This window comes from Streptomyces sp. LE64 (assembly GCF_052606915.1).
In genome coordinates, this window is record NZ_CP199708.1 from 2,876,682 (window position 1) to 2,986,857 (window position 110,176).

Consider the following 110,176-nt stretch of genomic DNA (forward strand, 5'->3'; position numbering starts at 1 on the left):
CGGTAGACCTCGCGGGCAACATGTCGTTTCAGGCAGCGCATGATGTCCTTGGTCGCGAGTCCGTCGGCGGTACGCCGTGCGACGTAGGCGCGGGTGCGTTCGTCCCAGCGCATGCGGCACAGCACGATGGTGTGCAGGGCATGGTTGGCGGCGCGGTCGCCGCCGCGGTTGAGGCGGTGCCGGTCCCGGCGGCCGGACGAGGCTGGTATCGGTGCCACCCCGCACAGGTGGGCGAAGGCGGCCTCGGAGCGTAGCCGGTCAGGGTTGTCGCCGACGGTGGCCAGGAGCTGTCCGGCCACGTCCGTGCCTACGCCCTTGAGGGCCAGCAGGTCCGGGGCGGCCTGGGCGGTGAGGGTCTTCAGCTCGGCCTGCAGCTCGTCGGCCTCCTCGGTCAGCGCCAGGATGCGTTTGCCCAGGCGGCGCAGGGCGGCCTTGACCGCGTGGGCGGGGTCGGTGAGGTCGTCGCCAGGTCGGAGCCGGGCGCATGCCCTGGCCAGGGCGGCGGTCGACAGTCCGCGCAGCTGGGCGCGCAGGGCTTCAGGTGCGGTAACCAGCAGCTGCCGGGCCTGGTTGACAGCCTGAGTGCGGGACTTGACCGCCGATCGGCGCACCACCCGCAGCGCGCGGACCGCTTCCACGATGCCGTCCCGGGTCTTGGGAGTGCCGCTGGCCCGGCCGGAGGCCACCGCCTCGGCGGCGGCGTAGGCGTCGATCGGGTCGGACTTGCCCTTCATCCGGCGCGTCTTGCGGTCCGGGCGGTCGACCTCGATCACCGTCAGCCCGGCCCGGCCCAGGGTGCGGGCGAGCTCAGCGCCGTAGGCGCCGGTGCTCTCCACCCCGACCCGGGTGACGTGCCCAAACGAGCGCAGCCAGGCCAGCAGTTGCCGGTATCCGGCACCGGTGGCGGGGAACTCGCGGTCGGCCAGGTGGCGGCCGAGCCGATCGATCACGGCCGCGTGGTGGGTCTCGCCGTGCGTGTCCACACCCCCTGTGACTTCCAGGGCCTGGTCCGTCATGCTGGTCACTGCCGTCCTCTCGCTGATCCCGGTAGGCGGCACGCGCCGGCCAGGCGGGCGGACAAGACAGTGGCGGGGCTTCTTGACCAAGCTCCTATAAGGTCACGGGCGCCCGTCCGGTCGCGTGCGGTGGCTCCTCCGCGCGGGCCGACGAATCCCGCAAAGGACAGCCAGTCGGCGTCGGTCAGTCCGTGAGTCAGACCCAGCGGAGAAGCCACGTCACATCCTCACTGTCAGTCCGCGACGATCCCCGCCCTGCGCGCCGCGGCCAACCACTGGGGGAACTCGGCCAGCAGCCGGTCGTAGAGGTCCGCGTCGGAGAGGCTCTTCGGCTCCGGGCCGGCGGCGAAGAACCCCGCGTTGTCCACGACCCTGCGGGACGGCACGGGGAGTTCGTCGAGCCTGCGCAGGAACCGGAACTCGTCCTCGCCGAAGCCGACGAACTGCCAGAAGACCGGCAGCTTCGCGGAGGTGCAGAGGACGTGCTCGGCCGCCGTTCTGGAGGACGGCGAGCCGTCCGTCTGGAAGACCACGAAGGCCGGGTGCCCCGCCCCCGAATCCTGGTGGTGGTCGATGACCGCCTGCATGGCGACGTGGTAGTTGGTGCGGCCCATGTGCCCCATCGAGGCGTGCAGGGGTGAGATCCGGTCGCGGTAGGCGTCGAGGCTGATCTCGGCCGTGCCGTCGACGTCCGTGGAGAAGAAGACCACCGGCACCACCCCGTCGTCGTCCAGGTTCGCCGCCAGGGCGAGGGTGCGCTCCGCCAGGTGCTGGACGGAACCGTCCCGGTAGAACGGGCGCATGCTCCCCGAGCGGTCCAGCACCAGGTACACGGCGGCGCGCTGGCCGTTGCCGACCTGGTTCTTGACCAGGGAGACCGCCGCTGTCTCGTAGAGGCCGACCAGGCCGGGGGCCCTGGTGGCGACCTTCTCCAGGCTGACCCCGGCGGTCCCCGCGGCCCCCTTCCGGTAGTCGATACGGGGGCGCTTGCGGTAATCGATGGCCATACGGAGGAATGGTTCACCAACAGGGCTTATCTCGGGGGCCGTTTACCCAACCGTTGTCCCGTCCCCCGGACGACGGCCGCCCGTGCCCGCCGGGCCGGGACGGCCCCCCGATCCGCGTCGACCGGTCCACCATCGTGCCCGTGCCACCGACCGTCGACACCCTCCCCCAGCAAGATCACCACCTTTGTGTGAACCCTCCCTGACATCACTCACGTCGGCGGGCTCCGGCTCCCTAGGGTGCCGCTTGACGTCGCCCTCCCGGCGAGCCGGCGAACCCGTACGAGGAGCCAACTGCCATGCCCACCACCGTCGTTGACATCTGGGGTCCGATCTCCCCCGACGCCCGTGCCTACCCCTCCGCGCCGGAGCCGCACGAGGAGTGGTCGCTCGCCGGCGGCACGGCCTGGGTCTTCTACAGCCCGCTCAACCGCCGGCAGCTCGTCCGGCCGGTCATCCTCTCCGACGGGTTCTCCGGCGGGTCGAGCAACCTCGACCAGCTCTGGAACGGTCTGGAGGAGAACGGGGACTTCCGCTTCATCTCCGAACTCCACGCGACCGGCCGGGACGTGATCGTCCTCGGCTACGACGACCGCACGGCGTCGATCACGGACAACGCCGACACCGTCATCGACTGCATCCGCCGCGCCCTGAACGAGCGGGTGGGCCGGTCGAAGCTGGTGGTGGGCGGGTTCAGCATGGGCGGGCTGGTCACCCGCTACGCGCTGGCCAAGATGGAGCAGGACCCGGGCCTGCCCGACCACGAGACCTCCCTCCACCTCTCCTACGACACCCCGCACGAGGGCGCCTGGTTCCCCGTCTCCATCCAGGGCTTCACCCACTTCGCGACGGACAAGTTCGGCGACCACCCCCTCGCGGGCCCCGTGCTGCGCCAGTTCTCCGCCCTGCTCAACAGCCCCGCCGCGAAGCAGATGGCACGTTGGCACATCCAGAAGGTGGACGACACCGCGGAGGCGGCTCCGGAGCGGGTGGCGTTCCTCCAGGCGCTCGAAGAGGTCGGTGACTGGCCCCGGAGCGTCCGCAAGATCGGTGTGGCCAACGGCGTGGACACCGGAACCGGCAACGGGGTCGCACCCGGTGCGACCGCGGTCAGGTGCAACGGCCGGACCCTGCTGGACACCTGGCTCAAGACCCAGGCCCAGGGCGACCAGGAGGTCGCCCGGCTCCAGAAGGCCGGCGAAGAGCCCGTCCTCGTCCGGACCGGCGGACTGCCCGAGGTCGACGGTGCCCCCGGCGGCCTGTTCGGCGCCCCCACCCCGGAGGGCGACCCCGGCAACTTCGGCCTGGCCGCGCTCCTCATGACCCTCCTCGGCAACGAGGTGGACGCGGACCGCATCGCCACCTCCTGTTTCATCCCCAGCATCAGTGCCGTCGCCGCCGGTGACATCAACGGCCAGGAGGCGCTGTACCAGCCGATCGCGCCGGACCGGAGCGCGCTCGACGCCTTCCTGTGCGCCAGCCGCAACGAGGGCCACACCCGCATGACCGAGGAACTCGGCGCCTGGATCGTGAACGAGATCGTCAGCAGCAGCTGAACCCCCGGGGGGAGGCGCGGGCGGACCCGCCCCCTCCCCCGGTGCGCCCGGGGCCGGACCACGGCCCCCGGCGCCCGTTCAGCCCGCCCGCCCCGGGCGCCCGCTCAGTCCACCTCGCCGTACTCCGCGACCTGCCGGAAGTGGACCAGCACGTCGAAGGTCCGCCCGAGGGCCACGTCCCGCAGCACGTCCGCCGGATCGCCCGAGTACCCGGAGGGCACCACGAACATGGGCCGGGCGGTGTCCAGCCAGGCGCCCGCGGCGCCGTCCCGCCGGACGCGGCGGAGGTCCACGTAGTAGTCGCGGTGGCGCACCCGGTCGAGCAGGTGCTCGTTGCTGCCGGGCGCGGCCGGGCCGGTGGAGAAGACGCCGAAGCGGAGGGCGTTCAGGTCGAAGGCGCGGTAGCGGGCCTGGTGGACGGAGGTCGCCACGGCCAGGTACCGCTCGCCCACCGCCTCCCGCAGGAACTCGCCCTGGACCCGGGGGTGGGTGTCCCGGTACGGGGTGCGGTGGCCGAGGTGCGCGTTGTGCGCGGAGACCACGATCCGGTCGCCGGTCCACCGCTGCCACCACACCGTGTGTGCGGCCATCGCCCGGTCCCGGTGGAGGTTGGCCCGGGCCTGCCGGGCCGGGTCGGGGTCGCCGGCGCCCAGCGCGTACACCGTCGCTGTGTCGGCGATGACCTTCGCCTCCTGGAGGGTCCACGGGTCCGCCCCGGGTTCCCGTTCCAGCAGGGCGTGCGCGGCCCGGGCGTCCCGGGCGATCGTCTCCAGTGCGGTGACGGGCTTGGCGGCCAGGGCCTCGACCCGCTCGCCCATCCCCCGGGGCAGCGCCAGCAAGGATGCGTACAGTCGGCGCAACTCGACGCCCGGAGACGGTCGTTGGGCATCCGCCCAGGCCAGCACCCGAGCGTACTGGGCGTGGTTGACGTCGTTCACGTCGTTGCCCACCACCCGGAGCCTGCGGTCCGGCGCCACGGTGCGGTTGTGGTCGCGCATCCAGGCGAAGAGGCGCAGGAACTCGGCGTTGTTCCAGTCCGCGTAGCTCCCCTGGAACTCCTCCCGCATGATCCGGCGCAGATCGCCCTCCCCGGTGCGCACATAGCGGTCCAGGAGGACCCCCGAGGACCAGGAGGTCTCCAGGGCGAAGGTCCGGAACCCCCGGGCGGCGACCAGCTGCCGGAAGATCCGGTCCTTGAGCTGGAACAGTTCCTTCGACCCGTGGGTGGCCTCCCCGACCCCGACGATGTCGGCCTTGCCGACCATCCGCACCAGGGGCGCCAAGTCCCCTGCCGGGGCGTCGGGTTCGGCGGTCGTCAGCGGATGGGCGCGGCGCTCCAGGGCGGCGACCACCGCCCGTTCCTCGCCCGCTCCCGCGGCGATCGGGTGGGCGGCGGGGACGGGCTGCGCCCCGGTCGCGGCGACGACGGGGCCGGTCAGTACGCTCGACACGGTCGCGGCGGCGAGCAGGACGGCGGTGAGCCGGGGGAAGGACCGACCGGAATCCCCGCGTACGGGACGCATCGGGCGGACGGAGGGCGTACGGGTGCGCACGGCGGCATCTCCTCGTGGGTGGGTGTCGATTCGCTCGACGGGCGTCATCGGCCCGGCAAACGAAGGCAGTGGGCGGCTCGACCCCGGGTGTCCCCTCGCTCCGGCGGCCGCCGCCCCCTCATCGTGACCGTCCGCCGTACCCACGAAGAAGACGCACCCGCCTCAGCAACCGCTAAGTTCTGCTCATGCACGTGGTCACGGTCCTCCTCGCGGACGGCGTCCCGGGACACCAACTCGGCGTTCCCGGTGCTGTCTTCGGTGCCGCCACCCGCGCCGGGGGCCGGGCCCGCTACGAGGTGCGGGCCTGTTCCGCCACCGGCACCGTCACCACCGCCGACCCGACCCTCACCCTCACTACGCCCTGGGGCCCGTCGGCCCTGGCGGACGGGGCCGACACCGTCCTCGTCACCAGCCCCGGCGACCACCTGGCGCCACCGCCGCCCCGGGTCACCGACGCCCTGCGGGCCGCCGCCGCACGGGGCTGCCGCATGACGGCCGTCGGCACCGGCACCTTCACCCTGGCCGCCGCCGGCCTCCTCGACGGCCGCCGCGCCACCACCTCCTGGCCGCACCTCGACGAGCTCGCCCGCCGCCATCCGCGCACCACCGTCGTACCGGTGGGCGACCCCACCGTCGCCGACCCGCCGTTCCACACCGCGCCCGGCCTGTTCGGCGGGATCGACCTGTGCGTGGAGCTGGTCACCGCGGACCACGGGGTGCGGGTCGCCGCCCAGGCCATGCGCCAACTCGTCCTCCCCGTCCACGAGCAGGTCATCGCGGACGAGACGGAACGGGAACGGGACCTCACCCGGCACAGCGACCTCGCCCCCACCCTGCGCTGGCTGGAGGCCAACCTCCACCGCCCGCTGGCCCTCGCCGACCTGGCCGCCCACGCCAAGATCAGCGTCAGCACCCTCACCCGCCGCTGCCGCGCCCAGACCGGCCTGCCCCCGCTGCGCTACCTGCTGCGCGCCCGCCTCCACCAGGCCCAACTCCTCCTGGAGAACACCAACACCCCCGTCGAGCAGATCGCCGCCCGCACCGGCTTCGGCTCCCCCGCCAACCTCCGCCACCACTTCCACCGCCTCACCGGCACCGGCCCCCGCGCCTACCGGGCCGCCTTCCGCCGGGCGGTCGCCACGGTCGTACCCCCGCCACCGGAGGAGCCCGACTGACCGTCTCCACCGGCAGATTGTCGATCGCCGGCGCCAGAACCGCGAAGGCGGACCACTGGCGGCACGCCCCTTCACCGGCCGCGCCGTCCCACCGCCCGCCGGCCCACCGCCCCCGGGCGACGCCCCAACGGGACGGGCGCCCGACCGGGACACACACCCCGGCCGAGCGCCCGCCACCACACCACGTCACGTCAACCGGTCGTGCGCCCCTCCCCCGCCGCGTACCCCACGAACGCCGCCCAGGTCCCCGCGCCGACCACCAGCGCGGGCCCCCGCTTGGCCTTCGAGTCCCGCACCCCCACCCGGGGGTGCACCACCGCGACCTCCACACAACTGTTGCCGGTGTCACCGGAGTGGGAGGACTTGAACCAGTTGCCCTCGGGGGCGAAGAGGGCGGCCACCTCCACACAACTGTTGCCGGTGCCGCCGGAGTAAGAGGACTTGAACCAGGCCGATTCAGGGGCCACCTCGGCGGCCGACAGGTAAGTAGTGATGGCTCCGCTACCTTCTCGCTAGTTCCTTGACGAAGGTGATGGTGTCCTCCACCCCGAGGGCGAGACCGACCATCGTGTCGAACCTCCGGGTGAAGCGTTCGACCTCTCGGGGCTTGTCCGAAGCGGACACGGCACCCCAGGCGTTGTCCGTCTGCACCCGGGCGGGCAGGCCATCGCCCAGGCGCAGGATCGCGAAGTCGTGGTGGGAGCGGTACCCCCGGCGGAAGGGCAGCACCTGGACGGAGACGTGGTCCAGCCCGGCGAGGCGGACGATCTCCTCGTACTGCTCGCGCATCACCTCGTCGTCCCCGACCGGAACGCGCAGCGCCGCCTCGCCCAGGATGACCCGGAGCCGGACCGGGTCCTCCCGCTCCAGCACCCGCCGCTTGCGCTCCATCCGCAGTTCGACGTTCCGCTGGACGAACTCGGCGGTCATGTCCTCCACCGGGCGGCCCGTCTCGTACAGGGCCTTGGCATAGGCGGGGGTCTGGAGGATTCCGTACACCACGGTCGGGTGGTACGCCGTGAGCGACAGGGTCTCCGCTTCCAGGCCGACGTAGTGCGGCATACCGGGCGGCATGAAGCTGCGGTAGCCGGTCAGCCAGTCGTCGTTGGGGGCCTCGCGGTTCAGCTCGACCAGTTCGTCCACCAGGTCCTGGTCGGTGACCCCGTACCGCTTCAGGAGGGTACGGAGGTTGCCCACGTTACGACGGAAGTTGAGTTCGCCCTTCTCGATCCGGGCGAGGGTCGCCTCGGACAGGTCGGGGAGGCCCCGGACCGCCTCGCGTCGGGTCATGCCCTTGGCGCCGACCCGTTCGACCCCCGGGCAGTTCTCCCGCAACTGCCTCAGCTGAATGCCCAATTCGAGACGTCGTCCGGACGCCCCTCGTTTGGCTCCCACCGTGCACCCTCCTGTGAGCTTCGTGCGGGTCCAGTATCGCCCCGCGACGGTCGATCGCACCCCTGCGCGGTCGGCCGGGTTGCCTGAGCACACGGGCGCATAGTCCATTTCGACACCCGTGCTGGTTAATCACCGGTGGCACGGTTGCGAACCAAACCAGCGGCACAACAGGCTAGTTGGTGGACGAGCGCAAAGCGTCCCGGTTGGGCCCTTCCACACCCGTGCGCCTGCCTCGCGCTCCCGCACGCCCACCCTCCGGAGGTTTCACGTGCCCGTCGTTCCCCCGCTCCCCTCCTCCCCGTCGACCCCGTCGACCGCCGGCCGCGCCCCGTCCGTCCGCCCCCGCACCGCACCGGAGGAGACGGGCTTCGACGTGACGCTCTCCCGGGTCGGGGCGCGCACGGACGTGGACCGGATGTGGCCCGGGCTGCTGCGGCGGGTGGGGAACACCTGCCTGGACAGTTGGGGAATGGGCGGGGTCCGGGACGACTTCGGCCTGTTGCTCTCGGAACTGGCCACCAACGGCTTCCGGCACGGCGGCGGGCCCACCGTGCGGGTACGGGTGTGGCGGACCGGGCACCGGGTGGGGATCGAGGTGGGCGGCGGCACCCCCCGCACGCCCTTCGCGGCCCCCGCCCCCGCCTCCCCCTTGGCCGAGGGCGGCCGGGGCCTGCACCTGGTGGGGGCCTTCGCCGACGCCTGGGGCGTCACCCCGGACGGCACCACCACCTGGTGCCTGCTCCCCGACCACCCGCAGGGCGGTGCCGACCGACCGTAGGCGAGGGGAGCGGAGCGGGCGGGGCCCCAGCAGCACGAACGACACGCATCCGCGGGTCGCCGACCCGCGCCACCGCGTGACGGAACCCTGTCCTTGCCTGGAGCGGAAAGGCTCCCCGCAGATGCACCGGCAGGGGCAGCAAATTCCCCCATCGACTGTTTCCGGCTGACAGTCGATGGGGCACCGAGCACCAACCAACGAAGGAGAGTGCGCCGTGTCAGGAGCAAGTATGGTGCGTCCGGCCCCCGAGAGGGTGGCCGAGCGGGCGCGAGGGATCTTGGCCACCATCGAGGCCGACCCCGAGTTCGGGCGCCTTTGGGACACATGCGCCAAGTACTCCTCCGACTGGGATGACTTCTACGGCTACCCGGTCATCCCGGACTACGACGCGATCGGCGACGCTCCCGCCCTGTTCAAGGAGACCGTTCGGGGAATGGCCCTGAAGAGCGCCGTGTTCGCGCTCACGGACGGGGACGAGGAGGCGGCGGAACTACCCCTCCCCGTGCCGGTCGACGTGATGTCCCACGCGCTCATGGCGCAGTTCACGTTGCTGTGCCGCATGCAGGAACGCGGCGGGTTCCAGTTCGTGCACATGACGGACATGGAGGAAGGCCCCGGGGGCGGCGCGTGGGACCACGGCGACTACACCCACCAGTGCTACAAGAGCGCGTTCGGCGACGTGCACCCGCGCTTCTGGATCGGAAGCGCGGAGACCGAACGGCGCCGCGCCGTGCTGGACGAGGTGTACGCCCGCATCGGTGTCACCGACCGCGGGAAAAGGGTGTCCATCCCGCTAGGCGCCGCCACCAGCTAGGCACGACAACCGGCGCGTCCTGTTCGGTCTCCACCGGGGCGGGCCCGAACCTGTCAGGTTCGAGTCCCACCTTGTGGGGGTGGACACATGCCGGGGTGCCATCGGGAGCGTAGCGGTAGCCGTCCTCGGAGTTGAACGGAGCTTCTCGGTTCGGACGGTCGTAGACCACGAACCCGGACCGGGGAAGCCGTTTCGACGGGCAGATACCGCACGCAGGGTCGTCGGCACCTGCGAAGGGTTCGTTCACAGACCCGGAGCTTAGTGCCGCATGACAGGCTCGGGGCCCGTTCCGGCCTTCCCACACGCGGAAGGCCGATGGGACGAATGGGTGTCCCACAGCGCGCGACGTGAGACACCCATGCCGCCCCAATCGCAGCGGGCAGGGCTACCCGCCCCCTTGGCCCTCGTCCCGGGCGCTCCGATCCGCGACGTACGTTCCACGCTGCGGAACGACGAACAGCATCCCCTCGGAGACCAGGACGGCGGTCGCCCGACGCACTGTCGGACGGGACAGTCCGAACTCATCGCAGAGACGAGTCTCTGACGAGATCGGACGACGGGGCTTCCAGTCACCGCGGGCGATACGCGCCCGCAGGATGCCGGCGAGCTGGTGAAACGGCGGCTCGGATGCATCCCGCTCGATCTCGTCATCAGGGCCGTAGTCCATCCGACCAACGGTAACCGGGTCCATCCGACAGAGCACAGCAAGCCATGTCAAAGTCTCGACACCAACAGAGAGGCCTCCCATGAATCCATGGATTCTGAGCGAGTGTGACCACCAGTACGAGACGTGGAGCGGTGCTGAGCGGTCCATCAAGTGCGGCCACACGCGACGCTAGTTGAGGACGGGAGGGGCACCGGTCGGTCGGTGCCCCTCCCCACAGAGTGGTGACCACATGAACGAGCGAGTCGATTGGGAAGAGTTGCCGGAGAATCTCCGCCGTGTGGTGGAGGCGTGCACCGGCACCGTCGTGGCATCGAAGAGCGTGCCGAGCGGGTTCAACTGTTCCACGGCCCTGACGCTGCACACCCTCCGCAGCGGGTGCCTGTTCTTCAAAGGGGTACGGGCGGACGACGGCGACGGGGTAGCGGGACTGGTGCGCGAGGAGCGGGTGAACGGAGCCTTGGGCGGCATCTGTCCGGCGGTCCGGCACCGCTTCGAGGCCGGCGGATGGACCTGTCTGGCGTTCGACCACATCGACGGGCGCCATGTCGACTACGGCCCCGACACGGGCGATCTTCCTGCCGTGGCTGACGCCCTACGGCGGATGAACCGCCTACCGGCACCCGGTCTTCCCCTCCCGCGACTCTCGGAACGCCTCGCCGACCATCTGCGTCCCGGTGAAGCGGACCACCTGGCCGGCACCCATCTCCTTCACACGGACACGAACCCCCACAACGTCCTCATCGACCGGGAGGGACACGCACACGTCATCGACTGGGCGATGCCCGTCCTTGGACCCGCATGGGTCGACGTCGCCTACACGGGCCGGTGGCTCATGCGCTTCGGACAGCGCCTGGACGACGTCGCCCGCTGGCTGAACGGGTTCACCAGCTGGCAGGAGGCCGACCCACGAGCGGTCGAGGCGTTCGTGAACGCGACCTGCCGCCAAGCAGCGGCACGCGTGGGCGAACGTGGTCATCGGTCAGCAACGCACAGTTCCGAAACCTGGTCGATGCGCTCGGCACCCGCACGCCACGGCGCACGTAGACCCGCCCACGGACCCCTTCGGGTGTCTGGACGAAACTACTCCTCCGCCTCGTCCCCGTCCGAGGGCCGGACGAACGTCCCCAGACTCGGGACGGTCGTGATCAGCCCCGACTCACGTAGCGCCCTGGTCGCCTTGCGGATCGTGTCCCGGTTGACCCCGAACTCAGCCGCCAACCTGACCTCCGAGAGCGGGAAGCGCTGCGGATACTCCCCGCGCTCGATCCTGCGGGATACCTCTTCGGCGATCTGCTGCCACTTGGGGCGCATGGGGTCGAACTCCACCCCCTGACGCTACCGAGGTGCTGACCATGACGCACTCCCGTCCCGGTCCGCCGACAGGGGTGGACAGGGGCGTATAGGGTATCCGTCGTCGAAGACGAAAACTCCCCGACAGACCGCGGGAACGGTCCATCGGGGCTCGCCGAACCAGCTTTAGGGAGCTGACCGACGTATGCGTGAGTTTATCGTCCGTGCACTCATGTGGGTGTCCGCCCACCTGACGTTGACCCGCCGGACCCGACCGGGGCGCCACACCGCCGAACACTTCGCCAACCGCCCCGCCGGGCCGCCGTCCGGCACCACCCCCGGACGGGTGAGCGCATGGGCCCGCCCGTGGACCGGCCCGAGCGCCGCCGAAGCCCGAGCGATCTTCCGTGCGGAGGAAGCCCGCCATCTGAGCCCCGAACAGCGCGAGCGCTACTACGCCACCGCCTGGGCCGAACGGGGCTACGACTACCCGTACACCGCCCCCGGGGTCCACCAGGTCCGGACAGGGGCGACCGCATGACCCGCGACGCGCTCACCAACGCCCCGCCCACCGAAGCGGGCACCCACTGCTGCCACTGCGGACGCTGGACCACCGCCCCCGTCGTCCTCGGGTACGGCAGCGTCAACGGCACCGGGTTCATCGCCCACCGCGTGTGCCCCCAACACGCCGGCGCATCCGGCCCCTGCACCGCCGACCACCACACCACCGGCTGACAGACCCACCAACGGCGGAAGGGCCGTGCCCGGCCTGTTCGGCGGGATCGACCCGTGCGCGGAACTGGTCACCGCGGACCACGGGGCGCGGGTCGCCGCCCAGACCGTGCGCCGACTCGTCCTCCCCGGCTGACTCCGCCGTCCGCCGTGCCCGTGGCGGGTCCGTCGCCGCGCGGGGTGCGGAGCGACGGACCCGCCGGTCGGGTCAGCGCCGGGCGGTGCGCCGGCGCCGGACGGCGAGCAGCACGCCGACGCCGACCGCCGCGAGCACGCCGGCGATGCCCGCGGTCACCGCGATCCCGTTGCTGCCGGTCGCGGCCAGCGGGCCGCCGGCCGCGGGCGAGGTCGACGCACCCGTTCCGGCGGACGGTTCGGCGGCCCCGCCGGTGGTGGAACCCCCGGTGGTCACGGCGGCGCCGTCGTCCGGCTCCGTCCCGTCGTCCCCGCCGGTGGTTCCGGCCCCGCCGGCACCGCTGCTGGTGGTGCCGTTCCCGCCGGAGCCCTGGCCCCCGCCGGTGCCGTCGCTCCCACCGGTGGCTCCACCCCCGCCGGACGCACCGGCCCCGCCGTTCCCGCCGGTGCTCTCGCTTCCCCCGGTGCTCTCGCTCCCGCCGGTGCCGCCGGTGTCCTCGCCCTCGACGCCGCTCCACCGTGCGAGGGCCTCGGCGCTCGTGGTGGCCCCGCTCGGCGCCACGAGGACGATCGACTGGGCGTGCTCCGCCGCAGTGGGCGTGCCTCCGGGCGAGGTGGGCACCGAGACGATGCGGCCGTGGTGCGCGGAGCCCGGGGCGGTGGCCGTGATCGTGGCGGTCCCCGACCGGTCGGTGCCGCGGAGGTCCAGATACAGGGCCTGACCGTCGACGACGGAGTTCGGGTCGAGCGCGGCGCCGTTCTCGTCGGTCAGCGTCGCCCCGGGGGTGACCGAGACCCGCACGGTGGGGCGGTTGGTGCTCACGACGAAGGGGCCGACGATCGTTCCGGCCTCCTGCGCGGTGCTCGGCGCGGAGATCGAGATGCTGGTGGCGGCTCCGGTCGGCGGCGTTCCCGTGCTCGCGTTCGCACCGGCGATCAGGTAGCGGTAGGCGGTCTCCGAGTCGCTGGTCTCCCACGCCCAGTCGGCGTCGAAGCCGAGGTCGGTGTACCGCCAGATCGCGTACTGCATCGCCTCGATGGCGTCGTTGCGCGCGATCCCGGGCACTCCCGCCGCGGTGCCGAACTCTTCGAGGCTCAGGGCCGGATAGCCGTGTTCGAGTACCCAGAGGACCTTGCCCTGGACTGCCGGATCGGTGAAGTGGTTGGACCCGAGGAAGTCCTCGGGTCCGCTCACCGTGCCGGTGATGTCCGTCAGCGCGGTCACGTCGTGCTCGATGCAGTAGGCCCAGAGGTCGGGCTCGCCCGGATCGTCGGGGTCCGCCGGCACGGGTGAGTGGACGGAGAAGATCCCGGTGCCGCTGTATCCCTGCCGGTCCTCGATGTACACGGTGTCGCCGCTCTGCGGAGGGTCGGCCTCGGCCGCTGCCACGGCCGTTCCGGGCACGAAGAGCACGACGACCGCGAGGAGACCCGTCGTCACCACGCCCGCACGTCGTGTCCATCGGCTCCGTGCCCTGCTGGCTATTTTCACGTCCGGTCCCTTCGTTCGACGACGAGCCGCCGACGCGGGCACGCGAGGACCCATGCCATCGACTCCTGCACCGAACACGATATAGACATATAACCGCCATTTGGCGCATTGGGAGCCTATCTGACGCTGTTTCCGTGACTGACCGTGGCCGTTCGACCCCCCGTCACCTCCCTCCGCGCGGCCCCGCCGGGCCAGCCCTGCCGCCGGGCCGGGCGGGGCCGCCGACACCCGGCCGTCACCACCACCCGGCGACCGCTCCCCGACCAGCGGCCCGGAACCGTCAACAACCCCTTCACCGGACACTGAGCGGGGTCCGGGCGGCGGACCCGCAGGGGCGAACCGCGCCCGAACGGCACGCGTAGAAGTTCGTGCAAGCCGCTGGACCGCCCGGGCGGTCCGGCGGCAAGCTCGTTCTGCTTGATCACCACCCCGAGCCACCGGAGGACACCAGTGACGTTGCACCGGCTGGGCAAGGACCCGGAGAGTCCCAACAACGGTTCCCCGACCGTCTACGTGGACGACGAGAGCGGAAACTACATCCTGCAAGGGTGGCGGGTGACGGACACGGCTCGGCTGGCGCAGTTGGACGTTCCCGCCCATGAAACCGTCATCGAGTTCCCGAAGCGCATGATGCGGTTCTTCCCGGAGGTGAACGGTGGCGACGGAGAAGACGTTTGACGGCTTGTTCCGTACCTCGAAGCACAGCGCTTACCACTTGGAGATGCGGGACGCCTACGCCCTGGACCGAGACTACGTCGAGTGGACGTCGGGCAACCGGTTCGACCCGGCAGAGCGTTGGCCCTGGTGGATCGAGTTGGTCTCCACCTCAGTGGCGCGCGGCGTCGACGTCCGCCGGGCGCGCATCGTCTCCGAACCGGTCTCCCCGTATGTGCGGTACGAGTACGAACTGACCGAAGGCCACAACGTCAAGGCCGGAGAGAGCGTGCGCTGGTTGCCCCGCCGGAAGGCCTCCGGGCTGGCGCTCCCCGGTAACGACCTGTGGCTCTTCGACGGCGCGTCCGTACTCTTCAACCACTTCGACGGCAACGGAGAGATGACCGGTGAGGAACTGGTCACCGACCCTGCCGTGGTGGAGCTGTGCGCATCCGCGTTCACCGCGGTGTGGGAGCGCGCCACACCGCACGCGGACTACCGGCCGGCGTGATCCGGAGCAGCCCGAATGAGTACGTCGTCCAGTGTCCGGCAGGCCCGGGAGGCCCTGGGCCTGCGCCTGCGCGAGATCCGGAAGGACTCGGGGCTCACCGCGCGGGCGTTGGCCTTCCGGGCCGGCTGGCACGAGAGCAAGTGCAGCCGCATCGAGAACGGGCGTACGGCGCCCTCGGACGAGGACCTCCGCGCCTGGGCGTCGCACTGCGGGGTGGAGGGGCAACTCGCCGACCTGATCGCCACCGCACGCAACATCGACGGTGCCCACGTCGAGTGGCGACGCATGGAGCGATCCGGTCTGCGGCGCGCCCAGGAGTCGGTGCTCCCGCTGTGGGAACGGACCCGGCACTTCCGCTCCTACTCCTCCTGGCTGGTCCCCGGGCCGTTCCAGACCCGCGCCTACGTCGAGGCGTTGCTCACGGCGATCCGTGACCGCCGCGCGCTGCCCGACGACCTGGAGGCGGCCGTACGGGTCCGCATGGACAAGCAACGGGTCCTGCACTCCGGCTCCCGCCGCTTCGCCGTCCTGCTGGAGGAGGGCGTCCTGCGCCACCGGATTGGCGGCGCCGACACCATGGCCGGTCAGCTCCACCACCTCCTGTCGATGGCGGCCCTGCCGAACGTCAGCCTGGGCGTGATCCCGTTGACGGCGGACCGCACGGCGCTGTGGCCGGTGGAGGACTTCTGGATCTTCGATGAGGTCCAGGTCAACGTCGAACTGGTCTCCGCGTTCCTCACGATCACCCAACCCCACGAGATCGACGCGTACGCCCGTGCCTTCGTCGACCTGGCGGCCCTGGCCGTGCACGGCGCCCCGGCCCGCGCCCTGGTCACCGCGGCCGTGGACGCCCTGGGGTGACCCCGCACACGTCGTCCCCGCCCGGGCGCGGGTGGCACCCTTGCAGCATGAATGCATCCGCCCCGGCGCCCACCCCCGCGCCCGCGCCCCGTCGTGCCCGTGTCCGCGCCCCCGAGCTGGTCGGCGAGGGCGGCTGGCTGAACACCGGCGGGAAGGAGCTGACCCTCGCGGACCTGCGGGGCCGCATCGTCATCCTGGACTTCTGGACCTTCTGCTGCGTGAACTGCCTGCACGTCCTGGACGAGCTGCGGGAGCTGGAGGAGAAGCACCGGGACACGGTGGTGATCGTCGGGGTGCACTCGCCGAAGTTCGTGCACGAGGCGGAGCACGCGGCGGTGGTGGACGCGGTGGAGCGGTACGGGGTGGAGCACCCGGTGCTGGACGATCCGCGGCTGGCGACCTGGCAGCAGTACGCGGTGCGGGCCTGGCCGACGCTGGTGGTGATCGACCCGGAGGGGTACGTCGTCGCGCAGCACGCGGGCGAGGGGCACGCGCACGCGCTGGAGCGGCTGGTGGTGGAGCTGGAGGCCGAGCACGCGGCGAAGGGCACCCTGCGGCGCGGGGACGGCCCGTACGTGGCGCCGGAGCCGGCTGCGACGGAGCTGCGCTTCCCGGGCAAGGCGCTGCTGTTGCCGTCCGGGAACTTCCTGGTGTCGGACACCACCCGGCACCAGCTGGTGGAGCTGGCGCCGGACGGGGAGGAGGTGCTGCGGCGGTTCGGCTCGGGCGAGCGGGGCTTCGCGGACGCGCCGGCGGGGCGGCCGGAGCTGGCGGCGTTCAGCGAGCCGCAGGGCCTGGCCGCGCTGCCGGACGGTTCGGTGGTGGTCGCGGACACGGTGAACCACGCGCTGCGCCGGCTGGACCCGGTGACGGGGGCGGTGACGACGCTGGCCGGCACCGGGCGCCAGTGGTGGCAGGGCTCGCCGACCGGCGGGCCGGCCCGGGAGGTGGACCTGTCCTCGCCGTGGGACGTGGCGTACTTCGGCGGGCGGGTGTGGATCGCCATGGCGGGCGTCCACCAGCTGTGGACGTACGACCCGGTGGAGGGCACGGTGGCGGTGGCGGCGGGCACCACCAACGAGGGGCTGGTGGACGGGCCGGCCGCGGAGGCGTGGTTCGCTCAGCCCTCGGGGTTGGCGGCGGGCGAGGACCGGCTGTGGGTCGCGGACTCGGAGACCAGCGCCCTGCGCTGGGTGACGGAGGACGGGACGGTGCACACCGCGGTGGGCACCGGGCTGTTCGACTTCGGGCACCGGGACGGGGACGCGGCCGAGGCGCTGTTGCAGCATCCGCTGGGGGTGACGGTGCTGCCGGACGGTTCGGTCGCGATCAGCGACACCTACAACCACGCGCTGCGCCGCTACGACCCGGTGAGCGGCCTGGTCAGCACCCTGGCGACGGACCTGCGGGAGCCCTCGGACGCGGTGGTGGTGGACGGGGACGTGGTGGTGGTGGAGTCCGCGCGGCACCGGTTGACCCGCTTGCGGTTGCCGGAGGAGGCGGTGCGGGTGGCGGCGGTGGCGCACCGCACGCGACGGGAGGCGACGGAGGTGGCGCCGGGGGCGCTGGTGGTGGACGTGGTGTTCCAGGCGCCGGCGGGGCAGAAGCTGGACACCCGGTACGGTCCGTCGACGCGGCTGCTGGTGTCGTCGACGCCGCCGGAACTGTTGCGGACGGGCGCGGGCGCGGGGACGGACCTGTCCCGTGCCCTGGAGCTGGACCCGGCGGTGTCGGAGGGGGTGCTGCACGTGTCGGCGATGGCGGCGTCCTGCGACGATGACCCGGCGAACCCCTATCCGGCGTGCCATGTGCACCAGCAGGACTGGGGGGTTCCGGTGCGGCTGGTGGCGGGCGCGGCCGAGCGGTTGCCGCTGGTGCTCGCGGGCATGGACCCGGGGGCGTAGCGCCCGGCCCGGGGCCCGGCCAGTGGCCGGGCCCGGGGGCGTCAGCGGGTGTCGTGCCGTTCGTCGACGACGGTGGTGGCGCCGGGGACGAGCACCCGGCGGCGGCGGGCGATGCTGGTGAAGGCCGCGATGCCGATGAGGCCCACGGCGATGAGGACGAGTCCGACCACGTCGAGGTTGAGGCCCTGCACCTCCCAGTCGGTGGCGAAGGTGAGGATGGCCCCCACCGCGAGGAGCAGGATGCATCCGCCCAGTCCCATGGATCTGGCCTCCCTGTCGGCTGTGCCGAATCGTTGCGGCAGTTCCGTTCGGGGGGCGCGTACCCGGACTCCGGGGGGTCATGCGCATGCCCGTTCCCCCGGGGCGGGGGAACGGGCACGGGACGGGCGGGACGGGTCAGCCGGTGAGGAACGCGGTGAGGGCGTTGGCCAGCTGGTGGGGGTCGTCGGCGGCGCACAGTTCGCGGGCGCTGTGCATGGAGAGGATCGCCACGCCGATGTCGACGGTCTTGATGCCGTGCCGGGCCGCGGTGATCGGGCCGATGGTGGTGCCGCAGGGCATGGCGTTGTTGGAGACGAAGGTCTGGAACGGGACGCCGGCCTTCTCGCAGGCGGCGGCGAACACGGCGCGCCCGGAGCCGTCGGTGGCGTAGCGGTTGTTGACGTTGACCTTGAGAATGGGGCCGCCGCCGGCGCGCGGGTGGTGGGTGGGGTCGTGGCGCTCGGCGTAGTTGGGGTGCACGGCGTGGCCGGTGTCGGAGGAGAGGCAGACGGTGCCGGCGAGGGCGCGGGCCCGGTCCTCCAGGGTGCCGCCGCGGGCGAGGACGCTGCGCTCCAGGCAGGAGCCGAGCAGCGGGCCGTCGGCGCCGGTGTCGGACTGGGAGCCGTTCTCCTCGTGGTCGAAGGCGGCGAGGACGGAGATGTACGGGAGGTCCCCGGTGGCCGCGGCGGCGGCGAGGGCGGCGACGCCGGCGTGCACGGAGATCAGGTTGTCCATGCGGGGCCCGGCGACGAGTTCCTTGTCGCGGCCGAGGTAGGCGGGGGCTTCGACGGGGTGGGTCATCAGGTCCCAGCCGGTGACGGAGTCGGCGGGGAGGTCGTGCTCCTCTTCGAGGAAGCGGATGAGGTCGCCCTCGTGGGCGTCGCCGAAGCCCCAGACGGGCTGGAGGTGGCGCTGGGGGTCGAGCTTGAGGCCCTCCGCGCTGACCTTGCGGTCGAGGTGGATGGCGAGCTGGGGGACGCGGGCGAGCGGGCGGTCGACGTTGACCAGGCGGTGGGTGCCGTCGCGCAGCGAGAGCCGGCCGGCGATGCCGAGGTCGCGGTCGAGCCAGGAGTTGAGGAGCGGGCCGCCGTAGATCTCGACGGCGAGTTGGCGCCAGCCGTGGGCGGAGCTGTCGGGGAGGGGCTTGATCCGCAGGTTGGGGGAGTCGGTGTGGGCGCCGACGATGCGGAAGGGGGTGTGGGCGCTGGCGCCCTCGGGGACGTACCAGGCGACGATGGCGCCACCGCGCAGGACGTACTTCCCGCCCGCGGTACCGTCCCAGGCGTCGGTTTCGGCGAGTTGCCGGAATCCGGCCTTCTCCAGCCGCTCGGCGGTGTTCGCCACGGCGTGGTAGGGGGAGGGGCCGGCCGCGAGGAACGTCATGAGGTCGTCAGTGTGGCCGCGGTCGAAGCGGGGGGGTTGGCTCATGGGTTCACCTTAACGACGACCGGAGGCCCGCCCCCGGGGGTGTGAGCGGGCCCCTAGTGAAATGTACATGTCGTGGGTGGATGTCCGGGGTGCCGGATCTTCGCACCGGCCGTTCGGGGGGTGCGTCCGGCTCAGAAAGCGGCTTCGTCGAGGTCCATGATCCCGAGGTCCACGGACTCGGCGAGCAACCGCTCGGTGGCCACCCCGGGCAGGACGTTCGCCGCGAAGAACCGGGCGGCGGCGATCTTGCCGGCGTAGAAGGCGCGGTCCTTCGGGGACGCGGACGGCAGCTTCTCGACGGCGACCGCGGCCCCGCGCAGCAGCAGGTAGCCGACGACCACGTCACCCGAGGCGAGCAGCAGCCGGGTGCCGTTGAGGCCGACCTTGTAGAGGGAGCGGACGTCCTGCTCGGTGGCCGCGAGGTCGGTGAGCATCACGCCGACGATCGCCTCCAGCTCGCCGGCGGCCCGGGCCAGTTGGTCGCGGGCCGCGGCCAGTTCCTCGCCCCCGGAGCCGAGGGCGAGGAACTTCTTGATCTCCTCGGCGAGGGCGTTCAGCGCGGCGCCCTGGTTGCGGACGATCTTCCGGAAGAAGTAGTCCTGCCCCTGGATCGCGGTGGTGCCCTCGTAGAGGGTGTCGATCTTGGCGTCCCGGATGTACTGCTCGACCGGGTACTCCTGGAGGTAGCCGGAGCCGCCGAGCACCTGGAGCGACTGGGCGAGCTGCTCGTACGCCTTCTCCGAGCCGTAGCCCTTGACCACCGGCAGCAGCAGGTCGTTGAGGGCGTGCTCGGCCGCGGCGTCCTCGCCGGCGGCCTCCTTGACCGCGATGGCGTCCTGCACGCTCGCCGTGTAGAGGACCAGCGCCCGCATGCCCTCCGCGTACGCCTTCTGCGTCATCAGCGAACGGCGCACGTCGGGGTGGTGGGTGATGGTGACCTTGGGCGCGCCCTTGTCCATGAACCGGGCCAGGTCGGTGCCCTGCACGCGCTCCTTGGCGTACTCCAGGGCGTTGAGGTAGCCGGTGGAGAGGGTGGAGATCGCCTTGGTGCCGACCATCATGCGGGCGAACTCGATGATGCGGAACATCTGGCGGATGCCGTCGTGCACCTCGCCGACCAGCCAACCCTTCGCGGGGTGCCGGTCGCCGAAGGTCACCTCGCAGGTGTTGGACGCCTTGAGGCCCATCTTGTGCTCGACGTTGGTGGCGTACACGCCGTTGCGCTCGCCGAGTTCGCCGGTCTCCACGTCGAAGAGGAACTTCGGCACCAGGAACAGCGACAGCCCCTTGGTGCCGGGGCCGGCGCCCTCGGGACGGGCCAGCACGTAGTGGAGGATGTTCTCCGCCAGGTCGTGCTCGCCGGAGGTGATGAACCGCTTCACGCCCTCAACGTGCCAGGTGCCGTCCTCCTGCTGCACGGCCCTGGACCGGCCGGCGCCCACGTCGGAGCCCGCGTCGGGCTCGGTGAGCACCATCGTGGAGCCCCAGGCCCGGTCCACGGCGAGCGCGGCGATCCGCCGCTGCTCCTCGGTGCCCTCCTCGAAGAGGATGCGGGCGAACGCGGGCCCGGAGGCGTACATCCAGATCGCCGGGTTGGCGCCCAGGATCATCTCGGCGTACGCCCAGATCAGGCTGGTGGGGGCGGGGGTGCCGCCGATCTCCTCGGGCAGGCCGAGGCGCCAGTACTCGGAGTCCATGAACGCCCGGTAGGACTTCTTGAAGGACTCGGGGAGGGGGGCGGTACCGGTGGCGGGGTCGAAGACGGGCGGATTGCGGTCGGCGTCGGCGTAGGACGCGGCCAGTTCGTTCTCCGCGAGGCGGGTCATCTCGGCCAGGATGCTGCGGGCCGTTTCCACGTCCGTCTCGGCGAACGGTCCGGTGCCGTAGATCCGGTCGCGGCCGAGCACCTCGAAGAGGTTGAACTCGATGTCGCGGAGATTCGACTTGTAGTGCCCCATGGCGACGGCTCCGTAGGTAGCTCGGTGATCACACGCGTACTGGCGAGTAGGAGGTACTCACGATGATGCTACCCATCGGTAATATCGGCAACCCCCCGACGCGCTGATCCTTCCCCCGACCGTCCCCCCGTGATGCCCCCGCCCCGCACCCGGGCGGGCGCGGCCCGGCGGCCCCCCGCCGCTCGGTACGCTTGCGCCCATGTACGGCTACGACCAGCACGCAGGCGGCGCCGCCCCTGGGCAGAGTTACGCGCAGCCGCAGTCCCCGCCCCCGCAGGCGGCCGGCGGGTACGCACAGCAGCCCCCGCTGTATCCGGAGCCGTCCCCACCGTCCCTCGCGGACGCGGTCCGGGCGTTCACCACGGGCTCCATGGCCGCCGAGGACTTCCAGCAGATCTTCGCGACCTCCAAGGTGTACTGCCCGCGCGGCGACAACCCCGGGTTCCTCGCCCTGCACAACACCCAGCAACCGGTGATCCCGATGTTCACCACGTTGAAGGAGTTGCGCCGGTACGCGGGCAAGGAGTCCAAGTACTTCGTGATCACCGGCGCCGAGGTGATCGACCTGCTGCCCACCGGTTACGGGTTCGTCCTCGACATGGAGGGCGACCACCGGATGGTCTTCGACGCGAAGGCCGTGGAGCAGATGGTCGACTTCGCGATGCGCCGCATGTACGGCTGAGAAAGTGTTGGGTAATCGGGTGATTACTGGTTCTTGAGGTCGTCGGCGAGGCGGCGGGCTGCTTCGGTCTCGATGGGGCCGTGTGGTTCGATCTCCTCGCCGGCGAGGCGGGCGGCCATGAGCCGGATCATGGCGACCTTGATCATCGCTTCGGCGTGCGCGGTCTTGCGCTCGTAGTCCCGTGCCAACCGTCTGCACCGTCCCAGCCAGGAGAATGTCCGCTCGACCACCCACCTGCGGGGCAGCACCTGAAACCCTTTCACACCAGCGTTACGCGGCACCGCGACGATCTCCAGGCTCTCGCACTCAGCCGCCCAGCCGACTAGGCCCGCGTCGACCACGTTGACGTAACCACCGTCGACCCAGACCAGTCCGACCTGCGGAAACTCCTGGCGGACACCACCCAGAACCAGCTTCGCGCCCGCCCGGTCCTGCACCGACGCCGAGTGCACCACCACCCGCAGCACGAGCCCGCACGTGTCCACCAGCAGATGCCGCTTGCGACCCCGGACCCGCTTGCCCGCGTCGTATCCGATCGCCTCCCCGCCCTGATGACTGCGGGCCGACTGCGAGTCCAGCACCGCCGCCGACGGCTGCGGATCCCGCCCGTCCACCACCCGCACCCGCTCACGCAACGCATCGTGAACCCGGTCCCAGGTACCGTCCGCCGACCACGCACGAAACCACCGGTACGCCACATCCCACGGAGCAAGATCGTGCGGCACCAACCGCCACGCACACCCGCTGACCAGCACATACAACACAGTGTCCACGACCAGCCGACGCGGGAACTTCAACCGGCGGCCCGCCCGACGCGGATCCCGAACCGGCAACAACGCCTCGATCACCGCCCACTGAGCATCCGTCAAAGACGACTCGTAGGCAGGCTGACACACGCAGACACACATGCCGGTGATCTTCGCGAACACCCACCCACGAAGATCACCGCCAGGGGATCACGTCATGCAGTTGATCAATTACCCAACACTTTCTGAGGCCCGCCCCACCCCCACGACGGCCCCGGCGACCCCTTCGGTTCCGGGGCCGTCCGGGTGACAATGGCCCCGGGTGCGGCACCGGCCGCCCCGCGGGACCCGGGCCCGAAACCAGGGGACCCGGAACCCGGGGCTCTCGGGGTCGACGACGAAACGGGGTGTCCGGATGGGACGCAAGGGCCGCGCCGCCGAGCGCGCCGGCAGGATCGTGGGCACGTACGCCGACTGGGCGGGCATCGCCGGCGCGGGACTCGTCCTGGTGCTCGGCTTCGTCTCCTACCTCCAGGGCCGCGGCCCGGTGCTGCTGGTCGTCGGCCTGCTGGTGCTCTCGCTCAACCTCTTCACCTTCGGCCCCCGACAGCGCCAACGCCGCGAGGCCCGGGAGCGGGCCGCCGAACGGCGCCGGCAGGAGCGGGAACCGGAGCACGAGAACGCCGAAGGCTGACCGGCCGGGTGCGGATTCCGCTCCGCACCCCACCGGTCAGCCCGTGGACCGTCGACGGCGTGACCGTCAGCCCAGGTGAGCCGCGGCCGGGGCCTCGCCCGTGGCGGGACGGGCGCCGCGCAGCGACACCACCGTGATCACCAGGCCGGCCACGAACAGGCCCGCCGCCACCAGGTACGCCGCGGCGTACCCCTCGGTCAGCGCCTCCGCGGCACGCTGCATCAGGCTCGCGTCACCGGTGGCCGCCGCCTGGTAGAAGCTCGCCGAGGCGTTCGGCAGCACGTCGTCGGCCTGCGCCACCGCCACCGTGGTCAGGGTCGCCAGACCCAGCGCGCCACCGATCTGCTGCGCGGTGTTCAGCAGCGCCGAGGCGATCCCGGAGTCCTGCGGGGCCACGCCCTGCACCGCGCCCAGGGTCATCGGCACGAAGCTCGCGCCCAGGCCCAGCGCGGTGACGAACATCGCCGGCGCCAGGTGACCGGCGAACGAGGAGTCGGTCTCCAGCATCGCGAACCACAACATGCCCACCGCGCCGATCAGCAGTCCGGGCCCCGCGATCCGGCGCGGCGACCAGCGGGAGATCAGGCGGGACCCCATCGTCGCCGAGATCATCATGCCGACGCTGAACGGCAGGTAGGCCAGGCCCGTCTTGACCGGGCTGTAGCCCAGCACCTGCTGCATGTACAGGGTCATGAAGTAGAACGTGGCGAACATGCCCGCGCCCAGGAACAGCATGGTCACGTAGGAGCCGGAACGGACCCGGTCGGCGAACAGCCGCAGCGGCAGCATCGGGTGGTCCACCTTCGTCTGGAGGACCAGGAACAGCGACAGCAGCACCAGCGCGACGACGAAGGACGCCACCGTCAGCCCGTCCGACCAGCTGTGCTCGCCACCGCGGGTGATCCCGTACACCAGGGCGATCAGACCGCCGGTGCCGGTGATCGCACCGGGTATGTCCAGCCGTCCGTGCTCGGGCCGGCCCTCGGCCAGCAGCTTGGTGCCGACCAGCACCGCCACGCCGATCGGGACGTTCACGAAGAACACCCAGCGCCAGTCGAGGTAGTCCGTCAGCACGCCGCCGAGCAGCAGACCCACGGTGGAGCCGATGCCGGCCATCGCCGCGTAGACGCCCATCGCCTTGTTGCGCGGGGCGCCCTCGGGGAAGTTGGTCGCGATCAGCGACAGCGCGGTCGGGGCGGCCACCGCCGCGCCCACGCCCTGCAGGATGCGGGCCGCGATCAGCAGGAACTCGTTGGTGGCGAAGCCGCCGAGGATCGAGGCGACGGTGAACACGACGATGCCGAAGCGGAACATCCGGCGGCGCCCGAACAGGTCGCCCGCCTTGCCGCCGAGCAGCAGCAGACCGCCGAAGGCCAGCGCGTAGGAGTTCACCACCCAGGCCAGCGTGGAAGCGGAGAGGTCCAGGTCGGTCTGGATGCTGGGCAGCGCGATGTTGGTGATCGTGCCGTCGAGCACCACCATCAGCTGGGCCGTCGCGATCACCACCAGGGCCCAGCCGAGCGCTCTGGGGGGTGCTCCGCTGCCGTGCGCGGTCGCGGTCGTGGTCATGGGGAAGCTCCTCGTGAGGCGTCAGGGGCGTACCGGTCCGCCCGGCAACACCAAGCGAGAAAACTAACCGAGCGTTGACTTTTATTTCTCACCGAGCGGTGAGAAATAGCTCACACCCCCTTCCCCGAGCCGCCGGTCGGACCCCGGAACGCCGCGGAGCCCGCCGCACGGGAGGTGCGACGGGCTCCGACGGAACGCGCTCGGACGTGTCCGGGACTAGGGTTCCGGTTCCGTTTCCGGTTCCGGTTCCGACTCCGGTTCCGACTTCGGTTCCGACTTCGGTTCCGACTTCGGTTCCGACTTCGGTTCCGACTTCGGATTCGGCGCCGATGCGGGTCCGGGCGTCGGCTCCGGGGTGATCAACTCGCTCAGCACGGGCACCGCCAACCGCAGCACGTCCGCGAGGTCCGCCTCCGCGAGGTCCGGCATCCGCAGGATGAGCCGGTGCATGGCGACGCCCATCATCATGGCGCCCACCAGGGCCGACTTCAGCCGGGCGTCCGGGTCGTCGCCGAGCCGCTCGGCCACCGGGTCCACCGCCTGCGCGGTGACCCGCCCGCGCAGCAGCTCCGCCGCCTCCTCGCTGGTCATGCTGGCCCGCAGCAGCGCGGTCATCGGGGTCTCCGGGTCCTTCGACCAGTTGTCCAGCATGTTCCGCAGGTAGTTCCCCACCGACTCGCGCGGATCGTCGGTGGTCATCTCCGCGATCGGGATCTGCCAGGCCACGGCCTCCCGGAACAGCTCCTGCTTGGTCCCGAAGTAGTGGATCACCGACGCCTTGTCGACGCCGGCGTCCGCCGCGATGGACCGGATCGTCGCCCGCTCGTAGCCGCACTGCGCGAACTGGCGCCGGGCCGCCTCCAGGATGCGCCGCCGGGTGCGTTGCCCCTTGGTCTCCCGCTCCGCCTCCGGCCGGGCCTCCGGTACGGGTTCCGGTTCCGGACGGGCCGTCGCCTCCCGGACGACCGCCTCCGGGACCGTGACCCGCTGTTTCTGCGCGTCCGGGACGTCACCGCTGGTCACGACGGCTCCTCTCGGGTGGGGGCCCCGATGGTACGCGGGACGGGAGGCGGTGCCCGAGGGGGGTCGGCGGCGGTCGGGCGGTTGCCCCGGGGTCAGCGGGTGGCGAGGTGGGCGGCCCATGTGGTGGCCCTGGTCAGGTGTTCGGGTCGGAGTCCGGTATGGGGGTCGGGTTGGACGAGGAGGGTAGCGGCTCCTCGTGCGGTGCGGGTCGCGGCCCAGTCGTGGTCGAGGGTGGTGAAGTCGTCGTCGATCCAGACGGCGGGTGCCCCGTGGAGCCAGGCGTCGACGCGGTCGCGCTTCCAGAGGTAGCCGTTGGGGTGGCTGGTGGTGATCCTCGGGCGGGGGAGGTCGACATAGGGCAGATCGGGGAGACCGAGGAGGGGGCCGATGAGGGCGGTGGCGTCCTGCCGCCAACTGGTGCACCAGACCGGGGTGACCAGGCCGGTGCGGATCACCTCCATGAGCAGGGCGCTGTGAGTGGGGTCGAGCCAGACGCTGACCGGGGCGTCCGTGCTGCGGCCGGTGGGGACGACGTCGTGTCGGGTGTGGGTGGCGGGGATGGAGCCGTCCGGGCCGGGGAAGGGGATGAGGACGCCGTCGACGTCGAGGAGCAGGTAGGGCGGGCGCATCCGTTTCCTCCGTGGGGAGTCGGGACGAGTGGCGGTCAGAGTTTGCGGGCGCGGATCAGCAGGGTGGTGGGCCAGTGGCCGGTGCGGGGGTCGTGGAACTCCTGGGCCGAGGTGGTCCAGAAGCCCGCCCGGCGGAGCTGCCTCTCCCAGCGGTCGGGGGCGAACTCCCAGCGGGCGACGGGGAGTCTGGTGCGGTCGGGGAGGGTGACGTGGTCCCGGCAGGGCCGGTCGTCGCCGGACGGGCAGCGACCGGCACGCTGCGGGTGGGGGACGGAGAAGGCGAGCACCCGGCCCGGTGGGAGGCGTCGGGCGATGGCCGGGAGCAGGAGTTCGGGGGCGACGAGGCCGATGGCGCCGAAGATGGAGTAGATCGCGTCGAACTGTTCGTCGGAGGCGTGCAGGTGGTGCAGGACGTGCCCGGCGATGAAGGTGAGGTTGTTCAGTCGTCCGTAGTGGGAGCGGGCGCGGCGGACCTGGAGGCCGACCAGGTCGACGGCGGTGACGTGGGCGTGGTGGCGGGTGGCGAGGTGGGCGGCGTTGTGGCCGGGGCCGCAGCCCAGCTCCAGAACGCTCTTGCCGTGCAGGTCGGCGCCGAGGGCCTCGGCGCCGGGGCCCTGGCCGGGTCTCGTGGTCCATTCCATCCGGGTGGGCGCGGAGAGGGGTGCGGCGGGTCCGGCGGCTGCTCGTTGGAGGGCGTGCGCGTGCCAGGGGGACGTCGGGGGAGCTTGGGTGGGCACGTCAGATCTCCAGGAGGTGGAGGACGTTGTCGAGGTGGCGGCGTACGACCTTGAGGTAGGTGGGGTCGGTGGCGGGGTCGTCGACCCAGCGGATGGACTGCTCCATGAACCACTCGACGGCCCACGTGCGGTGCCAGCCCAGGGCCCAGTTCTCGGCGGGGAGTCCGCCGCGTGTGGTGAGAGCGTCGGGGGTACCGCCGGCGGTGACGTACTGCTCCAGGAGGGTGCGGAGCCGTTCGGGCTTCGGGGGTTCGACGGTGCCGTGCCAGCTGGCGAGGTCGAGCAGGCCGGGGCCGGTGAAGGCGCGGGCGAAGTCGAGCATCCGCCAGCCCTGTCGGCCGATGTGGAGGCTGGTGGGGTGGAACTCGGAGTGCACCCAGCCGAAGGGGGCCAGGGTCGCCCCGGCCGAGCGCGCTTCGGCGGCTCGGGAGATCCGGTCGAGTGCGTCTTCGACGTCGTCGGCTTCCTGCCATCGGTCGGCCTTGCGCAGCCGGGCAAGGTGCTCCAGCGCCCGGCTCGGTAGCCTACGCAGCCGCTCGTGGTCGAGGACGGGTAGGGGCACGGCCGTGCGGGCCCCGTGCAGCACCACGGCCGCGGCGATGCCGTCCAGGTCGTCGGCTTCACGGGTGGCGGGTCCGAGGTCCTCCATGAACATGCCGAGCCAACCGTCCAGGACCGCGGAGGCATGCACCCGGGGGACGGGCAGGCCGCAGGTGCGGGCCAGCCGGAGGGCCTGGTCCTCGCTGTCGAAGGGCTTCTTGGCGTACTTGAAGACGGCCGTGGAGCAGTCGGGGAAGGTCACGCGCTCGACCCCGGACAAGGACCACACGCGTACCTCCTCCCGTACGGCGGCGGTCTGGCCGGTCAGGGTGAGCAGGTTGTCGAGGAGTTCGGCGCTGGGGTTCGCGGTCATGTGAGGGCTCCGGGAGGGTGGTGGTGGCGTCCGGGGCGGGCGGGGGTGCCGGCCCGCCCCGGAGCCTGATCGGGGGGGGTACGCGGCGGGGTGCACGCGGTGGGCGTAGACCTGCTCGATCCAGCCCGCCTTGAAGGCGGCGAGGTCGTCGCGGAAGTTCGCCATCGACGCGCCGTAGGGCGCGACGGCGCCGCCGGACTGGTCCGGGACGGACTGGCAGCCGTGCACCAGCCGACCGCCGAGCGCGGCGTGGGCCTTGATGGACTCGATCCGGCGGTGCTCGTTGAACCAGCCGCCGTGGTAGACCTCGTCGAGCGTTCCGCCCGTCTCGTCGTCCAGGTCGAAGACGACGGAGGTGGCGGCGGGGAAGAACCAGCACGGGCCGACGTTGGAGATGCGCCCGTCCAACTCGACCTTGTTGAGCGCCATGAGCGTGGCGGCCTCGCGCAGCATCCGCAGGTGCTCGGTGGTGATCTGCGGCAGGCCGAGACCGGGCAGGTGCTCCTCGCGGAAGAGGTACGCGTACACCGCGTGGGCGGTGGTCAGAACACGGGCCGGGTCGGAGGTGGATTTACCGTGCTGCTTGATGAAGTCGAGTGCGAGCTGCTCGACCGCGCTCTCGGTCGTCTCGTCCAAGCCGAAAAGCTGGGACTGGACGAGTTCCCAGTCGGCGACGAGCCAGGTGTTCGACTCGAAGCGGAAGAAGTACGCGGCCGGGTCGATCGTCAGGCGTCGACCCTGGACCCGGAGGCCGGGCAGGCGGTCCCAGCGCGGGTCGAACGCCTCGGGCAGTTCGACCGTGATGGCCGTGGTGTCGATGGTGGTCACCTTGTCTCCGTCTCTTGCTCGTCCGGGTGTGGGCACAGGGGTGCCCGAACCGGATGCGGACGTACGGAACTTCGGGGAGCCGCCCGGGCCGGGGGGAATCCGAATCCCCTGCACCGTTCCGGCGGCTACTGGATAGTGAACCGGCGGTCACGCTCAGTGGGTACGGTGGAAGGGAGTTGCAGCGGTATACGTGGTTTACAGCTCCGATGCGGAGGCGGTCGTGGCAGCACCGAGGAACCCCAACCCCCTTCTGCGAGACGTCATCGAGGAGGTCGGTTGCACTTATGAGTCCCTCGCCAGAGATGTGCGTCGCGTCGCCGCTGAGAACGGCGAGGTCCTCCAGACCAACAAGTCGGCCGTCTCGCACTGGGTGAACGGCACCCGCACCCCTTCGGGGCGGATGGGTCAGTACCTCGCCGAGGCGCTGTCCCGTCGCGCGGGGCGTGTGATCACCCGGACCGGGATCGGGTTCCGCTCCGGTGAAGTCGACGGGCCGACGGAAGCCGATCCCGTCCTCGCCGCCATCGATCTGGGCCGTGCAGACGTCGAGCGCCGCCGCTTCCTCACCGCCGCCGCCTTCACGACCGCCGGGGTCGCCATGCCTCTTGGCCACGACCACGAGGCGACCGCCCGCATGCTCCGCGCCCGCACCGGCACGTCCCTGGTCGGTGCGGAGGACGTGAACGTCGTACGTCAGATCACCGCAGCGTTCAGCGCTGCCGACGAGCGCCTCGGCGGCGGACACGGCCTGACCACGGTCACCACCTACCTCGCCGACACCGCCGCCCCCATGCTGCGCGGACGATTCCCCAGCGAAGCCGACCGCCGGAAGGCGTTCGGTGCCGTTGCCGAACTCGCCTACCTCGCAGGCTGGAAGCACCACGACCTCGGTCAGGAGGGAGCCGCCCAGCGCTACTACCAAGTCGGCTACCAACTCGCCTGCGAAGCAGACCCCCACGGGCACACCGCCTGGATGATGCGCGCCCTCGCTCATCAAGCACTGAGCCTCAAACAACCCCACCACTGCGTAGACCTCGTCGAGGGCGCCCTGCGACAGGGCCTCGGCCACGTCGACGGCCGCACCGAAGCGCTCCTTCACATCACCCACGCCCGCGCCTACGCCGCCACCCATGAGAACCCGTCAGCCGCCCGTGCCCTGCTCGCCGCCGAAGACGCCCTCCTACGAGACGACGGCCCCCAGCCGGACTACTCCCAGGTAAGCGGCCCTGCGGCCGGAACCGTCGCCAGCCACACCGCCCGCACCCTGACCGACCTCGCCGACCACATCGGCACCGAACAACAGCACCGGGACGCCCTCATCCGCTGGGACCCCGAGAAGTACCAGCGCGTTCACGCCCTGACCCACGCCGACCTAGGCGACAGTCTCGCCGCCCAAGCCCGTGCTGATGAGGCAGTCGCCGCCTGGACCCAGGCCCTCGCCCTGATGGAAGGCATGACCTCCGACCGCACTCGCAAGGCGATCACTTCGATCCGGTCCACCCTCGCTGTCTACCAGCGCCGCCGTGTCCCCGGCGCCACCGATCTCGCCCGTCGCGCCCGCGAGGCCCTCACCTAGCATGCCCGACAACGCGCCCGACGAAGGGAACCCCGTGCCCCAGCAGACCGAAAACCAGCCGAAAACCCTCAAACCGGCTCTCGGATCGATGACCTTGCTGGTCGCGGCAATCATCGTGCACGACAAGGCCACCCACCGCGTCGTCCTGCTCCAACGCGGAGAGAACGCCAAGTTCGCTCCGGGCCTGTGGGACCTGCCCGTCGGCAAGAGCGACCCCGGCGAACCCATCACAAGGACCGCGGTCCGCGAGCTCTACGAGGAGACCGGCCTCACGGTGGAACCCGAGTCCCTCAAAGTCGCCCACGTCATCCACGGAGCCTGGGGCGTCGAGGCCCCGAACGGTTTCCTCACCGTCGTCTTCGCCACCCACGAATGGACTGGCGAACCTGAAAACCGCGAACCTCGCAAACACGCCCAAGTTCGCTGGGTAGACATCGACGCCGTCCCGGAGCAGTTCGTGGCCACCACGGCCAGCGCCCTGCACCGCTACCTAGTCGGAGGCCCAGAGGTGTCGCTCGACGGCTGGGAGTAGTTCCACCACCACTACCTGGTGGTCCCCCGCCCGCATCCGTCCTCCTTCTCCTCGTGCTTCCGCTGGGACCCCTCTCGGGGCACCGCTGCACCGCCACCAGGCGGGAGACGGCGGTCCAGCCGAGTGCGGCGGTCGCCGTCACGGCCAGGAGGAAGGACGCCGGGGCGGTGCGGGTGGCCCGCTCCGCGGTCCCGGGCAGGGCCAGTGCCGCCTTGCGCAGGTGGGCGAGCGTCGTCATGCCCCCACCGTGGCACAGCAGCGCGCTGCCGGCGGCCCGGTGCGGGCAGCCTTCAGCGCGGTCCGCGGTCGATCGCCCCGGCCGTCTTCACCGCCGTCGTGCCGTCCACCCGCGCGGACTGGACCGGGCCGAACAGCAACCCCAGGGAGAGCAGCAGCGCCAGCGAGGAGGCGATGGCCGTCCTCTTGACGTGCGAAGCGGCAACAGCGGTCACCGGTGCTCCTCAACAGCTCGCTTCCACCGGCCCGTTCGGGATTCGTCGGGCCCTCCGCGCCGCACCACGGCACACGGGAGGCTAGGGCGGGAGGACACCCGGGGTCAACGAACGTGGGCCGACTCTCAGCGAGATGAGCGCACTCACATCCGGCGCCCAGCGCGAGCGGTCCCGTCGGCGGAACGGAGCACGCGCCCCGCGCCGGTGGGCCGTCCGGGAACGAACGGGACGTCCGCCCCGCGCACGGGCGAGCGGGTGCCCACGGCCGGTTCGCCGTGGGCACCCGCTCGGGGTCGTGCGCTGCTACCGGCTACTGCGGCGGCGCCTGCTGAAGCCGTAGGCGAGTCCGCCCACGAGCAGGAGACCCGCGGCGACCGAGGCCGCGAGGAGCACGGTGGTACCGGTCCTGGCCAGGATGCCCGAGGAGGCCGGACCGGGGGATTCCGGGTGGTCGGGGTCGTCCGGGCCACCGGGGGTGCCGGCAGAGCCCGGAGTGGTGCCGGGCGGGACCTGGACCGTGGCGGTTGCCTCGGGCGAGCTGACGTCCTCCCCGCCGGCCTTGCCGCCCGCGGTCGCGGTGTTGACGACCTTCCCCCGCTCGACGTCCTCGGCGGTGATGGTGTGCGGCTCGGCCTCGCACCTCATCTCCTCGCCCGGGTCCAGGCGGCTCTTCGGGCAGCTCACGGCACCGGCGGTGGGGTCGTCCACGACGATGTCGGTCACCGTCAACGGCCCTTCGTTGGTGACCGTGAACCCCCAGTCGATACGGTCGCCCGCATCCGTCCGGTCGTTCTCGTTCACGTCCGTGACCTCGGCGGTCTTGGCGAGACCGAGCTCGCCCTCGCCGTCAGACGGCACGATCACCGTGGACGGCGGGGAGACCGGAGGCTCGCCGGACGGCGGGGTGCCCGTGCCGGTCGCGGTGTTCTCGATCGATCCGGCGTCCACGTCGGCCTGGGTCACCGTGTACGTCGCCGTACACGTCACCGAGGCACCCGGCACCAGCGAAGCCGCACCGCTCGGGCAGGTGACCGCGCTCAGCTCACCGGCGCCCGTGAACTCGCCCTCGTCCACCTTCACGTCCTTCAGCGTGACGTTGCCGGTGTTCGTGACCACGAAGCCGTAGTCGATCTCCTCACCGAGCACGAGCTTGCCCGGGTTCTCCGACTCCGCGGACTTGACGACCGTCAGCGCGGGCTCCGGGGTCTGCGGAACCTCCACCGTCGAGGGCGGTGACACGGGAGGCTCGCCCCGGGGCGGCACACCGGTCGCGGTCGCCGTGTTGCTCACCGAACCCGCGTCCACGTCCGCCTGCGTCACCGTGTACGTCGCCGTACACGTCACCGAAGCACCCGGCGCCAACGAACCCGCACCCGCCGGACACACCACCGGACCCAGCTCACCGCTCCCGGTGAACTCGCGCTCGACGACCTCCACGTCCTCCAGGGTGAGGTTGCCGGTGTTCGTGACCACGAAGAGGTAGTCGACCTCCCCGCCCACGACCAGTTCGTCCTCTTCACCGGTGGTGGCGGACTTGACGACGGAGATGCCCGGGTCGTCCTCCGTGGTCACCGTGGTCTCCGACGGCGGTGACACGGGAGGCTCGCCCCGGGGCGGCACACCGGTCGCGGTCGCCGTGTTGCTCACCGAACCCGCATCCACGTCCGCCTGCGTCACCGTGTACCTCGCCGTACACGTCACCGAAGCACCCGGCGCCAACGAACCCGCACCCGCCGGACACACCACCGGACCCAACCCACCGCTCCCGGTGAACTCGCCCTCATCCACCTCCACATCCTCCAAGGTCACGTTCCCCGTGTTCGTGACCACGAAGCCGTACGTGACCTCCTCACCCGCAACCAACTCATCCGTCGAGGACGACTTCACCACCGACAACGCCGGATCGTCATCCGTGCTCACCGTCACCTCCGACGGCGGCGACACCGGAGGCTCGCCCCGGGGCGGCACACCGGTCGCGGTCGCCGTGTTGCTCACCGAACCCGCATCCACGTCCGCCTGCGTCACCGTGTACCTCGCCGTACACGTCACCGAAGCACCCGGCGCCAACGAACCCGCACCCGCCGGACACACCACCGGACCCAACCCACCGCTCCCGGTGAACTCGCCCTCATCCACCTCCACATCCTCCAAGGTCACGTTCCCCGTGTTCGTGACCACGAAGCCGTACGTGACCTCCTCACCCGCAGCCAACTCATCCGTCGAGGACGACTTCACCACCGACAACGCCGGATCGTCATCCGTGCTCACCGTCACCTCCGACGGCGGCGACACCGGAGGCTCGCCGGACGGCGGAGTGCCGGTGGCGGTGGCCGTGTTCCGTACCGAGCCGGCGTCCACGTCGGCCTGGGTGACGGTGTACGTCGCCGTGCACCTCACCGACTCGCCCGGGAGTAGGGAACCGGCACCGGCCGGGCAGACCACCGGACCCAGTTCACCGCTCCCGGTGAACTCGCCCTCGTCCACCGTCACGTCCGTCAAGGTCACGTTCCCGGTGTTGGTGACCCGGAAGCCGTAGGTGATCTCCTCGCCCGCGACCAACTCGTCCGTCGAGGACGACTTGACCACCGTCAGCGCGGGGGCCGGCGGGGAGGGGACCGTCACCTCGGACGGCGGCGACACCGGCGGCGTGCCGGACGGCGGGGTGCCGGTGGCGGTCGCCGAGTTGGTGATCTCACCGGCGTCCACATCGGCCTGGGTGACCGTGTAGGTGGCCGTGCAGGTCACCGAGGTGCCGGGGGCCAGCGAGGCGGCACCGGCCGGGCAGACCACCGGCCCCAGTTCACCGCTCCCGGTGAACTCGCCCTCGTCCACCGTCACGTCCGTCAGGGTCACGTTCCCGGTGTTGGTGACCACGAAGCTGTACGTGATCTCCTCGTCCAGGACGAGTTCGTCCGGCTGACCGGTGGTGGCGGACTTGACCACGGTCAGCGACGGTTCGGCGTCGACGCCGACGGTCGCCGTGTCCGGCTCCGACACCGTCGGATCGGTGGCGCCCGGCGGGGTCCCGTGCGCGGTCGCGGTGTTCTCGATGGAGCCCGCGTCCAGGTCGGCCTGCGTCACCGTGTAGACGGCGGTGCAGGTCAGCGTCCCACCCACGGCCAGCGGACCCGCCGGGCACTCGACCGTCGGGGACGAGGCGCCCGAGAAGTCGGTCTCCGTGACGCCCGGCTCCGTCAGCTCCACGTTCCCGGTGTTGGTCAGCTCGAACGAGTACGTCACCCGCTCGCCGACCGTGCTCACCGTGGCCGGATCGGCCGTCTTCTCCACCGTCAGGCCCGGCTCGACGGCGCAGACCTCGGCCTCGTCCTGGTTGTTGTTCGCCACCGGGTCCTGTTCGTTGGCCAGGACGGTGGCGGTGTTGGTGACGCATCCCGTCATCGTGGCCGGAGCGTTCGCCGTGATCGTGATGGTGTTCTCGGCGCCCGCCAGCGTACGGCCGCCGACGCAGGTCACCGTGGTGCCCGAGACCGTGCAACCCGGCGTCGGACTGGCCACGTCGGTCAGCGGCGCCGGCACGGTGTCCGTCACCGTGTAGCCGCTGGAGTTGCCGGGACCGTTGTTCTTGACCTTCAGCGTGTACGTCACCGGGGAACCCGGCTCGACCGCCCCGGGCCCGGTCTTCACGATCGACAGGTCGGTCGGCAGGCCGGGGGACGAGGCACCGTCGTTGTTGCTGCTCGCCGGACCGGAGGAGGCCGAGACCAGGGTGAAGGTCGGGTTCGCCGGGGTGTTGACCTTCACCTGGGTGACCAGGCCGGTGACGTTGTTGGAGAGGCCGATGTTGCCGTTGCCGAAGGTCCACGCCCCGCCGTACCCGTGGGTGAGCGTCAGGAAGGGCACGGGGTGGAAGGTGACCGGCTTGGTGGCGGCCGGGTTGAGGAAGTCGACCCGGACTATCTGTCCGTTGTCGGTGGCTCCCCAGAAGTATCCGTCCGCGTAGGTGAGGTCGCCGGTGTTGGGGGCGGCGGACAGGTTCAGCGTCGTGGACCCGCCCGTGGTGGCGTCGATCCGGCGGGCCGTGGTGGAGCCCGTGGTCCCGGTGTAGAGGTAGCCGTCGGGCGCGAAGGCGGCCAGGTTCGCCCCTCCGGGCAGGTTCGGGGCGCCCACCCGGGAGAGGGCACCGCCCTGCCCGATCCGGATCAACGATCCGGTCGGGAAGGCGGCGTTCCCGATGGCGCTGATCCCGTACAGGTAGTTGTCCGCCGTGTTGTAGCTGATGCCGTTGTAGGTGATGGGGGACGCCGCCCCCTCCGGTTGGAAGGTGATGCTGCCGGAGGCGCCGGCGAGCGCCTTGTAGAGGCGGGTCGGGGTCTCCTGGGCGACGAAGACCGTCGGGTCGGCGGGGTCGAACGCGTCACCCGGGGCGGCGTACGACTGCGGTGCGGACAGGAGCGGGGTCCAGAAGGTGCCGCCCACGATCAACAAGGCCGTGAACAGCAGCCCCCAGAGCGAGCGGACCCGCCGCCTTCTGTGCCGCACGCTGCGGCGATCCATCCTGGTCATTCAGCACCTTCCGGATTCTGTTGCGGTACGCCGCGATCGGGTACCGGGTCCCGTGGGGCCCTCTTCTGACGGGGCGTCCGGGCCGGGAGCCGGTCACCGGCGGACCGGGACTTCAGCGAGGGGTCCGCCCCTGCGGGCACCGCATCGATCGACGTCCGCCGGGACCACGGAGGTCCGGCGCGACCGTCCGTCGGAGCCGCCGGTCCGGAAGCCCGGCCAGGCGGACCGGTCCGGTGCCCGGGGAACGGAACACGACCGGGCACGACGGAAGACCCGCCCCCGGTTCGCCCGCAGCGGTGCGCGAGCGCCGCCCCCACCACCTGTCCATCCCGCCCTCTCCCCTCCCGCCGCGGTCCGGCACGCGCCCCGCACGGGGCCCTCACGCGCGCACCGGGTCGGGCTGTGGAACAGCCCACCTCGATTGATGAGTAAAGCATCTATAAGTGTTATTTCAAGGTATAAAAGCGACTCCAGACGGAGTGTCACCACATGAAAGGGCATAACACCGGGTTCCGGATCGATCCTGCTGCCTCGCGCCCGGTGCCGGCCGCGGGGGGAGTTCACGACGGCGTTCCGCACGCGGGCGGACGGGGGCACAGGGGCGCGGACGGCGGCTGACCGCTCGTCACGGGCGGGCCGGGGGACGGGCCCCGCCCCCCGCCCCCTCACCCCGGCGGCGGCCCGAAGAAGGGGTAGCCGTCGGTGGCGTCCGCGGGGGCGGGGCGGACGGCGAAGACGGTGGTGTCGTCGGCGAGGTGGTTGCCGCCGTGGCGGAGGGTGGCGTCGCGGACGAAGGCCACCAGCCGTTCGGGTTCGGCCACCCCGGGGTCCTCGGCGAGGGCGGCGGCGACGGCGGCGACGAGGGGGAAGAACTCGCCCTGGGCGTCGCGGGCTTCGGTGACCCCGTCGGTGACCAGGAGCAGGGTGTCCCCGGCGGCGGGCCAGATCCGTTGCAGCGGCGCCGGCCCTTCGGAGAGGTCGCCGAGACCGAGCGGGAGGCCCTCGCCGGGGGGGAGTTCGCGGACCCCGGACGGTCCGACGAGCAGCGGGGGCTGGTGGCCGAAGTTGACGAGGACGACGGGGCCGTGGGGTGCGGTGCGGGGCGGGAAGCCGAGCAGGACGCCGGTGGCGAACCGGTCGGAGTCGTCCCGTCCGACCTGGGCGCAGTAGAAGCCGTGCCGCAGCATCCGGGCGTCCAGCCGGCGGGCCACGGTGGTCAGGTCGGACTCGTAGTAGCCGGACTCCCGGAAGGAGCTGAGCAGCACCGCGGCCCCGTCGACCGCGCCCAGGCCCTTGCCCTGGACGTCGCCGATGAGGACCCGGGTGCCGTAGGGGCTGGGTTGGATGTCGTAGAAGTCGCCGCCGACCTTCGCGACGCTGTCGGCGGCGAGGTACACCGCGGCGTGGTCGAGCCCGCCCCAGTGCGGGGGGAGCGGGCGCAGCACGGTGCGGCGGGTGGTTTCGGCGACGTCCCGCATGTGCAGGGCGCGGCGTTCGTTGCGCAGCCGGACCCAGGACACGGCGACGGCGAGCACCCCGCCCGCGGCGACCAGGATGAAGTCGGGCAGGCCGGTCTGGTACTGCTGCGGCCAGGTGGTGTCCATGGCGACGTAGGCGAGCACGGACAGCAGGGCGAAGAGGGCGGTGGTCCACACGCCGCACAGGGCGGCGGCGATGCCGGGGACCAGCACGATCCAGGAGATCACCCGGAGTTCGCCGGAGGTGTTCAGGTCGAACGCCACCAGGGCGACCAGCAGGGCCAGCGGCGGCAGCCAGGACACGCTGTGCCCGCGCACGCGCAGCAGGGACTGCCTCCCGTCGCCGGCGGACGGCACCGGTGCGTCGGGGCCGTCCGGCGGGACGGGCGGGGTGAGTTCGGGCGGGGGCATGGGACGCGGACCCGGGCGGGCCTCAGTCCTCGTTCACGTAGGTGTGGTAGTACACGGTGGCTCCGACGCCGAAGGCCACCGCGAGGGCGATGCCGCTGGAGCGCAGCACGGAGTGGCCGGTCTGGCTGTAGCAGAAGCCGAAGGCGAGGCCGGCGAAGACGGCCCAGGCCAGGGCGCGGGGGCCGGCGCGCAGGGCGGGTGCGGCGCGGTGCAGGCCGAAGGCGACGGCGGCGAAGAGGATGCCGCTGACGAAGCCGAGCAGGATGTTCCAGCCGGTGACCTGGTAGCCGGCGGCGTCCCGGCTGATCCCGGCGATCCAGAAGCCGTAGACGATGCCGGCGAGGACCGGTATCCAGGTGCCGCTGGCCCGGGGGTCGATCGTGGCGCGCGGGGCCCGGTGGCGTCCGGTGGCGGCGCGCGGGGTGCCGGGGGTCCGGGGGGCGCCCGGTGCGGGGGCCGCATGGGTCATGGGACCGCTCCTCTCTCGCGGAGTCTCGCGGGACGGTGCGCCGACCGCGTGCGCGGCGGCACGGGTTCCCGCGGTGGCGGGGCGGTGCCCGGCGGGTCCCGCCGGGGCCCGGTCCGGGCGGGCCGGGAGCCGTGCGGGGCCGTCCGTCCACCTCCAGGGCACACCCCGCGCGGGGGCTCAGCAACTCGTGCCGGGGGCCGCCACCCACCCCGGTCGATCACGAGTTCGAAGAAATCTTGCCGAAAGCGATGAGTTTTCGTTTCCGGCCCGGTCTTCATCTCGACCCGTGGAGCACGGACCATGGAACGACAGAACGAAACGCCACAAGGCGTAGTGAACTATTCCAAGATCGACATACCACGCGAGGCGAACATGAGCAGCGGAAAGGGCGGGCGGGCGGCGGCGCGGCCGGGTGCCCCGGCGATCGAGACCGCGGGTCTGGTGAAGACCTTCGGAGACAACCGCGCGGTCGACGGGGTCGACCTGACCGTCCCCACCGGCACGGTGTACGGCGTCCTCGGACCCAACGGCGCGGGCAAGACCACCACCGTGAAGATGCTGGCGACCCTGCTGCGGCCGGACGGCGGCGAGGCCCGGGTGTTCGGGCACGACGTCGTGCAGGAGGCCGACGCGGTCCGCTCGCGGGTGAGCCTGACCGGGCAGTACGCCTCGGTGGACGAGGACCTCACCGGCACCGAGAACCTCGTCCTGCTCGCCCGGCTCACCGGGCACGGCCGCAGGGCCTCCTACGAGCGGGCCGAGCAGTTGCTCACCGCGTTCGGGCTGGCCGAGGCGGCCGAACGGCAGGTCAAGGCGTACTCGGGCGGCATGCGCCGACGCATCGACATCGCCGCCTCCATCCTGAACACCCCCGACCTGCTGTTCCTGGACGAGCCCACCACCGGGCTCGACCCGCGCAGCCGCAACCAGGTCTGGGACATCGTGCGGGCCGTGGTGGCCCAGGGCACCACCGTCCTGCTGACCACCCAGTACCTGGACGAGGCCGACCAGCTGGCCTCCCGGATCGCCGTGATCGACCGGGGGCGGGTGATCGCCGAGGGGACCAAGGGCGAGTTGAAGGCGTCGGTGGGCGCGGGCGCCGTGCACGTCCGGCTGCGCGACGCCCACCAGCGCGAGCAGGCCCGCGAGCTGCTCGTCCGGGTGCTGGACGCACCGGTGAACCTGGAGCCCGACCCGGTGGCGCTCACCGCCCGGATCGGCCGGGACGGCTCCTTCGACGGGCAGGACCCGGCCACCCAGGCGTCCCGGGCGCTCGCCGAACTCTCCGCGGCCGGGATCACCGTCGACAACTTCGCCCTCGGCCAGCCCAGCCTGGACGAGGTCTTCCTCGCCCTCACCGACCGCCCCGCCGCCGACGCCACGGCCGCGGACGCCACCGCGGCCACCGCCGCCGCGAAGGAGACCAGCGCATGAGCACCGTGACCACCGCCCAGGACGCCCAGGACCTCACCCCGGTCCGCACCGACTCGCTGGCGGAACTGCTGGTGGCCCGGGAGCGCCCGCGCCGGCCCGGGCCGCTCGCGGCCTCGCTGACCTTCGGCTGGCGCGCCATGCTGAAGATCAAGCACGTTCCCGAACAACTGTTCGACGTGACGGCGTTCCCGATCATGCTGATCCTGATGTACACGTACCTGTTCGGCGGTGCCCTCGCCGGCTCGCCCCGCGAGTACGTCCAGTACCTGCTGCCCGGCATGCTCGTCATGTCCATCGTCATGATCACGATGTACACCGGCGTCGCCATCAACACCGACATCGACAAGGGCGTCTTCGACCGCTTCCGCACCCTGTCCCTGTGGCGACCCGCCGCCATGGTCGGCTACCTGCTCGGCGACATGGTCCGCTACCTCATCGCCTCCGTCGTGATGATCACCGTCGGCCTGATCATGGGCTTCCGCCCGGACGGCGGCTTCCTCGGCGTGCTCGCCGGCGTCGCCCTGCTGATCGTGTTCTCGTTCGCGGTCTCCTGGGTGTGGACGATGTTCGGGCTGCTGCTGCGCACCGAGAAGTCCGTGATGGGCGTCAGCATGATGGTGATCTTCCCGCTGACCTTCCTCAGCGACATCTTCGTCAAGCCCGAGACCATGCCCGGCTGGCTCCAGGCGTTCGTCAACCACAACCCCATCACCCACGTCGCCACCGCCGTGCGCGCCCTGATGGCCGGCGAGTGGCCCGCCGCCGAACTCGGCTGGGCGCTCGGCTGGTCCGCGCTCCTCGTCGTCGTCTTCGGCACCCTCACCATGCGCATGTACAACCGCAAGTAGGGCCCGCCCCCGGCGCGCGCCGGGGTGGCGGGGACGGTGACCGGCACACCCGGCGCGCCCCCGCCACCCGGTGCGCGCCGCTCGGGTGCACCGGCACCCGAACATCCCCGCCCGGCTCGCGGCCGACCCCCGCGCACCGTTCGGTGGAACCGTGTCCGCCACCAAGCCCGGCGTGCTCCGCCGCACGGCCTCCGCGGTGCTCTTGCTCGCCGCCTGCGCGCTGCTGCCCGCCGCGACCGTCGCCGCCTGGGCCCGCACCGAGCTGGCCGACGCCGACGCGTACACCGCCGCCATGGCACCGCTCGCCAGCGAACCGGGCGTGCAGGACGCCCTGGCCGACGCCCTCACCGACGCCGTCGTCCGCCAGGTCGACCGCGGCACCCTCCCCGAGGGCACCGTCCGGGTCTTCGTCCGGGACGCGGTCGGCTCCTTCACCGCCACCGACGCCTACCGGGGCGGCTGGAACACCGCCAACCGCGCCACCCACGACGTGGTGATGCACGCCGTCCGCCGACCCCACGGCGAGCGGGTCACCATCGACCTGACCTCCGTCACCGAACGGGTCAAACAGAGCCTCGTCGACGACGGGGTGGTCTTCGCCCGGCGCATCCCCGTCCAACCGACGGTCGTCACCGTCCTCCCCGGCGAGGACCCGCAGCGGCTCCGCAAGGGGGTCCACATGCTCGAACTGGCCGGCCTCTGGCTACCCGTCGGCTCCGTCCTGCTCGCCCTCGGCGGCATCCTGCTGGCCACCGCCCGCCGGCGGGCGGTCACCGCGACGGCCCTGGGCGTCGCCGCGGCGGCCGGCGCGCTCGCCGCCGCCATCGCCGTCTGCCGCGCGGTGACCCTCGACGACCTGCCCCCGCACGTGTCCCGCGCCGCGGCCGGCGCGGTCTTCGACGCCCTGACCGGTTCGCTGCACACCGCGGCCCTGGTGATCCTCGTCATCGGCCTCCTGGTGGGCCTCACCGGCTGGCTCGCCGGCCGGTTCGCCGGGGTGCGCGGCGCCCGCGCCGGCGCCCCCACCCCGCAGGAGCCCACCGGCGCCTGGACGGTGACCGCGTGCGCGCCCGGTACGCCGGTGCTCGCCGCGAAGTCCGCGCCCCGCGCCCACCGGCCGCCCGTCCGTGCAACCGCCACGGACCCGGCCCCGTCCTACCAGGAGTGCCCCGGACTCACGAAGGACGGCAGGCACCCGGCGGGAGCGGAGGAAGCCGCCGCGCTGGACGCCGCGGACCCCGCCGGAACCTGACCGGCGACCGGCCCGGCACACGGAACGGGCCGCACGGCCGGAAGGGTGAACGGAACGACCATGACCACGCCCGCGACGCCCGCACGGACCGAGGACCCCGGCCCCCTCGCCGACGACGCCCCGCCCGGCCCCGGCGGCAGGCGCCCCGGGCGCCTGCGGGCCCGGCTCGCCGGACTGCTGCTGCTCGGGGTCAGCACCGTCCTGGGCTTCCGGCTCGCGGACAGCGACGGCATCACCCCCGTCCCGCAACTCCTCGCCTTCCTGCCCTGGCTGCTGGCCCCCACCGCGCTGGCCCTGCTGCTCGCCGCGTTCGCCCGTTGGCGCCTCGGGATGCTCTGGGGCGTCCTCGCGCTGGGCCTCGTCGCCTGGTACGTCGAGCCCCACGGCAAGACCTCCGAGCCCTCCGGCCCGGCCCTCGCCGAACTCCGGGTGCTGACCTCCAACGTCGAGTACGGCAAAGCAACCGAGGCCCTGGCCCGGGCGATCGCCCGGGAACGGCCCGACCTGGTGTTCGTCCAGGAGTGCGACCCCGCCTGCCTGGCCCGGCTGGACGCGGAACTCGGCACCGACTACCCGCACCGCTCGGCGGTCGAGGAGTACGGCGCCGCGGGCTCCGCGATCCTCAGCCGCACCCCGCTGGAGCCCACCGTGGGCCTCCCGGCCAGCACCCTGGGCATGCCGGGCGCGGTGATCGAGGTGAAGGGCCACCGCATCCGCCTCCAACTCGCCCACCCCATGCCGCCGATGCCCGGGGACCTGGGCACCTGGCGCCGCGAGCTCAACATGCTGCACGGCGCCGCCACAGCCCCGATCGGCGGGGTGGACTTCGGCCCGATGATCATGGCCGGGGACTTCAACGCCACCCAGGACCACGCCGCCTTCCGCCGCATCCTCGACACCGGCCTGCGCGACGCCGCCCACCTCGCCGACGCCTCCCGCACCGCCACCTGGCCGGCGTCCACCGCCCCGCTGTTCGGCGCGCAGATCGACCACGTCCTGGTCTCCCGCGACTTCCACGCCCAAGCCGCCCGCTCCCTGGACCTCGGCGACACCGACCACCGCACCGTCGTCGTCGACCTCACGCTGCACGAGGTGGCCCGGCGCTGAGCCCCGCCGACCGGGACCACCGCGGGGAACGGAACCGGAGGGCTCCCGTCGGCACCTCCCCCGTGACGACGGAAGGCTCCGACCTCCCGGGGAGGTCGGAGCCTTCGACATGGAGCGCTGGGCAGGCCTTGCACCTGCATCCCCCCACGGGAAGTGGGGTGTCTTTCCTTGGACCACCAACGCGCGTTCCCCGACCGGTTGTTCCGGCCGCGAGCACATGATCACTATACCGCTCTCCGGACCGGTCGCGCACCCCCGACCGGGCGCCGGCGGGCCCTCGGGGTGCCGGCCGCAGGACGCGAACGGCCGCCCCACCGCCGACGGAAACCCGCTGGGCGGCTACCCGGCCCCCGCGTGAGACTGTGGCACGAGTACAGGAGTCATCGGGCTGGGCACGGGACGGTGCCTGGCGCCCCGGGCCGCCGGGTCTGCTTGGACGTGGTTGCGACCCCAGGCCGCAGGAGGACGCCTCGGCCGATTTCCCGGAGCCGACGACGCAACCGGTGACGCGGAACGCGTGCCGCCGCCAGGCGAGTTGGGCGTCATCGTGCGCCTCCTGCGGAGAGGCGGCAGGGGTCACCGCCCCGCTTCGGACCCGATCGGCTCCGAAGCCCCCGTACGTCCGAGGACGGGGGCCGCGGAGGCACAGGACGACTCGGACGGTCGGAGATCAGCGCCCCGGCACGCCCCTGGCTGAAGACACGGCCAAGGCCAAGGCGAAGAGAACGGCGGATGCCACCCACGCCCCCGTGTTCCCCGCCGGCTGGATCACCAGCGCCCACTCCCGGGCGACCACGTGCCCGGTGGCCCCCTGCGCCCGTCCCGTCGTCAGGGTGACGGCGAGCACCACCAGACACACCGCGCCAGCCGCCGCCGTGTTCACGAACCGCCGGGCGGCCAGGGCCACTGCCAGGAGCAGCATCACATTGCGGGGCACGTCCATCCCCACCCAAGGCCCGACCGCGTGCGCCAGGACCACCAGGCCCGTCACGGTCGCGTGGTCCCGGAGGACCACCGGGGCGACCGCCGTGTCCTCCACCTCGCCCAGCCTCCGGTCCAGGCAGAACAGAACCGCCATCACGACCAGCAGCGGCGCGAAGTACCGCAAGCGCACCCCACCGGACGTGCCCAGGAAGGACGGTACGGGCAGCTCGGTCCCTCCGCTCGTCCAACACACCAGCAAGGTCAGAGCCAGCGCCGCAGGCGCGATCCACCAGCGCCGCACCACCGAGAAGTAGATCCGCATCACGAGCCCACTGCGCAGTGCCGTTGTTCCCGGGCGGTCGTGGTGAACCAGTCGGCCTGCTGAGGGGCGGGCAGCGCACGGACCCGACGGAGCTCGGCCCACTCCTCGTCAACGAGGACGTCCCGAGCCGCCCTTTCCGGCGTTCCCATGACGACCATGGCCCACACGTCCGCGATCGACGGCCAACCACAGTCCCGTACGCCGTGCCGCGCCGCTGTACCCCCCACGGCCGCCCGAGCGAGGACGACATCGAACTCTCCGGGGGGAAGCCCAGGCGACCAGGACAGCGGCCAGGTTCCGGCCACCGGCCCGAGTTCCCGGGAGGCCATGCCGATCGTCCTGGGGGCCGGCAGCCCCGCCTCGCGCAACGCGTCGAGTCGCGGAAGCGTCGAGCGACGCACTTCGTCCAGGTGCTCCGCGTACTCCTCGGGCAGACAGACCACGGGGGCCCTGCCCGCACACACCGTGTGTCCCGCACGGGGCACCCGCAGGGGACCGTGCCCCCAGTCCGACACCACGGCGCGGCCGGTGACCAGCGTTCCCATGGCCACCGCCGCACTGACGAGGGCCAGCCACGGCCGGCGGCGGGCGCCGATGAGCAGCATCACGGCCCCCGCCAGGGCCGCGGTCACCGACCAGGGGACCAGGAAGACGAGGGGATCCAGCACATCGGTCAGGGTGGAGCCCTCAGTGATGAAGCCGCCCAAGTGCCCCCAGAAGGGGGCGCTCATGGCGTGCGTCGCGGCAAGCGCCACCCAGGGCACGGCAGCGGCTACCGGCGCGGCGACCGTCCGCGGGATCATCACTCCCAGGGCCCATCCGATGACCAGCCACCCCCAGGGAAGGAGGAGCAGGTGCAGTACCCCCCACCACCCCTGGGCTTCGGGCCACACGCCCATGTGGAAGCGGGCGAGGGCGACCGCGCAGCCGACGAGGACGAGGTGCAGGATGAGGACGGGAGCAACCGCGCCTAGCCACGTGCTGGCGCTCCCCCGCACCCTTACCAGGGAGAGGTCACCGAGGCGCTGCTGTCGTCCGGCTTCCCAAGCGGCGGCACCCGCCACAACGGGTGAGATCGCCACGACGCCCAGGGCAGCCGTCTCGCCCGCTCCCACACCGTAGCCCTGGGCCTCCCTGAACACCTGGTCGGTCACGTACAGCCCAAGGCCGATCAGCCCGGGCAGGATGAGCCAAGGGGTCGAAGAAGCACGGAGGTTGGCAAGGAAGATCATGCTTCCGCTCCACCGAGGAGCATCGAGTACGCGCTTTCCAGCCTACGTCCGGACGCACAACCCTCCTCGGCATGTCGCTCGAACTGCGCCACACCCCCCTGGAACCGTGTCCGGCCGCCCTCCACCACCACGACCTCGTCGAACGCCTGGTCGAGGTCCGCGATGTCATGGGTGGAGACGACGACGTCGATGCTGCCGCGCAGTTCGACCAGCAGGTCGAGGAAACGGCGGCGCTGTCGCGGGTCCAGACCGACGGTCGGCTCGTCCAAGAGCAACAACTTCGCTCGGTGGACGAGTGCTTGGGCGATGGCGAGGCGCTGCCGCTGCCCTCCGGACAACGTGTCGACCTTGTCCTTGGCCTTCTCCGCCAGACCGACGCGCTCGATCGCGGTCGGCGCCGCCCGCCACGCCTGCCGTTCCCCCATCCCCTTCAGCCAGCCGACGTAGGCGACATGTTCTCGGCAGGTCATGCCCGGTAGGAACGTGGCCTGCTGCGGCAGCCAGGAGACCGCGCGCCGGTACGCACGCAGATCGGCCCGGCGCGCGGGCCGCAGCTCGCCGAACGCGACCTCTCCGGACCGAGGGGTCAGGGCGCTCGCGCCCATGGCCATGAGGGTACTCTTCCCCGCCCCGTTGGGGCCGAGCAGAACGGTGTTCCCCGCCGGCAGGGTCAGGTCGAGGCCGTTGAGGACGGCCCGGCGACCACGCCGGTACCGGAAGGAACAATTCCTATAATGCAAGGGCATGGATGTGGAACCTCATCGCCGGGACGGGCCCGGGGTCACATGCACCCTCCGCGGATGTGACCCCGGGGGTGTGTCAGTAGGTGACCTTCACCGTGTTGACCGTAAGGAAGACGCCGCTTGCCCCCTCATTGATCACGAAAGAGTAATCCCCTGCGCCGTGGTCATTCCAGTTTCCCGTGGAGACGGCGGTGGGACCACTGAAGCAGTTGGTGAATGTCGCCATGGTGAACCTGTCGTCAGGCCAGTTGTCAATCACCTTGCATAAGGTGACGTTGGCCACATCGAGTCGTGCTGATCCACAGCTCGGGGGAAGGCGCGGAACCAGCGAACCTCACGGCGGGGGGAGTCCGTCACGCGACTCCTGCCCTCCCCGGCGGCACTTGCCTTCCTCCGCGAGCACCTGCACCTGAGGGCACCCCTCGGCACCGACCCCGAGGAGTTCGCCCTCTTCACGCCGTGGCTCACCAACGAGGCAGATGCCGAGGACCTCGTGGAACTGGCGCGTGACGACGGAAGGCTCCGACCTCCCGGGGGAGGTCGGAGCCTTCGACATGGAGCGCTGGGCAGGCCTTGCACCTGCATCCCCCCACGGGAAGTGGGGTGTCTTTCCTTGGACCACCAACGCGCGTTCCCCGACCGGTTGTTCCGGCCGCGAGCACATGATCACTATACCGCTCTCCGGACCGGTCGGGCACCCCCGACCGGGCGCCGGCGGGCCCTCGGGGTGCCGGCCGCAGGACGCGAACGGCCGCCCCACCGCCGACGGAAACCCGTTGGGCGGCGTCCTCACTCCCGTGTGAGGCTGGGCGTCATGGGCGCGCGCACGGGAGTCATCGGGCTGGGCATGGGGCGGTACCTGGCGCACTGGGGCCGCCGGGTCGGGCTGGACGTGGTCGCGCTCTGCGACCGGGACCCCGTGCGGCGGCAGGAGGCAGCGGCCGAGTTCCCGGGGGCGACGACGACGGAACGGTGGGAGGACCTGCTGGACACGTCGTTGGACGCGGTGGTCCTGGCCAACGACTTCGACGCCCACGCACCCCTGGCCGTGGCCTTCCTGGAGCGGGGCGTGCACGTACTGTCCGAATCCGCCGCCTGCGCCGACGAGGCGGAGGGTCGAGCACTGATCGCGGCGGCCGACCGTTCCACCGCCACCTACTCGTTCGCCGAGAACTACGTGCTCCATCCGCACGTGCGACTTGTCCGCGCCGCCGCGGAGAAGGGCGAGTTGGGCAGGATCACCCTGGTCGAGGCCGACTACCTGCACGGCATGGCGCCCGAACAGATCACCGCGCTCATCGGTGACTCGGGGCACTGGCGCGGCCGGATCTCCCCCACCGCCTACTGCACCCACACCCTCTCCCCGGTCCTCGCGCTCACCGGCGCCCGACCGGTGGAGGTGTCGGCGTTCACCGTCGACGCCCACGACCCGCGCAGTGCGGTGGTCATGACCGTACGGCTCTCCACCGGCGCCCTGGCCGTCACCCGACACGGCTTCCTCCAGGGCGAACCCGACAGCCACTGGAGCTGGTTCTCCGCCCGCGGCACCCACGGCCTCGCCGAGTCCCTCCGCGCCCCCGGCGACCGCGCCTGGTCCGTCCGGGTGCGCACCGAGGGCTGGACGCACCCCGACGGCGCCACCCGCGACGAGGAACGCGTGCCTTCCACCGTCGAGTTGGCCGGCGCCCCAGTCGAACGCCACTTCGAGGGAACGGTGTTGCTCCTACGGGCCTTCCGCGACGCCGTCGAACACGGCGCCCCACCTCTGGTCCCGGTACGGGACGCGGTCGCCGCCTCCCTGGTCGGCGTCGCCGGGGCCCGGTCCTTGGCGGAGGGCTCCCGGCCGGTGCCGGTGCCGGACGTGTCGGGTGCGCAGGCCGCCGGCAGGCGCTAGCCGCCCGCCCGGGGCACCCGACCGCGCAGCGACCGGGCCACACCCACGGCGGTCGCACCGCCCCCCGGGGCTCCGGCAGGACGTCCTCCCCGGGCCGGAAACCCGCTCCCCGCGCATCGCACACGGACCGGCACCCACCCACCACGCGCATCGGCGGTCGGTCCGACTCCTCCCGGCCCCGACCCCGCACCGTCCACCGGTGGACCCACCCGCCTCCCCCGAGCCGTCACCGCCCCCGGTGGTCCGATGCCGGGGTGGCCGGCATCCCGGTGGGCGGTGTCGTGGCGGGCCGGTCCAACCGGGTTTCCCCCTACTTCACCCCCACAGGGTGCCGCGGAAGGTCCGCCCCCGTCATTGGCACCCGGTGACGGACTTCTTGCCGCAGAGTGAACCCTGGACACCGTCACCACCCCCACCACACGGCGACGGCGGGTACGGCGCACCCCTCCCCCCTCCGGAGGGTCCACCGCGACCGCCGTCGTCCCGCCGGACCGGAGAGGACCCGCCCATGTCCCGGACACCGCCACCCCTGCCGACCCGTCCGTACAGCAACGCGCACCTCCCCGCGCCCGAACGCTTCGGCCACTGGGCGGAGTTGCTGGACCACACCCACGCGCCCATGGACCTGCGCAGCGACCACGCCGACGACTTCCTGGTACGCCAACGCGCCATCGTCCTCGGCGAGTCGATGGTGTGGCCCGCCGCCTTCCCGCCGGTCACCTTCCTCCGCACGGACCGGCTCATCCGGCAGTCCGACCCGGAGAGCTACCACCTGACCCTGACCCTGCGCGGCGGCGGAGTGGCCGACTGGCGCCACCGGACCCTGCGGGCGGGCCCCGGCACCCTCCACACCAACGACTCCTCCCGCCCGGTCGAGATCCGCACCGCCACGGAGCCGGGCCGCCGCATCCTGATGATCGGCGTCGAGGTACCGAAGACGAGCCTCCCCCTGCCCCGCCGCATCGCCGACCGCGCCATCGGACTGCCCATACCGGACGACCACGGCACCGGCGCCCTCCTGGCGCACTTCCTGCGCCAACTCGTGCGCACCCACACCGAGTACCGGCTCACGGACGGACCCAGGCTCGGGGCGGTGCTCACCGACCTGACGGCCGCCGCCCTGGCCCACGCCCTGGAGGAGAACCGGGCGCTCCCCGCGCACACCCGACGGAACACCACCGTCCTGCGGATCAGGGCCTTCATCCAACAGCACCTGGACGACCCCGCCCTCTCCCCGCCCCTGATCGCCGCCGCGCACCACATCTCCACCAGCTACCTGCACCGCCTCTTCCGCCAGGAGGGCGTCACCGTCGCCGCACTCATCCGACGCCAACGCCTGGAACGCGCCCGCGCCGAACTCGCCGACCCGCACCGGGCCGGCCGACCCGTCCACGCCATCGCGGCACGTTGGTGCATGACGGCCACCGACTTCAGCCGCTCCTTCCGCGCCGCCTACGGCATGCCCCCGGGCGAGTACCGCCGGCTCCAGCAGCGCCCCACCCCGCCCCCCGACCGCAGCTGATGAAAGACTGCGACATGTCCCACCAGCTGCGCTTCTTCTTCTCCTACGGCGTCGACACGCCCCTGTGGCCCGACGGCGCCGACGGCCGCGCCGACCTCGACAGCCCCCACGGCTACCCCTGCGACCCGGCGGTCCTGCCCGTCACCGAGGCCACCGCCCACGCGTTGACGCACCTCGCCGACCGGTACCAGTCCTCACTGGACTGGGACGACCCCGGCGGCCCCTCCCCCTGGACCACGGACCGGTGGCGGTCCTTCCAGCAGGAGTCCGACGCGGCCCTGCACGCGCTCCGCACCGACCTGGGCGCCGGCTGGACGGTGACCGACCGCAGGACCTGAGGGCCCCGGCAGCCCCCGCACGATCGACGCTTGACCCTCACACCGTGTGAGGCGCTCGACTCGGAGACATCATGTTCACCATCGGAGACTTCGCCCGGCACGGCCGCGTGTCGGTCCGGATGCTGCGCCACTACGACGCCACCGGACTGCTGCGCCCGGCCCACGTCGACCCCGCCACCGGCTACCGCCACTACACCGCCGCCCAACTGGCCCGCCTCAACCGCGTCATCGCGCTCAAGGACCTCGGCTTCACCCTCCACCAGGTCCGGGAGATCCTGGACGAGGAGGTCACCACCGAGGAACTCCGCGCCATGCTCCGGCTGCGGCGCGCCGAACTGGAGGCGACCATGGCGGCCACCGCGGCCCGACTGGTGCAGGTCGAGGCGAGGCTCCACTCCATCGAGAGCGAGGGCCACATGCCCAGCAACGACGTCGTCGTGAAGAGCCTGCCGCGCGTGCGCGTGGCCGAACTGACCGGGGTCGCCGCTGACTTCGACTCCGTCGACGCGGTCATCCAGCCGCTGTACGAGGAACTCTGCCGCCGCCTCGAAGCGGCCGGCATCCCCCTGACCGGCCCCGGGATCACCACCTACGAGGACACCCCGGACGGCGGCGTCCTCATCCACGCCGCGATCACCGTCGCCGCGCCCCTCGGGGAGGACGACGGCCTGCGCGTCCTGGACCTGCCGCCCGTCGAGCGCGCCGCGACCATCGTGCACCGCGGCGCCCCCAACGCCGTCCTGCCCGCCATCCAGACCCTGGGCCGCTGGATCGAGGCCCACGGCCACCGCTCGGCGGGCTACCCCCGGGAGGTGACCCTCGAATGCCCCGAGAACCGCGACGAGTGGGTCACCGAACTCCAGGAACCCCTGCTGGCCGGGGAGTGACGAAAAGCCCCCGCCCGGCGCACCAGGCCGGTCGGGGGCTCACCACGTGCGTTCCCGGGGCGGGACCTCAGCCCCGCTCCACCACGGCGAACGCGAGGAACCGGGTCCAGCCCTTCGTGCCGAACACCAGGGCCGCGCCGGCCGGGACCTTGCTGTCCCGCACGGGGACGACGCCGGGCAGGCCCTCGCCGACCTCAACACAGTCTCCGGCGTTGGGGCTGCTGTACGTCGACGCCCGCCACACCACGTGAAGCCCACTCGCACTGATCATGCGCTCAGTCCTTTCAGGTGCCTACCGATCAGGTCGGCAGACTCGTCGGGCGGAAGAGCTACAGCTCGGAGCAGATCATAGGCACGGGCGGCAACAGTCACCTCTGCGGGGTCTGTGGCAGCACGACCTTGAGAGAAGCCATCGACGAAGAGCACGTCCGCCCCTTCGTCAAACCCGAAGACGGTGAACGGCCCGGCGAGACCCGGATGTTCTGGCTTCTCCTTGGGGATCACCTGGATGACGGTCCGCGGCGACTCGCCGACGTTCAGAAGCCGCTCCAACTGAGCCCGCATGACATCTCGGCCCCCGATATGCCGAATCAGCGCGTACTCATCCACGACGAACCATGCCTGGGGCGGATCAGCCCTCTCGAATACCGTCTGTCGCGACATTCGTGCTGCAACAAGGTCTTCCAGGTTGTCGGGCCGGAAGGCGTTCAGTACGGCCCGTGCGTAGCCCTCGGTCTGAAGAAGTCCAGGCACAACCTGGCTCTGGAAGCTACGGAGGCTAACAGCCTCACGTTCGAACTCAAGGTACGGCAGGAACCAACTCGGGTACGCGTACCGGATCACCAGCGGGTAGAGCCGGACGAAGTGGCCGCCCGTCCGGAGGGCGTGGTCGAGCCCCTCGGCCAACTCACGGGACGGGACGCGCTTGGCGCGCTCGACGTAACTGATCATGGCCTGGGTGGCCAGCGCCTTGGCGGCGAGCGTGGCCTGACTCATGCCCCGTTCGGTGCGCAACCGCAACACTTCCGCTCCGAAGAATGCGAGGAGTGAAGTCGTGGGGTCGGGTTCGACCTTCTCAACTGTCATGCCCTCAACGCCCCTTGATAAATCGCCCGTTGTTATTCCATCGACCCTGTTCAGCGTAGGCGCGGAGCGCGACGCTTGCGGTACACACGGTGAAAGAACAAACAGCGCGACGGAAGGGCCGGGGCCGTTCGATGACCCGTTCGGTGATCAAGCACGTGACGTACGAACTCCACGCTGACCTGGGCGCGGAGGAGGAGTACGAGGCGCGGTGCGTATGGGGCGAGGAGGTGGAGTGCGGCGCCGAGTCGGGGCCGCGACACTCACCCGAAGAGGTGACGGCGTGGATGATCCGGCACACCTCCGGAACCCGCCACAACCGGTACCGGCGGACCCGGTCGGACTACCAGTTCTGGCAGCCGACCGAGCACGTTCCGGCGCCCGCGCCGGTGGTCGCCCCGGGCCCCGCGCGGGTCACCCGGGCGCGACCGTGACGGCGGCCGTCCCGGCCGCGGGCCCGGGCTGGGTGCGGGACAGGTGCTGGCTGTACTGCGGTCGCGAGGGGCTGCCCGTCCAGTGGATCGGGCCCGTCCGCGTACCGCTCGGGGAGGCGCCGATGTTCGCCTGCGCCGCCTGTCTGGACCAGCTCGCCGCCCTCGCCGAACGGGCCATCGGCGAGGCGGACCGCGCCGCCCTCACCCCGCGCTGACCGCCCGCGCCGCCCTCCTCCCGCCCCCTCCCTTTCACCGCACCCTCCGGAGGTTCCACGTGTCCGTCAAGCCGACACCCTGCCCGTCTCCGTCCGCCCTCCCGGGCAATCCGCTCACCGGAGCCGCCCCGAGCGACCCGCGGGCCGAGCCGGGGTTCGTGGTCGCGTTGTCCCGTGCCGCCCGACCCTCGGCGGACGTGGACCGGGTGTGGCCCGCCCTGCTGCGCCGGGCGGGGAACGCCTGCCTGGACGAGTGGCGGGTGCGGGACGACAGCCGGGACGACTTCGGTCTGTTGCTGACCGAACTCGTCACCAACGGCTTCCGTCACGGACACGGGCCCACCGTGCGCGTACGGGTCTGGCGGACCGGCCGCCACCTGGGCATCGAGGTGGGCGGCAGCGGTCCGGCGGGACCCTCGCCCGACCCGGCCGCCGACCCGCTGGCCGAGAGCGGACGCGGACTGCACCTCGTCAGCGCCTACGCCGACGCCTGGGGCGTGAGCCCGGACCGCACCGCGACCTGGTGCCTGCTGCCCTTGGGGTAGGCCGGCACGAATTTCCCGGAAGACCCGAAGGAGTGAAGATGACCGCACCAGAAGAATCTTCGTCATGCCGCGTTACACATACCACGGACTTCCTCTGGCTCGACCTCACGCGCAAGTGCCAACTCGAATGTGCACATTGCTACAACGCCTCTGGGCCGCAAGGGAAGAGTGGCAACATGTCTCGCGAGGACTGGCTGTGCGTCATCGACCAGGCCGTCGAAAGCGGCGTCACGCGGATTCAACTCATCGGTGGTGAACCGATGATGCATCCAGACGCACAAGACATCGCATCCCATGCGCTGGGGTCTGGCCTTCAGGTAGAGGTCTACAGCAACCTCGTGCACGTGACGAGCTCCTGGTGGGAACTGCTGAAGCGCGACGGTGTCGGCCTCGCCACGTCCTATCTACTCGGCAGACGCCGATGAACACAACACGGTGACGGCTCGCCAGAGTCATGGCAGGACTCGGGCCAACATCGCACGGGCGGTCCAGCACCAAATCCCCATCCGAGTGGGCATCGTGAGCGAAGACGCGGCCACAGCCACGGCAGCGGAGCGCGACGTGCGTTCCCTCGGAGTCACCCGTGTCAGCGTGGACCACATCCGGCCGTTCGGCCGCGCCGGCGCCGGACTGCCGAGTGCAAGCGGACTCTGTGGTCACTGCGGAGACGGGCGCGCCGCCATCGGGCCGGACGGACGCGTATCCCCCTGTGTCTTCTCCAACTGGATGAGTGTGGGGGACGTCCGTGCCGCAGCGCTGACAGAAATCCTCACCGGCCCCAGGATGATGGAGGCGGTGGCTATCATCCACGACACGCACGGGGGAGGAAGCTGCGACCCGGGTTGCGAGCCAAATGAGGAATGCACGCCAGGGTTCCCTCTGTCCGACTGCACGCCGAGGAATTGATCCATGGAACGCGAACTGCCCGGTGGAGAGTTCTGGAATCTCATCCGAGCCCACACCGGAGAACTCGACGCCGCCGAGCCCACGGTACGGGGGTTCGGGGCGGACTTCACGGCGGTGGTGCACTGTGCGAAGGGCCCCTTCTTCGTGAAGGCCGTACGCAATCGGCCCGGCGGTCGCAGGGAATCGCTCATCAGGGAGAAGTCGATCAACCCCGCCGTCCTTCCCCTGGCTCCGGCCCTCGCCTGGGCCACGGAGGACGAGAGCTGGATCGCCCTCGGGTTCACGGTTGTGCCCGGACGCACCTCCGACTTCGCACCGGGCTCCTCTGACCTCGACACGGTCACGCGTCTCGTCGACCGCATCGGACACGTGCCGCTTCCCGAATTCGCCTCTTCGTGGCGGGAGGAGCGATGGGACAGGTTCGCCGCGTCCCCCGCGCATGCCGCGCTCTTCCGGGGATCGACGCTCGTCCACGGTGACGTGAACCCGAGCAACGTCCTCATCTCAGGCGGGGACGGTTGGCTCGTGGACTGGGCCTGGCCGACCTTCGGGGCCGGGTTCATCGACCCGGCCTGTCTCGTCGTGCAGTTGATGGCCGCGGGCCATGACCCGGACACCTCCGAGCAGTGGGCGGAGCGGTGCGCCGGGTGGCGGACGGCGGCCCCCGAGGCCGTTGACGCCTTCGCGCTGGCGACCGTCCGCATGTGGGCCGCCCTCCTCGTCCGGCGCCCGGGAGCCGACTGGGTGCGGACCATGCACGACACCGCCCGTATCTGGGCACGGCACAGAGGTCTCCCGGCGGACGGAATCGGCTGAGCCACGGCCCCGGTCGCGGCCGGAGGCTGATGGCGGACGACAGGTGGGCGGCACCTCCGCCCGGCTGGCCGGCCGCCCGGTCACCCCCCTCAGGGCGCCACGGCCGCCAACGCGTCGATGCTGCCGGACATGATCGTGCGGAGGTGTTCGGTGAGGTGGGAAAGGGGCCAGTCCCACCAGGCCAGGGCGAGCAGCCGCTCGACGTCGGCCTCGTCGTGGCGGTGGCGGAGGAGGCGGGCGGGGTTGCCGCCGACCACGCCGTAGTCGGGGACGTCGTGGACGACGACCGAGCCGGCGGCGACGATCGCGCCGTGGCCGATGCGGACGCCGGGCATCACGGTGGAGCGGTAGCCGAGCCACACGTCGTGGCCCACCACCGTGTCACCGCGCCCGGGGAGTCCGGTGATGAGGTCCATATGCTCCGACCAGGAGCCGCCCATGATCGGGAAGGGGAACGTGGAGGGGCCGTCCATGCGGTGGTTGGCGCCGTTCATCAGGAACCGCACGCCCTCGCCCAGCGCGCAGAACTTCCCGATGACCAGTTTCTCCGGCCCGTAGTGGTACAGCACGTTGCGGGTCTCGAAGGCGGTCGGGTCGTCCGGGTCGTCGTAGTACGAGAAGTCCCCGACCTCGATCAGCGGGGAGGTGACCAGCGGTTTCAGCAGCACCACCCGGGGTTGGCCGGGCATCGGGTGGAGCACGGTGGGATCGGCGGGAGCGGGGGGCGTCACGGTCATCGTCCCTTTCCGGTGGGCTGACGGGTCCACGGGTCCACGAAGAGGCAGCTATCGCAACAGTCGATGCTTTAAGATCCTGGCACGACGATGGCACCCCGAGCAAAGGCATTCCGGCGATGGCTCCCGCAGACCCCGGGGCGGACGACGTCCCCCCGTCCCCGACGCCCCACCGCCGGCCGGGTGGCCGCAGCGCCCGCGTCCGCCGACAGGTCCTCGACGCGCTCCTCGCCGAACTCGGCGAGCGCGGCTACGACGGGCTCACCACGGACGGCGTCGCCGCACGCGCCGGCGTGCACCGCACGACGGTGTACCGGCGCTGGGGCGACGTCGGCGGCCTGCTGGCCGACTTCCTCGACGCCGCGGCCGACGACGGCTGGCAACCGCCGGACACCGGTTCCCTGGTGGGCGACCTGACGGCGCTGAACGAGGAGATCCAGACGGGCCTCACCTCGCAGCCCCCGGTCATGACGGCGCTGATCGCCGCCTCGTTCCGTTCAGAGCGGGCGGCGCGGGCTCAACAACGCCTCTGGGAGGACCGGTACGCACGTTGCGAGGCGATCATCCAACGAGCCCTTTCACGCGGTGAGTTGGCGCCCGCCACCGATGCTCGGCAACTGCTCGTCGCCGCCACCGCCCCGCTCTACCACCACCTGGTGCTGCTGCACACCGCACCCGACCCGCGGTTGCCCGGCCGGGCGGCCCGCACCGCCGTCCTCGCCGCCTCGGCCGGGGCCTTCACCCGGGACGGTCCCCCGCCGGCGGACGGACGGCCCCCTGCCGGTGGTGCGCCGGGCGAGCCCGCTGTCAGTCCCCCCGCCTACTGTCCTCCCCAGTGAGAACAGTGCGAACGGGCCGACCGAGAGGAACCGTTCCGTCCCGGGGAGGGGTCTGTCATGGCGCGTTCGACGACGTACTTGGAGCTGTCACAGGAGGGCGGGGGCGCCCACAAGTTCTACGAGGTGACCGTCGACGGCACGGTGGTGTCGGTGCGGTACGGGCGGATCGGGGCGGACGGGCAGACGACCGTCTCTTCCTTCGCCACCGAGGAGAAGGCGCGGGCCGCCGCGGCGAAGAAGGTCGGGGAGAAGGTCCGCAAGGGCTACGCCCCCGCCGTGCAGGGGGCGCGGGCCGCACGGCCGGTGACCCGCCGGCAGGTGTCCTCGGCCCCGTCGACGGCCCGGTCCACGGCCCCGGTGCTGTGGCGGTTCCGCACCGGGTCGGCCGCCTTCGGCATCCACATCGCGGAGGACCGCTGCTGGGTCGGCAACCAGGCGGGCGACGTCTACACGCTCAGCCACGGCGGTGAGGTGCTCGCCCGCTACGGGCTGCCGGACGGGGTGAAGTGCCTGGTCGCCGACGACTTCTGGATCTACGCGGGCTGTGACGACGGCACCGTGTACGACCTGTCCTCCAAGGTGCCCTTCGGCGCCTACGCCGTCGCCCCGGACGTCGACATCTACTGGTTGGACATCCACGAGGGCGTGCTCCAGGTCTCGGACGCGAACGGCGGGCTCACCGTCATCGACCACGAGGACGAGCACCAGTGGTCCCGCAAGTCGGCCGGCGGTCAGGCGTGGATGGTGCGCACCGACGCCGGCGCCGTCTACCACGGCCACCAGAAGGGCGTGACCGCCTACGCGCCGGACGGAACGGGCGAGTCCTGGCACACCGCGACCAAGGGCGGGGTGCTGTTCGGCTGGCAGGAGGACGACGCGGTGTACGCGGGGACCTCGCACAACCTGGTGCAGAAGCTGTCCAAGGCGAACGGGGCGCTGCTGGCCACCTACCGCTGCGACGCCTCGGTGTACTCCTGCGCCACCGCGCCCGGCGGCGCCTACGTCTTCGCCGGTGACTGCGCGTCCTCCGTGTACTGCTTCGACGCCGCCGGCAACCGGTTGTGGAAGCTGGGGACGGGCAGCGGCTCCGCACTCTCCATGCAGTACCTCGACGGGCGGCTGTACATGGTGACCACGGACGGGTCGCTGGTGTGCGTGGACGTCTCGGACGTGGCCGTCACCGCCGCCCAGCAGGGCACCGTGCCGGTGGCCAGGGACGTCAAGTCGGCCGCCGCGCTGCCCACCTACACCCCGGTCCAGTCGGTGACGGCACTGGCCACGGTGACGGCGGCGCCGGCCGGCGGGATCGTCGTCGAGTGCGTGCAGCAGGGCAGCCGGCTGCGGGTGCAGGTGGTGTCGGAGGGCTACGAGTCCGGCTGGAACGTCCAGTTCCCGCGGGGCATGCGGGAGGCTGGCGCCCGGTACGTGGTCGACTCGCTGCACCCCTCCGCGGGCGGCTTCTACCGGGTCCGGGGGGAGATCCGGCGCCTGCTGTGAGCGGGGGCGGGCGGGTACGCGACGGTGCGGGCCGTCCCCGGTGAGCGAGGGGACGGCCCGCACCCCTGTGGGGGGCGGCACACGTGCACGTGGGGTGTGTGCCGATCTCGGGGAACCGGCCCGCCCGGCCGGTACGGGGATCTCCCGGACGGGCCGGGCGGGCGCGGTTCACCGAGGAGGAGCAGGAACGGAGGCGGACGGCGGAGGGTCGCGACCGTCCGACCCGGTCAGCGGTTCTTGACGCCGTCCGGGGTGATGTTCGCCTGCTTCAGGGCCTTGGCGAAGCCGTTGACCCACAGCTGGTTGACGCGGGCCCGCTCGGCCGCGTTCGGGTAGGCGTTGCGGCAGGACGGGCCGGGGCCGCCGCCGGACATCAACTCGCTGCACGGGCCGCGGTAGTTGTCGTACAGCCCGAGCACGTGGCCGGTCTCGTGGGTGGTGACGCGGGTCGCGTCGAACTGCTGGTTCTGGCGGTAGTCCAGGAAGATGTAGCCGCGGCCGTGCATGTCGGTCGAGGCGTAGGAGCCGCGGGCGTCGTTGCCCTCGCGGTAGGTGAAGTCGGCGGCGCCGGTGGTCTCCTGGAGCTTGACGTTGGTCACGGAGCTGTTCCAGATGGCCGTGCTGCTGGCTATCTGTCCGCGGAAGGACGGGGCGCGGGTCGCGTTGTAGCGGACGGTGACCGCGGCGGCGCCCGGCTTGGCGGCCTGCTTCTCGGCGGCCGACTTCAGGACCGCCTCGAAGAACTCCTTCGTGGCGGCCTTGTCCTCGCCGGAGCCCTCGTAGCGGGCGATCGACTCGGCGGTGGACAGGTTGGCACGGGACTCCGCGGCCCCGGCCGGGGCGGCCGAGGCGGGGACGGTGGCCGCGACCGCGGTCACGGCGGCGACGCCGAGGCCCAGTGCGGCGGACAGGAGGCGCGTGGGGGGCTTCATGATGGTGCACTCCTCGTTCGTCATGGGTTCGATCTGTCTCGATCCACCGGACGGAGATCAGTTGACGTCGGTCTGTCTCCGTCGGGTGCGACCGGGTGACGTCCGGAACCCCTTGGGGAGTGGGGTCCCGAACGGGCTGGAGGGTGGCGAACCGGTTCGACTGCTAAGGAGTTTCGGGGAGGAACGGAAGCGCGGGATGATGGCAAGTGGCGATAGCCCCGGGCTACCACCCCCCGCAACCGGCGTCCGTCCGATGGGGGTGGGCGGGGAAACGGCACGTCCGGACCGCAGTGTGACGAGAACGCTCTGGTGCGGTGACCTGAGCGGGCCTACGCTCACCTGTCATGGACCTCGAAGTGAGGCACCTCCGTGCACTGTGCGCCATCGCCGACACGGGCAGCCTGCACAAGGCCGCCCGGGCGCTGGGAGTCGCACAACCCACCCTCAGCACCCAACTACGTCGTATCGAACAGGCCGTGGGCGGACGGCTGTTCACCCGGGAGCGGTCCGGTTGCCGGCCCACTCCCCTGGGCCGGTTCCTGCTGGGCCGCGCCCGACCCCTGGTCGCCGAGATGCGGGCCCTGGTCAACGACACCCGGGCCGCCGCCGCCCGCACCTGTGACGGAACCCAACTCCTGATCGGTTCCACCGCGAGCCGCGCCCTGCCCGGTTGGCTGCGCAGGCTGCGGCTGCGCCACCCCGGCACCGAACCGACCCTCCAGATGGACGTGTCCCCCAACGCCCTGCTGGGCATGGTCGCCGACGGCCAACTCGACGTGGCGTTCGTGCACGAGGTGGAGGGCAGCCCCCTGCGGTTCCCCGCCGAACTGCACAGCCGCATCCTGGTGGAACGCGAACCGCAGTTCGTGGCGCTCGCCGCCGACCACCCGGCGGCGGCCCACCGCACCGTACCGCTCGACGCCCTCGCCGACGACCGCTGGATGGTGGACGCCACCGTCGACGGCGAGTGGGACGCGGTGTGCCGGGTGCTCCGCGAAGCCGACCTCAACCCCCGTGTCCTGCACGGGGACTACCTCACCGCGTACACCCTGGTGGCCACCGGCGAGGTGGTGACGGTCTCCCAACCCACCACCAGCCCCCGCCCGGACACCGCGGTACGGCCGCTGCGCGGCGACCCGATCGGGGTGCGGCTGCTCCTGGTGGCCCGCAGCCGACCCGAGGTGGACGCCGTCTTCGACGACCTGGCCGCCGCCTACTGGGAGGCCGCCGCGGAATCCCCGGCCTACGCCCGCTGGTTGGCCGACCGACCGGCGCCGCCCCCGCGCACCGCACTGCCCGCCGACCCGCCGCCGTACGCCCCCCGGCCGGTGCCCGCCGGCGCCCTCCCCGGACGGACGCCCCGGGTACCCGGACACGGACAGGTGCCGACCCCGCAGCGGAACCCGGGCACCGCACTGGACCGCGTGCCCTCCCCCGCCGGCAGCCGGACCCCGCTGCGCTCACCGGAGCCCGACGGGGTCCGGTGACCGCAGCGGGGGCCCCGATCACCCGTCCTCGGTCCGACCGGGCGGGCCACCGGGGCGGGCGCCGGGCTCAGCTGCCCACGGCACCGCCGTCCGCACGCCACACCGCGACCACCGCGGGCCGTACGATCCGGCCGGGACCGTCCGGCCAGGTGCTGGCCGGACGCTCCACGCTCGCCCCGTCCACCTCGCCCGGGTGCTGCACGGCCACCAGCACCCGCCGCTCCTGGATGACCGGGCCGCAGGTCTCCGCGCCGTTCGGCACGGTGAGGAACTGCTTCAACTCGCCGCGCCGCTCCCCGTCCGTCGCCACGCCGAACAAGCCGTCCTGCGAGCCGAGCGCGTTCCCGTCGGTGGAGATCCACAGGTTGCCGTGCGGGTCGAAGGCGAGGTTGTCCGGGCAGGAGATCGGCGAGACCCGGTCCTTCGGGAAGCCCGCGAAGTACGTCGCCGGGTCCGCCGGGTCGCCCGCCACCAGGAACAGGTTCCACCCGAAGCGGGTGGCCTCCGGCCGGTTGCCGTGCTCGGTCAGCTCCAGCACCTGCCCGTGCTTGTTGCCGTTGCGGGGGTTGGCCTCGTCCGCGCCCGGCTTGCCGGGCTTGCCCCGGTCGGAGTTCTTGGTGAGCGCCACGTACACCTTGCCGGTGTGCGGGGACGGCTCCACGTCCTCGGGCCGGTCCATCTTGGTGGCGCCCACCCGGTCCGCGGCCTGCCGGGTGAAGACGTACACCTCCGCGGCGCTCATCCCCGGCACGTGCGAGACGGCCCGCCCGCCCGGGCCCGCGGTGGCCAGCGGAATCCACTCGCCGCCGCCGTCGAACCGGCCGTCCGCGGGGAGCGTGCCGCTGCCGTCGACCTCCGCCGCCGGCGAGTCGCCCGTCAGCCTGGCCACGTACAGGGTGCCCTCGTCCAGCAGCGTCAGGTTGTGCGCGTGCGCGGTGCGGCTCTCACCGCGCATGCGGCGCTTGGCCGAGACGAACTTGTAGAAGTAGTCGAACTGCTCGTCGTCCCCCATGTAGACGACGGGCCGGCCGTCCCGGGTCAGCCGGGGCTGCGCGGCCTCGTGCTTGAACCGGCCGAGCGCGGTGCGCTTGCGGGGCGTGGAGTCCGGGTCGTACGGGTCCAGTTCCACCACCCAACCGAAGCGGTTCGCCTCGTTGGGCTCCTTCGCCAGGTCGAAGCGGTCGTCGAACCGTTCCCACTTGCGCTCCGAGGCACCGCTCTTGAACCCGTACCGCTTCAACCGGGCCGCGGCCACCGGATCGGTGACCCGGTCCGCGTTGCCGAAGTACTGGTTGACGTTCTCCTCGCCGTGCAGGGTCGTCCCCCACGGGGTCTCGCCGCCCGCACAGTTGTTGAGGGTGCCCAGGACGGTGGTGCCCCGCGGGTCGGCGTGCGTGCGCACCAGCGGGTCGCCCGCGACCGGGCCGGCCAGCCGGAACGCGCTGGTCATGGTGAGCCGGCGGTTCAACGGATGACGGGGCACCGCGCCCAACCGCCCCGTGCGCCGCTGCCCCTCCACCACCACGACCGAGAGCCCGTGCGCCGCCCAGGCGATCTCCACCTGCTCACGGGTCGGCCGCTCCGGGTCGTAGCCCCGGAACATCAGCACCTCGTCGGTGTACTCGTGGTTGGCCACCAACAGCTGGCGGTCCCGTTCCCGGGGCAGCGGCAGCAGGCTGAGGAAGTCGTTGTTGTAGCCGAACTGGCCGGCCTGGGCGGCGGCGGTCTGGCGCTCCGGGTCGAAGGCCGGCGCGCCCCGCAGGATCGGCTCGCCCCAGCGGATCACCACGTTCTGCGCGTACCCCTCGGGGACGGTGACCCGGTCGTCGAGGTTGGGCGCCACCGGCGCGAACCGCAGGCCGCGGGCGGCCCGGTCGCGCGGGGGGCGCCGCCCGGGTGCCCCGGCCGGCGGTGCGCCGGCGGCCTGCGCCGCGGGCGCCCCCGGGCCGAGCAGGGCGCCGCCGGCCGCCGCGGCGACGGTCACCACGGCCGTGGTCCGCATCAGGGCCCGGCGGCTCACGGCCGCGGCGATGACATCGCCCGCGTACGCGTTCCCGCTGGTGTTCGGCACCTCTCCGAAACAGGCGTCGCCGCAGCGGAAGCGGCAGGTCAGGGCGGATCGGCCGCCCGGGTGAGTGGTGATCAACGGCAGCATTCTGCGCACGTCTCGCTCCCCTTCTCGGGTGTCTCCGGATCGGTGTGCGTACGGCGTGAACCTAGGCGGTTCCCCCGCCGGGGGGTGGACCGAAACGTGAACGAGGGGTGAACCTGCCGGGGAGGCCGAGGGGCGGCGTTGGGCCGTCGGGGTGGGTCGGCCCGTGATCGTGCGGGCGTTTGGCTAACCTTACGTAGCCGTCCTGGCCAGGGATTAACAGAACAACTCATCTGAAGGGTTGCGCACATGGGCATTCTGAATCGGCTGCGGGGCGTGTTCGGTCGGTCGAAGAAGGCGGAAGGCCCGGCGCAGGACGCCGCGGCGGACGCGCCGCAGTCGTCCACCGAGGGCACCGAGGGCGCCCGGGGCACCACGGATTCCGGCGCCGGGACCACCACGGACGACGGGGGCACGGCGAGTGCCGGAAGCGCCGGAAACACTGACGCGGCGGGGACCGTGCCCGCCCCCGCGAGCGAGCCGGCGCGCGCCTCGGACGCCCCGGGCGCGTCGGACACGGCGACGGAACCCGTCCCCTCCTCGGCGACCGCCCCCGCGGGGTCGACGGCGGCGGCCGAGCCGGCCGACACCGGCGCCGCTGCCGAGGTCCGGGTACCCGTGCAGTCCTCGGTCGCGGACGAGCTGGTCTCCGCCGCGTTCGACCACGTGAGCGTGGGTCGCGCGGATTCGGGGCGGAACGGTTCCGCTGAGGAGGGCCGGAGCGCGTCCGCCTCGGTTCCGGCGCAGCCCGGCGCGCCGGCGGCGCCCCCGGCCGGCGCGGAGACGAAGCCGACGATCCCGGCACCCGCCGGCGAGCCCGACCCGCTGCCGACCCCCGAGCCGGGTCCGGACGCCACCAGCGCCGGCGCGGGCACCGGCACCGCGGCGCCCGCGCGCACGGAGCCGCACCAGGAGCCGCACCCCGAGCGGGAGACCGAGCAGCGGGAGCCCGCGGCCCCCGTCCCGGCCGCCGAACCCGTCACCGCCCCCTCCGGGGCGGCCGGGGTCCCGGAGACGGCCGCGGCCATCGAGGAGACGCCCGAGGTCACGCCGCAGCCCGTGGCCCCGGAGACGACCGCGGTCGCGGAACCGGAGACGGTCACGGAACCGGAGACGGTCGCGGCGACCACGCCCGAGACCCCGGCGAAGCCCGCCTGGAGCCTGGCCCGGGTGAAGACCCGGGCGCCCGGGCTGGTCACCGGGTACAAGGCCGCCGGGGCCGCGCTGCGCAAGCAGGGCCTGGCGGGTGCCCGGCTGCGGGTGTACCTGGTGCTGGACCGTTCGGGCTCCATGCGCGGGTACTACAAGGACGGCTCCGCGCAGGGCCTCGGCGAGCAGGTGCTGGCGCTCTCCGCGCACCTGGACGAGACGGCCACCGTGCCCGTGGTGCTGTTCTCCACCGAGGTGGACGGCACCGGGGAACTGGAACTCTCCTCGTACGAGGGCAAGGTCGACGAGTTGCACGAGGCGGCCGGACGGATGGGCCGCACCGCCTACCACGCGGCGATCGAGGAGGTCGTCGCCCACTACGAGAAGTCCGGGGCGACCGAGCCGGCGCTGGTGGTGTTCCAGGTCGACGGGCCGCCGGACGCCAAGGGCGTGGCGAACGAGGCACTGGCCGCGGCGGCCCGGCTGCCGCTGTTCTTCCACTTCGTGGCCTTCGGCGAGCACGAGGCCAAGGGCTTCGACTACCTGCGGAGGCTGACCGCCGAGCACACCGGCTTCTTCCACGCGGGGCCCGCGCCCCGCGAACTCACCGACAAGCAGGTGTACGAGGGGCTGCTCTCGGCGCTGCCCGCCTGGCTGGCCGCCCGCCGGGGCTGAGCACGGCCCGTCCGCGCACCCGCACCACCGGCGGGTCCCAGGGGCGCCCCGCGCGGAAAATCTCCGCGCGGGGCGCCCCTGCCCGTCGGATACGATTTGTGGATTCCGCACCCCGCCGGACGGGGCCACGAGGCCCGGTGACCGGCCCGGTCGGAAGACCACACCACCGCACCGCGACCTGGGAGCAGCCCCCGATGGCTCGACACCTCATCACCAGCGCCCTTCCGTACATCAACGGGATCAAGCACCTGGGCAACATGGTGGGGTCCATGCTCCCGGCGGACGTGTACTCCCGGTACCTGCGCCAGCGCGGCCACGACGTCCTCTACATCTGCGCCACCGACGAGCACGGCACCCCCGCGGAGCTGGCCGCCAAGGAGCAGGGACTGCCCGTGGACGAGTTCTGCGCGCGGGCGCACGACGCGCAGAAGGCCGTGTACGACGGCTTCGAGCTGGCCTTCGACTACTTCGGCCGCAGCTCCTCGGCGCAGAACGTGGAGATCACCCAGCACTTCGCGAGGAAGCTGCACGAGAACGGGTTCATCGAGGAGCGGTCGATCCGGCAGGTGTACTCGCCGGCCGACGGCCGGTTCCTGCCCGACCGGTACGTGGAGGGCACCTGCCCCTACTGCGGCTACGACAAGGCCCGCGGCGACCAGTGCGAGAACTGCACCCGGGTGCTGGACCCCACCGACCTGATCGACCCGCGCTCGGCGATCAGCGGCTCCACGGAGCTGGAGGTGCGCGAGACCAAGCACCTGTTCCTGCTCCAGTCGAAGCTCCAGCCCGAGGTGGAGGCGTGGATCGCCGAGGTCGGCGACGCCTGGCCGCAGCTGGCCTCGTCCATCGCCCACAAGTGGCTGACCGAGGGCCTGCACGACCGGGCGATCACCCGCGACCTCGACTGGGGCGTGCCCGTCCCGGCGGACACCTGGCCGGAGCTGGCCGCCGAGGGCAAGGTGTTCTACGTCTGGTTCGACGCGCCCGTCGAGTACATCGCCGCGACGAAGGAATGGGCCGACGCGGCCCCCGCCGGCGAGACCCGGGACTGGAAGTCGTGGTGGTACGAGGCCGACGACACCGTCCGGTACACCCAGTTCATGGCCAAGGACAACGTCCCGTTCCACACCGTGATGTTCCCGGCGACCGAGCTGGGCGTGCGGGAGCCGTGGAAGAAGGTCGACTACGTCAAGGCGTTCAACTGGCTCACCTACTACGGCGGCAAGTTCTCCACCTCGCAGAAGCGGGGCGTGTTCACGGACGCCGCCCTCGACGTGCTGCCGGCGGACTACTGGCGGTACTTCCTGATCGCCAACGCCCCCGAGTCCGACGACTCCTCGTTCACCTGGGAGCACTTCACCGCCACGGTGAACAAGGACCTCGCCGACACCCTGGGCAACTTCGTCAACCGGGTGCTGTCCTTCTCGAAGAAGCGCTTCGGGGACGCGGTGCCGGCGGGCGGCGCCCCGGGCGAGGCCGAGCAGCGGCTCGGCGAGGAGATCGCCCGGCTGCTCGCCGAGTACGAGGAGCAGATGGAGGCGCTCCAGTTCCGCAAGGCCGCGGCGGCGCTGCGCGCCCTGTGGTCGGCGGGCAACTCCTACCTGGAGGAGAAGTCCCCCTGGCTGGAGATCAAGACCGACCAGGACGCGGCGGCGCTGACGCTGCGCACCGCGATGAACCTGATCCGGCTGTACGCGGTGGTGTCCGAGCCGCTCGTCCCGGCGACGGCGAAGGCCCTGCGGGGCGTCTTCGCCCTGGAGGGCGACACCGCGCCCTGGGTCACCCCGGCGGAGGCCACCGCCCTGGACGCGGTCCCGGCGGGCACCCCGTTCACGGTGCCGCCGGTCCTCTTCGCCAAGATCACGGACGAGGATCTGGAGGGCTTCCGGGAGCGGTTCGGCGGCGGCGAGTAGCACTCACCGCCGGTTGGGGTCGACGTACGCCCAAGGGGCGCGCCGGACGTTCGGCGCGCCCCTCGGGCGTACGGTGCCCACAGGTCCGCCACCCGAGCGAGACGGGGTGACCGGCCCCGGCGTCCGGCGTCCGGCTAGTGGGCAGCGGTCCACTCACGGTCGAGGATGGCGTGCACCACGGAGTCCCGCCACCGTCCGTCCTTCATCACGTGCTCGCGGATGATCCCCTCCTCGGACATGCCCACGGCCCGCATGGTCCTGGCGGACGCCTCGTTGAGCGGGGAACGCGCGCCCCAGACCCGGTGCAGCCCGAGGTCCTCGAACGCGGTGGCGAGCAGCAGGCGGAGCATCTCGGTCCCGTAGCCGATCCCCCAGGACTCGCGGCGCAGCGCGAAGCCGGTGGTGGCTGCCCCTTGTTGGTGGGGGTCGGAGGCCAGGCGCCCGACCCCCACCAGCTGTCCGCCGTCCCGTTCCACGACCGCAAGCACGTACTCGGAGCGGGGGTCCGCTCTTGCGGAGGTGATGGCCCGGTGCACGATCGCCCGAACGTCAACCGGGGTCCGGGGAGTGAACGACAGGTGTTCCGTGGCTCCGGGGTCCCCGTAGATCGCGAAGACGGAGTCCACGTCGGCCGGGTCCGTTTCGCGGAGCTCCAAACGCTGGCCGTGTCGGCTGACTGGGTACACGGAGGCACCCTATCCGCGCGGCAGAGCGAGACGGCCGGACCCGTACTGCGCAATCTCCTCACGCAGTTCCCTGGCCACGGCCGCATCACCAAGGGTTCCCTTGGACAGGGCTCGGCGCACGCGGGCAGCCGAGACGACGATGCCGTTGTTGCGCTGGTTCACAGGCAGGTCCAGTACCGGTCGGATCGCTGCTGCCGCCCCCTCCAGCTCTCCGGCGTACAGATGGGTCAGAGCATGGTTGCATTGGGCTCCGGCCAAATCGCCGAAGGCCCAGTGCGCGGAACCGGAATCGCTGAACTCACGAACGGCCCGGGCCGCCTCAGCGGACAGACGGTCGTCGCCACGGCCCAGGAGCACTTCGGCCTCGACCGTGTAGTACAGCTGCTTGGCCGCCGGATAGGTGAGAAGCCCGCCCAGTGCATCCAAGTCATCGGGCACCACACGATCACGCTGTTCGTCAGCCGCCCGGGCCACTGCGTTGACCGTCTCCGTGTCACCCAGGAGCGCAGCCGCACGGCCCTCCAGACCAAGCATCCACAGGCCGACCGTGCCTCGGCCCGCCGATGCGTGGGCACCTCCCTGGCGGGCGAAATGCACAGCGTCCTCGGGTCGGTCAGCCCAGTACGCGATCAGTGATTTGAGCCCGTTCGCCAATGCCATCAGTCCGGGATGCTCGGCGTCGGCAGCGCACGCCAGCGCTGCTCTTGCCTGCATCATCGCAGTCTTGGGGTCACCCATGTCGTTACTGCCCTTGGCCATCAGGAACGACAGCACCGCAGCCTTGAAGTGCAAATCCCGAAGCTGAGTGGGGCGCAGCCGACCGCCTTCCAGCAGGCGAAATGCGTCGTCCTGCGCAGCCGCCAGATCCTCCCAGACGTCTGCCAGTGGCACACGTGGATACTCAGCAACGAGTCGGGCTACCTCATCGTCGAGGAACCCGATCGTCTCCTCTCCGACTCGGGTCCGCTCAGCCCCAAGAACAAAGTCCCTCGCCCTTCGCGCGGCCATTGCACCCGTCCTTTTCATCTCGCTCAAGTCCCCGTCGGGATCGGCTGCTGAAGCACCGGGAACGACGAGGAACCCATGGGCTCCCTCGGGCACTTCTGCCCACAGCTGGTCGATGCTGTAGCCGAGCATCTCGACCAAGACTCTGCGGGCATCCCTCTGAGGCCGTCGTTTTCCGTAGTACCACGCTTCGAAAGTGGTTGAAGCGGGCTCGATGCCGGTCAGGCCGAGTTGGTGGGCCGCTGGTGCGAACGCGGCAAGAAACGCGCCATGAGTACGCCACTCCCGTTCATCCAGCAGGTACCGGAACAGTGTTCGCACCATGCCTCCTCTTCCCACAGCCGGATGGTCCGCGCCGATGCTAGCTCTCCTGTCTTGACGACTTGCCCCTGAAAGAGGTCTCCAAAGAAACCGGGGGAGAAGCGAGGGCGATCCGAGGTGAAGCGTCAACTCCGCCCACAAGAAACGAGGGAGGAATGGGGGTAGAAGTGACGCCTCCTGAACGCAAGGCTCTTTCCGACCATGGCCGAGGGTGTCCCATTGAACACCCTTCGTGAACCACAGGGGGAGCGCCCCATGCCCACCACGGACCAAGCACCCGTCCCGGACGACAACGGCACCGATGCCCGGCGGTTCGTCGGGTCATCGACGTGCCGAGGAAGCCGTGAGCGTGACCAGCATCCCCGTCGGGAGCGTCTGATGAACTCGCCGTTGATGCCCCGGCCGGACACGGAGGCCCTCACCCGCTGGCTGCTGCTCGCCGCCGGGAACCCGTCCACCGCCCTCACCGAATGGGGGACGCGTGGAGTGGCCCTGCTCACCTGCGGACGGACCTTCGACGGCGTCCGCATCCCCTGCGACCTGGTACGCGTCGCCACCGCTGCCACCGACGACGCCCGGGCAGCCGCCCTCCTGCGCAGCGCCCTGGGCGGCGGGCCCGTCTTCACCGACCGCATCACCCGGCAGACCTACGTGCTCACCGCGTGCGGAGCCTGGCTCCCGCATCGAATGCCGCAGGTCGAACACCTGGGAGCGGGGTACTACCTCGGTGTGCCCCGCCCCGGTCTCCCCCTCCGGCTCGGCCGAGCTCACTGGGCCGGGCCCGTGGACCGGTACGCCTGTCCCAGCGCTCCCCTCCACACCCTGCTCGCACGCGGAGGGGAACGGCTCCATCGAGTCGAAGCCGACGCCGAAGCAGAGGAAACCGCGTGAACCCGACGGACCTCCCGTGGAACCGTGCCCTACTGGAGCCGCCACCGGCCGTTCCTTGCGCGCCCTGCCTGCGTGAACGCCTCCTCGGAGGGAGCGGCCCACACGGCTGTCGCGGCCGGGCGCCCGGTCGCCTCGTCACTCAGGACGGGCTCCTCGTCCTCCTCGGCGTACTTTCGCTCCCCTGCCCGTGTCCCTGCGGGAACGCGGAAGTGGCGGAATCGGACGAGACGGCCCCGCCCGGCCCTTTTCCTCGCGTCCGAGTGCGGATCAGCCCACCCATCCCGTCAGCGGTTCGGTGTCCAGGTCGAAGCCGACCGGGTCGGGGAGGGGCACCGTCTTGCCGAAGGGCACGGTCAGCACGGATTCGTAGCGGACCCCGTCCGGGAGGGAGTGCACCTTGACCTCGTGGGTGCCCCGGTCGATCAGCAGGTAGACCGGGAGGCCGGTCTCCGCGTAGGCGCGGGGCTTCTCGACCCGGTCCCGGTCGGTGGTCTTCGGATCGGCGGAGGTGACCTCCACGACCATGAGGACGCCGTCGGCGGAGGCCCACTCACCCTGGCCGACGAAGGTGTCCGTCGGCGCGAGCAACCCGTCCGGGCGGGCGTTGCCCTGGGGGCAGGTCGTCAGCCTGACGCCCTGGTCGGAGTGCAGCCACCCATGGGGGTGGTGGTCAAAGCACCGTTCGGTGAGCCATTGGACGATCCGCCCGTGTACACCGTCCGCCATGGGTTTCTCCACGATCCTTCCGTCGATGAACTCAAGGCGAAGGGTTTCGTCGTTCCGGTGAGCGCGGCGGGCGAGTGCTTCGAAGCACTCCTGGGCCGGGCCATCGGCGAAGGGGTGGGTGGTGTGGGGGATGCACATGCCCGCGAGGCTAGGACCGGGAGTTCAGAACTCCGCACGGATCGTGCTGCTGTTGGCACCATCCGATGAAACGAGGTCAGAAGGCTTGCACGGGACTCGCACAGGTGAACCCACCGGTGGCGCTCCGGACCCGGTCAGCCTCCGGGCCGGAGGTCGGCGACGAGGCGGAAGCGTTCCAGGACCGCCGGCGTCCCGTCGTCCACGGTGAATCCCGGGTCGCCCAGGGCCGCGCGGAACTCCTCGCCGTGCCAGTAGCCCTCGTGGGAGGTCCGCCACCCGGCCACGCTGGTGTCGCCCTCCCCCTCGTCCACCGCGTGGGCGAGGTCCACCCGCCCCAGCGGGACCACACGCACCCCGGTCACCTCGATGACCGCGACCGGGCGGTCGTCCGAGTCGACGACCACCGAACGGTCGCCGACCTCCGGCAGGGGGTCCCCATCGTGCTCGTACTCCACGACGAGCCCGGTCGTCGTGGTCTTGGAGCCGTCCAGGACCGCCGCGACCAGCTGGTCGCGCAGCGGGCCGGGGAAGGCGAACTCGGCCTTGGCCAGGGAGGCCAGGTCGGCGGGGGAGACGGAGTCGGAGGTCATGCCGTCACGGTAGCGGGGGTGCCGCACGCACGACGGGCCCGTGACCGCGCCCCCTGTCCGGGGTGGTGGTCACGGGCCCGTCGCGGTGGCCGTCCGGCCGGCGGGACTACCTGGGCTGGGGCTTGCGGACGGTGAGGTGCAGCTCGCGCAGGCGGGTCTCGTCCAGCTCGGTGGGGGCGCCCATCATCAGGTCCTGGGCGTTGCCGTTGAGCGGGAAGGCGATGGTCTCGCGGATGTTGGGCTCGTCGGCGAGGAGCATCACGATCCGGTCGACGCCCGGGGCGATGCCGCCGTGCGGCGGGGCGCCGAAGCGGAAGGCGCGGAGCATGCCCGCGAACTCCTGCTCGACGGTCTCCCGGTCGTAGCCGGCGATCTCGAACGCCTTGATCATGACGTCCGGCTCGTGGTTGCGGATCGCGCCGGAGGACAGCTCGACTCCGTTGCAGACGATGTCGTACTGCCAGGCCAGGATATCCAGCGGGTCCTTCTCCTCCAGGTCCTGCATGCCGCCCTGGGGCATGGAGAACGGGTTGTGGGAGAAGTCGATGCGGCCGGTCTCCTCGTCCTTCTCGTACATCGGGAAGTCGACGATCCAGCAGAAGCGGAAGACGTTCTCCTCGAAGTGGCCGGCCCGCTTGGCGGCCTCGACGCGGACCGCGCCCATGATCTTGGAGACCTCGTCGTACTCGCCGGCGCCGAAGAAGACGGCGTGACCGGGGGCGAGGGCGAGCCGCTTGGTCAGCTCGGCCACGTTCTCCTCGGTGAGGAACTTGGCGATCGGGCCGCTGAGCGAACCGTCCTCGGCGACCCGCACCCAGGCCAGGCCCTTGGCGCCCTGCTCGACGGCGTACTCGCCGAGCTGGTCGAAGAACTTGCGGGGCTGGGCGGAGACGTCCGGCACCGGCAGGGCGCGCACGTGCTTGCCGGCGAACGCCTTGAACCCGGAGCCCTCGAAGACGTCGGTGATGTCGACCAGCTCCAGCCGGGCCCGCAGGTCCGGCTTGTCGGAGCCGTACTTCGCCATCGCCTCGCGGAACGGGATGCGCGGGAACGGCGAGGTGACGTGACGGCCGCCGCCGAACTCCTCGAACAGCTCCGTCATCAGCTTCTCGATGGGCTGGAACACGTCCTCCTGTTCGACGAAGGACATCTCCACGTCGAGCTGGTAGAACTCGCCCGGCGAGCGGTCGGCGCGGGCGTCCTCGTCGCGGAAGCAGGGCGCGATCTGGAAGTAGCGGTCGAAGCCGGAGATCATCAGCAGCTGCTTGAACTGCTGCGGGGCCTGCGGCAGCGCGTAGAAGCGGCCGGCGTGCAGCCGGGACGGGACGACGAAGTCGCGGGCGCCCTCGGGGGAGGTCGCGGTGAGGATCGGGGTCGCCATCTCGTTGAAGCCGAGGGCCGTCATCTTGTGGCGGATCGCGGCGATGACCGCGGTGCGCAGCATGATGTTGCGGTGCATCCGCTCGCGGCGCAGGTCGAGGAAGCGGTACTCCAGGCGCTTCTCCTCGTTGACCCCGTCCTCGGCGTTGATGGTGAACGGGATCTGCTGGGCGGCGCCCAGGACCTCGACCTCGACGGCCTCGATCTCGACCTCGCCGGTCGGCAGCTCGGGGTTGACGTTGTCGGCGCCGCGGGAGACGACCTTGCCGTCGACGCGGACGACGGTCTCCTTGGTCAACTTGTCCAGGGCCTCGGCGGCGGGGGTGCCCGGCCGGGCGACGAGCTGGGTGATCCCGTAGTGGTCGCGCAGATCGATGAAGAGGATGCCGCCCAGGTCGCGCCGATTGTGCAGCCAGCCGCTCAGCCGGACGTCGGTGCCGACGTCGGAGGCGCGGAGCTGGCCGCAGGTGTGGGACCTGTACCGATGCATCGTGGTTCATCCAAGTCTTGACGGGGTACGTGCCGGGCCCGTCAAGGTTACCGTCCGGGTCCAAGATCCCCCGACGGCTTTACCCCTCGGGGCTACCCGGGGTAACCGGAAGGGGTGCGGCGACCCACCGGGAACGCACGGGTTTCCGGATGAGGTGGCCTTTTTCCATCGGATATTCCTACAGTGGGGCAATGTGCACCGAAGAGCCCCGGCCCGCCGCCCTGCCCGCGGCCGAGGAGGCGCTGAGGACGCTGCGCACCGGGCTCTGGCACTGGGACACCGCAGCCGGGATCGTGACCCTCGACGCCGAGGCCGCCCGGCTGCTCGGCTGGCCCCCGGTGACCACCACCGTCAACGAGAACCGGGTGCGGGCCCGCTTCCACCCGGTCGACTGGAACGAGATCGACGGCATCGTCCGCCTCTCCGTCACCGAGGACTCGCTGGCCGAGGCACGGCTGCGGGTCATGGACGAGCAGGGCCGGGTGGTGCGCACCGTGCGCAGCCGCTCCAAGCCCGTCTTCCACCCCGGGACCGGCTCCTACGAGCTGTTCGGGGTGCTCCAGGAGATCGGCGAGCAGCCGCCCGGCGCCGCCGCCCGCTCCGCCGTCACCGGCGACTGGCGCCGCTCCCGCGAGGCGTTCCTGCTGGACGCGGGGCGGGCCCTGGCCGAGGCCCGGTCCACGGCGGAGGTGCTGCGGGTGGCGGCCCGGCTGTCGATGCCCGGGTTCACCCCGGACGGGCTCGCGGTGTTCGGGGTGACCGGCGACCACCTGACCGTCATCGGCCACCACGGGCACGCCCCCGGCGCCGAGGGCCCCTTCGCGGCGATGCCGCTGGACACCGACTACCCGGCCGCGCAGGTGGTGCGCACCGGGCGGGCCGTGTACCTGTCCTCCCCGGAGGAGTACCGGCGCACCTACCCCACGGCGTGGCGGCTCGCCGAACCCTTCGCCCGGCAGTCCTGGGCGTTCCTGCCGCTGGTGGTGGCGGGCCGCACCATCGGGGCGTGGATGGCCGCGTTCTCGTACGAGGTGACGTTCACGCCCGACGAGCGTTCCGTGCTGACGACGGTGGCGCGGATGCTGGGCCAGGCGCTGTCCCGGGCGGGCACCGCGGAGAACGAGCGGGAGCTGACGGACGGGCTGCAACGCTCGATGCTGCCCACCCTCGGCCCCGAGGTGCCGGGCGTGCGGCTGGCCGCCCGGTACGTCCCCACCGGCGGCGGGCTCCAGGTCGGCGGCGACTGGTACGACGTCATCGCGCTGCCGTCCGGGCGGCTGGCCCTGGTCATCGGGGACGTGCAGGGGCACGACGTGCGGGCGGCCGGGCTGATGGGCCAGTTGCGGGTGGCACTGCGCGCCTACGCGGCCGAAGGGCACCGCCCGGACGCGGTGCTGTCCCGCGCCGGACGGTTCCTGTCCGGGCTGACGGACGCCGTCCCGTACGGGGCGACCGGCCCGGCGCCCCCCGGGGACGTGGCCGAGACCCGCTTCGCGACCTGCCTGTACGTGGAGGTCGACCCGCGCACCGGTGAGCTGGAGATCGCCCGGGCCGGGCACCCGGAGCCGGCGGTGCGGATGGTCGACGGCACGGTGTTGCAGCACTCCACGGCCGGCGGACTGCCCCTCGGCGTCGACCCGGACGCCGACTACCCGACCACCCGGATGGTGCTGGAGCCCGGCGAGACCCTGCTGCTCTGCACGGACGGGCTGATCGAGACCGGCGGCCACGACTGGGACACCGGCTGGGCCCGCCTCCGCACCATCCTGGAGGAGTACGCGGGCGACAGCCTGGAGGAGTTGGCGGACGGCCTGGTGCAGGCGGTGCACGGCCCGTCCTCGTACTACACCACGGGCCCGCTCGCGGACCGCCGCGAGGACGACGTCGCCCTGTTGCTGCTGCGCTGCGAGCACCCCGAGCCGACCACCCCGACCCGCCGCACCCACCTCATGGTGGCCCAGGCCGAGCCGCAGCGGATCGCGGCGGGCCGGCAGCAGTTGCGGGAGCTGCTGCACGACTGGGCGGACCGGGAGCAGGTCGACTCGGCGGTGCTGATGGTCTCCGAGATGGTCACCAACGTGCTGGTGCACACGGACGGGGACGCGGTGCTCGCCGCGGAGGTGACCGGCGAACCGGGCCGCCGTTCGCTGCGGGTGGAGGTCACCGACACCAGCGACGACCTGCCGCACCGGCGCGAGCCCGGCGAACTGGCGTCCTCCGGGCGGGGCCTGGTGCTGATGGAACTCCTCGCCGACACCTGGGGCGTGGAGCCCCGGGGCGAGGGCAAGACCATCTGGTTCGAGCTGTCCGAGGGGCCGGCGAAGCCGGCGGGCACGGACGCGTCGTAAGGCTCGGACGGGGCACGACCGAACGCCACAGCGGCGGACGTACGGCGGGATGATGGCTTGGCTCCCTCATGGATGGTGGGGCAACATGACCACTGGACAAGTCAACTGGCCAACCATCAAGGGGCAACCGAACCATGGCACTGCCGAAGTACGAACAGATCGCGTCGGAGATCCGGGGCCGCATCGTGCGAGGCGAACTCACCGCGGGCGACAGTCTTCCGAGCGAACGCGAGATGACGGACCGGTGGTCCGTGTCCCGCCCGACGATCGTCCGGGCCCTCCAGGTGCTCCGCCAGGAAGGCCTGATCGTCTCCCGGCAGGGCGTCGGGACCACGGTCCAACCGCGCGTGCCGCTGGCCCGCAGCGCGGGCGAGCGGTACCGCACCGCGGTGACGACGGGCAGCATCTACACGGCGGGCGAGTACGCCGAGATCCTCGCGGCGGAGTTGACGGCCGCACCGGAGGACGTCGCCAGCGCACTCGACGTGGAAGCCGGAGCGAGCGTCGCACGGCGGCAGCGCGTCACCCGTGAGGGCGATCGAGCATCGGCCATGTCCACTTCGTGGTTCACCGCCGAGGTGACAGGGGCGGCGCCGCGCCTGTTGCAGCGGGAGCGGGTGCGCGAAGGCACCACCCGTTATGTGGAGATGCAGACCGGGCGACGCCCGCAAACCGGCCGCGACTGGTGGAGCGCACGGCTCGCCACCGAGGATGAGCTGCGCATCCTCGGACTCGACGGACCGCAGGCGGTAGCGGAGGTGCGCCACGTCTCCTATGACTCAGAGGGCAGGCCGCTGGCCTACGAGGTGGGTGTGACGCCCTCCGGACGGTGGGCGAGGACCGAGGAGTACGCCATGCAGCCGGAGTGACCGAGCTGGCTGAAAACGCATGACCGATCCCCAACAACCCCTGTTTCGACAGGGGTTGTTTCGTTTGCCCTTCCTGACTGGACAGGTCAACCGGTGGAATGGTCCACCTGTCCAGTTCTCGTGACAGAGGGCAGGCGACCCCCTGATGGCCGATCCGCGATACAGCCCCGGCGTCGGTTGGCGCGTGGACCGCATTCCGAGCAAACGCACCCGGAGGATCGAAGGTGACGACGGCACCCGGTACCTGCTTCCGCTGATGGTCCTGCTGAACGGCGAGCACCGGGGTGACTCCGGTCTGTGGCTCTCCCCCTCCGAAGCAGAACTCCTCCACGCGGAGTTGTGCCTCGTCCTCGCGGACAACGAGGAAGACCGTCGTCGTCCCACGTGCTCCACGCCCCGGTGAGGCACGCCAGTACCCGGCTACGTCCGCGTGACGCCCTCGTGCGGTACGCCGGCGTCCTGGTGATCGTGATGATCAGCGGTTCGTGCGGCCTGGTGATCGGCATGGCCCTCGGCATCACCTGAGCCCTCTCCAACCGTGTCCCCCTGCGAGGGGCTTCGGACGGGCTCCGTCGCGCTCCGGTCGCCTCCCACCACACCGGCGGTGGCCGGAGCGCCGTCAGAAGACCCTCTCCCGAACCGCCACACGGGCGTGCCGGCGCTTGCGGGACCCCGGCCGTCCCTGCCCCGTGGGGCCGCGGTGTGCGAGATTGGCGTCATGCTGACTCCCCGCGAAGCCAGGGCCCGGCTCCTCGCGCACTTCGCCGAGCATCCGCCGCCGCTCTCCGGCGAGCTGTACATCGCGCCCGAGTGGTACGAGGACGCCGCGGACTACCTTCCGGTGTGGGGGGCGCGGGAGTTCCACGTCGACGGCCTGGCGGCGTACGGCCGGACGGACAACATCGCGCTCTTCGTCGACAAGCACACCGGGGAGGTCCGCCGGGACTGGTTCACGCCGAACTTCGACAAGGTCCGGGCGATGACGCCCGTCCACGTCGGCGAAGACGCATGAGCGGCGGTCGCGCCGGGCGGCGGGGCCGGGCGGGTCAGGTGCCGGACTCGGGTGCGTCGCCCGCGGCACCGGGGGGCGGGGCCGGGGCGGCGTAGTGCTCCCGTAGTTCGGCGACCACGCCGAAGGCCGCCGCCGTCAGCGGCACGGCCAGCAGCATGCCGAGGATGCCGGCCACCGAGGCGCCCGCGGTGATCGCCAACAGCACGATCGCCGGGTGCATCTGCACCGTCCGGCTCTGGATGACCGGCTGGAGCACCTGCCCCTCCAGCACCTGTACCGCGAGGACCACCGCGAGCGCCCAGAGCGCGATCACGAAACCGCGGTCGGCCAGGGCGACCAGCACCGCCACCGCGCCGGAGATGAACGCCCCCAGGTACGGGATGTAGGCGCCGACGAAGACCAGCGCGCCCAGCCCGACCGCGCCCGGCACCTTGAGCACCAGCAGGCCGACGGTGATGCACACGGCGTCGATGAACGCGATCACCGTGGTGCCCCGCATGAAGCCCTCGACGGCCCGGAACGCGCGCCGGGCCATCGCCTCCAGGGTGCGCCCGCTGCCGCCCGGCGCGAAGGAGTGCAGTGCGGTGAGCGCCCGCCCGGAGTCCCGGAGGAAGAAGAAGATCAGCAGCAGGGCCAGCACCGCGGTGGCGATCATCGTTCCGACCACGCTGATCCCCGTGATCACCCCGGAGGCCGCCGTCGAACCGAACCGGCCGAGCAGCGACTTCGCATGGGTCGCCAGGTCGTCCAGGGAGGTGCCGGCGGCCCCGAAGTACTCGCTGAGGGAACGGCTGGCCACCTTCAGCGAGTCGACGATCTGCGGGCCCGAGTCGACCAGCGCGGCGACCACGATGTACACCGCCCCGCCGACCACGGCGAGGACCGCGGCGCAGGTCAGGCCGGCCGCGAGCGAGGTGTTCACCCGGGCCGCCACCAGCCGCCGGTACAGCGGGCGCAGCAGGGCGGTGCCCAGCAGCGCCAGGAGCACCGGCGTGACCGCGGTCTTGAACACGATGCACAGCCAGATCCCGACCGCGGCCACCCCCGCGACCAGCAGGAACACCACGCACCAGGCGGCGGCGCGGCGCACGGGTTCGGGCAGCAGGGGACGCACCCCTCCAGCCGACCAGCCCGGGCGCCGCACCGCCGCACGGGGACGGCGAACGGGTGACGCGGCCGGCCGGCGGGCCCGGGGCCCGGGCGCGCCGGCCGCGGCTCAGTCCCGCAGGTTGATCGTCCCGCGCCGGCGCATGCCGTCGAACTTGGCGCGGTCCACGGGTGGTCGGGGCGCGGGGGTGGCCGCCGTCAGCTTGATGAGCTGCCGCCCGCCGAGCGCCACCCGCCACTGTCCGAGGTCGGGGCGGGAGCCGTACGGGCCGGCCGCCTGGTCCAGCAGCCGGCGCACCGCTTGTTCCCGCCGCTCGTCCAGCACCCCCGGCAGCGGGGTGAACGGGGCGCCCGGGGCGGCGTACGGGTCGCGGGCGAGGACGCGGGCCAGCGCGAGGGCGACCTTGTAGCGGTCGCCGTCGACGGTGACCGTGCCGGGCGGCGCCTCCGGGTCGCCCCAGTCGATGGTGTCGGCCTGCGCCAGCACCGGCGCCCGGCCCACCAGCCGCGCCCCGTCGCAGTCCAGCAGGTGCACGGCGGGCTCGGGCCGCACCGTCCACAGCACGTTGGCGGCCGACAGGTCACCGAAGACCAGGCCCATGGTGTGCAGCCGGAGCACCGCCTCCACCAGGGCCGCGGCCAGCGCCAACCGCTCGTCGGGCGTCGGTTGCACCACGGCCTGCCAGGCCGCCTTCGCCGGGCGGAGCAGGAACGCCAGTTCGGTGAGCTTGGTGCTCCCGGTGCCCGTGGTCCAGGTCATCGTGGCGGGGGCCCGGTGCATCAGGAAGCCGGTCGTCCGGCCCGCGTCGACCACCCGGCACAGCGGCCAGGCGGCCTCCGCGTCCAGCCGGTCCCGGTGCGCCGGATCGAGCGCCCGGCGCACGGCGACCAGCGCGGCGAGCGCCTCGCCGTCGACCCGCCGCGGGTCGCGGTAGCTCTTGTACAGCACCGCGGGCCGGTCGGACAGGGTGAACACCTCGCCCTGCCCGCCGTCCCCGATCCGGTCCCGGACCGGCAGGGAGCCGAGCGGGACGTCCACGCCGTCTGCCTCGCTCATGCCCCCGGGCCCTCCCACAGGACCACGGCGGTGCGGTCGTCGTCGTAGGACTTCACGCGGTACTGGAGCTGCCAGAGGAAGTCGACCGGCCCGGGCACCGGGCCGCCGCCCCAGGCAGCGGCCAGGAACTCCCGCATCCCCGGGTCGCCGGCGAGCGGGGTGGACAGCCCGTCCGTGCAGAGCACCAGCACGTCCCCGTCCTCGACGGGGCCGAAGACCTCCGACCGGGCCAGCCGGGACCCGGGCAGCGCCGCCGTCCCGGTGTCGATGACCCCGGACCCGCCGTGGCCCTCCCCGAACACGTCGACCTCCCAGGCGCCCCGGCGCAGTCGGGCCGCGCCGCCGTCGCCGACCGCGAAGAACCCGCGGTGCCGCACGGTCGGGTCCAGCGGCACCAGCAGCCCGCGCAGGGTGGTGGCGTGCCCGGTCGGCGACTCTCCGCCCTGCTCGGCACGTTGGGCGAGTCCCTCGGCCACGCTGCCGACCGCCGAGTTGACCAGGGCCCCCAGGGTCCGTTCGTCCACGAGCCGCAGGGCCTCGGCGAGTTGGTCAGCGTAGCGGTCCAGGAAGAACGCGATGCCCCGGCACACGTCGTGCGAGCCGACGTGCGAACGTGCCGCCGAGCCCACCCCGTCCGCGACGGCGAGCAGCAGCAGCCCCTGCGCCGGCTCGGGTCCGCCGATCCGGCACACCACCAGCGCGTCCTGCCGTGGCCCGCCCTCGTAGCGGTGCGAGTCGCCGCGCACCGAGGCGGCCCGTACGGTGAGCGCCCCGTAGCGGGCCCCGTCCACGACGATGTCGGGCAGCACCGCCCCGTCGAGGTCCTCCCGCACGCCGGGCAGCGCGCCCGGGTCCGGCGGGTACAGCGGCGGCCTGGGCCCGCTGTGCGGCGGGGTGCCGAGGAGGGGGACGGGCTGGTGCGCGGGCTCGCCCGCCGGGGCGGCGGCCTCGGGCGGGGCCGCCGGTTCCGGGTCCGGTTCCCGTTCCGGCTCCGGGGCGGGAACGGGTGCGGGTGCGGAGACGCGCACCGGCGCGGGCACGGGTTCGGGTTCGGCCGGGGGCAGGGGGCCGGGCCCCCGCACCTGCCCGGGGACGGACGGGGCGGGCGCCGGCTGCGCCGGTGGCCGGTAGGGGACGGCGCCGACCCCGGGCGGCAGGCTGAACCAGGTCTCGTCGAGGGCGTCCCCGGTGCTCGCCGGGGGGCCCTGGTGGGTCGGGTGCGCCGGGTCCTCGGGGCCCGAGGCGGGGGCCGGCCACTCCTGGGGGTTCTCCGGTTGCTGGTGCACGTCGCCCGCCTCAGAGCTTGTCGAGGGCGACGGTGGTGAACCCGGGCACGGTCTCGTCCACGGCGAGGTTGAACCCGCCACTGCCGTCCGCCGGGATGCTGCTCGCGGAGCGCACGATCGACCGGGTGAGGCTGGCCGCGAACTCGCGCAGCGCCTGGGCCGCGGAGACGCTCTGGTCCTGCTGCATGAACGCCCGGAAGTTGGCGACGTGTCCGATGGTCGGCCGGTCCGCCTCGCCGATGCCGAAGGCGATGATGTTGGGACGGTAGCGGGCCTGGATGAGTTCCTTGTGCGCCTGCTGCCAGTCCTCGTCGGTGGGCCCGCCGTCGGAGAGGAAGAACACGACGGGTCGGTACACGTCGTGGCCCTCGGCCTTGAGCCCGTTCACGTCCGCCTCGATGCAGGTGCGCAGGGTGCGGAACGCCTCCCCGTAGACGGTGAGTCCGCCGGCCGCGAGGGCCGGCAGGGTGTCGATGTCGCTGAGGTCCACCAGCGGTTGCAGGACCTTCGCGTCGTCGGAGAAGCCGATGAGGCAGAACCGGGTCTTGTCCGCGACGGTCGGATTGGTGCTGATCTCGCGGTGGAGTTCGGGCAGTGCGGTGTTGATGCTGTCGAGCGGGTCCCCGTTCATGGATCCCGACTCGTCGCACACGAGGTAGAAGGGAAGGATCTGCACGGTCGTGGTACCTCCGGGCGGCGTGGTGATCGGGGGTTCGGCTGGTGGGGACGGCTGCGGTGTTCGTCTGGTTCCGGTGCGGGGGTCGGACGGATGGACGGATGGACGGATCGGGTGGGCGCGGGGCGGGGTCAGTAGGTGTAGAAGTAGATCTCCAGATCGGCGGAGCCGGCTGCGCCGCCCTTCCAGAAGTCGCGGGTGGTCGCGCCGTCGAACATGTCCGGACGGGCCTTGCCCAGCAGCGCGTTGACGCGGTTGGCGTACTCCCCGCCGGACCCCGGGTCGCGGTGGTGGCCGAAGGTCAGCACGAACGCGGCGTGCTTGCCGCGGTGCGGGGCGGTGACCTCGCGCAGCCGCCGCACGATCCGGTCGGTGTCGCCGCGGGCCGCCGCGATGGACACCTTGACGGGGGTGCGGTGGACCGCGCGCGGACCCTTCGGCTTCGCTTTCTTCTCCTTCGCCTTGCCTTCCGCCGAGGCCGCGGGGGAGGGCCGCGCCCCCTCGGCGGCCTTCACCGGGTCGCCCTGGTCGCCCATCGCGACCAGCGCCAGCACCAACAGCAGGTCCGCGAAGAGCCAGCCCGCCAGGTGCAGCGGCTGGTAACGGCGGTGCCGGGTGCGCCGGTTCACCGGTGACCGGCCGGGGGCTGCACGGCGGGGTCCGCATCGGCGACGGGATCGGCACCGGTCACGGGGGCGGCGTCGACGATCGGGCGGGCGTCCTGCGGCTCGTCGTCCACCCAGGGGCCGTACCGCCCCCCGGGCGAGGTGCTCTCCACCCCGGTGCCGGTGCGGCCCTCGGTGCTGCTGGAACCGGCCCGGGGCACCGGCAGCACGGGCCCCGACGCCCCGGGCACCGCACCGGGCGTCGACGGGGTGCCGGGCTCCCGGTGCCCGGCCGGCGGGGCCGACGACGGGGACGACGCGGGCGGCGGCACGAAGGGCCCGGTGGGCGCCGGGGCGGCGGACGGGGGACCACCGGGGACTCCGCCGGGACCCCCGCCGGACGGGCCGGCGGGGGCCACCGGCGCGGGGCTCGCCGGCGCCGGGGCGGACCGGGCGGCGAGCACCTCGACCAGGTCCGCGAACCGCTCGGCCGCCGCCCGCAGCGCACGCGCCTCCTCCGACAGCAGCCGGACCGCCTCCTGCGATCCGGCGACGGCCCGCGCCGTCTCCTCGGTGACCTCGCCCAAGCGGTCCAGGACCCGGGCCGACACGTCGGTGGCGACCTCGGTCGCCGTGGTGAACGACCGTTGGGCGGCGCCCAGGGTGTGCACCGAGTCCTCGACCCGTTCCCCGGCCGCGCCGAGCGCGTCCCGCACCTCGCCGTTGACGGTGCGCACCCCGTCCAGGGCCTTGCCGACCCCGTCCCCGGCGGTGCGCACGGCCGTCTCGACCCTGCCCACCGCCTGCTCGATCGGGCGGGTCGCCGCGTCCACCCCGGCCAGCCGGCGTTCGGCGCCGTCCACGGCCTCCCCCACGACGGTGGCGGCGGCGGACAGCTCCTTCTGCGTGCTGGCGGCCCGCCGCACCAACGAACCCAGCGACCCCGCCGCTTTGGAGAGTTCCCCGGTGAACTTGCTGGGAGCCGTCAACCGCTCTTCGTTCAGGAGGAGTTGCGCACGGGTGAGCACCGGCACCAGCCGGGCCAGCAGATCCTCGGCGGTGCGCTGGGCAGCGGCCTCCCGCCGGTCCTCACGGGCCCTGCGCAGCCCGTGCACGGCGGTCAGGACCAACAGGACCAGGATGGCCCCGGTCGCCAGCAGCGCCACGTTCCCGAAGGTCGACCAGCCGGTCAGCCTGCCCTCGAACCCGGTCTGCCAGAGCTGGAGGAAGGGCCGGGCCGCCATCTTCGGATCCGCCCCGATCAGCGCCTCGTACGCGCTCGACGCCCGGGTCAGCCCGATCCAGGTGAGCAGCAGCGGCACGAACACCAGCGTGCCGAGCACCGCTTCCAGGACGCCCCACACGGCCCGTTCCGGCCCGTCCGGTTCCGCGGCGGACACCCGGACGCTCTCCGGGCGGGCGTACGCGGCCAACAGGTCGAGTTCCGCCCAGGATTCGAGGTCGCTGTCACCGAGCCCCTGGAGGGCGTCGGCGAGCGTCGTCAACTCGTCCCGGCGCGGCGCCAGCGCGGGCCGGTCCGCCAGGTCCCTGAGCTGTGTGGCGACCGCAGTGCGGTCCGCCAGTGCCCCAACGGGCATTGCCAACCCCTAGAAGTGAGAACGACAGAGAACGAACCACCGGCTCTTCGCACCACACAACACCAAGAGCACGACGGAACGCAGGGAAACGGACTCCACGGGCCCCGGAGGACCGACACGACGGGCCACCGACGGAGCACGGTCGGGCCACGACCGCTCCCGTCCCCGCCCGTCAGCCGTCCTTCGCCCCCGTGCGTTCGCCGGGAACCGCCGCGGGTCACCGACGTCCGATGCCGCCTCCCCGTTCCGGGCGGGCCGACCCCGCCCCCGCGCCCCGGCCTCGCCTGCTCACCCCCGTGGGCTCCGTGCGCGGGCGCCGATATTAGCGCACAAGGCGCGGACAGGGCATATGATCCGCCTTGTTTCGCAGGGAGTTGGGACGCACCGGGGGAGTCCATGAACACCAGCACCGACCGTTCCGGGGACGACCGTCCCCGCGGAGTGATCCACCTGCGGAACCCCTCCGCGTCCGCCCCGCCTCCCCAGCCGACCCCCACCGCCTCCCCGGCCACCACCGGTTCACCCGTCCCGGCCGACTCCCGTGACCTGCGACGCCCGCGCACCCCCGTGCGCGCCCCCGACCGGATAGAGCCGGCGCCCGTGGTGCTCTCCGCCGCACGGCCGCAGACCCGTTTCACCGGCGGCCGGGGCGTCCTCCAGGCCAACCTCAACTGGCGTCCCGGGGCCGACGCCGACCTGGACCTCGGCTGCCTGGTGGCCTGCCGCGAGGGCGACGGCACCGCCGTGCAGGCCCTCGGCGGCTCCTACGGTTCCCTCACCCGGTGGCCCTACGTCAGCCTCGACCAGGACGACCGCACCGGGGCCAGCTCGGACGGCGAGACCCTGCGCGTCAGCCTCGACCACGCCCACGTCTTCGAACGGCTGCTGCTCTACGTGTACGTGTACGAGGGCGCCGTCGACTTCCGTGCCCTGGGCGCCACCGTCACGGTCACGGTGCCCGGCGAACCCGGCGCCCGCATCCACCTCGACGACTCCCCGTCCGGTGCCACCGCCTGCGCCATCGCCCTGGTCCGACCCGCCGTCGACGGCCTCTCCCTCCGCCGCGAGGTCCGCTGGTTCCGCCCCTCGCCCGAGCTGTGGATACAGCAACAACTGGACGCCGCCTACGGGTTCGGGTTCCAGTGGGTGTACGCGAGCAAGGACGGATAGGGGGCGACCCGCCCCGCACTCTCCCGTGACCGGCCGCTTCCTCAGGCCGGCCCGGTGCCCCCGGCCTTGACGCTCGCGACGAAGGAGAAGAAGGCGGGAGCGGAAACCGTCAGGGCGGGACCGCCGAGGTTCTTGGAGTCGCGAAGGGGAACGATGCCCTGTACACCGGCGAGGTTGACGGCGACCTCGACACATTGACCGCCCTGACCACTGTAGGAAGACGTGAACCAACGGGGCATGGCAGATTCAATCGTCACGCGGCGCCCTTTCGAAGCTGTTTGATCAGAGCCACGGAAGCATCCTGTGACAGTGCTCCCACCTGGAGTTGATGGTAATCGGTCAGCCTGGGGAGCACAGCGGCTACGTTGCGCTCCAGATGCCCTTGCTGAGACGACTGCGCATAGGACATCAGCGATCGGTCCGGGAGGGTCAGAATTGTGATCGGCAGGCTGAATGTCCGCCGTACGCCCATCGCGAAGGGGGCGATCTGTAGCGAGGTGTTCGGCATATCGGCGAACTCCAACAGGCGCGCGAACTGCGCGTCCATGATCTCGGGGCTGCCGATCGGCCGGCGAACGCACCCCTCGTCCAACACGACGAAGATCATGGGTGGGCGTGGTCGCTTCAGGGCCTCCTGCCGTTCTGCCACGAGGGCCACCCGTTCCTCGGCCTGTTCAGGTGTGGCTGCCCCACGCGTGACCTCGTAGTCCTCGATGGCCGATGCGTACTCCCGGGTCTGCAAGAGTCCGGGCACGACGCCGACCTCGTACAACCGGATCTCCACGGCCCGCGCCTCGTAGCCGACGTACTCGGGGAAGCCCGCCAGCAGGCTGCCGTGGACGATCTCCCGCCAAGCCCGCTCGAACGACTCTTCCGCCCCTCTCAGACCGAAGGCGCTGTCCAGCGCGCACGAAAAGCGACGGGTCGGAGACTTGCGACCGGTTTCCACGGCGGATACGTGCCTCCCCGAATAATCCGTGCGTTCGCCCAGTTGGTCCTGGGTCCAGCCCCGTCCTATCCGGGTACTGCGCAGACGTGCTCCGAAGGCCGCTTCGGGGCTCGCTCCGGGGTTCAAGTCCTTGATGTTGACCATTGTGTTCTTCACCCCTGACACGTTGAAGAAGTGCCGGACGCTGAGCCACCCTGACTTCCCTGGTAGTGGAACCCCTACGAAGAGGAACGGCCGTGCCCGGTATGGAGGTCGGCACAGAGTCGCAGTCGCCCCGAATCGGCGTGGGCGATCTGGCATTTGACACTCGAAAGGGTGTCGTCGGGTGGGTCATGGACCACATCAGCGGCGAGTACCACCTCCGCCGCCCGGGGGCGGCTCGGGGATGAGCAGGCGTTTCCGCGACATCGACTGGGAGTTGAAGCAGATGGAGTCCGACAAGAAGGCCCATGTCCAGTGCATCTCGGGCACCCCTCGCTGCGGGGCGGTACCGCCCGGCCGGCCCGGGAGCAGGAGCTGGGACGACGTGCTCACCTGGACCGAGGAGCACTTCCGCCTCACCGGCCACCGGCGCTACGACCGGGTGGTCTTCGACCTGGTGCAGTGGGACCCGCCCCAGGACGCCGGCCCGCGCTCCCTCCCCGACGCCACCACCTGAACGCCACGCCCCGAGGGGTCCGTTCGACCCCACGTCCCGTGCCCGACACCCACCTCACCCTCACCCGTATCGGCAGGGCAGCATGACCGAAGAACCCTCCACGCCCGTCCCGGGCGACCTCGACGAACTCCGCACCGCCCTCGACACATTGGCGAGGCCACCCGTTGAGCTCCCCTGGCCCTCAGCACAGCAACTCGTCCACCGGGTCGCACCGTTGGCCTGGGAGCAGCTGAAGGCCCACGACGCGTGGCACCGGCTCATCCCCACCGACCGCGCGGCGATGTACTGGACCCTCGCCGCCGCCCACCGGATCGCCGCCGGTCCGGCCCCCGACCTCGCCGAGCGGCAGCCCGTCCTCGCCGAGCTGGTGCGGGACTGTGCCCACTTCGGCCGGCACTGCGAACCGCGGCGCACGGACCGCTGGCCGGAGGCGGAGGGCCGGCACGAACAACGGGAGGCCGCCCTCCACCAGCTCGCCTGGCTCCAGGACCTCCACCCCGTCTGGCGCGCCGAGGTCTTCCGGATCCTCGAACACGGCCCCGGATCCGCGCCGGGTCCGACCAACTGGGCCGAACCGTCCCGGGTCTGGGACGCCCTCGGCGAGGCCCAACGCCTCATCGGCCCGGGCCGCGAGGACATCGACACCACCCCGTCCGGCGAGAAGGACGACGGCAGCGAAACCGCCCGCCGGTTCGCCGAACTCCCCGAGGGCTGGCAGGCCGAAGCCCTCCGCCGCATCGGACAGGGTGCCGTGCCCCGCCAGACCGTCACCGAGGCCAACGAGGCGATCGACCTGCTCCCCGGCTTCGGCATCACCCTCCGCCCGGCGCCCCCGCCCTGACCCGGGCACTCCGTTCCCGCCCCTGCCCCGCCGGCACCCCGCCCGGCGGGGGCGTCCGTGCCACCACCGGGCTCGCGCCGGCCGCCCGCGTCAGTCCCGCCGAGGTCCGCTCGGGTCCTCGCCCACGGTCCAGATCCAGCCCAGCGGGGTGAGGCCGAGGGCGCGGGCGACGGAGCGGGACGCGTGGTTGTCGGCGGTGGTGCTGTAGAAGAGCACGCTCCGGGTGCGGCGCTCGCGCTCCGACCAGGCGGCGAGGACGGCCGGGGCGAGGCGCTGGCCGCGGAAGTCGGGGCGGGTCCAGACGCCGGCCTCCGCGGCGGTGGCGTTCGACGCGGGCGTGAAGCAGATCGACACCGGCTCCCGGTCGTGGACGGCCATGGCCCACTGCCCCGTGCGCCCGTTGACCAGCTCGTTCCACTCGCCCGGCTGCCAGTTGTCGGGCCGGACGAGTTGTCGGGCGGTGCGCAGGCCGTCCGTGGTGGAGGTGATGACGGGCAGCGGGGACGGGTCGGGGTCGGTGAGGCGGTCGGGGAAGACGTAGCTCGGTCCGCCCTCGACGACGGACGCCTTCCGGTCGTGGTCGAGGGACGCGACCAGACGGCGCAGGGCTTCGGGCGGCTCACCGGGGGCGTACTGCTGCTCCGTGCCGTCGATCGAGTCGGGGAGCGCGAGCCCGGGCGCGAGTGCCAGGAGCCGTGCGCCGGGGGACCAGGCCCACACGGCGAGCAGGGAAGGATCTCTCAGGACTGCCTGCGGGGTGTCGGAATCCTGCGGCACGAGGCCGTGGTTGACGTCGATCTCCAGAGTCAGCAGGCGTTCTTCGTCCCAGCGCATGCCGGAAGGCTAGCTCCGCCGGGGTCCGCCTCCCCGCACCGCTCCGGGGGCGGGGAGGTTTGCGGCCCGCCCCACCGCGCGGGAACCACGAACCCCGCCCGGCCGGAGCCGGGCGGGGTTCGGTGGGTTCGCCGTTGCGGGTGGCCGCCGTGGGGCGACCGGCGGGGTCACATCCCGTGAACGGCCGGGATGGTGCCCAGGCGGCCCTTCTGGAAGTCCTCGAACGCCTGCTGGAGTTCCTCGCGGGTGTTCATGACGAACGGGCCGTAGTGGGCCATCGGCTCGCGCAGCGGACGACCGCCGAGGAGGACGACCTCCAGGTCGGGGGTGTGGGAGTCCTGCTTCTCGTCGGCGCGGACGGTGAGGGACGAGCCGTTGCCGAAGACGGCGGTCTGGCCCAGGTGGACCGGACGGCGTTCGGCGCCCACCGTGCCGCGGCCGGCCAGGACGTAGGCGAGGCCGTTGAAGTCCTGGCGCCAGGGGAGGGTGACCTCGGCGCCGGGGCGGACGGTGGCGTGCACCATGGTGATCGGGGTGTGCGTGATGCCGGGGCCCTCGTGGCCGTCCAGTTCGCCGGCGATGACGCGCAGCAGCGCGCCGCCGTCCGCCGTGGTGAGCAACTGGATCTCGCCGCCGCGGATGTCCTGGTAGCGCGGGTCCTTCATCTTGTCCGCGGCCGGCAGGTTGACCCAGAGCTGGAGACCGTGGAACAGGCCGCCGGACGCGACGAGTTCCTCCGGCGGGGTCTCGATGTGCAGCAGCCCCGCACCGGCGGTCATCCACTGGGTGTCACCGTTGGTGATGGTGCCGCCACCGCCGTTGGAGTCGCGGTGGATGAACGTCCCGTCGATGATGTAGGTGACGGTCTCGAAGCCGCGGTGCGGGTGCCAGGGGGTTCCCTTCGGCTCGCCCGCCGCGTAGTCGACCTCGCCCATCTGGTCCATCATGATGAACGGGTCCAGGTACTTGTAATTGATTCCGGCGAAGGCCCGGCGGACCGGGAATCCCTCGCCCTCGAAGCCGCTCGGAGCGGTGGTCACGGCGAGTACCGGACGCGCTTCGGCATCCTGGGGCGCCACCACGCGGGGCAGGGTCAACGGGTTCTCAACGGTCACAGCGGGCATCGCGGGTACCTCCTCGTGATCCGACTTTAGTTGAATCTAAAACTTTCTGCCACTCGTAACGTCTCCCCGCGGCTCTCCATTCCCCCGGTCCCGGGCCGATGCCGCGCCCCCCGCCCCCGCCGGCGGCTCCAGCAGGGCGCGCAGCACCGCGTACGAGCGGTCCCAGTTCCACTCCTCCCCGACCCAGGCGCGCCCCCGCGCCCCCATGTCGGCCGCCAGGCGCCCGTCCCGCAGCAGGCGCACCAGGCGGTCGGCGACCGCCGCGACCGAGGTGCCGTCGACGACGTAGCCGGTCTCCCCGTCCCGCACCGCGTCCGGGGCGCCGCCGGACCGGCCGGCGACGACGGGGAGCCCGGCCGCCGCGGCCTCCAGGTAGACGATGCCGAGCCCTTCCACCTCCAGCCCTCGGCGACGGGTTCGACAGGGCATCGCGAAGACGTCGGCCGCCGCGTAGTGGCCGGGCAGGTCGGCGTGGCGGTGGCCGCCCGCGAAGACCACCGCGTCCGAGACGCCCTCCGCCGCCGCGAGCCGGCGCAGCTCCCCCTCGTACGGGCCGTCCCCGACCAGCAGCAGGACCGCGTCGGGCACCGCCCGGCGCACCCACGGCACCGCCCTGACCAGGGTGTCCTGGCCCTTGCGGGGCACCAGCCGGGAGGCGCAGAGGATCACCGGGCGGCGGGCCAGGCCGTACCGGTCCCGGACCGGGGTGCCGTCGAGGTCGGGGCGGAAGGCGGCGGTGTCCACGCCGGGCACCAGGCGTTCCACCCGGGTTCCGGGGGCGAGCGCCGTGGCGATCGGCCGCCGGGTGGCCGGCCCCAGCACCGTGACGGCGTCGACGTCGGCGCCGATGCGGCGCAGCAGCGCCCGGGTGCCCGGGGTCCTGGCCCACCAGACCTCGTGCCCGTGGGTGGTGGCGACGGCCGTGCGCACCCCGGCCCCGCGGCGCAGGCCGCGCGCCATCAGCCCGAGCGGGGCCGCCGCGCCGAACCAGACCCGGTCGCAGCCGTACCGGCGGGCGGTCCGCACCGCCAGGGCGGTGGCCCCCGGGGTGGGCAGCAGGGTGCGGGTGGCGGCCCGCACCACCGGGAACGGCAGGGCGGCGTCGTACGCGCGGGCGCCGGGGTGCGCGGAGGTGAGGACGACGACCCCGGTCGGCGGGAAGCGGGCGGCGAGGGCACCGACGAAGGTCTCGATGCCGCCCTGCCGGGGCGGGAAGTCATTGGTGACGATCAGGGTGCGCATGCGCGCCTCTCCGCTCTGCTCTGCCCGGTTCGGTCGCCCGGGGACGGAGCCGGTCCCGGCCCCGGTCCTCCGGGTCGGGACCCGTGCGCACCGCGCCCTTCGGCCCCGTCCGAGGCTAGGAAGGGTCGCCCGGGCGGTCGTCGGCTCCTGGGGCGTATCCGCACGTCAACCCGTGGGCTGACGTGTCCGCCCAACTCCACCCGTACGGTGAGGAGCGAACGGACGGTGCGGCCCCACCACGGGACCCCGCGGCACCACGGGCTCGACGGAAGGGACGGGGAGGGCGTGTTCGCTGTGCCGCACCCCCGCACACCACGCCCGCGCCCCCGCGCCACGGCGCTGCGCGGGTGGATCGGCTCGCCGGGGTACCAGAACGTGACGGGATGGGGTCTGACCGTCCTCGCGGTGCTGGAGCTGTCCTGGTACCCGGCTGACCCGTGGACCCGGGCGGGGGTGCTGCTGTCCACGGTGTCGCTGGCATGGCGGCGGACCTGTCCGCCCCTCGGGTTCCTCACCGTCGCCGCGGCGCTGCTCGCCTTCGCCGCCGATCACACCTTCTACCTGGTGACCATGGTCAGCGGGCTGGTCGGCGTCTACACCCTCGCCCGGCACCGGGTGCAGCACCCGGCGGTGCTGGTGCTCAGCGGAGTGCTCGGCGCCGGGGCGGTGAACCTGGTCCACATCGCGACCTGGCCGCCGGTCGACGGCGTCCCGGTGCCGACCGTCGGGCGGCCCGGCTCGCTGGGGCTGTTCGCCGAGGCGTTCGTGTTGACCGTCATCGTCATCGGCGCCGTGGCGATGGGCGACGCGGTGCGCGCCCGGGACGAGACCCGCCGGGAACGGGCCCTGGCACAGGCCCGGTTGATCGCGCTGGAGCGCCGGGAGGCCGCGGCGGCGGAACGGGCCTCGATCGCCCGCGAGTTGCACGACATCGTGGCGCACTCGGTGTCGATGATCGCGGTCCAGGCGGAGAGCGCCACGTACACCACTCCGGGTCTGGGGCCCGAGGCCCGCGAGGGGTTCCAGCAGATCGCGGTGAACGCCCGCGCCTCGATGGACGAGTTGCGACGGTTGCTGGGCGTGCTGCGCACCCCCGGCGCGCCCGGCGCGCTCACCGCCCCGCACCCCACGCTGGCGCAGTTGCCGGCGCTGGTCGAGCAGCACCGTGCGGTGGGCGAACGGGCCGGGTTGCGGATCAGCGGGGAGCCGGTGGCGCTGCCCGCGGGCTGGGAACTGTCCGCGTACCGCATCGTCCAGGAGGCCCTGACCAACGCCCGCAAGCACGCGCCGGGCGGCCGGACCCTGGTGGAGGTGGACTACCGGGCCGAGGCCCGGTTGCTCGTGCTGCGCATCGTCGACGACGGTCCGGGCGGCGGCGCCCGCCCGGACCCGACCGCCCGGGCCGCTCCCTCCGACGGAGGTCACGGGCACGGGCTCAACGGGATGCGGGAGCGCGCGGCACTCGTCGGAGGACGGCTGAGCGCCGGCGCACGCCCCGGCGGGGGCTTCATCGTGGTCGCCGAGCTGCCCTGGTGAGCACGGCGGAACGGGACGGACACGTGGTGGAGGAAGGGGCAGCGGGTGACGCGCGGAGGGAACGGCGGAACGTGATCGACCGGGGACACGGCACGGGCGACCCGGCCGACCCCCGCCCGGACGGCACCCCGTCCACCGGGACGGGCCGGGGCGGGGTGATCCGCACGGTGGTCGCCGACGACCAGGCCGTGGTGCGCACCGGATTCGTCAACCTGCTGTCCACACAGGACGACATCGAGGTGGTCGGGGAGGCCGAGGACGGGGCGCAGGCGGTGCGGGTCGTCACCGAGACCCGGCCGGACCTGGTGCTGCTGGACATCCGGATGCCGCGGCTCAGCGGCATCGATGCCGCTCGGGAGATCCTGGCGGACCCGGTCGACGCGCCCAAGGTGCTGATGCTGACGACGTTCGGGCTCGACGAGTACGTGTACGACGCGTTGGCGGCCGGGGCCGGCGGCTTCCTGCTGAAGGACGCCACCTTCGCCGAACTGCTGCACGCGGTGCGGGTCGTGGCGGCCGGCGAGGCCCTGCTCTCCCCGGAGATCACCAAACGGCTGATCGGGGACTTCGTGCACAGCAGGACGAACCGGCTGCCGGCCCGCGGTGCCGAGGGGTTGACCGCGCGGGAGGCGGAGGTGCTCGTCCTGATCGCCCGGGGGCTGTCGAACGCCGAGATCGGCGCCCGGCTGACCATCACCGACCACACCGTGAAGACCCACATCAACCGGCTGTTCGCCAAGTTGGGGCTGCGCGACCGGGCGCAGGCGGTGATCGCCGCGTACGAGTCGGGCCTGGTCCGGCCCCGCGGCGGCTGACCGGGCCCGCCTCCCGTCGCGGGACGGGGCGGGCCGGTCGCCGGCCGGCTCAGCCCGCCACGAACTGCGTGAGGATCGCCTGCACCTCGTAGATGTCGACGCCCTTGGTGAAGGTCTTCTGGATCGGCACCGAGTTGCCGGAGACCCAGAGCTTCAGCTCGGCGTCGAGGTCGAAGGTGCCGGCGGTCTCCACCGCGAAGTGGGTGATGCTCCGGTACGGCACGCTGTGGTACTCGACCTTCTTGCCGGTGATGCCCTGCTTGTCGATCAGAATCAGTCGGCGGTCGGTGAAGAGGATGGCGTCCCGGACGAGTTGGTACGCGGCGTGCACCTGCTCCCCGTGACCCAACAGCTTCCCGAAGTCGTGCGCCGCCTGCTGCGGATCGATCGTGTGCGCGTTCCCGAACAGTGCCATGACCAGTACCCCGCTGAATTCGTACGATGAGAGGACCCTTCTGTCGTATCACACGCAAACGGGAAGCCGGGGGTTGCCCGAGCGCCCCTCCCCGGCCGGACCGCACGGGGTGACGGGCCGGGTGACGGACCCGGGGTTTCGGCCACACGATCGGGTCATCCATGACCGAGGGGAACGCCCTCGGCGCCGATCTCTCGTTGGGGGGAAGGGAGTTCGGGCCCGGCCTCCCCCCGGCCGGACCATCAGCCCGTACGACCGGACCGCTCACCGTGAAGGACCCCCGTGGACGACGTTCCCCTGCTCCCCCCGCCCCCCGCGTCCCCGACCCCGGGCGCCCCGCCCGGCACCGGCAGACGGCCCGCCGGCGGGCACCGACGCCGGCGGGCCCGCACCGGTCGACGGCTGTGGGGCGCCCTCGTGGTGATCGCCGCGCTCGGGGCGGGAACGGTCGCCGCGGCCACCGCCTTCGGCACCCCGGCCGGGGTCGCCGCCGGCGCGGCACGGACCGCCGCACTGGCCCCGCCCCCGCCCGGCGGACCCGACACCGGCCCCGAGAGCCCGGCCCCGCGCTCCCCCGCCACCCCCACGCCGGAGGCCGCGCCGGCGCCCACCGACCCCGGCACGCCCCCGCAGCAGGCCACCCCCGGGCCGAGCCCGGCCCCGGCCGGGACCACCGGCCCCGGGGCCGAGCCCTCCCCGCAGGGGGCACCGTCCCCCGCCCGGCCGCGCACCGGCCGCTCGGGCGCCGGCTCCGGCATGGTCGCCCAGGTCACCGCCCTGGTGAACTCCCACCGGGTGCGCGCCGGTTGCCGCCCGGTGACCGCCGACGCCCGGCTGAACCGGGCCGCGGTCGGCCACAGCCGGGACATGGGGCTGCGGGGCTACTTCGACCACGTCTCGCCGCAGGGGACGGACGTCGGCGACCGGGTCACCGCCCAGGGCTACGCCTGGTCCGTCGTCGGGGAGAACGTGGCGGCCGGCCCGCGCACCGCCGCCGCGGCCGTGCGCGGCTGGATGGAGAGCCCCGGCCACCGGGCCAACATCCTCAACTGCTCCTTCGTCCACATGGGCCTGGGCATCGAGGGCGAACGCGGCTCACCCGGCGGCCCGCACTGGACACAGGTGTTCGCCGCGCCCGCGCGCTGACCCGGCGCATCCCCGACCGTCACCCGTCCTGCCGCGCGGGCGTGCGCCGGCGGACCGCCGGGGTTTCACTCGGGGCATGCCAGCCACGGGCGAGCCGCGCGCGGACCGGCCCGGCGGCGCGCACGGAACCGGCGTCCGCCGGCCCGGGCCGTTGCGCCGGGTCGGCGAGTTCTGCGCCCGGCACGCCGTCCCGGTCCTGCTGCTGTGGCTGGCCGCGCTCCTCGGGCTCCAGGCGCTGCACCACGCCTACGGCGGCACCTACTCCGACGACTTCTCCCTCCCCGACACCCAGTCCCAGCACGGGCTCGACGTCCTCAAGGACCACGACCCGGCCGCCGGCGGCTACGGCTCGCAGATCGTGCTGCACGACGCCGACCGGCCGCTCGGCGCGGTCGGCCCGCAGCTCGACCAGACCGTCACCGCGCTCCAGAAGCTGCCGGACGTGCTGTCCGTGCAGAACCCGTTGACCGCTCCCCCGACACCGTCCGGCGCACCCGACGTGGGCCCGCTCTCCGGCGACGGGCACACCGCGTACGTCACCGTCCGGTTCGACGTCCAGCCCTCCACCCTCGGCGAGGACTACCTGCACGGCGTCGACGAGGCGGTGCAGCCGCTGCGCTCCGCCGGCGTGGACGTCGAGTACGGCGGCCCGCTCGGCGAGTTGGCACGTCCGGAGCCGAACGACCGGCTCAGCGAGGCGATCGGCTTCGGGGTGGCGATCGTGGTGCTGCTGATCGGCTTCGGCAGCGTCATCGCCGCCGTGCTGCCCCTGGTCACCGCGCTGATCAGCGTGGTCTGCGGACTGGCGCTGCTCGCCCTGCTGGCCGCCGCCTCCACCTTCGCGACCGTCTCCCCCACCCTGGCCACGATGATCGGGCTGGGCGTCGGCATCGACTACGCGCTGTTCCTCGTCACCCGGCACCGGCAGGGGCTGATGGACGGCCGGGACCCGGTGGCGGCGGCCGGCGGGGCCGCGGCCACCAGCGGGCACGCGGTGCTGCTCTCCGGCTGCACGGTGATCATCGCGCTCTCCGGGCTCTGGGTGTCGGGCATCGCCTTCATCGGCAAACTGGGGCTGGCCGCCGCGGTGACCGTGGTGACGGCGGTGCTCGGCGCGCTGACCCTGGTCCCGGCGCTGCTCGGGCTGGTCGGACGGCACGTCGACCGGTGGCGGGTGCGCACCCCGATCGCCGAGACCGACGCCGAGCCCGGTGAGGAGGTCACCGGTGCCTGGCACCGCTACGCCCGGCGGGTGGAACGACGGCCCTGGTGGTACGCGGGGGCGGGGGTGGCGGTCCTCGCCGTGCTGTCGATCCCGGTGTTCTCGATCCAGCTGGGGCACATCGGCGACGGTGCCGACCCGAAGTCGTTCACCGACCGGCGCGCCTTCGACCTGATGTCCTCCGCGTTCGGTCCCGGCTCCAACGGTCCGCTGACCCTGGTCGTCGACCAGTCGGACGTCCCGCAGGCGGACCGGTCGGCGCTGGCCGCGCAGGCGACGAAGGCGCTGACCGGGGTGCCGGACGCCGCCTACGTCACCCCGTTGACGGCCACCTCGGACGGGGACGTGCTGGTGGGCACCGCCTACTCGGTCGCGGCCCCGCAGGACGCACGGACCACCGACCTGGTCAACCGGCTCCGCGACGAGGTGCTGCCGGACGCGGTCGCCGGGACCTCCGCCCACGGGTACGTCACCGGGACCACCGCCGCCCAGGTCGACTTCCTGGACATCGTCGCCGCCCGGCTGCCGTGGATCATCGCGGCCGTGGTGGGGCTGGCGTTCCTGGTGATCCTGGTGGTGTTCCGGGGCGTGCTGGTGGCCTTGAAGGCGGCCGTCCTCAACGTGCTGTCCATCGCGGCCTCCTACGGGGTGGTGGTCGCGGTGTTCCAGTGGGGGTGGGGCGGGCCGGCGCTCGGGGTGTCGGGGACGGTGCCCGTCGAGAGCTACGTGCCGATGATGATGTTCGCGATCGTCTTCGGGCTGAGCATGGACTACGAGATCTTCCTGCTCTCCCGCATCCACGAGGCGTGGCTGCGCACCGGCGACCCGAAGGCCAGCGTGGCGCACGCCCTGGAGATCACCGCGCGGGTCATCACCTGCGCCGCGTTGATCATGGTCAGCGTCTTCGCCGCGTTCGTCATCTCCGACAACATCGTGGTCAAGATGCTGGGCCTGGGCCTCGCGGTGAGCGTGCTGGTGGACGCGACGGTGGTGCGGCTGCTGCTGGTGCCCGCGGTGATGACGCTGCTCGGCCGCGGCGCGTGGTGGACCCCGCGCTGGCTGGACCGGGTGCTGCCGACCCTGCACGCGGAGGGCGAGGCGCCGCCGCCCCGCCCGCCCGCCGGGTGACGGAGGCCGGGGCGGATCACCGGGTGCGGCGGTGGAACAGCGGGACGGCCAGGGCGACCGCGCCGGCGGTCACGCCGGCGCACCAGGCCAGCGCGATCCACGGCTGGTGGCCCACCCGCTCGTCCAGCAGCAGGGCCCGCACGGACTCGATCAGCGGGGTGAGCGGCTGGTGTTCGGCGAAGCCGTGCAGCCAGCCGGGCATGCTCTCGACCCGGACGAAGGCGCTGGAGGGGTAGGGCAGGAACATCATCAGGAACGCGACGCCGCCCGCGGCCTCGGGGGACTCGGCGAGCAGGCCGAGCGCGGCGGAGAGCCAGGAGACCGCGACGATCCAGCAGGCGAGCAGCCCGGCCGCGGCGAGGTACTCGACGGGGCCGGCGGTCGGCCGGAACCCGATGGCGAGCGCCACGACCAGCACCAGGGCGGTCGCGACGAGATTGCGGGCGACGGAGGCGGCGACATGGCCCGCGAGGACGGGGACGCCGCCGATGTCGGCGGCCCGGAACCGGTCGACGATCCCGTTCTTCATGTCCTCGGCCACCGCCACGGCCGTGGATCCGGCGCCGAAGCCGGCGCACAGCAGCATGACGCCGGGGACGACGTAGGTGACGTACGCGGTGCCGGTGTCGATGGCGCCGCCGAAGAAGTAGACGAAGACCAGCATGAGCAGCACCGGCAGCAGCAGTGCGGTGAACAGGGCGTCGGGGCTGCGGCGGCTGATGCGCAGGCTGCGGGCGGCCATGGTCCGGGCGGTGCTGAGGGAGGCGGTCATCGGCGGTCTCCGGTCGGGGTTCCGGTCAGGGCCAGGAAGACGTCGTCGAGGGTGGCGGTGCGCAGGTCGAACCGGTCGACCGCGGTGTGGTCGGGGTCGAGGACGTCGAGCAGCGCGCGCACGTGGCCGGAGGTGCCGTCGGTGGCGATCCCCACGGTGAGCCGGTCCGGGTCCAACCGGGCGCCGTCGACGGGGAGTCGGGCGGTCACCCGGTCGTAGTCGGCGCGGGAGGCGAGCACGAGGTCCAGCCGGTGCCCGGCCACCCGGGACTTCAACTCCTCGGCGGTGCCCTCGGCGACGACGCGACCGCCGTCCAGCAGGCTGATCCGGTCGGCGAGGACGTCCGCCTCCTCCAGGTACTGGGTGGTGAGCAGCACCGTGGTGCCTCCGGCGCGCAGTTCGCGGACGATCCGCCACAGGTCCTGACGGCTGCGCGGGTCGAGGCCGGTGGTGGGTTCGTCCAGGAAGAGGACGGGGGGCCGGGTCACCAGTCCGGCGGCGAGGTCCAGCCGGCGGCGCATGCCGCCGGAGTAGCCGCGGGCGGGGCGCCCCGCGGCGGCGACGAGGTCGAACCGTTCGAGGAGTTCGTCGGCGCGGGCCCGGGCCGCCCGGGCGGTCAGCCCGGCCAGCCGGCCCATCATCCGCAGCGTCTCGGCACCGGTCTGGAGGGCGTCCACGGCGGCGAACTGGCCGGTGAGGCCGATCCGGGCGCGCACCTCGGAGCGCGCGGCGCGCACGTCGTGCCCGGCGACCCGGGCGGTCCCGGAGTCGGCGGTGGTGAGGGTGGCCAGGATGCGCACCGTGGTGGTCTTGCCGGCGCCGTTCGGTCCCAGCAGGGCGTGCACGGTGCCGGGCCCGACGTCGAGGTCGAGGCCGTCCAGGACCCGTAGGTCGCCGTAGGACTTGGTCAGGGCGGCGGCGTGGATGCCCATGGGCGGTCACCTTCCCGTGGTCGGCGCACCTCCGCGCACCGTTCTGCGTATGTCGTACACGTTACTGCGTAAGTAATACACAGAACTAGGATGAGGTCAATCGGGAGCAGCCGGGGCACCCCCGTGCACCGCCGGCACACCACCCGTCAGCAGGGAGGACAGAGCGATGCCGGAGCCGGACGCGGGCTTCCTGCCCGCCAGCCTGGAAACCGCCTGGGGCCTGCGCGAGCGCCCCGCCAAGGGGCCCCGACCCGCCCTCGGGCTGGACCGCATCGTCGACGCCGCGATCACCCTCGCCGCCCGCGACGGCATCGAAGCCGTCTCCATGGGCCGGGTCGCCAAGGAACTCGGCGCCTCCACCATGTCCCTGTACCGCTACGTCGCCGCCAAGGACGAGCTGTACGTCCTCATGGCCGACACCGGGGTCGGCACCCCGCCGCCCGTCCCCGAGGGCACCACCGGCTGGCGCGCCCTCCTCACCGCCTGGGCGCACGCCCAGCTCGACGTCTTCCGGGACCGCACCTGGCTGCTGCGCATCCCGATCAGCGGCCCGCCGGCCACCCCGAACCAGGTCGCCTGGATGGAGCGCGGCCTCGCCGCCCTCGACGGCACCGGCCTCCACGGCGACGAACGACTCGGCACGCTCACCCTCGTCGGGGGCTTCATCCGCAACCAGGCCACCCTCACCGCCGACCTCGCCGACGCGGTCCGCCGCAGCGGCGCCGACCCGGACCGGGTCCTCGCCCGCTACGCCCACACCCTCCGCCGCTTCACCGACCCGGTCCGCCAGCCCGCCATCACCCGCCTCCTCGACGCGGGCGTCTTCAGCGGCCCGGACGACGACCCCGACGCCGACTTCCGCTTCGGCCTCGAACGCGTCCTGGACGGCCTCGCCCCGCTCGTCGCCCGCCGCACGGCGGAGGCGGGCGGCACGGGGCACGGGTGACCGTGAGGACGGTCAGCAGGTTCCACAACTCCCTTGTTGGTTGAGGCCGTTCCGCTCCGCCGGCCCGGCCGGGGCGGGATACTGCCTCCGTGGCCTCCATCTACCGCAGCACGACGGGCGAGGAACTCATCCGACGCTGGTGCCTGAGCCGGCTCGACGCCTGGCCGGTACCGCAGGAGCGGACGACGGTGACCGCCCACGGCGTCCCGACCCACCTGGTCCTGGGCGGAGACGGCGCGAGGACGGTCGTGTTCGTGCCGGGCACCAACGTCAACGCCGCCGCGTCCCTTCCGCTGGCCACCGCCCTGGTCGCCGCCGGCCACCGGGTCCTGCTGGTGGACGTCCCGGGACAGCCCGGCCTCAGCTCCGGCGAACGGGCCCCCTCCCGCGGCCGGTTGGCCTGGTACGGGGCCTGGCTGGACGAGGTGCTCGACAACGTCCCGTCCGGGCCGGTGACGGTACTGGGCCACTCCTTGGGCGCCGCCATCGCCCTGTCCGCCGGCTCGTCCAGGATCAGCCGGCTCGTGCTGGCCTCGCCCGCCGGACTGACCGGGCTCAGGCTGACCCCGTCCGTACTGGCCGCTTCGGCGGCCTGGTTCCTGCGGCCGGCGCCGGCACACAGCGCCCGGCTGCTGCGCACCATGCTCTCCCCCGGCCGTCAGCCCCGCGAGGACCTGGTGCACTGGATGACGCTGGTCGCCCGGCACGCGCGCTCCAGCGGGGCGCCCGGCTCCGCCGTCCTCCCCGCACGGTCGATCCCCCGCACCGTCCTCACCGGCGAGCACGACGTCTTCCTCCCGCCCGGGCGCCTGGCACCGGCGGTGCGCGGCATCCTCGGCACCGAGTTGGGCGTGGTTCCCGGAGCCGGACACCTCCTGGTCGAGGAACGCCCCGAGCACCTGGTCGAGGCACTCGGGGGACCAACGCCGGGGAGGTAGCCGCCCGGGCCGGCTCCGCGGGTCGACTCACCTACGCAAAGGGGTAGTTGACAGCACACGTAGAGTGGAGGGAAACGCATCGAACACCTGCCCGGACACAGGACCGGGCGGCCCGACGGGGGGAAGAAGGGTGCGTGCCCGATGACGATCGGGCTCATCTCCACGATCGCCGCCGTGTGCTACGGCGGCACGGTCTCGCTGCTCGCCCTGACGGCGACCTTCGCGCGCCGGCGCGCACTACGGCACGAGGCGCGCAGCACGCTCGCCGTCCTGGTGCCGGGCACGGCGGTGCTGCCGCCCCCGCCGTCACCGGACGGCGCATCGGGCGAACCGAACGGCTGAGCCCCGGTGCGGGCGGTCCGGCGGACCGCACCGGACGAGGACGACCGGCGTGCAGCCCCTCCCCGGCCTCCCGGCCCCCGCCGCCCTCCCCGCACAGGGCGTAGGTTGCCGGGAGAACGCGAAACCCCCGGGAGGGCGACGACATGAGCAAGTGGGAACCGGTCGAGGTCCCGCAGTCCCTGGCAGCGTCCTACGCCAGGACCTTCGGCGAGGAGGGCAGGGCCTGGATCGCCCGACTGCCCTCCCTCACCGCCGAGTTCCTGGGCCGCTGGGAGCTGAGACCGGACGGCGCGGCCCGCTCCGGGGAAGCCTCCCTGGTGCTGCCGGTGCGACGCGCGGACGACACCCCCGCGGTCCTCAGGCTCCAGTCGCCCCGAGAGGAGACCACGGCCGCGGTCATCGGACTGCGCACCTGGAACGGCGCCGGAACGGTGCACCTGCTCGACCACGACCCCGGGAGCGGCACCATGCTCCTGGAACGACTGGACGGCTCCCGGACTCTGGCCTCGGTCGAGGACGACGACACGGCCATGGGCATCCTCGCCGAACTCCACGCCCGGCTGGTGGGCGTCCCCGCACCGCAGGGGCTGCGCGGCCTCGGCGACGTCGCCGCCGAGATGCTGGCGAAGACCCCCGACGCCGTCGCGGCGCTGGCCGACCCGGCGGAGCGCCGGCTCCTGAGCGGCTGGGCCGCGGCGGTGGCCGAACTGGTCGACGAGCCCGGTGACCGGATGCTGCACTGGGACCTGCACTACGGCAACGTCCTCGCCGCCCGGCGCGAACCCTGGCTCGCCATCGACCCCGAACCGCTGGCCGGGGACCCCGGATTCGACCTCTGGCCCGCCCTGGACAGCCGGTGGGACGACGTCGTGGCGAAGGGCGACGCCCGGCGCACGGTGCGGCGCCGTTTCGACCTGCTCACCGAGGCCCTCGGCCTCGACCGCTCCCGCGCGGCCGGCTGGACCCTCGGCCGGCTGCTCCAGAACTCCCTCTGGGACGTCGAGGACGGCTCGGCCGCCCTCGACTCCTCCTCCGTCGTGATCGCGGAGTCCCTGCCCCGCCGGTGACGGCCCCCTGGGCATTTCACCCGAAACGGCGGTTTGCGCGCGCGACCGGGCGACGGGACGGCGTGGTGGCCCCACGGTGGGTGCGGACGCCCCGTCCGCACCCACCGCCACTCCCGCCCGCCCAGGAGCACAGATGCACCAGCCGAATCCGTCCGGGGTCTCCGTCGCCGAACTCCCCGCCGGCGTCCGCACGATCACCGCGGCGGCCACCTCCGTCGCCGCGTTCCTCGGCTACACCGAGGTCACCCGTCCCGGGGGCACCGCCGAGGCCCCCTCCGACGAGCCGCCGGACGGCTCGTTCCGACCCTTCACCGAGGCCGAGCGCACGGTCCCGCAACGCATCGACAGCTGGCGGGAGTTCACCGCCCGCTACGAGGTCGACGCGCTCGCCCGGCGACTCGCCGCGGCGACCGACCCGGTCACCGTCCGCACCCTGGAGCGGTGCTTCCCGCTCGCCGAAGCCGTGCACGGCTTCTTCGCCAACGGCGGGCGCACCTGCTACGTGGTGGGGCTCGCCGACCCGTCCCGGGCGGTCTCCGCCCGGGAACTCCGGGGCGACGCCACCGCCCGCACCGGGCTGGCCGGGCTGGAGTCCGTACCCGAGGTCACCATGGTCGTGGTGCCCGGCCTCTGGGACATGACCGGCGACGCCTCCGCGCCGGCCGGAACGCTCGACCTGGACGGGGGCGTGCGCAGGATGGCCGAGGTGGTGCGGCACTGCACAGCCCGCCGGGACAGGCTGGCGATCCTCGACCCGCCGCCGGGCCTCGACGCCGACCGGGTCAAGGCGTTCGTCGACGGACTCGACGCGCCCGACTCCGACGCCGCGGCCTTCACCGCCCTGTACTACCCGTGGATCACGGTGCCGGGCGTCGACGGCACCGCGCGGACCGTGCCGCCCGGCGGACACGTGGCCGGGGTCTGGGCCCGCACCGACACCGAGCACGGCGTCCACGTGGCCCCCGCCGGCCAGGTCCTCCGCGGCGTGCGGGAACCCGGGGCCCCGCTCACCGAAGGCGAACACGGCCGGCTGGACGAGAAGGGCGTGAACTGCCTCCGCCACGTCCCCGGCGGGGGCCTGCTCGTCTGGGGCGCGCGCACCCGGTCCACCGCCCGCACCTGGCGCTACCTCACCGTCCGCCGCCTGGTGTGCCACCTCTCCGCATCCATCCGCCGCGCCACCGCCTGGGCGGCCGCCGCACCCCCCGACGAGCACCTGCGGACGGCACTGCACCGCACGATCACCTCGTTCCTCACCGACCAGTGGCGCCGGGGCGCCCTGGTGGGCCGCGGCCCCGACGAGGCGTTCTCGATGGTCTGGCACGGGAACGACGACCCGCCCGGGCGGCCCCGAACCGGCAGGGTGACCTGCGACATCGGCGTGGCCGCGGTGCGCCCCGGCGAGTTCGCCCGCTTCACGCTCACCTGGTGCACCGACGCAGCGGGGCCCGGCGGCCGCGACCCCGGAGCCGGGGCCCGGGCACCGGGGAACGGCCCGCCCGGCCGCCGCGGGAGCTGAGGTCCGCTCCGCGGTGCGGCGGCCCCCATCACGACCAGGCGCGCGACGGCTCCGGCGACCGCGGCCACCTCGGCGCCCGCCGGGACGAGCGCGGCCGGGCGCCCGCGTGGACGGTGTGACCGGCCCGGGCCAGGGCGCGCACGGACAGGGCCCCGGTACCGCTGGAGGAGGCCCCGGTGACCAGGACGACCCTCCGCGTTCCGTCGTTCGGCACGGCAGGAACCCTTCGTCGATCGGTGGGCGGGGACGGGCGGTTCAGACGATTCCGCCGTTGGCGCGGACGACCTGCCCGTTGACCCAACGGCCGGCGGGAGAGACCAGGAACGCGACGACCTCCGCGATGTCGGCCGGGGTGCCGAGGCGCTCCAGCGGGGGCTGGGCGGCCAGGCGGGCGACGGTCTCCTCGTCCTTGCCGTCCAGGAACAGCCCGGTGGCGGTGGGGCCGGGCGCGACGGTGTTGGCGGTGACGTCCCGGCCGCGCAGCTCCCGCGCCAGGATCAACGTCAGCGCCTCGACCGCGCCCTTGCCGGCGGCGTACGCGCCGTACCCCGGGAAGGCGAGTCCCACCACGGACGTGGAGAACGTCACGATCGCCCCGCCGGGACGCACCCGGCGGGCGGCCTGCTGGGCCACGACGAACGTGCCCCGGACGTTGGTGCGGTGCAGGTCGTCCAGGACGGCCAGGTCCAGCTCGGCGATCGACCCCAGACGCATCCGGCCGGCCGCGTGCACGACGATGTCGACGCCGCCGAACTCCGCCTCGGCCACGTCGAACAGGGTCGCGACCGCGTGTTCGTCGGCGACGTCCGCGCGCACCGCGACCGCCCGGCCGCCCCCGGCGACGGCCTCCGCCACGGCCGCCTCGGCCCCCTCCCGGTTGCCGGCGTGGCCGACCACGAGGGCGTAGCCGTCGGCGGCCAGCCGACCGACGGTCCGACGGCCGATGCCGCGCGAACCACCGGTGACGACCGCCACCCGGGGCGAGGCGGACTCGACGGGGCCGGCGGACGGGGCGGCGCTGGGCATGGCGGACTCCCGTGGTGGAGGGACGGGTCGGGCCACGGCCTCGCCGTCGCCCTGCTTCGCCCCCACCCTCGGCGGACGCCCGCGCCCCGGCCAGGGGTGCGTCCACCCGGGGGACGCCACCCCCTGGCTGCGCCCCGGCGGGCGCGCGACCATGCAGGGGTGAACCTTCCGGAGCTCGGCGCCTTCCTCAGGACCCGCCGCGACCGCGTCCGCCCCGCCGAACTCGGTCTCCCCCAGGGCACCCGCCGGCGCGTCCCCGGGCTGCGCCGCGAGGAGGTCGCCCACCTCGCGGGGATGTCGGTCGACTACTACACCGAGCTCGAACGCGGCAGCACGAAGAGCAACGCACGGCCCTCGGCCCAGACCCTGGCCGCCCTCGCCCGCGCCCTCGACCTGACCGGCGACGAACGCGACCACCTGTTCCACCTGGCGGAACAGCCGGTCCCCCGGCCCGCGCACCGGGCCCCGGCGCACGCCCGGCCCGCGCTCCTCGGGCTCCTCGACCGGCTGTCCGACACCCCCGCACGCGTCATCACCGACCTGCACGTCACCCTCGCGGAGAACGACCTGGCCAAGGCGCTGCTCGGCGCCTCCCCCGGGCACCACGGCCCCACGGCCGGCTTCGTCTACCGCTGGTTCACCGACCCCCGGGCGCGCGGGATCCACCCGCCCGAGGACCACCCGCGCCACTCCCGGGTGTTCGTGTCCGACCTCCAGGCCGTCGCCGCCCGGCGCGGCCGGGACACCGAGGTCACGAGGACGGTCGCCGTGCTGCGCCGCCGCAGCCCGGAGTTCGCGGCCCTCTGGGACGACCACGACGTGGCGGTGCGCCGTGCGGACCGCAAACGGATCGTCCATCCCGTGCTCGGCCTCGTCGAACTCGACTGCCACGCCCTGCTCAGCGAGGACGGACGCCAACGCCTGCTGTGGTTCACCGCGCCGCCCGAAGGCCCCGGAGCCGGGCAGCTGGCACTGCTGTCCGCCCTGGCTGCCGGCCGGCCGGACGTGCCGGAGGGCGCCGCGCTCCGGGACCCGGCCGAGGACGGTGCCGGGGCCTCGGGCTAGATTCCGGACATGGACGACGCCGACGTGACCGCGCTGCTCGCCCCGCGCGCGGGGTACCCGTACGTGGGCTGCCCGTATCCGGGCACCTGGCAGGAGGCCCCCTTCCGGGAGCGCACCGTCGACGGGGTGCGGTACGCCGTGGTCGCGGTCGACCCCGGGCTGGGCGCGCTGGGCGTACGCCGCGACGACGGCTCGCTCTGGGACCTGTCGGACGGGGACGAACCGCCGCACCTGGTCAACTCCGACCTCGCCTCGTTCACCGCCTTCGCCCGCGCCTTCGAGGAGGCCGCCGACGAGGCCGAGCGGTACGAGGGGTCCGAGGAGGACGCCGACGAGGAGGCCGACGAGGAGGCGGAGGACGCCGGTGACGCGCTCACCGAGGCGCTGCTGGAGCGGTTCGCGGCGATCGACGCGGCGGCCGTCGCCGACGAGAACTCCTTCTGGAGCGTCGCGGCCGAGGAACTCGGCTACGGCATGGACGCCTGAGGCCCCGTCGGGGCCGTGCCACGAGGAGGACGGACGACTGCCGGAAGGTGCGATTGCCATGGTCGTCGCACGCTTGGCGGTGACCGTGCTGGTCACCTGGATCGTGCTGGTCGTGATGCTCCTCGCACCGTCGGTCCTGCCGGTGCGTTGGCACTACTACATCTACTCGCCGGCGAGCGTGGGCCTGTGGTTCCTGGCCGTACTCGTGGTGCCCGTCGTGGTCTGCGTCCTCAAGTGGCCGTGGATCAGGTGGGGGCGGCGCTGAACCCGACCCGCGTGCGCACCCGACCGCATGCGCGCACGGCGTGACGTCAGGTCGCGCGTGCCGGGCGCCCTCAGGCCAAGGACGCGTAGGACGGACGGGCCGGGACGGTGGCACCCACCATGACGTCCTCGCCCTTCAGGTACGCCAGCAACCAGTCGCCGAACGTCATCTCGTGGAGCACGAACTCCCAGGTGTCCATCTCCTGCACGCCCACCGCCCAGGGTTGCGAGGGCTCCCGCGGCACGCGCAGGAAGACGTACTCCGCCTGGGAACCCGTCGCGACCGGCAGCAGTTCCCCGGGGTGAGGCCCCGCCCGGTGGGGGAGGAGCTCCGCCAGGTCCTCCTCCTGCCAGAACCCGATCTCCTCCCTGATCCGCTCCCCCAGGTTCCGGAACCGGTGGCCGGGGTGGTCCAGTTGCAGGTGCCCGTTGATGACGACCGGGCCGTAGGCGTCGGTCACCTCCCGGAAGTCCGTCGGGAAGCGGACCCCGAGTTCCTGCTCCAGCGCCGTCCAGGGACCGGGATCGGACCAGTGGAAACGGGGTTCTCCCAGGAGCGCCCCGATCTCCTCGACCGTCACCATCGTGGCTCTCCCCTCACCCGCCCGCGTGATCGCCCCGTACCCGGCCGAGGGTACGACCCGCCCCTGACATGCCGAGGTCGGGCGCGACCCCCACGACCGGGTCAGCGGCACGGGCAGCACGAGCGGAACCCCCGTCGGCGGAGGCGGACCCGCTACCCGCGGGGCGCCCCGGTCCCGCCGAGGCGACGGTCCTTCAGGGCCGGGAACCGCTCCCTGACCGTGGCCACCTGTGCGGGGTCGAAGTCCACGGTCAGCACCGCGTCCCCGGCGTCCGGCAACTCGCCGAGCACCTCGCCCCACGGGTCGACGACCACGCTGTGCCCGGCCTGGTCCACGCCCGCGTGACGTCCGGCGGAGCCGCAGGCCAGCACGAAGCTCTGGTTCTCCACGGCGCGGGCGCGGGCCAGCAGCGACCAGTGGCCCCGGCGCCGGTCGGGCCAGCCGGCGGGGATGACGAGGGCTTCGGCACCGGCGTCCACCAGGCCCCGGAACAGCTCCGGGAACCGCAGGTCGTAGCAGGTGGCGAGGCCCAGGGTGAGGCCGGGCAGGGCGACGGTGACGAGGGCGTCGCCGGCGCCCATCAGCACGGCCTCGCCCCGGTCGAAGCCGAAGCGGTGGATCTTGCGGTAGGAGGCGGCGAGGGAGCCGTCCGGGGCGAACACCAGGGACGTGTTGTAGAGGGTGCCGTCACGATCGCGTTCGGGAATCGAGCCGGCGTGCAACCACACGCCGGTGTCGCTCGCGGCCTTCGCCATCGCCTCGTACGTGGGACCCTCCAGCGGCTCGGCGGCCGCGTCGAAGGACTCGGAGGCGAAGGCCCCCGTCGTCCACAACTCGGGGAGCACCACGAGGTCCGCGCCGTGTTGCCCGCGGACGAGGGACGCAACCCGGGCCCGCCGGGACGGGACTGACTCCGCGTCGTCCGCACCGGTCTGGATGAGTGAGGCGCGCACACTACCACCGCCTTGGCATCGGGGCCGTCGACACGGCCTACGATCGTCACACGAAAGCACTGCCGGGGTGCCCGCAACCAGCGTACTGTGCCTTTCCGGGGAGCCCCCGGACCCCCGACCGTGCCCGAGCCCGATCCGTCCCGTACGGCCGGTACGCGCCGTACGACCCGCACCACCGGAAGTACCGCTGCCCGTTCCGCCTGCAAAGCCCGCCGCACGCACCAACGCCCGAGGGGTCTCGTGAGTCTCCATCCCAGCCTTCAGAACTACGCCGACGCCTGGACGCACTCCGTGGAAGCGATCGCGGAGCTGGTGCAGCCGCTCGTGGAAGGGGAGTGGAACCGCGCGACCCCGTGCCCGGGCTGGTCGGTGCGGGACATCGTCTCCCACGTCATCGGCCTGGACTGCGAGATGCTCGGCGACCCGCGGCCCATCCACACCCTGCCGCGGGACCTGTACCACGTGAAGACCGAGCACCAGCGGTACATGGAGATGCAGGTCGACGTGCGCCGGCACCACACCGGGCCGGAGATGACGGCGGAGCTGGAGTACACCGTCATCCGGCGCAACCGGCAGCTGCGCAACGAGAACCGCCAGCCCGACGCGAAGGTCCGCGGGCTGCTCGGCGCCGAGGAGACCCTGGAGTTCGCGATGCGCCGGCGCGCGTTCGACATCTGGGTGCACGAGCAGGACCTGCGGGTCGCCCTCGACCAGCCCGGCAACCTCGACTCCCCCGGCGCGCACGTGACGCGGGACCTGATGCTGGAGGCGCTGCCCAAGGTCGTCGCCAAGGACGCCGGCGCGCCCCCGAACTCGGCGGTGGTGATCGACGTGCACGGGCCGGTGGAGTTCCTGCGCACCGTGCGGGTGAACGCCGAGGGCCGCGGCTCCGTCGACGGTGCCCCCTCGCTGGGCCCCCTGGTGACGCTGAGCACCGACTGGGAGACGTACTCCCGGCTGGCCTGCGGACGGATCACCGCCGAGTCGGCGGGCGACCGGATCAAGACGGAGGGCGACCAGGAGTTCGCCACCGCACTGCTGCGGAACTTCTCGATCACCCCGTGACGGTGGACCCGGTCGCGGGAACGGTGTTCGGGGCGGGGCTGGTGATCCTGGCCGCAGCGGCGGTCAAGGCGGACTCGACCGCCCGCGCGGTGACCGCGGCGGGCCGGGAGGGCGGGAAGGACGGCTGGTGAGCGCCTTCACGGTCAGGGCGACTCCGAGGCCGTCACGGCGGCCAGTCGGGCCGCCGGTCAGCTGATCCGCACGGCGTCACCCCGCCGTCACCCCCCTGCGGGCCCCGTCCCCGCCCGCCCCGGTGGGGAGCGCGGTGATGGAAGGTACCGGCAGACCCGCCGGGGCGGGCGGGAGGTGCCTAGCCTGGACGGCATGGAGACCTCGAAGGACCTCAAGGACTTCCTGATGACCCGCCGGGCCAAGATCACCCCCGAGCAGGTGGGTCTGCCCGGGGGCGGCCGGCGCCGGGTCACGGGCTTGCGCCGGGAAGAGGTCGCCCTGTTGGCGGGGGTCAGCGCCGAGTACTACGTGCAGATCGAACGTGGCAACGTGGCCGGAGTCTCCGACGAGGTGCTGCACGCGGTCGCCGGGGCGCTCCGGCTGAACGAGATCGAAACCGGACACCTGTTCGACCTGGCGCGGGCGGCCACCGCCCGACGCGGCCGGGGCCCGACCCGGGGGCGGGCGACCGGGCGCCCGGAGGTCTCGCCGGGCTTGCAGGCGGTGCTGGACGCGCTGGTCGGCACCCCGGCGGTCGTGCAGAACGCCCACCTCGACCTGGTCGGCGCCAACGACCCGGGCCGGGCCCTGTACTCCCCCGTCTACGACGGCACCCCCGCCGGCCGGCCCAACCTGGCCCAGTTCGTGTTCCTGGACGACGGCGCCCGCCGGACCTTCCCCGACTGGGAGGGCGCCGCCGACGTGGTGGTGGCCCTGTTGCAGGTGGAGGCGGCCCGCTCGCCGTACTCCAAGGCCGTCACCGGGCTCGTCGGGGAACTGGCCACCCGCAGCACGGAGTTCCGCACCCGCTGGGCGGCCCACGACGTACGGGCGCACCGCGGCGGCACCAAGCGGTTCCACCATCCGCTGGTCGGGGACCTGGCCCTGCGCGTCGAGGCCCTGGACGTCACCGGCGCCGCCGGCCTCACCCTCCTCGCGTACACCGCCGCACCCGGCTCGCCCTCGGCCGACGCGCTCCGCCTGCTGGCGAGTTGGACCGCACCCCACTCCCACCCGCCCGACCGCACCGGCGCCGCCCCCGCCGCCCCGCCGGACCGCCCCGCCGCGGGGCCGGACGGCACCGGGAGCGGCGGACCGGGGGAACCGCCCACGTGACCCGCCCGCACCGGCGGGCCCCGCAACGGGCCGCCGAGCAGGACGCGTTCACCGATCGCGGCCCGCCTCCGACGTCCCCCTATGCTCGGTACCACCACCGACCCGCCACCCCGGAGGTACTCCGATGACCGGCTCCGACTCCTCGGCCCGTCCCGTCCCGCGGAACGACCCGTTCGCAGACCTGACGGACCGTCTGAACGGTCGCCTCGGCAGCCGGCCGCCGGTGTCGGCCGTCTTCGGCGAACCCGTCACCTGCGACGGGATCACCGTCATACCCGTCGCCGACGTCGGCTTCGGGTTCTTCGGCGGAACGGGCCCCCAGGCCGACGGCGCCGACCCCGCCGGCCTGGGGGCGGGTGGCGGCGCCCGCGCCCGCGGCTACATCGAGATCAAGGACGGCACCGCCGCCTACAAGCCCGTCCGGGCCCCCTGGACGGACCTCGCCGTCCCGCTCGCCGCCCTCCTGGCGGGCGCCGTCCTGCCCCCGCTCGTGCGCCGGCTCGCTGGACTCCGCTCCTCCGGCCTCAGGGGCCGACGGGGAGCAGCACCCCGCCGGTGAGCCGTAGGAGTTCGTCGAAGGTGGTCGGGAAGACGGTGTGCGGCGTGCCGGCGGCGGCCCAGAGCCGGGGGTAGTCGCCGAGGGCCGCGTCGACCACGGTGGGCAGGACCCGGGGGTGGCCGACCGGCGCCACGCCCCCGATCGCCTGCCCGGTGGCCTCGCGCACCTGCTCCGGAGTG

General features: G+C 72.6%; 111 protein-coding genes, 1 tRNA gene and 2 pseudogenes (2 of these 114 only partly in view). 59 read left to right on the forward strand and 55 right to left on the reverse strand.

The annotated features are described in order from the left end of the window. Positions 1-1,025, reverse strand: partial view of an IS110 family transposase gene (locus ACSMX9_RS12965; RefSeq protein ID WP_445402481.1) — the 5' portion only. The gene continues 76 nt to the left of window position 1, outside the view; only the first 1,025 of its 1,101 coding nucleotides appear in the window; its start codon is at positions 1,023-1,025; its stop codon lies beyond the left edge, outside the window. Positions 1,026-1,249: 224 nt separating this feature from the next. Continuing rightward, on the reverse strand, positions 1,250-2,023 hold the full coding sequence (locus ACSMX9_RS12970) for a vWA domain-containing protein (protein ID WP_445402482.1): 774 nt from the start codon (positions 2,021-2,023) through the stop codon (positions 1,250-1,252). A gap of 296 nt (positions 2,024-2,319) precedes the next feature. Between ACSMX9_RS12970 and ACSMX9_RS12975 the strand changes: the two genes are divergently transcribed. Then, positions 2,320-3,576: an esterase/lipase family protein gene (locus ACSMX9_RS12975; protein WP_445402483.1), complete on the forward strand. Its 1,257-nt coding sequence runs from the start codon at positions 2,320-2,322 to the stop codon at positions 3,574-3,576. 104 nt (positions 3,577-3,680) lie between these two features. Here ACSMX9_RS12975 and ACSMX9_RS12980 read toward each other — a convergent pair whose 3' ends face one another. Then, positions 3,681-5,129, reverse strand: a complete 1,449-nt coding sequence (locus tag ACSMX9_RS12980; RefSeq protein ID WP_445402484.1) for an erythromycin esterase family protein — start codon at positions 5,127-5,129, stop codon at positions 3,681-3,683. A gap of 185 nt (positions 5,130-5,314) precedes the next feature. Here ACSMX9_RS12980 and ACSMX9_RS12985 point away from each other — a divergent pair, with 185 nt between their 5' ends. Continuing rightward, positions 5,315-6,304 carry a GlxA family transcriptional regulator gene (locus ACSMX9_RS12985; RefSeq protein ID WP_445402485.1) on the forward strand — a complete coding sequence of 330 codons (990 nt, stop codon included), beginning with the start codon at positions 5,315-5,317 and terminating at the stop codon, positions 6,302-6,304. 191 nt (positions 6,305-6,495) lie between these two features. On the opposite strand, the gene ACSMX9_RS12990 is transcribed toward ACSMX9_RS12985, so the two are convergent. Beyond that, complete coding sequence (locus tag ACSMX9_RS12990; RefSeq protein WP_445402486.1) at positions 6,496-6,771, reverse strand: DUF397 domain-containing protein; 276 nt, start codon at positions 6,769-6,771, stop codon at positions 6,496-6,498. A gap of 34 nt (positions 6,772-6,805) precedes the next feature. After that, positions 6,806-7,660: a DUF5753 domain-containing protein gene (locus ACSMX9_RS12995; RefSeq protein WP_445402487.1), complete on the reverse strand. Its 855-nt coding sequence runs from the start codon at positions 7,658-7,660 to the stop codon at positions 6,806-6,808. Between the two features lie 307 nt (positions 7,661-7,967). Here ACSMX9_RS12995 and ACSMX9_RS13000 point away from each other — a divergent pair, with 307 nt between their 5' ends. Continuing rightward, positions 7,968-8,477, forward strand: coding sequence for an ATP-binding protein (locus tag ACSMX9_RS13000; protein WP_445402488.1), 510 nt, complete (start codon positions 7,968-7,970; stop codon positions 8,475-8,477). Positions 8,478-8,691: 214 nt separating this feature from the next. After that, complete coding sequence (locus tag ACSMX9_RS13005) at positions 8,692-9,291, forward strand: hypothetical protein (protein ID WP_351239128.1); 600 nt, start codon at positions 8,692-8,694, stop codon at positions 9,289-9,291. Positions 9,292-9,676: 385 nt separating this feature from the next. On the opposite strand, the gene ACSMX9_RS13010 is transcribed toward ACSMX9_RS13005, so the two are convergent. After that, positions 9,677-10,105 (reverse strand): winged helix-turn-helix domain-containing protein, encoded by a 429-nt coding sequence (locus ACSMX9_RS13010; RefSeq protein WP_445402489.1) that lies wholly within the window; start codon positions 10,103-10,105, stop codon positions 9,677-9,679. A gap of 454 nt (positions 10,106-10,559) precedes the next feature. Here ACSMX9_RS13010 and ACSMX9_RS13015 point away from each other — a divergent pair. After that, positions 10,560-10,805 (forward strand): annotated as a pseudogene (locus ACSMX9_RS13015) (phosphotransferase); the annotation flags it as partial. 233 nt (positions 10,806-11,038) lie between these two features. On the opposite strand, the gene ACSMX9_RS13020 reads toward ACSMX9_RS13015, so the two are convergent. Next, positions 11,039-11,284, reverse strand: coding sequence for a winged helix-turn-helix domain-containing protein (locus ACSMX9_RS13020; RefSeq protein ID WP_351239122.1), 246 nt, complete (start codon positions 11,282-11,284; stop codon positions 11,039-11,041). 169 nt (positions 11,285-11,453) lie between these two features. Between ACSMX9_RS13020 and ACSMX9_RS13025 the strand changes: the two genes are divergently transcribed. Together ACSMX9_RS13025 and ACSMX9_RS13030 are read left to right on the forward strand one after the other, a co-directional pair. Beyond that, positions 11,454-11,789 carry a hypothetical protein gene (locus ACSMX9_RS13025; RefSeq protein ID WP_445402490.1) on the forward strand — a complete coding sequence of 112 codons (336 nt, stop codon included), beginning with the start codon at positions 11,454-11,456 and terminating at the stop codon, positions 11,787-11,789. Then, the gene (locus ACSMX9_RS13030; protein ID WP_445402491.1) at positions 11,786-11,983 is read left to right on the forward strand and encodes a hypothetical protein; all 198 of its coding nucleotides are present in this window, start codon (positions 11,786-11,788) and stop codon (positions 11,981-11,983) included. The genes ACSMX9_RS13025 and ACSMX9_RS13030 overlap by 4 nt, the downstream gene beginning before the upstream one ends. Before the next feature lie 205 nt (positions 11,984-12,188). On the opposite strand, the gene ACSMX9_RS13035 is transcribed toward ACSMX9_RS13030, so the two are convergent. Continuing rightward, positions 12,189-13,559: a thioester domain-containing protein gene (locus ACSMX9_RS13035; RefSeq protein ID WP_445402492.1), complete on the reverse strand. Its 1,371-nt coding sequence runs from the start codon at positions 13,557-13,559 to the stop codon at positions 12,189-12,191. 498 nt (positions 13,560-14,057) lie between these two features. On the opposite strand from ACSMX9_RS13035, the gene ACSMX9_RS13040 reads away from it, so the two are divergent. The 4 genes from ACSMX9_RS13040 to ACSMX9_RS13055 are packed head-to-tail and all read left to right on the forward strand — an operon-like array spanning position 14,058 to position 17,537. Continuing rightward, positions 14,058-14,285 carry a hypothetical protein gene (locus ACSMX9_RS13040; RefSeq protein ID WP_445402493.1) on the forward strand — a complete coding sequence of 76 codons (228 nt, stop codon included), beginning with the start codon at positions 14,058-14,060 and terminating at the stop codon, positions 14,283-14,285. Between the two features lie 43 nt (positions 14,286-14,328). Continuing rightward, the gene (locus tag ACSMX9_RS13045) at positions 14,329-14,772 is read left to right on the forward strand and encodes a DUF6879 family protein (RefSeq protein WP_445402978.1); all 444 of its coding nucleotides are present in this window, start codon (positions 14,329-14,331) and stop codon (positions 14,770-14,772) included. 15 nt (positions 14,773-14,787) lie between these two features. Continuing rightward, complete coding sequence (locus ACSMX9_RS13050) at positions 14,788-15,633, forward strand: helix-turn-helix domain-containing protein (protein ID WP_445402494.1); 846 nt, start codon at positions 14,788-14,790, stop codon at positions 15,631-15,633. Positions 15,634-15,680: 47 nt separating this feature from the next. Then, on the forward strand, positions 15,681-17,537 hold the full coding sequence (locus ACSMX9_RS13055; protein ID WP_445402495.1) for an NHL domain-containing thioredoxin family protein: 1,857 nt from the start codon (positions 15,681-15,683) through the stop codon (positions 17,535-17,537). Positions 17,538-17,578: 41 nt separating this feature from the next. On the opposite strand, the gene ACSMX9_RS13060 is transcribed toward ACSMX9_RS13055, so the two are convergent. From ACSMX9_RS13060 to ACSMX9_RS13070, 3 genes are all read right to left on the reverse strand, one after another. After that, positions 17,579-17,797, reverse strand: a complete 219-nt coding sequence (locus ACSMX9_RS13060) for a DUF6458 family protein (protein WP_351239104.1) — start codon at positions 17,795-17,797, stop codon at positions 17,579-17,581. 136 nt (positions 17,798-17,933) lie between these two features. Further along, positions 17,934-19,226: a M18 family aminopeptidase gene (locus ACSMX9_RS13065; protein WP_445402496.1), complete on the reverse strand. Its 1,293-nt coding sequence runs from the start codon at positions 19,224-19,226 to the stop codon at positions 17,934-17,936. A gap of 131 nt (positions 19,227-19,357) precedes the next feature. Continuing rightward, complete coding sequence (locus tag ACSMX9_RS13070; protein ID WP_445402497.1) at positions 19,358-21,184, reverse strand: acyl-CoA dehydrogenase; 1,827 nt, start codon at positions 21,182-21,184, stop codon at positions 19,358-19,360. Positions 21,185-21,383: 199 nt separating this feature from the next. On the opposite strand from ACSMX9_RS13070, the gene ACSMX9_RS13075 reads away from it, so the two are divergent. Beyond that, the gene (locus ACSMX9_RS13075) at positions 21,384-21,866 is read left to right on the forward strand and encodes an SseB family protein (protein WP_445402498.1); all 483 of its coding nucleotides are present in this window, start codon (positions 21,384-21,386) and stop codon (positions 21,864-21,866) included. Between the two features lie 23 nt (positions 21,867-21,889). On the opposite strand, the gene ACSMX9_RS13080 is transcribed toward ACSMX9_RS13075, so the two are convergent. Then, positions 21,890-22,795, reverse strand: a complete 906-nt coding sequence (locus tag ACSMX9_RS13080; RefSeq protein WP_445402499.1) for an IS5 family transposase — start codon at positions 22,793-22,795, stop codon at positions 21,890-21,892. Between the two features lie 232 nt (positions 22,796-23,027). Here ACSMX9_RS13080 and ACSMX9_RS13085 point away from each other — a divergent pair, with 232 nt between their 5' ends. Continuing rightward, entirely contained in the window at positions 23,028-23,306 is a 279-nt protein-coding gene (locus ACSMX9_RS13085; RefSeq protein ID WP_445402500.1) for a hypothetical protein, read from the forward strand. A 66-nt stretch (positions 23,307-23,372) separates the two neighbouring features. Here ACSMX9_RS13085 and ACSMX9_RS13090 read toward each other — a convergent pair whose 3' ends face one another. The 6 genes and pseudogenes from ACSMX9_RS13090 to ACSMX9_RS13115 all read right to left on the reverse strand — a co-directional run. Beyond that, positions 23,373-24,875, reverse strand: coding sequence for an MFS transporter (locus tag ACSMX9_RS13090; RefSeq protein ID WP_445402501.1), 1,503 nt, complete (start codon positions 24,873-24,875; stop codon positions 23,373-23,375). A 216-nt stretch (positions 24,876-25,091) separates the two neighbouring features. Next, positions 25,092-25,898 (reverse strand): TetR/AcrR family transcriptional regulator, encoded by an 807-nt coding sequence (locus ACSMX9_RS13095; protein WP_445402502.1) that lies wholly within the window; start codon positions 25,896-25,898, stop codon positions 25,092-25,094. Between the two features lie 92 nt (positions 25,899-25,990). Beyond that, positions 25,991-26,527, reverse strand: coding sequence for an HAD domain-containing protein (locus ACSMX9_RS13100; protein ID WP_445402503.1), 537 nt, complete (start codon positions 26,525-26,527; stop codon positions 25,991-25,993). A 35-nt stretch (positions 26,528-26,562) separates the two neighbouring features. After that, positions 26,563-27,168 (reverse strand): class I SAM-dependent methyltransferase, encoded by a 606-nt coding sequence (locus ACSMX9_RS13105; RefSeq protein ID WP_445402979.1) that lies wholly within the window; start codon positions 27,166-27,168, stop codon positions 26,563-26,565. A 97-nt stretch (positions 27,169-27,265) separates the two neighbouring features. Next, positions 27,266-28,177, reverse strand: a complete 912-nt coding sequence (locus ACSMX9_RS13110; RefSeq protein ID WP_351239088.1) for an aminoglycoside phosphotransferase family protein — start codon at positions 28,175-28,177, stop codon at positions 27,266-27,268. An 81-nt stretch (positions 28,178-28,258) separates the two neighbouring features. Beyond that, positions 28,259-29,005 (reverse strand): annotated as a pseudogene (locus tag ACSMX9_RS13115) (hypothetical protein); the annotation flags it as partial. A 220-nt stretch (positions 29,006-29,225) separates the two neighbouring features. Between ACSMX9_RS13115 and ACSMX9_RS13120 the strand changes: the two are divergent. After that, positions 29,226-30,581 (forward strand): tetratricopeptide repeat protein, encoded by a 1,356-nt coding sequence (locus ACSMX9_RS13120; RefSeq protein WP_445402504.1) that lies wholly within the window; start codon positions 29,226-29,228, stop codon positions 30,579-30,581. 1 nt (position 30,582) lies between these two features. Next, entirely contained in the window at positions 30,583-31,113 is a 531-nt protein-coding gene (locus ACSMX9_RS13125) for an NUDIX domain-containing protein (RefSeq protein WP_445402505.1), read from the forward strand. 290 nt (positions 31,114-31,403) lie between these two features. Here the strand turns inward: ACSMX9_RS13125 and ACSMX9_RS13130 are convergent, their stop codons facing one another. The 4 genes from ACSMX9_RS13130 to ACSMX9_RS13145 form a co-directional block, all read right to left on the reverse strand. Continuing rightward, positions 31,404-31,565 (reverse strand): hypothetical protein, encoded by a 162-nt coding sequence (locus tag ACSMX9_RS13130; protein ID WP_351239078.1) that lies wholly within the window; start codon positions 31,563-31,565, stop codon positions 31,404-31,406. Between the two features lie 303 nt (positions 31,566-31,868). Continuing rightward, positions 31,869-36,089, reverse strand: a complete 4,221-nt coding sequence (locus ACSMX9_RS13135; RefSeq protein WP_445402506.1) for a DUF7507 domain-containing protein — start codon at positions 36,087-36,089, stop codon at positions 31,869-31,871. A gap of 665 nt (positions 36,090-36,754) precedes the next feature. After that, on the reverse strand, positions 36,755-37,978 hold the full coding sequence (locus ACSMX9_RS13140) for a PP2C family protein-serine/threonine phosphatase (RefSeq protein ID WP_445402507.1): 1,224 nt from the start codon (positions 37,976-37,978) through the stop codon (positions 36,755-36,757). Between the two features lie 22 nt (positions 37,979-38,000). Continuing rightward, the gene (locus tag ACSMX9_RS13145; protein WP_366113315.1) at positions 38,001-38,447 is read right to left on the reverse strand and encodes a hypothetical protein; all 447 of its coding nucleotides are present in this window, start codon (positions 38,445-38,447) and stop codon (positions 38,001-38,003) included. A gap of 372 nt (positions 38,448-38,819) precedes the next feature. Between ACSMX9_RS13145 and ACSMX9_RS13150 the strand changes: the two genes are divergently transcribed. The 4 genes from ACSMX9_RS13150 (at position 38,820) to ACSMX9_RS13165 (ending at position 43,088) form a co-directional block, all read left to right on the forward strand. Continuing rightward, the gene (locus ACSMX9_RS13150; RefSeq protein WP_445402980.1) at positions 38,820-39,881 is read left to right on the forward strand and encodes an ATP-binding cassette domain-containing protein; all 1,062 of its coding nucleotides are present in this window, start codon (positions 38,820-38,822) and stop codon (positions 39,879-39,881) included. After that, positions 39,878-40,729: an ABC transporter permease gene (locus ACSMX9_RS13155; protein WP_445402508.1), complete on the forward strand. Its 852-nt coding sequence runs from the start codon at positions 39,878-39,880 to the stop codon at positions 40,727-40,729. The genes ACSMX9_RS13150 and ACSMX9_RS13155 overlap by 4 nt, the downstream gene beginning before the upstream one ends. A gap of 151 nt (positions 40,730-40,880) precedes the next feature. Further along, the gene (locus tag ACSMX9_RS13160) at positions 40,881-41,981 is read left to right on the forward strand and encodes a hypothetical protein (protein WP_445402509.1); all 1,101 of its coding nucleotides are present in this window, start codon (positions 40,881-40,883) and stop codon (positions 41,979-41,981) included. Positions 41,982-42,041: 60 nt separating this feature from the next. Next, positions 42,042-43,088, forward strand: coding sequence for an endonuclease/exonuclease/phosphatase family protein (locus ACSMX9_RS13165; RefSeq protein WP_445402510.1), 1,047 nt, complete (start codon positions 42,042-42,044; stop codon positions 43,086-43,088). A gap of 670 nt (positions 43,089-43,758) precedes the next feature. Here the strand turns inward: ACSMX9_RS13165 and ACSMX9_RS13170 are convergent. The 5 genes from ACSMX9_RS13170 to ACSMX9_RS13190 all read right to left on the reverse strand — a co-directional run bounded on the left by ACSMX9_RS13170 (position 43,759) and on the right by ACSMX9_RS13190 (position 46,937). Then, positions 43,759-44,334 carry a hypothetical protein gene (locus ACSMX9_RS13170; protein WP_445402511.1) on the reverse strand — a complete coding sequence of 192 codons (576 nt, stop codon included), beginning with the start codon at positions 44,332-44,334 and terminating at the stop codon, positions 43,759-43,761. Continuing rightward, positions 44,334-45,566, reverse strand: coding sequence for a DUF7224 domain-containing protein (locus ACSMX9_RS13175; protein ID WP_445402512.1), 1,233 nt, complete (start codon positions 45,564-45,566; stop codon positions 44,334-44,336). Before ACSMX9_RS13175 ends, ACSMX9_RS13170 begins: the two co-directional genes overlap by 1 nt. Beyond that, on the reverse strand, positions 45,563-46,312 hold the full coding sequence (locus tag ACSMX9_RS13180; protein ID WP_445402513.1) for an ABC transporter ATP-binding protein: 750 nt from the start codon (positions 46,310-46,312) through the stop codon (positions 45,563-45,565). Before ACSMX9_RS13180 ends, ACSMX9_RS13175 begins: the two co-directional genes overlap by 4 nt. Before the next feature lie 73 nt (positions 46,313-46,385). Continuing rightward, complete coding sequence (locus tag ACSMX9_RS13185; protein ID WP_445402514.1) at positions 46,386-46,568, reverse strand: hypothetical protein; 183 nt, start codon at positions 46,566-46,568, stop codon at positions 46,386-46,388. Between the two features lie 296 nt (positions 46,569-46,864). After that, positions 46,865-46,937 (reverse strand) — tRNA-Gly (locus tag ACSMX9_RS13190). Between the two features lie 186 nt (positions 46,938-47,123). On the opposite strand from ACSMX9_RS13190, the gene ACSMX9_RS13195 reads away from it, so the two are divergent. The 4 genes from ACSMX9_RS13195 to ACSMX9_RS13210 all read left to right on the forward strand — a co-directional run bounded on the left by ACSMX9_RS13195 (position 47,124) and on the right by ACSMX9_RS13210 (position 50,950). Next, positions 47,124-48,203: a Gfo/Idh/MocA family protein gene (locus ACSMX9_RS13195; RefSeq protein WP_445402515.1), complete on the forward strand. Its 1,080-nt coding sequence runs from the start codon at positions 47,124-47,126 to the stop codon at positions 48,201-48,203. A 508-nt stretch (positions 48,204-48,711) separates the two neighbouring features. After that, on the forward strand, positions 48,712-49,725 hold the full coding sequence (locus ACSMX9_RS13200) for a helix-turn-helix domain-containing protein (RefSeq protein ID WP_445402516.1): 1,014 nt from the start codon (positions 48,712-48,714) through the stop codon (positions 49,723-49,725). 14 nt (positions 49,726-49,739) lie between these two features. Next, positions 49,740-50,063: a hypothetical protein gene (locus ACSMX9_RS13205; RefSeq protein WP_445402517.1), complete on the forward strand. Its 324-nt coding sequence runs from the start codon at positions 49,740-49,742 to the stop codon at positions 50,061-50,063. Between the two features lie 71 nt (positions 50,064-50,134). After that, positions 50,135-50,950, forward strand: coding sequence for a MerR family transcriptional regulator (locus tag ACSMX9_RS13210; protein ID WP_445402518.1), 816 nt, complete (start codon positions 50,135-50,137; stop codon positions 50,948-50,950). A 67-nt stretch (positions 50,951-51,017) separates the two neighbouring features. Here the strand turns inward: ACSMX9_RS13210 and ACSMX9_RS13215 are convergent, their stop codons facing one another. Together ACSMX9_RS13215 and ACSMX9_RS13220 are read right to left on the reverse strand one after the other, a co-directional pair. Continuing rightward, entirely contained in the window at positions 51,018-51,221 is a 204-nt protein-coding gene (locus ACSMX9_RS13215) for a DUF397 domain-containing protein (protein WP_445402519.1), read from the reverse strand. Continuing rightward, positions 51,218-52,036, reverse strand: a complete 819-nt coding sequence (locus ACSMX9_RS13220) for a Scr1 family TA system antitoxin-like transcriptional regulator (RefSeq protein WP_445402520.1) — start codon at positions 52,034-52,036, stop codon at positions 51,218-51,220. The genes ACSMX9_RS13215 and ACSMX9_RS13220 overlap by 4 nt, the downstream gene beginning before the upstream one ends. Before the next feature lie 131 nt (positions 52,037-52,167). Between ACSMX9_RS13220 and ACSMX9_RS13225 the strand changes: the two genes are divergently transcribed. From ACSMX9_RS13225 to ACSMX9_RS13250, 6 genes are all read left to right on the forward strand, one after another. After that, positions 52,168-52,467, forward strand: coding sequence for a DUF7848 domain-containing protein (locus ACSMX9_RS13225; protein ID WP_351239040.1), 300 nt, complete (start codon positions 52,168-52,170; stop codon positions 52,465-52,467). Continuing rightward, positions 52,464-52,682: a hypothetical protein gene (locus ACSMX9_RS13230; RefSeq protein ID WP_445402521.1), complete on the forward strand. Its 219-nt coding sequence runs from the start codon at positions 52,464-52,466 to the stop codon at positions 52,680-52,682. The genes ACSMX9_RS13225 and ACSMX9_RS13230 overlap by 4 nt, the downstream gene beginning before the upstream one ends. Positions 52,683-52,741: 59 nt before the next feature. Next, entirely contained in the window at positions 52,742-53,227 is a 486-nt protein-coding gene (locus ACSMX9_RS13235) for an ATP-binding protein (RefSeq protein WP_445402522.1), read from the forward strand. Between the two features lie 38 nt (positions 53,228-53,265). Beyond that, entirely contained in the window at positions 53,266-53,652 is a 387-nt protein-coding gene (locus tag ACSMX9_RS13240; protein ID WP_445402523.1) for a radical SAM protein, read from the forward strand. Positions 53,653-53,818: 166 nt separating this feature from the next. Continuing rightward, entirely contained in the window at positions 53,819-54,133 is a 315-nt protein-coding gene (locus ACSMX9_RS13245) for an SPASM domain-containing protein (protein ID WP_445402981.1), read from the forward strand. A gap of 3 nt (positions 54,134-54,136) precedes the next feature. After that, positions 54,137-54,949 (forward strand): phosphotransferase family protein, encoded by an 813-nt coding sequence (locus tag ACSMX9_RS13250; RefSeq protein WP_445402524.1) that lies wholly within the window; start codon positions 54,137-54,139, stop codon positions 54,947-54,949. A gap of 89 nt (positions 54,950-55,038) precedes the next feature. On the opposite strand, the gene ACSMX9_RS13255 is transcribed toward ACSMX9_RS13250, so the two are convergent. After that, positions 55,039-55,686: a CatB-related O-acetyltransferase gene (locus ACSMX9_RS13255; RefSeq protein WP_445402525.1), complete on the reverse strand. Its 648-nt coding sequence runs from the start codon at positions 55,684-55,686 to the stop codon at positions 55,039-55,041. A 116-nt stretch (positions 55,687-55,802) separates the two neighbouring features. Here ACSMX9_RS13255 and ACSMX9_RS13260 point away from each other — a divergent pair, with 116 nt between their 5' ends. Together ACSMX9_RS13260 and ACSMX9_RS13265 are read left to right on the forward strand one after the other, a co-directional pair. Beyond that, positions 55,803-56,522, forward strand: coding sequence for a TetR/AcrR family transcriptional regulator (locus tag ACSMX9_RS13260; protein ID WP_445402526.1), 720 nt, complete (start codon positions 55,803-55,805; stop codon positions 56,520-56,522). 57 nt (positions 56,523-56,579) lie between these two features. Further along, positions 56,580-58,019 (forward strand): WGR domain-containing protein, encoded by a 1,440-nt coding sequence (locus tag ACSMX9_RS13265; RefSeq protein ID WP_445402527.1) that lies wholly within the window; start codon positions 56,580-56,582, stop codon positions 58,017-58,019. Between the two features lie 227 nt (positions 58,020-58,246). Here the strand turns inward: ACSMX9_RS13265 and snpA are convergent, their stop codons facing one another. Continuing rightward, positions 58,247-58,951 (reverse strand): snapalysin, encoded by a 705-nt coding sequence (gene snpA, locus ACSMX9_RS13270; RefSeq protein ID WP_445402528.1) that lies wholly within the window; start codon positions 58,949-58,951, stop codon positions 58,247-58,249. A 344-nt stretch (positions 58,952-59,295) separates the two neighbouring features. Here snpA and ACSMX9_RS13275 point away from each other — a divergent pair, with 344 nt between their 5' ends. Then, complete coding sequence (locus ACSMX9_RS13275; RefSeq protein WP_445402529.1) at positions 59,296-60,438, forward strand: LysR family transcriptional regulator; 1,143 nt, start codon at positions 59,296-59,298, stop codon at positions 60,436-60,438. A 67-nt stretch (positions 60,439-60,505) separates the two neighbouring features. Here ACSMX9_RS13275 and ACSMX9_RS13280 read toward each other — a convergent pair whose 3' ends face one another. Further along, positions 60,506-62,602, reverse strand: coding sequence for a PhoX family protein (locus ACSMX9_RS13280; RefSeq protein ID WP_445402530.1), 2,097 nt, complete (start codon positions 62,600-62,602; stop codon positions 60,506-60,508). A 237-nt stretch (positions 62,603-62,839) separates the two neighbouring features. On the opposite strand from ACSMX9_RS13280, the gene ACSMX9_RS13285 reads away from it, so the two are divergent. Together ACSMX9_RS13285 and metG are read left to right on the forward strand one after the other, a co-directional pair. Further along, the gene (locus tag ACSMX9_RS13285) at positions 62,840-64,414 is read left to right on the forward strand and encodes a VWA domain-containing protein (protein ID WP_445402531.1); all 1,575 of its coding nucleotides are present in this window, start codon (positions 62,840-62,842) and stop codon (positions 64,412-64,414) included. Positions 64,415-64,608: 194 nt separating this feature from the next. Continuing rightward, entirely contained in the window at positions 64,609-66,327 is a 1,719-nt protein-coding gene (metG, locus tag ACSMX9_RS13290) for a methionine--tRNA ligase (RefSeq protein ID WP_445402532.1), read from the forward strand. 134 nt (positions 66,328-66,461) lie between these two features. On the opposite strand, the gene ACSMX9_RS13295 is transcribed toward metG, so the two are convergent. Together ACSMX9_RS13295 and ACSMX9_RS13300 are read right to left on the reverse strand one after the other, a co-directional pair. Then, complete coding sequence (locus ACSMX9_RS13295; RefSeq protein WP_445402533.1) at positions 66,462-67,013, reverse strand: GNAT family N-acetyltransferase; 552 nt, start codon at positions 67,011-67,013, stop codon at positions 66,462-66,464. Between the two features lie 9 nt (positions 67,014-67,022). After that, positions 67,023-68,342 (reverse strand): hypothetical protein, encoded by a 1,320-nt coding sequence (locus ACSMX9_RS13300; RefSeq protein ID WP_445402534.1) that lies wholly within the window; start codon positions 68,340-68,342, stop codon positions 67,023-67,025. Positions 68,343-68,717: 375 nt separating this feature from the next. Here ACSMX9_RS13300 and ACSMX9_RS13305 point away from each other — a divergent pair, with 375 nt between their 5' ends. After that, entirely contained in the window at positions 68,718-69,230 is a 513-nt protein-coding gene (locus tag ACSMX9_RS13305) for a hypothetical protein (RefSeq protein WP_445402535.1), read from the forward strand. Positions 69,231-69,497: 267 nt separating this feature from the next. Here the strand turns inward: ACSMX9_RS13305 and ACSMX9_RS13310 are convergent, their stop codons facing one another. From ACSMX9_RS13310 to aspS, 3 genes are all read right to left on the reverse strand, one after another. Then, positions 69,498-70,094: a Uma2 family endonuclease gene (locus ACSMX9_RS13310; RefSeq protein WP_445402536.1), complete on the reverse strand. Its 597-nt coding sequence runs from the start codon at positions 70,092-70,094 to the stop codon at positions 69,498-69,500. A 134-nt stretch (positions 70,095-70,228) separates the two neighbouring features. Then, positions 70,229-70,684: an ASCH domain-containing protein gene (locus tag ACSMX9_RS13315; RefSeq protein WP_445402537.1), complete on the reverse strand. Its 456-nt coding sequence runs from the start codon at positions 70,682-70,684 to the stop codon at positions 70,229-70,231. A 106-nt stretch (positions 70,685-70,790) separates the two neighbouring features. Further along, positions 70,791-72,554, reverse strand: coding sequence for an aspartate--tRNA ligase (gene aspS, locus ACSMX9_RS13320; RefSeq protein WP_445402538.1), 1,764 nt, complete (start codon positions 72,552-72,554; stop codon positions 70,791-70,793). Between the two features lie 191 nt (positions 72,555-72,745). Here aspS and ACSMX9_RS13325 point away from each other — a divergent pair, with 191 nt between their 5' ends. The 5 genes from ACSMX9_RS13325 (at position 72,746) to ACSMX9_RS13345 (ending at position 76,783) form a co-directional block, all read left to right on the forward strand. Beyond that, complete coding sequence (locus tag ACSMX9_RS13325; protein WP_445402539.1) at positions 72,746-74,902, forward strand: ATP-binding SpoIIE family protein phosphatase; 2,157 nt, start codon at positions 72,746-72,748, stop codon at positions 74,900-74,902. A gap of 134 nt (positions 74,903-75,036) precedes the next feature. Beyond that, positions 75,037-75,771, forward strand: coding sequence for a GntR family transcriptional regulator (locus ACSMX9_RS13330; RefSeq protein ID WP_445402540.1), 735 nt, complete (start codon positions 75,037-75,039; stop codon positions 75,769-75,771). A 145-nt stretch (positions 75,772-75,916) separates the two neighbouring features. After that, positions 75,917-76,174, forward strand: a complete 258-nt coding sequence (locus tag ACSMX9_RS13335; protein ID WP_445402541.1) for a hypothetical protein — start codon at positions 75,917-75,919, stop codon at positions 76,172-76,174. Beyond that, positions 76,171-76,296 carry a hypothetical protein gene (locus ACSMX9_RS13340; protein ID WP_445402542.1) on the forward strand — a complete coding sequence of 42 codons (126 nt, stop codon included), beginning with the start codon at positions 76,171-76,173 and terminating at the stop codon, positions 76,294-76,296. The genes ACSMX9_RS13335 and ACSMX9_RS13340 overlap by 4 nt, the downstream gene beginning before the upstream one ends. 193 nt (positions 76,297-76,489) lie before the next feature. Further along, a complete protein-coding gene (locus ACSMX9_RS13345; protein WP_445402543.1) occupies positions 76,490-76,783 on the forward strand; it encodes a hypothetical protein in 294 nt (97 codons plus the stop codon). Positions 76,784-76,817: 34 nt separating this feature from the next. Here ACSMX9_RS13345 and ACSMX9_RS13350 read toward each other — a convergent pair whose 3' ends face one another. From ACSMX9_RS13350 to ACSMX9_RS13375, 6 genes are all read right to left on the reverse strand, one after another. Further along, positions 76,818-77,897: an AI-2E family transporter gene (locus tag ACSMX9_RS13350; RefSeq protein ID WP_445402544.1), complete on the reverse strand. Its 1,080-nt coding sequence runs from the start codon at positions 77,895-77,897 to the stop codon at positions 76,818-76,820. Between the two features lie 102 nt (positions 77,898-77,999). Next, complete coding sequence (locus tag ACSMX9_RS13355) at positions 78,000-78,947, reverse strand: hypothetical protein (protein WP_445402545.1); 948 nt, start codon at positions 78,945-78,947, stop codon at positions 78,000-78,002. Beyond that, positions 78,944-80,233 carry a protein phosphatase 2C domain-containing protein gene (locus ACSMX9_RS13360; RefSeq protein WP_445402546.1) on the reverse strand — a complete coding sequence of 430 codons (1,290 nt, stop codon included), beginning with the start codon at positions 80,231-80,233 and terminating at the stop codon, positions 78,944-78,946. The genes ACSMX9_RS13355 and ACSMX9_RS13360 overlap by 4 nt, the downstream gene beginning before the upstream one ends. Before the next feature lie 10 nt (positions 80,234-80,243). Then, complete coding sequence (locus ACSMX9_RS13365; RefSeq protein WP_351238964.1) at positions 80,244-80,909, reverse strand: vWA domain-containing protein; 666 nt, start codon at positions 80,907-80,909, stop codon at positions 80,244-80,246. A gap of 131 nt (positions 80,910-81,040) precedes the next feature. Beyond that, positions 81,041-81,538: a hypothetical protein gene (locus ACSMX9_RS13370; RefSeq protein WP_445402547.1), complete on the reverse strand. Its 498-nt coding sequence runs from the start codon at positions 81,536-81,538 to the stop codon at positions 81,041-81,043. Further along, a complete protein-coding gene (locus tag ACSMX9_RS13375) occupies positions 81,535-83,112 on the reverse strand; it encodes a methyl-accepting chemotaxis protein (protein WP_445402548.1) in 1,578 nt (525 codons plus the stop codon). The genes ACSMX9_RS13370 and ACSMX9_RS13375 overlap by 4 nt, the downstream gene beginning before the upstream one ends. A 396-nt stretch (positions 83,113-83,508) precedes the next feature. Between ACSMX9_RS13375 and ACSMX9_RS13380 the strand changes: the two genes are divergently transcribed. Next, positions 83,509-84,282 carry a tellurium resistance protein gene (locus ACSMX9_RS13380; RefSeq protein WP_445402549.1) on the forward strand — a complete coding sequence of 258 codons (774 nt, stop codon included), beginning with the start codon at positions 83,509-83,511 and terminating at the stop codon, positions 84,280-84,282. Positions 84,283-84,323: 41 nt separating this feature from the next. Here the strand turns inward: ACSMX9_RS13380 and ACSMX9_RS13385 are convergent, their stop codons facing one another. Both ACSMX9_RS13385 and ACSMX9_RS13390 read right to left on the reverse strand, forming a co-directional pair. Beyond that, entirely contained in the window at positions 84,324-84,521 is a 198-nt protein-coding gene (locus tag ACSMX9_RS13385; protein WP_445402982.1) for a DUF397 domain-containing protein, read from the reverse strand. Positions 84,522-84,535: 14 nt separating this feature from the next. Beyond that, the gene (locus ACSMX9_RS13390; RefSeq protein WP_445402983.1) at positions 84,536-85,375 is read right to left on the reverse strand and encodes a helix-turn-helix domain-containing protein; all 840 of its coding nucleotides are present in this window, start codon (positions 85,373-85,375) and stop codon (positions 84,536-84,538) included. Between the two features lie 241 nt (positions 85,376-85,616). Here ACSMX9_RS13390 and ACSMX9_RS13395 point away from each other — a divergent pair, with 241 nt between their 5' ends. Both ACSMX9_RS13395 and ACSMX9_RS13400 read left to right on the forward strand, forming a co-directional pair. Beyond that, positions 85,617-85,889: a hypothetical protein gene (locus tag ACSMX9_RS13395; RefSeq protein ID WP_445402550.1), complete on the forward strand. Its 273-nt coding sequence runs from the start codon at positions 85,617-85,619 to the stop codon at positions 85,887-85,889. Between the two features lie 82 nt (positions 85,890-85,971). Beyond that, positions 85,972-86,730 carry a hypothetical protein gene (locus tag ACSMX9_RS13400; RefSeq protein WP_445402551.1) on the forward strand — a complete coding sequence of 253 codons (759 nt, stop codon included), beginning with the start codon at positions 85,972-85,974 and terminating at the stop codon, positions 86,728-86,730. 90 nt (positions 86,731-86,820) lie between these two features. Here the strand turns inward: ACSMX9_RS13400 and ACSMX9_RS13405 are convergent, their stop codons facing one another. The 3 genes from ACSMX9_RS13405 to ACSMX9_RS13415 form a co-directional block, all read right to left on the reverse strand. Continuing rightward, positions 86,821-87,564 (reverse strand): GNAT family N-acetyltransferase, encoded by a 744-nt coding sequence (locus ACSMX9_RS13405; protein ID WP_445402552.1) that lies wholly within the window; start codon positions 87,562-87,564, stop codon positions 86,821-86,823. Positions 87,565-87,731: 167 nt separating this feature from the next. After that, on the reverse strand, positions 87,732-88,688 hold the full coding sequence (locus ACSMX9_RS13410) for a pirin family protein (RefSeq protein ID WP_351238954.1): 957 nt from the start codon (positions 88,686-88,688) through the stop codon (positions 87,732-87,734). A 36-nt stretch (positions 88,689-88,724) separates the two neighbouring features. Next, complete coding sequence (locus tag ACSMX9_RS13415; RefSeq protein ID WP_445402553.1) at positions 88,725-89,930, reverse strand: glycosyltransferase family 4 protein; 1,206 nt, start codon at positions 89,928-89,930, stop codon at positions 88,725-88,727. A 285-nt stretch (positions 89,931-90,215) separates the two neighbouring features. Here ACSMX9_RS13415 and ACSMX9_RS13420 point away from each other — a divergent pair, with 285 nt between their 5' ends. Next, the gene (locus tag ACSMX9_RS13420) at positions 90,216-91,466 is read left to right on the forward strand and encodes a sensor histidine kinase (RefSeq protein ID WP_445402554.1); all 1,251 of its coding nucleotides are present in this window, start codon (positions 90,216-90,218) and stop codon (positions 91,464-91,466) included. Positions 91,467-91,621: 155 nt separating this feature from the next. After that, on the forward strand, positions 91,622-92,281 hold the full coding sequence (locus tag ACSMX9_RS13425) for a response regulator (RefSeq protein WP_445402984.1): 660 nt from the start codon (positions 91,622-91,624) through the stop codon (positions 92,279-92,281). A gap of 49 nt (positions 92,282-92,330) precedes the next feature. On the opposite strand, the gene ACSMX9_RS13430 is transcribed toward ACSMX9_RS13425, so the two are convergent. Then, positions 92,331-92,696, reverse strand: a complete 366-nt coding sequence (locus ACSMX9_RS13430; protein WP_351238948.1) for a PH domain-containing protein — start codon at positions 92,694-92,696, stop codon at positions 92,331-92,333. Positions 92,697-92,978: 282 nt separating this feature from the next. Between ACSMX9_RS13430 and ACSMX9_RS13435 the strand changes: the two genes are divergently transcribed. Both ACSMX9_RS13435 and ACSMX9_RS13440 read left to right on the forward strand, forming a co-directional pair. Next, the gene (locus ACSMX9_RS13435) at positions 92,979-93,842 is read left to right on the forward strand and encodes a CAP domain-containing protein (protein WP_445402555.1); all 864 of its coding nucleotides are present in this window, start codon (positions 92,979-92,981) and stop codon (positions 93,840-93,842) included. Between the two features lie 76 nt (positions 93,843-93,918). Further along, complete coding sequence (locus ACSMX9_RS13440) at positions 93,919-96,192, forward strand: MMPL family transporter (RefSeq protein ID WP_445402556.1); 2,274 nt, start codon at positions 93,919-93,921, stop codon at positions 96,190-96,192. Between the two features lie 16 nt (positions 96,193-96,208). On the opposite strand, the gene ACSMX9_RS13445 is transcribed toward ACSMX9_RS13440, so the two are convergent. Then, complete coding sequence (locus ACSMX9_RS13445) at positions 96,209-96,964, reverse strand: ABC transporter permease (RefSeq protein WP_445402557.1); 756 nt, start codon at positions 96,962-96,964, stop codon at positions 96,209-96,211. Further along, a complete protein-coding gene (locus tag ACSMX9_RS13450) occupies positions 96,961-97,896 on the reverse strand; it encodes an ATP-binding cassette domain-containing protein (RefSeq protein WP_445402558.1) in 936 nt (311 codons plus the stop codon). The genes ACSMX9_RS13445 and ACSMX9_RS13450 overlap by 4 nt, the downstream gene beginning before the upstream one ends. 166 nt (positions 97,897-98,062) lie before the next feature. Between ACSMX9_RS13450 and ACSMX9_RS13455 the strand changes: the two genes are divergently transcribed. From ACSMX9_RS13455 to ACSMX9_RS13475, 5 genes are all read left to right on the forward strand, one after another. Then, the gene (locus ACSMX9_RS13455; protein ID WP_445402559.1) at positions 98,063-98,842 is read left to right on the forward strand and encodes a TetR/AcrR family transcriptional regulator; all 780 of its coding nucleotides are present in this window, start codon (positions 98,063-98,065) and stop codon (positions 98,840-98,842) included. Positions 98,843-98,931: 89 nt separating this feature from the next. After that, entirely contained in the window at positions 98,932-99,780 is an 849-nt protein-coding gene (locus ACSMX9_RS13460) for an alpha/beta fold hydrolase (protein ID WP_445402560.1), read from the forward strand. Positions 99,781-99,921: 141 nt separating this feature from the next. Continuing rightward, on the forward strand, positions 99,922-100,122 hold the full coding sequence (locus tag ACSMX9_RS13465) for a hypothetical protein (RefSeq protein ID WP_445402561.1): 201 nt from the start codon (positions 99,922-99,924) through the stop codon (positions 100,120-100,122). A 143-nt stretch (positions 100,123-100,265) separates the two neighbouring features. Continuing rightward, positions 100,266-101,189: an aminoglycoside phosphotransferase family protein gene (locus ACSMX9_RS13470; protein ID WP_445402562.1), complete on the forward strand. Its 924-nt coding sequence runs from the start codon at positions 100,266-100,268 to the stop codon at positions 101,187-101,189. Positions 101,190-101,322: 133 nt separating this feature from the next. After that, positions 101,323-102,708 carry a phage tail sheath family protein gene (locus ACSMX9_RS13475; protein ID WP_445402563.1) on the forward strand — a complete coding sequence of 462 codons (1,386 nt, stop codon included), beginning with the start codon at positions 101,323-101,325 and terminating at the stop codon, positions 102,706-102,708. 255 nt (positions 102,709-102,963) lie between these two features. On the opposite strand, the gene ACSMX9_RS13480 is transcribed toward ACSMX9_RS13475, so the two are convergent. Continuing rightward, positions 102,964-103,734 carry an SDR family oxidoreductase gene (locus ACSMX9_RS13480; protein WP_445402564.1) on the reverse strand — a complete coding sequence of 257 codons (771 nt, stop codon included), beginning with the start codon at positions 103,732-103,734 and terminating at the stop codon, positions 102,964-102,966. Positions 103,735-103,893: 159 nt separating this feature from the next. Here ACSMX9_RS13480 and ACSMX9_RS13485 point away from each other — a divergent pair, with 159 nt between their 5' ends. From ACSMX9_RS13485 to ACSMX9_RS13495, 3 genes are read left to right on the forward strand one after another with little or no spacing between them, the layout of a single operon-like run. Continuing rightward, positions 103,894-104,799: an MmyB family transcriptional regulator gene (locus tag ACSMX9_RS13485; RefSeq protein ID WP_445402565.1), complete on the forward strand. Its 906-nt coding sequence runs from the start codon at positions 103,894-103,896 to the stop codon at positions 104,797-104,799. 9 nt (positions 104,800-104,808) lie between these two features. Beyond that, the gene (locus ACSMX9_RS13490; protein ID WP_445402566.1) at positions 104,809-105,285 is read left to right on the forward strand and encodes an SUKH-4 family immunity protein; all 477 of its coding nucleotides are present in this window, start codon (positions 104,809-104,811) and stop codon (positions 105,283-105,285) included. Positions 105,286-105,343: 58 nt separating this feature from the next. Beyond that, on the forward strand, positions 105,344-105,550 hold the full coding sequence (locus tag ACSMX9_RS13495) for a hypothetical protein (protein ID WP_445402567.1): 207 nt from the start codon (positions 105,344-105,346) through the stop codon (positions 105,548-105,550). Positions 105,551-105,620: 70 nt separating this feature from the next. Here the strand turns inward: ACSMX9_RS13495 and ACSMX9_RS13500 are convergent, their stop codons facing one another. Both ACSMX9_RS13500 and ACSMX9_RS13505 read right to left on the reverse strand, forming a co-directional pair. After that, positions 105,621-106,133: an SMI1/KNR4 family protein gene (locus ACSMX9_RS13500; protein WP_445402568.1), complete on the reverse strand. Its 513-nt coding sequence runs from the start codon at positions 106,131-106,133 to the stop codon at positions 105,621-105,623. A 152-nt stretch (positions 106,134-106,285) separates the two neighbouring features. Next, positions 106,286-107,086, reverse strand: coding sequence for a carbon-nitrogen family hydrolase (locus tag ACSMX9_RS13505; protein ID WP_445402569.1), 801 nt, complete (start codon positions 107,084-107,086; stop codon positions 106,286-106,288). Positions 107,087-107,326: 240 nt separating this feature from the next. Between ACSMX9_RS13505 and ACSMX9_RS13510 the strand changes: the two genes are divergently transcribed. The 4 genes from ACSMX9_RS13510 to ACSMX9_RS13525 all read left to right on the forward strand — a co-directional run bounded on the left by ACSMX9_RS13510 (position 107,327) and on the right by ACSMX9_RS13525 (position 109,997). Further along, the gene (locus ACSMX9_RS13510; RefSeq protein WP_445402570.1) at positions 107,327-108,151 is read left to right on the forward strand and encodes a maleylpyruvate isomerase family mycothiol-dependent enzyme; all 825 of its coding nucleotides are present in this window, start codon (positions 107,327-107,329) and stop codon (positions 108,149-108,151) included. Further along, positions 108,148-108,282: a hypothetical protein gene (locus ACSMX9_RS13515; protein WP_445402571.1), complete on the forward strand. Its 135-nt coding sequence runs from the start codon at positions 108,148-108,150 to the stop codon at positions 108,280-108,282. The genes ACSMX9_RS13510 and ACSMX9_RS13515 overlap by 4 nt, the downstream gene beginning before the upstream one ends. A gap of 193 nt (positions 108,283-108,475) precedes the next feature. Next, positions 108,476-109,438, forward strand: coding sequence for a helix-turn-helix domain-containing protein (locus ACSMX9_RS13520; RefSeq protein ID WP_445402572.1), 963 nt, complete (start codon positions 108,476-108,478; stop codon positions 109,436-109,438). Positions 109,439-109,562: 124 nt separating this feature from the next. Continuing rightward, a complete protein-coding gene (locus tag ACSMX9_RS13525) occupies positions 109,563-109,997 on the forward strand; it encodes a spore germination protein GerW family protein (protein ID WP_445402573.1) in 435 nt (144 codons plus the stop codon). Here the strand turns inward: ACSMX9_RS13525 and ACSMX9_RS13530 are convergent. Continuing rightward, positions 109,963-110,176, reverse strand: the 3' end of a protein-coding gene (locus ACSMX9_RS13530; protein WP_445402574.1) for a YbaK/EbsC family protein. 278 nt of this gene lie beyond the right edge of the window; 214 of the gene's 492 nt are visible here — the last part of the coding sequence; its start codon lies off the right edge, out of view; its stop codon occupies positions 109,963-109,965. The two genes, ACSMX9_RS13525 and ACSMX9_RS13530, sit on opposite strands and share 35 nt — an antisense overlap.

What these genes read in the sequence shown, in the direction of transcription:
- ACSMX9_RS12970 (WP_445402482.1), bottom strand. Translation starts at nt 2,023, where the DNA reads ATGGCCATCGATTACCGCAAGCGCCCCCGTATCGACTACCGGAAGGGG.
- ACSMX9_RS12975 (WP_445402483.1), top strand. Translation starts at nt 2,320, where the DNA reads ATGCCCACCACCGTCGTTGACATCTGGGGTCCGATCTCCCCCGACGCC.
- ACSMX9_RS12985 (WP_445402485.1), top strand. Translation starts at nt 5,315, where the DNA reads ATGCACGTGGTCACGGTCCTCCTCGCGGACGGCGTCCCGGGACACCAA.
- ACSMX9_RS13010 (WP_445402489.1), bottom strand. Translation starts at nt 10,105, where the DNA reads ATGGACCGCTCAGCACCGCTCCACGTCTCGTACTGGTGGTCACACTCG.
- ACSMX9_RS13025 (WP_445402490.1), top strand. Translation starts at nt 11,454, where the DNA reads ATGCGTGAGTTTATCGTCCGTGCACTCATGTGGGTGTCCGCCCACCTG.
- ACSMX9_RS13030 (WP_445402491.1), top strand. Translation starts at nt 11,786, where the DNA reads ATGACCCGCGACGCGCTCACCAACGCCCCGCCCACCGAAGCGGGCACC.
- ACSMX9_RS13045 (WP_445402978.1), top strand. Translation starts at nt 14,329, where the DNA reads ATGCGGGACGCCTACGCCCTGGACCGAGACTACGTCGAGTGGACGTCG.
- ACSMX9_RS13050 (WP_445402494.1), top strand. Translation starts at nt 14,788, where the DNA reads ATGAGTACGTCGTCCAGTGTCCGGCAGGCCCGGGAGGCCCTGGGCCTG.
- ACSMX9_RS13055 (WP_445402495.1), top strand. Translation starts at nt 15,681, where the DNA reads ATGAATGCATCCGCCCCGGCGCCCACCCCCGCGCCCGCGCCCCGTCGT.
- ACSMX9_RS13060 (WP_351239104.1), bottom strand. Translation starts at nt 17,797, where the DNA reads ATGGGACTGGGCGGATGCATCCTGCTCCTCGCGGTGGGGGCCATCCTC.
- ACSMX9_RS13065 (WP_445402496.1), bottom strand. Translation starts at nt 19,226, where the DNA reads ATGAGCCAACCCCCCCGCTTCGACCGCGGCCACACTGACGACCTCATG.
- ACSMX9_RS13070 (WP_445402497.1), bottom strand. Translation starts at nt 21,184, where the DNA reads ATGGGGCACTACAAGTCGAATCTCCGCGACATCGAGTTCAACCTCTTC.
- ACSMX9_RS13075 (WP_445402498.1), top strand. Translation starts at nt 21,384, where the DNA reads ATGTACGGCTACGACCAGCACGCAGGCGGCGCCGCCCCTGGGCAGAGT.
- ACSMX9_RS13085 (WP_445402500.1), top strand. Translation starts at nt 23,028, where the DNA reads ATGGGACGCAAGGGCCGCGCCGCCGAGCGCGCCGGCAGGATCGTGGGC.
- ACSMX9_RS13090 (WP_445402501.1), bottom strand. Translation starts at nt 24,875, where the DNA reads ATGACCACGACCGCGACCGCGCACGGCAGCGGAGCACCCCCCAGAGCG.
- ACSMX9_RS13100 (WP_445402503.1), bottom strand. Translation starts at nt 26,527, where the DNA reads ATGCGCCCGCCCTACCTGCTCCTCGACGTCGACGGCGTCCTCATCCCC.
- ACSMX9_RS13105 (WP_445402979.1), bottom strand. Translation starts at nt 27,168, where the DNA reads ATGGAATGGACCACGAGACCCGGCCAGGGCCCCGGCGCCGAGGCCCTC.
- ACSMX9_RS13110 (WP_351239088.1), bottom strand. Translation starts at nt 28,177, where the DNA reads ATGACCGCGAACCCCAGCGCCGAACTCCTCGACAACCTGCTCACCCTG.
- ACSMX9_RS13125 (WP_445402505.1), top strand. Translation starts at nt 30,583, where the DNA reads ATGCCCGACAACGCGCCCGACGAAGGGAACCCCGTGCCCCAGCAGACC.
- ACSMX9_RS13135 (WP_445402506.1), bottom strand. Translation starts at nt 36,089, where the DNA reads ATGACCAGGATGGATCGCCGCAGCGTGCGGCACAGAAGGCGGCGGGTC.
- ACSMX9_RS13140 (WP_445402507.1), bottom strand. Translation starts at nt 37,978, where the DNA reads ATGCCCCCGCCCGAACTCACCCCGCCCGTCCCGCCGGACGGCCCCGAC.
- ACSMX9_RS13145 (WP_366113315.1), bottom strand. Translation starts at nt 38,447, where the DNA reads ATGACCCATGCGGCCCCCGCACCGGGCGCCCCCCGGACCCCCGGCACC.
- ACSMX9_RS13150 (WP_445402980.1), top strand. Translation starts at nt 38,820, where the DNA reads ATGAGCAGCGGAAAGGGCGGGCGGGCGGCGGCGCGGCCGGGTGCCCCG.
- ACSMX9_RS13155 (WP_445402508.1), top strand. Translation starts at nt 39,878, where the DNA reads ATGAGCACCGTGACCACCGCCCAGGACGCCCAGGACCTCACCCCGGTC.
- ACSMX9_RS13165 (WP_445402510.1), top strand. Translation starts at nt 42,042, where the DNA reads ATGACCACGCCCGCGACGCCCGCACGGACCGAGGACCCCGGCCCCCTC.
- ACSMX9_RS13170 (WP_445402511.1), bottom strand. Translation starts at nt 44,334, where the DNA reads ATGCGGATCTACTTCTCGGTGGTGCGGCGCTGGTGGATCGCGCCTGCG.
- ACSMX9_RS13175 (WP_445402512.1), bottom strand. Translation starts at nt 45,566, where the DNA reads ATGATCTTCCTTGCCAACCTCCGTGCTTCTTCGACCCCTTGGCTCATC.
- ACSMX9_RS13180 (WP_445402513.1), bottom strand. Translation starts at nt 46,312, where the DNA reads ATGCCCTTGCATTATAGGAATTGTTCCTTCCGGTACCGGCGTGGTCGC.
- ACSMX9_RS13195 (WP_445402515.1), top strand. Translation starts at nt 47,124, where the DNA reads ATGGGCGCGCGCACGGGAGTCATCGGGCTGGGCATGGGGCGGTACCTG.
- ACSMX9_RS13200 (WP_445402516.1), top strand. Translation starts at nt 48,712, where the DNA reads ATGTCCCGGACACCGCCACCCCTGCCGACCCGTCCGTACAGCAACGCG.
- ACSMX9_RS13205 (WP_445402517.1), top strand. Translation starts at nt 49,740, where the DNA reads ATGTCCCACCAGCTGCGCTTCTTCTTCTCCTACGGCGTCGACACGCCC.
- ACSMX9_RS13210 (WP_445402518.1), top strand. Translation starts at nt 50,135, where the DNA reads ATGTTCACCATCGGAGACTTCGCCCGGCACGGCCGCGTGTCGGTCCGG.
- ACSMX9_RS13215 (WP_445402519.1), bottom strand. Translation starts at nt 51,221, where the DNA reads ATGATCAGTGCGAGTGGGCTTCACGTGGTGTGGCGGGCGTCGACGTAC.
- ACSMX9_RS13220 (WP_445402520.1), bottom strand. Translation starts at nt 52,036, where the DNA reads ATGACAGTTGAGAAGGTCGAACCCGACCCCACGACTTCACTCCTCGCA.
- ACSMX9_RS13225 (WP_351239040.1), top strand. Translation starts at nt 52,168, where the DNA reads ATGACCCGTTCGGTGATCAAGCACGTGACGTACGAACTCCACGCTGAC.
- ACSMX9_RS13240 (WP_445402523.1), top strand. Translation starts at nt 53,266, where the DNA reads ATGACCGCACCAGAAGAATCTTCGTCATGCCGCGTTACACATACCACG.
- ACSMX9_RS13250 (WP_445402524.1), top strand. Translation starts at nt 54,137, where the DNA reads ATGGAACGCGAACTGCCCGGTGGAGAGTTCTGGAATCTCATCCGAGCC.
- ACSMX9_RS13255 (WP_445402525.1), bottom strand. Translation starts at nt 55,686, where the DNA reads ATGACCGTGACGCCCCCCGCTCCCGCCGATCCCACCGTGCTCCACCCG.
- ACSMX9_RS13260 (WP_445402526.1), top strand. Translation starts at nt 55,803, where the DNA reads ATGGCTCCCGCAGACCCCGGGGCGGACGACGTCCCCCCGTCCCCGACG.
- ACSMX9_RS13265 (WP_445402527.1), top strand. Translation starts at nt 56,580, where the DNA reads ATGGCGCGTTCGACGACGTACTTGGAGCTGTCACAGGAGGGCGGGGGC.
- snpA (WP_445402528.1), bottom strand. Translation starts at nt 58,951, where the DNA reads ATGAAGCCCCCCACGCGCCTCCTGTCCGCCGCACTGGGCCTCGGCGTC.
- ACSMX9_RS13275 (WP_445402529.1), top strand. Translation starts at nt 59,296, where the DNA reads ATGGACCTCGAAGTGAGGCACCTCCGTGCACTGTGCGCCATCGCCGAC.
- ACSMX9_RS13285 (WP_445402531.1), top strand. Translation starts at nt 62,840, where the DNA reads ATGGGCATTCTGAATCGGCTGCGGGGCGTGTTCGGTCGGTCGAAGAAG.
- metG (WP_445402532.1), top strand. Translation starts at nt 64,609, where the DNA reads ATGGCTCGACACCTCATCACCAGCGCCCTTCCGTACATCAACGGGATC.
- ACSMX9_RS13300 (WP_445402534.1), bottom strand. Translation starts at nt 68,342, where the DNA reads ATGGTGCGAACACTGTTCCGGTACCTGCTGGATGAACGGGAGTGGCGT.
- ACSMX9_RS13305 (WP_445402535.1), top strand. Translation starts at nt 68,718, where the DNA reads ATGAACTCGCCGTTGATGCCCCGGCCGGACACGGAGGCCCTCACCCGC.
- ACSMX9_RS13310 (WP_445402536.1), bottom strand. Translation starts at nt 70,094, where the DNA reads ATGTGCATCCCCCACACCACCCACCCCTTCGCCGATGGCCCGGCCCAG.
- ACSMX9_RS13315 (WP_445402537.1), bottom strand. Translation starts at nt 70,684, where the DNA reads ATGACCTCCGACTCCGTCTCCCCCGCCGACCTGGCCTCCCTGGCCAAG.
- aspS (WP_445402538.1), bottom strand. Translation starts at nt 72,554, where the DNA reads ATGCATCGGTACAGGTCCCACACCTGCGGCCAGCTCCGCGCCTCCGAC.
- ACSMX9_RS13325 (WP_445402539.1), top strand. Translation starts at nt 72,746, where the DNA reads ATGTGCACCGAAGAGCCCCGGCCCGCCGCCCTGCCCGCGGCCGAGGAG.
- ACSMX9_RS13330 (WP_445402540.1), top strand. Translation starts at nt 75,037, where the DNA reads ATGGCACTGCCGAAGTACGAACAGATCGCGTCGGAGATCCGGGGCCGC.
- ACSMX9_RS13335 (WP_445402541.1), top strand. Translation starts at nt 75,917, where the DNA reads ATGGCCGATCCGCGATACAGCCCCGGCGTCGGTTGGCGCGTGGACCGC.
- ACSMX9_RS13345 (WP_445402543.1), top strand. Translation starts at nt 76,490, where the DNA reads ATGCTGACTCCCCGCGAAGCCAGGGCCCGGCTCCTCGCGCACTTCGCC.
- ACSMX9_RS13355 (WP_445402545.1), bottom strand. Translation starts at nt 78,947, where the DNA reads ATGAGCGAGGCAGACGGCGTGGACGTCCCGCTCGGCTCCCTGCCGGTC.
- ACSMX9_RS13375 (WP_445402548.1), bottom strand. Translation starts at nt 83,112, where the DNA reads ATGCCCGTTGGGGCACTGGCGGACCGCACTGCGGTCGCCACACAGCTC.
- ACSMX9_RS13380 (WP_445402549.1), top strand. Translation starts at nt 83,509, where the DNA reads ATGAACACCAGCACCGACCGTTCCGGGGACGACCGTCCCCGCGGAGTG.
- ACSMX9_RS13385 (WP_445402982.1), bottom strand. Translation starts at nt 84,521, where the DNA reads ATGCCCCGTTGGTTCACGTCTTCCTACAGTGGTCAGGGCGGTCAATGT.
- ACSMX9_RS13390 (WP_445402983.1), bottom strand. Translation starts at nt 85,375, where the DNA reads ATGGTCAACATCAAGGACTTGAACCCCGGAGCGAGCCCCGAAGCGGCC.
- ACSMX9_RS13395 (WP_445402550.1), top strand. Translation starts at nt 85,617, where the DNA reads ATGAGCAGGCGTTTCCGCGACATCGACTGGGAGTTGAAGCAGATGGAG.
- ACSMX9_RS13400 (WP_445402551.1), top strand. Translation starts at nt 85,972, where the DNA reads ATGACCGAAGAACCCTCCACGCCCGTCCCGGGCGACCTCGACGAACTC.
- ACSMX9_RS13405 (WP_445402552.1), bottom strand. Translation starts at nt 87,564, where the DNA reads ATGCGCTGGGACGAAGAACGCCTGCTGACTCTGGAGATCGACGTCAAC.
- ACSMX9_RS13410 (WP_351238954.1), bottom strand. Translation starts at nt 88,688, where the DNA reads ATGCCCGCTGTGACCGTTGAGAACCCGTTGACCCTGCCCCGCGTGGTG.
- ACSMX9_RS13415 (WP_445402553.1), bottom strand. Translation starts at nt 89,930, where the DNA reads ATGCGCACCCTGATCGTCACCAATGACTTCCCGCCCCGGCAGGGCGGC.
- ACSMX9_RS13430 (WP_351238948.1), bottom strand. Translation starts at nt 92,696, where the DNA reads ATGGCACTGTTCGGGAACGCGCACACGATCGATCCGCAGCAGGCGGCG.
- ACSMX9_RS13440 (WP_445402556.1), top strand. Translation starts at nt 93,919, where the DNA reads ATGCCAGCCACGGGCGAGCCGCGCGCGGACCGGCCCGGCGGCGCGCAC.
- ACSMX9_RS13445 (WP_445402557.1), bottom strand. Translation starts at nt 96,964, where the DNA reads ATGACCGCCTCCCTCAGCACCGCCCGGACCATGGCCGCCCGCAGCCTG.
- ACSMX9_RS13450 (WP_445402558.1), bottom strand. Translation starts at nt 97,896, where the DNA reads ATGGGCATCCACGCCGCCGCCCTGACCAAGTCCTACGGCGACCTACGG.
- ACSMX9_RS13455 (WP_445402559.1), top strand. Translation starts at nt 98,063, where the DNA reads ATGCCGGAGCCGGACGCGGGCTTCCTGCCCGCCAGCCTGGAAACCGCC.
- ACSMX9_RS13465 (WP_445402561.1), top strand. Translation starts at nt 99,922, where the DNA reads ATGACGATCGGGCTCATCTCCACGATCGCCGCCGTGTGCTACGGCGGC.
- ACSMX9_RS13470 (WP_445402562.1), top strand. Translation starts at nt 100,266, where the DNA reads ATGAGCAAGTGGGAACCGGTCGAGGTCCCGCAGTCCCTGGCAGCGTCC.
- ACSMX9_RS13475 (WP_445402563.1), top strand. Translation starts at nt 101,323, where the DNA reads ATGCACCAGCCGAATCCGTCCGGGGTCTCCGTCGCCGAACTCCCCGCC.
- ACSMX9_RS13480 (WP_445402564.1), bottom strand. Translation starts at nt 103,734, where the DNA reads ATGCCCAGCGCCGCCCCGTCCGCCGGCCCCGTCGAGTCCGCCTCGCCC.
- ACSMX9_RS13490 (WP_445402566.1), top strand. Translation starts at nt 104,809, where the DNA reads ATGGACGACGCCGACGTGACCGCGCTGCTCGCCCCGCGCGCGGGGTAC.
- ACSMX9_RS13495 (WP_445402567.1), top strand. Translation starts at nt 105,344, where the DNA reads ATGGTCGTCGCACGCTTGGCGGTGACCGTGCTGGTCACCTGGATCGTG.
- ACSMX9_RS13500 (WP_445402568.1), bottom strand. Translation starts at nt 106,133, where the DNA reads ATGGTGACGGTCGAGGAGATCGGGGCGCTCCTGGGAGAACCCCGTTTC.
- ACSMX9_RS13520 (WP_445402572.1), top strand. Translation starts at nt 108,476, where the DNA reads ATGGAGACCTCGAAGGACCTCAAGGACTTCCTGATGACCCGCCGGGCC.
- ACSMX9_RS13525 (WP_445402573.1), top strand. Translation starts at nt 109,563, where the DNA reads ATGACCGGCTCCGACTCCTCGGCCCGTCCCGTCCCGCGGAACGACCCG.